Origin of the sequence: Desulfoluna sp. (genome assembly GCF_030145185.1) — a bacterium.
Classification (GTDB): Bacteria; Desulfobacterota; Desulfobacteria; order Desulfobacterales; family Desulfolunaceae; genus Desulfoluna.
This window is the reverse complement of record NZ_JAQYWB010000014.1, coordinates 1-95,550: the sequence shown is the minus strand read 5'-3', so window position 1 is coordinate 95,550 and position 95,550 is coordinate 1. Positions and strand designations below refer to the sequence as shown.

The following is a 95,550-nucleotide window of genomic DNA, read 5'->3' as shown; positions in this document are numbered from 1 at the left end:
GGATCCCCACCCCTTTGAGACGCTGCCCACCTTTTTCTTCGGGGACTCAAAGGAACCCATCACCTTGAAACGCGAAGATTTTTCCGAAGTCACCCTGGGGAAAACCGGGGCAGGATCCCTGGTTCAGCCCAATGCCTGGGTGGAGATGAAATCTCCGGTCCGGCTTCGGGTCCATGCCAGCGTTTATGAAACCGGGGGACGCCCCGTCACCCGGTCGGCTCGTCTGACCCTTCTTAACGGCGAGCGTTTTATCGGAATCGAGCCCCAGTTTAAAGGTAAACCCGACGCCAACGCCACCGTGGACATCAAGGTGGGAGCCGCCAATGCAAAGGGGCAGTGGCAGGCCTGCAACGACCTTCAGGTGACCTTGATCCGACAGGACCGCAACTGGTACTGGCGACACACCAACAGTCGGGGTTGGCATTGGGATTGGAACGAGAGCCCGGTGACGGTGTTCTCCAAGTCCCTGACCACCCGAAAAGGGGAAGCCCCCTCGGTGAGCCTGCCCCTGAGCTGGGGCCGATACCGTGTGGAGGTGACCGACGGCACCGTTCAGAGTGCCTTTGAGTTTGAAACCTCCTGGTCCTGGTGGGGCAACGCCGGAACGGGCAGTTCCCAGAAGCCTGATCAGGTGAGCCTGGGCTTTGGAAAAGCCTCCTACCTCCCCGGGGAAAAAGCGGAGCTCCGCATCACGCCTCCCCAGGATGGCCTGGCGCTCATTACCGTGGAGAGCTCAGAAAAAGTTTATTATACCGCGTATGCCCCGGTGAAATCAGAAGGCAGCGTGGTGGCAATCCCCACGAATGCCGCCTGGAACCGGCATGACCTTTACGCCTCGGTGATGGTGATCCGTCCGGGGGACATGAAGACCACCCCGGTGCCCTCACGTGCCTTTGGTATGGTCCACCTGCCCTTGAAACGCGAAGGCACGCGGCTTGAGATGACCCTCGATGCGCCGGTAAAGATCGAGCCCAACAAAACCGTGACGGCTAAGATTCATGTGACCGCAGGGGATGCCCCGCTGCCTTCCCACACCCGTGTGGTGGTCGCCCTGGTGGATGTGGGGATTTTGAATATCACCCGGTTTGCCACCCCGGATGCGGAAGGCTATTTTTTCGGGCCGCGTCGTTACAACATCGATTTGTATGATAACTACGGCCAGATCATCGACAACATTGGTCCCAAGACGGCCCGGCAGCGTTTCGGCGGGGGCTTTGCCGAGTCCGACGCCGAGTTGACCCGGGGCGGGGACAAGCCCAAATCCGATGTGCGCATGGTCTCCTTCTTTTCAGAGCCTCTGCCCGTGGACGAAAAGGGGCAGGTAACCGCCAGCTTTGATCTCCCTGATTTTAACGGGCAGCTTCGCTGGATGGCCCTGGCCTTTGCCGACGAGCAGTTCGGCAGCGTGGATGCGGACACCAAGGTGGCCGATAAAATCGTGACCCAGGTGGCCATGCCCCGCTTTCTGGCCATGGGGGATCAGTCCACCCTGGCCCTGGACCTTCGTAATATGAGCGGCAGCTCCCGGGATCTTGTTCTTGAGATGACCCTGGGTGGGGCGCTGGCCGCCCATTCTGAGACCCGGACCCTGGCCCTCGCCGATCAGGAGAAGGTGACCGTAAGGGTTCCCATTCGGGCCGAGAAAAGCTCGGGCCAGGGCGTGATCACCCTGCATCTGACCAGCCCCGGTGAGACACCGGAGGAGGCCATCGACCTCTCCCGCTCCTGGCGCCTTGGCGTGAGGTCGCCTTATCCGTCGGTAACCCGGAAAACCGTGGCCACCATCGGGCCGGATACCCGTTGGGTCCCGGTGCTGAAAACCGATGACCTGGTGCCCGAAACCGTGCGGCTTCAGATGAACCTGTCCAACCGCCCCCCCATTGATTTTGCCGGTCATTTTGAGTACCTGCTCCACTACCCCTATGGGTGCCTGGAACAGTCCGTCAGCTCCGGCTACCCTTGGGTTCTGGCCTCCCCGGAGGCTCTTTCGGAGATGGGCCTCTCAAGCCGGGTGGAAGAACAGTTCGATCACCCCTACGATGATGCCTTCCGTCGTGTTCAAGTGGAGAAGGCGGTGAATCGGGTGCTGGATTGCCAGAAGTCCAACGGCAGCTTCGGACTCTGGTCCTCGGATAGCGCAGAGGACGAGTGGCTGACGGTCTATGCCGCGGGTTTTTTACATGATGCCCTGAAGATGGGGGTTTCCGTGGATGGCAATGCCCTGCAGCAGGCCAACATACGGCTGCGCAAGTACCTGAAAGGAAACACGGGCTCCAACAGCCGCCACTGGAGCGAAGATTCGAACCACTACCGGTTTGCCTTCAGAAGTTATGCGGGCTACCTCCTCGCCCGGAACGGTGTCGTGCGCCTGAGCGACCTGCGGCGTCTTTATAAGCAGTACGATAAAAAGACCGCCGATGATGGCCTCAGCTGGATGTATATGGCTGCCGCCTTTAAACTCGCAGGAGACGCTCGAAATGCCGAGCGGGCCTATGACAAAGCCCTGGACGAGAAGGTACGCACCCGGTATCGCTACTACGGGGAGTATGGCTCCTCCGTACGGGACCTCGCCCGGATGACCGAACTCGCCATGACCCATGAACTGGGCGGAAACAACACCCTGGTGGCAGACCTGGCCGGCGGCGTGAAAGACCGACGATGGCTGAGTACCCAGGAGCGTCTCTGCCTTTTTCGCACCGCCATGGCGACCCTGAACAAAGGGGGCGAAAAATGGAAAGGGACGCTGATGACGGACGGAGGCACCCAGTCCCTGGATCGAACCCGGGATTTCAATACCCTTTTTGGCCTGGCGCAGTTTAAGGGCCTGAAGGCCATCAAGGCCGGCAGCCAGACCCTGTATGCCAATATCAGCCTCACCGGAGACCGCAAGAGCGCGCCGACCCCGGAATCCCACGAGATGTCCATCACCCGAGACTTTTTTAACGTCGACGGCAGCGCCATCTCCCCCACCACCCTGAAGTCAGGGGCGCTGGCCGTGGTCCGGCTGAAGGTGTCTGCCAGCAGGCGCACCCCCGACGGACTGGTCGTGGACCTGCTCCCCGCCGGCCTGGAGATCGAGAACCAGAACCTCGGACGCGCCACCGTGCATCTCGATGAGATTCGCATCGAGGGCAAACTCCTGGGCGAACTCTGGGACAAAGGGGCCGTCACCCATGAAGAGTTCCGGGACGACCGCTATGTGGCGGCCGTCTCCGTGGACAAAGGCCGTGTCGTCACCCTCTTCTACCTGGTGCGCGCCGTCACCCCCGGGGTCTACCGAATGCCAGGCAGCTATGTGGAAGACATGTACCGCCCCTATCGCCACGCCGTGGGCGCAACCTTTGAGACCCTGACGGTGACTGAATAAGAAAAAGCCTCCGGCGGCAAGGTGTGCCACCTTGAAAGCGGGTTTGCGAATGCGATGCGGGTGTCGTTTCTTTGGGACTGAAATGCGTCCGCATTCGCGCGGTGTGTAAAGCCCCTTATCCTGTTAATCCGATAGATTTCATCACGAGGCGTTTTACACTGTGAATTTTGATGACCGCACCTGGGTTGCGTCGAAAATAAAAGCCCTGGGAACAAAGGTTCCCAGGGCTTTTTGTTCTATTTTATTTTTTGTGATGGCCCTTTTGGCGGTGGGGTGGGGGTTGGATCGGCTTTATCCCATGGATCTGAACCCAAGAACCCGCACCCAGGTGATTCTTGCAGAAAACGGGACCCCGTTGCGGGCTTTCTCCGATGCCCAGGGGGTGTGGCGGTATCCGGTGACCCTGGATCAGGTCTCTCCACTTTATATCGAGGCGCTGCTGGGGTACGAGGACCGCTGGTTTTATCATCACCCGGGTGTTAATCCCTTGTCCATGCTGCGTGCTGTGGGGCAGTGGGCGAAAAATGGAAAAATCATCTCCGGGGGATCCACCCTGACCATGCAGGTGGCGCGGTTGCGTCGTCCGGTTCCCAGGACGGTGGTGGGAAAATGCCTTCAGATGGGGGCGGCTCTGCAGCTGGAGTGGCATTTTACCAAAGAGGAGATCCTCACCTATTACCTGAATCATGCCCCCTTTGGCGGGACCTTTGAAGGGGTTCAGGCCGCCTGTTATGCCTACTTTGACCACGGGGCCGAAGAGCTGACCCCTGCCCAGGCGGCTCTGCTGGCGGTGATGCCCCAGTCCCCCAGCCGGTTTCGGCCCGATCGGTTTCCCCAACGGGCGGAGGCCGCCCGAAACAAGTGCCTGGACCGGTTATTGGACTTTGGGGTCTGGAGCGGCGAGGCGGTTGAGGAGGCCAAGGAGGAGCATGTGGTGGCCTGGCCCATGGAGAGGCACATGACCGCCCCGCTTCTGGCGCGACGTCTTCACACGGAGGCCCCGGAAGGGGTGACCCGGGTGGAGACCCTGATCGATCTCTCTCTTCAGGAGTCCCTGGAACAGCTCGTCCGGGATTATGCGGCGGGGCTCCCGCCCCATGTCTCCATCGCCGCCATGGCCATGAACAACCATTCCGGGGCGGTGGAGGCCTATACGGGCTCCGCCGATTTTTTTAATGAGGAGCGGTTTGGTTACGTGGACATGGCCCGGGCCCTTCGATCGCCAGGGTCGGCGGTAAAGCCTTTTATTTACGGCATGGCTTTGGATCAGGGGTTGATCTGTTCCCAGAGCCTGCTCATGGATGTGCCCCTTCGTTTTGGCGATTACCAGCCGGTGAACTTTCATCGAAGCTTCAGCGGGCCGGTGAGTAGCGCGGCGGCCCTGGCTCACTCCCTGAACTTGCCGGCGGTCCAGCTCATGGACCATGTGGGGCCTCGGTTTTTCTATGCGGCGATGGTCAACAGTGGGTTTGAAATCAAACTGCCCGTGGGTGCCGAGCCCAACCTCTCCATGGCCCTGGGGGGCTTTTCGACGCGACTCGAAGACCTGGTGCTGGCGTATTCGAGCCTGGGGCGGGGTGGAAAAACCATGAAACCGCGCTTTATCCGTGATGTCGCGGTGGAGGAGGCGACCCTTCTCTCCGAAGGGGCCGCCTGGATTGTTCAGGACATGTTGATCCCGGTGCGGGACCGGCAGATTCGAGATACAAAGCGACTTTTTGCCATTAAAACCGGGACCAGTTATGGCTTTCGGGATGCCTGGGCCATCGGGGTGGATCGGGGCTATACCCTCGGCGTGTGGGTGGGGCGTCCGGACGGTACCCCTGTGCCCGGTCATTATGGCGCCCAGACAGCCACCCCTCTTTTAAAACTAGCTTTTCAGCTGCTGCCCCGTCACACGCGATTGGTTCCCAGGCCGGACTCGGTCACCGAGGCCACCATCTGCTGGCCGGAGGGAACCGTCCTTTCTTCGGGAGAGAGCTGTGACCAGCCCCGAACGGCCTGGCTCCTGGATCGGACCGCCCCCCCCACCCTCACCGCAACCCGGGACACCCCCGGCCCCGCCGTAACTCCCCTTCGCCTGACCACGACGCCGGACGGGGCGTATCGCCTCTCCAGGGCCTGTGCAAGGGGTCGCGCCACCGTGGAAACGTCTCGGGTTTTGTGGCCTGTGGCTCTGGAGAGCTGGCTTCCCGCCTCCCTGCGACGGCGCGCCTTGATCCCCCCGCTGGCCCCGGATTGCCTCGGTGCCTCGGATATTATCATTGATGAGCCCATTCGCATCGAAGGCCTCGAGGATGAGGAGGTCCTGATGAAAAAAGATTTTACCCACGGGTACCCTGATTTTTCACTTCGGGTTCAAGGGGGTAACGGGCCGTGGTACTGGTTTGAGAATTCGGTTCTGGTGGCTCAAGGGACCCATTTCTTCTTTCAGCCCAAACAGCCCGGAGTGTACCAGATTCTGGTGGTGGATCAGAGCGGTGCGGTGGATCAGATTCGCGTGTCGGTGTTTTTCTAGTACGAGAAGTCCGCAGAGAGCTGTCACAAAAAAAAAGGCCCTGCCCTTCATTGCTGAAGGGCGGGGCCTTTGTGCGTAAAGAGATGAAATCAAAACAGTCGAGATGGCCATCAGAAGGCTCTTCCCCCCCGGATGAGCCGCTTCAGGCCGCATCGGTCCGCATGATTTCAACTCTGTACACTGGTTCTTATTTTTTGATTTGTTGTTTGATCTAAGTTTACGCTATGCGTGACACCCATCTTCGATGACGAGAGGTGAAAGTAAGCAAATGAGTGCTACACTAATAAAGCAGGGTTACATTTTGATTACAGGGTCAGGGGTAAATGGCCGTATCTGAGTGGGCAATTTTATATTTATTAAATATATAGGGTTCTTAGGGAAGGTATTTTATTGGGACGGATATTTAATTTGGGCTGAGTGGAGAGGTCGACGGCTTTTCGTGCGCCCACAGCCCTTCGAGCTCCTCGTCGGCTTCTGGCTGGGTGTACCCGGATCGGAGAAGGGCGTCCTGGTAAGTCTGGGTGAGATGTTGGAGTTTTCCGGTGTTTCCGGAAGCCGCATGAATATCGAACAGATTTTTCATCATCTCCGGGGTTCCAGCTCCACGGCTGATCGAATTCTCGATGAGATCGAGGTCTTCTGGAATGTAATCGCCGTGTGCTTTGATGATGTCGCTCCAGAGGGTCGCCCCTTGACTCAAGGTGTTTAAAAGGGAGCGATCGTTCAATTCATCGGCATAATCATCATAGGCAAAGCCTTTCAGGAAGGGGCCCTTCCAGAGAGAGAGTGCCCGGCGAAAGGAGTTGGATGCCTGCCAGTAGTGATGGTTCCTGTTCTGGGTGATCCCTCGGGCCGTGGCCTCCTGAAAGGTGCGGGCATCGATCCGGCAATGGGTCAGGAATAGCTGTTTGTTTTTATGCTGCAGGTAATCCTGAAAATCGAAGGCCGGGTTCATATCCGGGTGGGATACCTTTTTTCTCAGGCGGAAGAGCATGACGTTTAAGGCTTTCATCGCTTTGTCGTCCAAAGAGTCCGGCCACAGCATGTGGAAGGCCTCGTGGATGCCGATACTTTGCGATGAGGAGCAGAGGATGGCCGAGAGAAGACGTTGCTCGTTGTGGCTCAGTTGGGTGCCTTTCAGGATCACTTTGCCGTCAAGGTGCAGGGCGAATTGTCCCAGGGTGGTGATTTCGAGCAGGGGCAGGGTTCGGTCGTCAGCCTCGAAGGCGACATGGAGTTTTTCGGCGGCCAGCATACGGGTGAATTCCGGTGAGAGACCCTGACGATGGGCGAACCGAAGAACGGGGAGCATGATTCGGGGCGTCCAGGAGTCAAAATGGAGGTATCGCTCTTTTTCCATGAAGGAGAGCAGGTCCCGGGTGTCTGCAACGGCCGGTTCGGTCTGGCCGCGTTGAAGGTTCATGAAGGCCCGATGGGCGAGGGCTCCGCATCGGATGAACCGTTCATTGATTTTTTCGCTGACGGAGATGGCCTTCTCCAGAGAGGCCTCGGCCTCTTCGTACATCTGAAGCTGAGCATACATGCCTCCGAGGATCATGGCCTGCAGGGCCACGAAATAGGGGACGTGGGCTTTCTGGCGAAGCAGGATGGATTGTTCTGCGGCGGCAAGCGCGGCGTCCTTGTCTTGCTTTAATCCGCAGATATAGGCCTGGTAGTGATAGAACTGACTCCTCAGGTGGGCGCTTTGTCCGGCTTCATCCAGGGTGAGGGCCTCGTTGATCAGCCGCAAGGCGTGGTCCATGTCGCCATTTGCCAGGGCCTGGCAGGTCTCCCATATTTTCGTGAACCCATGGAATACCGTGTTTTGGACCAGTGCCGCCCCGATGATGCGATAGGTGATGGGCTTCATGTGGTTGTAATTGAAAAAGTCGCCGGTGATTTCGAGCTGGTTGAGCTGGGTCAGGCGGGCGAGTAATTGGGTCGAGTCCTTGACCCTCGGGTCGGCCAGATGGATGAGCTGGGCGTCGATCTCTCCGGCGGATCGGAAGAATTTTCCCTGGCCCATGTGGACGAAACAGGAGGCGGTGTAGGCCTCCGCAAGAAGGCTTCTCATGTCATGGGCCCTGGCGGTTTCCTTGGCCATCTCTGCGCAGGCTTCCGCGTTTTTTGTGTCTCCCAGAAAATAAAAATAGCAGTTGGCCAGGGCATTGGCGGTTCGGGCCAGGTAAAAGGGGGACAGGCGGTCCCGAAGCCTGTGGAAAAGCTCTGTGGCCCGAGAAAAGAGGGCTTTCCCCGATTTTAGCTCGCCGTCAATGAAGATATGGTTGAAGCAGATTTCTGTGGTGGCGAGCAGCTCTCCCATCGGGTTCTCCTGGGAGGCGAAGAGGGCGCGGGAACGGTGGAGAAAGTGCAAGGCCAGTGCGGGGTCGATCTCAACGGAGAGGAGCCCGAGGAAAAAGGAGATACAACTCCTGGATTCGGCCACCGGGGCAGGGAGCTGTCGCAGGAGCTGATGGACGCAATAGAGATGGCCTTTGCGGTAGATGTCCAGACCATGGCGTTCCAGCAGCGCTTCGATCTCATCATGGTTTGCCGCTTTGAAAAAGCAGGCGAGGGCCTTTTTGAATTGATGCTTGTCTTCATACCACGCGCCGGCTCTGTTTAGAAACGACGCAATCTCGTCCCCATGACACTGCTGCCGGCACTTGACCCTCAGGAAATCCCGGAACAGGTGATGAAAGGCGTACGTTTCTCCGCTGCACTCCTTTTGTGTCAGGAAGAAGTTGTTAAGGCTCAGGTAGGAGAGGGTTTCGGCGATGTCGGGGGTGTTGCCCGTTTCCCTGGCCAGGGCCAGGGGGATCTCGTCTAACAGGGCAAGCTTCAGGATCAGCCCGGAGGCAGACGAGGCCATGAAGGGATAGACCTCTTCGGCAAAGTAGTGAAAGTCCCGCTCCGCGTCTCCGTGCAGGAGGTCGTCGGAGGCAAGGGCTGAGTTCCCCTTGGCTTTGAAGGAGACACATTTGGAGCGCAGCCCCATAACCCAGCCGTGGGTCGTTTCGTAGAGTTGGTTCAGCTGGTTGCGGGTCAGGGGGATCTCCATGCAGTGGTAAACAAACTCCCGGGTCTCTTTTTTGCTGAAGGCCAAGCTCTGATTGTCTAAATAAACGCAGGGCCGGGCTTGGAACAGGGATCTGAGCTGCCTTGGGATGCGTCGCCGGGAGATGAGGATAAAATAGAGCCCGTGTCCGGGATCGGAGAGAAGGGATTCAAGGAACTTCAGGGCGGAGGGAGAGTCTTCGATGAGGTGGAGATCGTCGAAGACAAGGTAGACCTCTTCTTTGAGAGATTTTTTAAGATCAGAGAGCAGGATTCGCGCATATTTTCCCACCGACTGGTAAGACACCTCGCCTTTGGCGAGCATGGTGGCGATCAGCCGAGATGAAAAACGGGGGATGGATTTTTGCAGGAGCGCGTAGAACCGGTCGATGAGGATGACGGCATCCCTGTCTTCGGGGGAGAGCGCGTACCAGAGGCCGGGGGTGCCCACATGGCTGAGGTATTGCCGGACAAGGGTGGTTTTCCCCTGGCCGGCCTGGGCTTCAATGAGGATGGAACGGTTTTTGTCATACGAATACAGGGTAATGTCCTGGAGCACAGCATGCCGGATGTAATGGCCTTTACCTGTCTGCTCGGGGGACGACCCGGTCTTGGCGCTCAGACTCACGTTTGCGTTCCTTGTAAAGTAGTAAAAAAGATAATCCTTCAAGCTTAAAAGCACAGCAGAATGGCACTCAGGACGAGGCTCTTTGTTATACTACCATTGTGCCATAATGAACGCAAAGGTGTTTGTTGAGTGTAGTCAATGGGGCGGCTCCTGTTCCGCCTGGGCCTGGATGGCTGTGATGGCCACGGTGTTCACGATATCGGGGACGGTGCAGCCCCGGCTGAGGTCGTTGACGGGGTGTCTCAAGCCCTGAAGAACCGGGCCGATGGCCACGGCGCCCGCGGAGCGCTGTACCGCTTTGTAGGTGTTGTTGCCGGTGTTCAGATCGGGAAAGATGAAGACGGTGGCCTTGCCCGCCACTTCGCTGTCGGGGAGTTTTGTCTTGGCCACGGCGGCATCCACGGCGGCGTCGTACTGGATGGGGCCTTCGATTTTGAGTTGGAGCCCCTGTTTCCGGGCTATCTCCTTTGCAATGCGGGTGGCTTCCCGCACCTTGTCCACATCGGCTCCAGTTCCGGATCCCCCGGTGGAGTAAGAGAGGAGGGCGACCGTGGGAGCAATGCCAAAGGTGAGGGCTGTTTCCGCCGAGCTGATGGCGATTTCAGCGAGCTGGTCGGCGTTGGGGTCGGGGTTGACGGCGCAGTCCCCGTAAACAAGGACCCGGTCTTCCAGACACATGAGAAAAACACTGGAGACCAGGGAAACCCCCGGCTTGGTCCGAATGATCTGAAGGGCGGGGCGAATGGTATCCGCCGTGCTGTGAACCGCCCCGGAGACCATGCCGTTGGCGTGGCCTTCACGGACCATCATGGTGGCGAAGAAATTTCGCCCTTTGATCATGTCCCAGGCGTTCTCCTCGGTGATGCCCTTGTGTTTTCTCAGCTCGTAGTAGTTCTCGGCATATTCGGCAAGGCGGGGGGCGCTGTTGGGATCGATGATCTGGACCCTGGAGAGCCGCAGGCCCAGGTGAGTGATTTTTTCTTTAATGGAATCGGCGGGGCCCAGGAGGGTGATATCGGCCACCTCCCGCTGGAGAAGGATCTCCGCCGCCCGCAGGATGCGCTCCTCATCCCCTTCGGGCAGCACAATGTGTTGCTTTTTTGTCTTGGCACGCTGGATGAGATTGTACTCGAACATCTTCGGAGTGACGATGGCGGTGCGGGTGGTGACCAGCTCCCGTTCCAGCTCGGCGGTGTTGATATGTTTCTCAAAGAGGGCGAAGAGCTGGGTGATTTTCCGGTCGTCATCCGGAGAGATCTTGGTGTGAATCCGGTTGACCCGTCTGGCCACCGGGAAGGTATCTTCCGGGACACTCAAGACCGGGAAGGTTCGGGGGGAGGTGGCCAGGAGATCCAGGATGGTGTCGTCCGGTTTGAGGCCTCCGGTGAGAACCATGCCGGCGATATTCTGCCTGGAGGTGGAAGCCCCTGCCGCCAGGCAGGCCACGATGACATCGGTGCGGTCCCCTGCGGTGATGACAAGAGAGCCTCGCTGGATTCGTTTCAGCAGGTTTTGAATCTGCATGGCGCCGATGGTAAAGCTGCTGACGTGAAGGCTGAGCCATTTTTCCCCGCACAGCACCTCTGCCTTCAGCGCTCGGGCGACCTCTCCGATCGTGGGTCGGCCCAGGGCTGGGTTTTCCGGGATGCCATAGATGAGCAGGGACGCCGCCTGGGGGTTGCCCCGCAGACGGCGGACGATCTCTTCGGTCTGGTTCGGGGCGGTGCGGTTGATGACGGCCCCGATGGTCTGGCATTTTTTGTCCTGAAGAGATTCCAGGGCCACTTCCACCGACCGGACGGTTTCACGGGTCTCTTTTCCGCAGCCGTTGGCCACCAGAAGCACCGGGCAGGAGAGGTTCTTGCTGATTTCGGCGTTGATATCGAATTCGAAGGCGGCGGTGGAGGCGGCGTAGTTGGTGCCGTCACAGACAATAAAGTCGCAGGTCTCTTTGAGCTCGTTGTACTTCTTGATGATCCCTTCGATCACCTCCATGGGTTTGCCTTCAGAGGCCAGATCCGTGGCCTCCTTGGCCGAACAGCCATACATTTTTTCGTAAGGCGTCGTGATGCCGAAGTGGGTGGCGATAAGGTGGATGTTGCTGTCCCGCTCCTGGAGCCCTGAGATGATGGGGCGAAAAAAACCCACCCGGCTGATCTTCCGGTGCAACAGCTCCATGACACCCAACACGATGGCGGATTTTCCACTCCTTGCTTCTGTTCCCGTGATGTACAGGCTGTCGGACATCTTTTTCTCTCCCTTCATTCTTTGAGCTGTTGGCGGGATGGGTCTACTCATGCAATGGGGTAAGGCTCTGTTTTATCTCTGAAGGCTATGGATTTAAGTCGCAGAGATTGTACTTTTCGTCAAGTTTCATCTGATGTTAACTCTGCCGAGAGTCCGTTGCGATGGGATGAGGAAGAGGAATGACCCGAAGCGGAAAAAGGAAATTTTAAACTCATTTTTTAGGAATCCTTTAGCTTATAAAATGCGTCTGTCGGATAGGGGGATGATCCTTCGAATCGCGGGGTGAAAACGAATTTTTCCCGCATTTCTCGGGGTAAATGACATCCGCGCTCAATTTCAAAATGACTTGAAAACATAAAATTTGATTTGTTTGTCTAACTTTTTCACCCAAATATCTCCGGCGGTAAGGGGGGCGCCTCTTTGAAACCGAGTTTGCGAGGGCTCTATGGCTGCAGGGGCTCCCTGATTGTCGCAAGTGCATGAACTGCCGGGGCTTCCATGCCCATTGACGGGGGTCAGCTTGAAAGCGTGTTTGCGATGGCTTTCCGGCTGTCAGGCTCTGGGTTCCTCATCTCCGTATTTACGTTGCGGCGTCGCTGAATTTTCCGTTTTCGTGCGTTGATTTCGTACGCTGGTGAGACCCCTTTTTTGATGGGTAAATGGGGGGCGTATGAATAATGATTATAGTTAAAGGCTGAGCCGTCGGGGCAGGTTTTACTTGTGAATTTAGATACTTTTGAGTTAAAGCTTCCATTGAAGTAAAAATAATTTCGTGGTAGGCCTTAGGCATTGTTTTTAACTGGTGAACCTTGGACAAGAGGCAGTTTTGCCATTGTCTGTGAACGGAAACGATACTCAGGCGGGAGATTATGGACGACGTAGAGAGTCATCTTGAACACGTGGATTGTACGAAGCTTTTTTTTACGGATTTGAACGGCAGGCTGATGAATTTGTCGGTCAACAAACATAAAATGGGTGATGTTTTCGACAATGGGGTTGGCTTTGATGGCAGCTCCATCGCTGGCTTTGGTAATGTGGAGCACAGCGATCGCATTTTGATGCCGGACGCGAACTCGTTGTGGAGTGTTCCGTTTGAAGATGAAACCGTGGGCTTTTTCATCGCCAATGTACTGAACGAAGAGGGGGCGCCTGCATCGGTGGATCCGCGTACCATTCTTCAGAAGATCGTCGAGCGTGCCAAAGATGAGTTCGGTTTTCAGTTCCGTGTGGGGCCGGAACACGAATTCTTTCTCTTAAATGGCGATGAGTTTGCCCTGACGACAAAGCGGGGTTTTCCATCGGATGTGCACACCGATCAGGCGGGCTACTTTCACTCCACTCCCCATGACAAGGGACAGGCCATCCGCCAGCAGATTACCGACCTTCTCGGACGTTGCGGTATTGTCTATGAAAAGTCTCACCATGAAGTCACGCCTTCTCAGCACGAGATCAATCTCGAATGCACCGATCCCGTCAGCGCCGCTGATCGCACCTTGCTGTTTACCTACGTCACCCAGCGGATCGCTCAGGAAAATGGATATTACGCCAGCTTCATGCCCAAGCCGTTTAAAGAGCACAACAGAAACGCCTTTCATATGCATCTCTCGATTCAAGACAAAGAGGGCAATAACCTCTTTCACGACGACTCTGAGGACCAGAATTTAAGCACCGTGGCCCGTCAGTTTATTGCGGGTATTATCAAGTACGCCCGGGAAACGTCGGTGGTGATGGCCTCCACCGTCAACTCCTACAAAGCCTATGTGGTGGAAAAAGAGGCCCCCATCGTTCGTGGATGGGGATTTCGCAACCGCAGCTCCATGGTGCGTGTGCCCTACACCATCAGCCCATCGTCCACCCGAATCGAGCTCCGTAACCCCGACCCGGCGGGCAATGTCTATCTGCAGATGGCCCTGCTCATCGCCATGGGGCTTAAGGGCGTCCGGGAACAGCTGCACCCGGTCAATCCGGACAAAGGCAGTAACTACGATCGCGATTACAAGATGAAGGTGTGGGACGAACGCTTTTTACCCCGGACCTTTTACGAAGCCCTGGTCGAAGCTGAGCGCAGTGATTTTTTGAAAGAGGCTCTCGGTGAAAAACTCTACGCAAACTTCATGACCCTTAAGACCCAGGAGTGGGAAGACGACCGGGTGCATATTTCGGGCAGGGAGCAGCGGCAGTATCTCTCTGTCTAACGGCACAAAACGCGTTGCCTCCGGCTCCTGCGGCAAGGTGGAGCCATTTTGAAAACGAGTTTTACGCACCGAATGAAGGCATACCAATGCCTTGGCCATCGGTTGGACAGCGATTTCAAAATAAATGAGAAAAGATGCACCGCATCGGAGCGCCGCACTCCGGTGCGGCTTTTTTTATCCAAAGAAACCCGACAGGCGCCAACCTGCCGGGTTTTTTATGTCATCCCGTGCATTAACATGGAAACACCGACAGCTCATGCGCTTGCGACATCCGGTGCAGCCCCTCACCCTTCACGCGAATGCGGACGCATTCCAGCCGGACGTGACGATAGTCGATGCGCATTCGCAAACCTGCTTTCGAGGTGGCTCACCTCGCCGCCGGCGGCGAACAGAATGGTTCCCTTTATTTTATTCCAGGGTGATCTCGTCCACATGGGGAGGGGTGAGGGTGATGACGTCGATGAGGTTCTCTTCCGTGATGAGGCGGAAGTGCTGGAGGGGATGTTCCATGGTGGAGGCAGCGTAGGTTTCGGTACGGACATAGTCGAGGAAGGGGGAGGTTTTAAAGACTTGAAAGACAGCTCCGGTGTCGTTGTCGACGGTGCGGACATAGGAGGCGTTGAGGTTGGAGAGGGCCATGATCTCGCCGGGGAAGGAGATGTGGAAAAGATGTGGGGCGCGGGTACCGTTGTCCACTGCGGGGCGTTGTGACTCTTCCACCCAGATTTGAAGGGCGCCGGCAACTTCCATGCGGATCAGGACCAGTGTGTCGGATTGATTGAGTTGCGGGTAATCCATGGGCTTATCCATCTGTTTGAGAGTGTGGTGTTCTGTCTGTCGCTGTGGGGGCTTATGTTCGACGGCCTGTGTATTTTAATTCGGTGCTCGGGTAAGATCAAGGATTCCTTTCCCCGACCTCCCCTTGCTCGAAAAACCGGGCTGACCCTTGCCGCTGTTTCTGGTATAGATGGCCAGAGGCAAAGGGCTTTTTTATCGGCAACGTTTTTGACAGGGTTCTCATCAAATGGCAGATATTCTTCAATCCAAGCTTCTTCCGCCTCACCCGCAGAGCCTCCTTGACAGGCAGAGGCTCTCTACCTGTTTCAGTGAGCTCTCCCACACAAAAGTAACAACAGTCATCGCAGGGGCCGGGTATGGCAAGAGTACCCTGGTGGCCCGGGGCCTCCAGCAGGCAGGTGTGAAAACCGTCTGGTATCGGCTGGATCCCTTTGACAAAGATTTTTCGGTGTTCATGAGTTATCTGCTCACCGGTCTGGGGGCACTTTATCCCGATGTAGAGGGGACACTCTTCGGGGATCTGGAACGGATGGCCGTTTCAAAAGAGGGGCGGGAAAGGTTTTTGTTATCGTTTGTGAAGCGGCTCGAAGAGGGGGTCACCCAGGAAACCGTCATCGTCCTGGACGATTACTACCTGGTTCAGGAGAGTGCCGTGATCAACGAGGCCCTGGCATTTCTTCTGGAGCGTCTCCCTTTCTTTTTGCACCTCATCATCATCAGCCGCGTGGTGCCCCCTGTCCGTCTCTCCAGGTTCCGCGTGATGCGGGAGGTCGTGGAGATAGGCGAGCGGGAGCTTGTCTTCACTGAAGCGGAGATTCAGGAACTTTTTTCCCGGGTTTTCTGCGTTCCCCTTAAAAAAGACGAGATCCGTGAACTCCATGAAAAAAGCGGGGGGTGGGCCGCCAGTCTCATGCTTTTTCGCTGTTCTCTCAATGGAGAGGGCGACCGGGGCATAGAACATCGGCTGTTTGAGCTCAAAGGCTCCCGGGGGTATGTGTTCTCGTATCTTGAAGAGAATGTGTTTGAAACACAAGGGCTGGGGGACCAGGAATTTCTTTTGAAGACCTCCCTTTTTTCGCCCCTGGAACCGGGGCTCTGTGACAGGGTGCTTAAGAGCGATGACTCCCTGCAGCGCCTTCGTGCGCTGGAAGACCGGCACCTCCTTACCTTTTCCCTGGATGCGGATCGGCAGACTTTTTTTTATCACCACCTGCTGAAAGATTTCCTGCGGGCAAAGCTTGTGGAGCGGTTGCCCCGTGAAGAGATTTGTGCCCTTCATTTGGCCGTGGGGGAGGCCATGGAGGGCGAGAATCCCCTTGAGGCCTTGAACCATTATCTTGAAGGGGGGTGGTATGATGAGGCAACCCGGGTCGTTGAGAGCATCGAAGCGCGGTTTATTCTCCAGGGCAAGGTCAACACCCTCCAGCATTGCCTCTCTCTTTTTCCTGAACAGTACAGAAAAAAAATACCCCAGCTTCTTATGATGGAGGCAAAGCTTCATTCGTGTGCGGGCAACCCTCAACAGGCCATTAAAAACCTGACCGCTGCCCTCCGTCTTTTCCAGGAGGCGCATGATGATGAACATGTGGTCACCTGTTATTCCAACCTGGGCTTTCAGTACTACTACAGCGGCAACATGCGAGAGGCCAAACTCTTTCTGGAGCAGATCGTCGGGGAGATTGACGCAACCTCTCCGAACTATTCCGTGACCCTTACCTTCCTGATTCTTTTTGCAGCGATTTTAGGGGATCTGGAGACCGCCGACGCCTACACCGACCAGGCCATGGAGGCCCTCTCACGGGTGACGGGCCACGATTACGTGGCAGGGGTCACCATGGTCGATACCTCAAAGGCCTTTCGTCTGTACTACGCTGGTGACTTCCAAGCCTCCCTTGCCGTGGCTGATCGAGTCCTCGACATGGCCACCGAGCACGGGCTGGACTTCTGCCTGCCTCTCACCTTTTACCAATATGCCGTGGGCAGCTACTTTCTGGGTGATTTTGAAAAGGGAGCGGGCTATGCGGAGCAGGGGATTGCCGCCTCAGAGGCGATTGATCTCAAAGACAGCCAGAAAGGGTGGGTTTATGTGGCCTGGTCTCAGAACTGCCTGGGGCTGGGTGAGCTGGCCAGGGCTGAGTCCTTTGCCAGGCTGGGCCTTGCCATCTTCGAATGCCCGGGAAACAGGTGGGGCATGGCCAGTGCCTATGACCTGCTGCATCAGATCAGCCTTGCGAGAAAGGATGTCGGGGCTGCATGGACCTCACTTCGATTGGCCTGTGAGGCTATTGAAGGGTACGGCCTCACTGTGACCGAAGGCATCCTTGAGATCGGACTGGCAGGGATGAATCTTTGGGAAGGCGACACGAAAACGGCCCTTCGCCTGCTTGGGGAATCCCGGGCAAAGGTCAAGCCTGCGGCCCACCATCTTTTGAGAAACCATCTTCTGGAGGTGGAGTGCCACGTCATCGACTCAAACAAAGCCGCGGCCCGGAGTGTGCTCGAAAAGGCCCTTCGCCTGACCGGGGAAAGGGGCTACGCGCATCTCTTTTATGCGGAGACAAGCAGGATCGTTCCCCTTCTTACGGAATTCTACGCCGAAGGGCAGTTTCCCTTTCTTATTGAGCGTCTTTTGACTGCCATGGGCCCCTCGGCCCTGGACGTGATGGCCTCCCTCTCCCAGGCGAAAGAGCCCCTGGTCAACCGTGGCTCAGCCGCACTGTTGAAGCGAATGCCTGCCCCTTCGGTTCTCCCGCTGACCCTGTCCCTCCTCGGCCCCTTCACGGTGAAGGTCGGGGACCGGGAGATATGTCCCGAAGAGTGGACCAGCTCCAAGGCGTTGATGATTTTTCAATACCTTGCGGCAAAGCGGCATACCGGATTTGTTCATCGGGAGGCCCTGACTGAGCTGCTCTGGCCCGAGGAGGACGCCGCTAAAACCGCCAAACGGTTTAACGTGGCCATGAGTGCCCTGCGCACCATCCTGGAACCTCACCGAAGCGCCGCCAAAGGCACCTCCTCTTATATTGTGAAACAAAAGGACGCCTACCGGCTCGACACGGGCGACGGCGGCAGCATCGATGTGGAGATTTTTCTTCAAGCGCTGGATGCCGCAGGCAAAGAGAAGGAGAGTCCCCTTGAACGCCTCCTCGCAGCCGAAGCCTGCTGGCAGGGGCCCTTTCTGGAAGAAAACCCTTACGAACCCTGGTGCATTGAGGCACGTGAATTTCTGAACACCCGATACCTCACCGTACTCTCCAGTCTCATGGTCCATTGTGAATCCGACGAAAACCCCGTCCCTTGCCTCCACTTTGCGGAGAAATATCTGGCCCTCGACCCCTGGGCCGAACCCGTTTATCGAAAAATCATGCGTCTCCACGCTCAGATGGGAAATAACGCCCACGTCATGACAAGCTATCAGGCCTGCCGAGAACAGATGGAGGTGCTGGGCTGCCCCTTGCACGAAAAAACCACGGCACTCTATCGCACGCTTATCGGTTAAAAAGGGATGCCGGCGGCAAGGTGTCGCCACCTTGAAAGCGGGTTTGCGAATGCTCTACGGCTGGTGCCATATGGGGTCCAGGGGATCATCCCCTGGCCGCCGGAGGCAGTTTTTTATTCCCCGTTTATTCCCGCTTAACTCGCAGGTTCTATACTCCGTCCTGAGATGTGTATTGGTTTGGACTCATTAATGGACGGAGGCGTGATGCTTGAATTGGCGATAAAAGGCGGCAGGGGGTATTGGGCGTGGATTGCGGGACTTCTGGCGGTGTTGGTTTTGGGGGCGCTTTGTTACGGGCAGCAGCTGGAGCACGGGCTGATGATCACGGGGCAGAGCCGGGATGTCTCCTGGGGGTTTTACACGGCCCAGATGACCTTTCTGGTGGGGGTGGCGGCCGGGGGTGTGATGCTGGTGCTGCCGTATTATCTGCACGACTACAAGGCCTTTGGGAAGATCACGGTCTTAGGTGAGTTCCTGGCGGTGGCCTCCCTTGTGATGTGCCTTCTCTACCTGCTGATTCACCTGGGGCAGCCCTCTCGGGCCCTCAATATTTTTTTGAACGCCACGCCTTCTTCCATGCTCTTCTGGGACGGCAACGTGCTCATGACCTATCTCGTTATGAATATCATCATCGGCTGGAATGTGCTGGAGGCGGAGCGAAATGGTGTGGCACCTGCGTCTTGGGTAAAGGGGCTGGTTTATCTCTCTATCCCCATGGCTTTTGGGATCCATACCATGACCGCCTTTATTTACTGCGGCCTTCCCGGGCGGGGTTTCTGGATGACGGCGATCCTGGCGCCCCGGTTTCTCGCCTCGGCCTTTGCTGCGGGGCCGGCCCTTCTTATTCTGCTCTGTTTTTTGATTCGTCGCCTCTCTGATTTTGATCCCGGCCAGAAGGCGATAAAGACCCTTGCCGTTATTACCACCTACGGCATGATCGCCAACCTTTTTTTTCTGGGGTGCGAAGTGTTTGTGGCCTTTTATTCACGGATTCCAGAACACATGGATCATCTGAAATACCTCTACGTCGGGCTCCATGGCCACGGCGTGCTGGTGCCCTGGATGCGGGCCTCTCTGCTTCTGATGGGCGTGGCGGTTCTGTTGCTTATTCCCCCCGTAACTCGTAACAACGAGAAAATCCTCGCCGTCGCCTGCCTCTGTGTTTTTGTCGGTACCTGGATCGACAAGGGTCTCGGCATGATCGCCGGAGGCTTTATTCCCTCCCCTATGCATCACATCACGGAGTATGTGCCCACCCTTCTGGAGTTGATGATTTCGGCCGGCATCACGGCCATCGGCCTGCTGATCCTTACCGTCCTGTATAAAATCACCCTTGGGGTGAAGCAGGGCGGCTGAATTTTTTTGCGTATTTTCGGTGCAGAGGGGCCTGGCGTTACCGGCAGAGCATGATCCCCACCCCGACACGGGTCATCTCGTGGTTGTAGTCGATGAGGCTGTCCCCGTATCCGTGAAAGGCCTGGACCATGAAGAAGGCCCCCCCTTGGGTGATGGGGATGCTCCAGGTGAGGCGGGCGGCCCCTTTGCCTTTGCGGAGGTTGCCCCGGCCCATGAGGTGGATGAGCTGGTCGCCTCCAAACTGGTATTTGAGGTGGAACTCGCTGTAGCCCATGGTGTCCGCAATATCGGGGTTATCACTTCCTTTGATCCCGTCGGGGGAGGGCTCTTTGCTGTCGTCTGTGATGTACCAGAGCTTCAGCCAGAGCAGGAGGTCGCCTCCGGCGTAGAAGGGGGTGATGTAGGCGCGGTTCCAGCTTCGGGAGTCGGGCATGTCCTGGCCGTTGGACTCGTGTTCAAAGCCGATGTCGGCTCCCAGCTTGCTGAGGATAGGGCCGTTGCCTAAAAATCGGGTCAGGGCGCTGCCTGGCAGGATGCGGTAGAAGAGTTCCGGGTTGTAGTTGGTCTCGCGAAAGGGGGCGGAGCCCTCTTCATTGTAAGCCTGCCAGAAGGATTTCTGGGTGTAGGCGACGTGAAGCCCGGTGTTCATGATCTGTTTTTTGAGGCTGACCTGAAAGACCAGTTCGGTCTGGTCTCCATGGTATTCATCGGTCCAGGTGGCGGGCATGATCCAGGTGGCCTTGTGACGGGAGATGCCTTCGGCCATGTCGTTGATGGTGTAGTCAAAGGCGAGGGCAGATGTGGAGAGAAAAAGCACTGTGAGAAGCAGGAGGGTGTTGAAAAAAAGTGTGCGCATGGGGTCACCTATCACGGATAGAGGGTCGTTAAATATAGGGTGAGGGGTTCTATGAATGAACCGCACAGGGGGAATCACCGTGTGCGGGGCAGCGATTTTTTTTTGGGGGGGGGCCAAAGGCTTTATTTTAGATCATCACCTCAATATCTCGAACTCTTTTTTGGAGACGTTTGGCAGACACCTTTTCCCGGGTGCCGATCTCCTGGGCAAAGATAGAGATTTTAAATTCTTCGATGGACCAGAACAGGGCCTCAATGGCCTCTTTTTTTTCTTCGGAGGAGTCCGGGTTGAGGGAGGCGACGAGGGCGTTCATGGCTTTCACGAAGGGGGTCACCTCCCGGGCTTTGGCGCGGTCTTTTTCCGGGGCGTCGAAGGCGCGTTTGGCGCGGAGGAAGAGGGCACGGATATGGCGTTCTAACTGGGTGAGACGATTCGGCTCGTAAATCTCAATAAAATTTTTGGGGATCAAAAGATCCAACTCGTTGCGCAGCATGCCGGTGAGGAGCTGTCCGGCGGGTGTTTTTGACCGGTTCAACTCTTCGGTATAGATGAGGGCGCTGGTGTCGTGGTAGCCGGAGAGGATGGCCTCCACAGCGGTGAGAAGTCTGGACCCCGTGGCATAAAGGCCTTTTGATGCCTCTTTGATGTGGGCTTCAAACGCGGCCCGGCCCCGCAGGGACGAGGGGAAGAGCAGCTCGGTGGTTTTATGGGCCAGGGCCGAGGTGAGGGCGACATCCCCACCGAAATAAGCGGCGCGTTTTTTGGCCTCCCCGGTGAGCTTGAGGTCTTTTGAGAGGCTTTTTACCTCTTTTGAGAGGCGCAGGGTCGTTAAGGCGGCCACACCCTTTCGGTGGAGACGTAAGGCCTCCTGATCGTGGCGATGCAGGCTCAGGCAGATCCCTTTCGGGGTGGCGGTCAGGGCCGGGTAAGCAAACAGGCCCCCGGGGGCGGGTACCTTCTCGGGGAGTTCCTCCATGGGCCAGTCGGTGAGCCCTGTTTTTTCCCATTGGCGCTTCAGCTTTTGAAAGGCGTCGTTTTTGGGGACGGCCTCATCGGTTCGGGTCAGGAGGACCGATTTGTCTCTGGAGGCGGCCAGCTCTTTTCCCTTGGCGCCGGTGACGGAGATGCGCACCTTCAGGTGGTCGGGAACGGCGTCTCCCTGCCAGGCGTTGGGGGGGACGCGCACCCCGAATCGCTTGGCGATAAAGGATCCCAGGGCGGTGATCAGGGGCCGGGTGGGAAAGGCACCCTGCTTCAGAATTTTTAGCTCTTCCATTTCAGAGGCGATGACGGAAACGGTATCGGAGACGGGAACCAGTCTTTTTCGATGCTCTTTGGGGAGCCCTTTAATCATGGCCTCAATTTTTTCGATCATCAGGCCGGGGATGACCCAGTCCAGGGCCTCTTTGGAGAGCGCTTTGGCAGAGTGGGCGGGAACCTCAAGGGTGACCCCGTCTTTTTCATTGCCCGGTTCAAAGGCATAGGAGAGGGAGAAGGTGCCGCCGCCCACGGAGATGCCTGAGGGGAAAGCTGCGAGCTCTTCGTCTTCCGGCCGGTAACGGGCGATAGCCTCCGGGTCCATCTTCAGGTGGGCGTCTCCCCCGGCCTCCCGGAGGTGCCGGGAAAAGGTGCGGATATCCCAGGTGTTGGTTATTTTTTCGGCGTAAAACGCAAAAAGATCCTCTTCGCTGATGAGGATGTCCCGCCTTCGGATGCGGTCTTCCACCTCCCGAACGTCATCGATGAGGGCTCGGTTGTGGTCCAAAAAGGAGAAGTGGCGGTTTCCCTTGGGAACCTCCATGTCCCCTTCCACCAAGGCGCTCCGGATGAAGATGCGGGTGGCCTCCTCGGGGTCTGTGGAGCCAAAGTGGATTTTTCGTTGGGAGACGAGGATCAGGCCAAAAAGGGTCACCTGTTCGTCGGCCATCACGGCGCCCATTTTCTTCTCCCAGCGGGGGTTGGAATATGAGCGTTTGACGAGCTCTTTGCCCAGCTCTTCCAGCCAGCCGGAGTCGATGCGGGCGACGTTGCGGGCAAAGAGCCGGGAGGTCTCGACCATCTCCGAGGCGACGATCCATTGCCCGCCTTTATTGAAGAGGCCGGAGCCGGGAAAGATCATCACCTCTCGCCCTTTGGTGGCGGTGTAGCGGTTCTTCTCTTTGGCCGTGGCAATGTTCGAGAGATAGCCTGCCAGGATGGCGGTGTGGATGGCGATGTACTCCGCCCCGAAGGTCGCTTTTTTGTTGGCCGGTTCGGAGGAGGCCTGTGTCTCGGTGGGCTGGCTGAGATTAAACTCCCGAGCGATGCGGGAGAGCTGGGCGTGGATGTCGAGCCATTCGCGTATCCGCAGAAAAGAGAGGTAGTTCTCCTTGCAGAACCCTTTCATCAGGCCCATGCGTTTCGAGTCCCCCATATGCTCCTTGAACCGCTTCCAGATATTTAAAAGGGTCAAAAAATCAGAGAGAGGGTCTTTAAACGCCGCGTGTTTCTGGTCGGCCTGGGCCTCTTTGCTGTCGGGGCGCTCCCGGGGGTCCCGGATGGTCAGGGCCGCGATGATTACCAGGATCTCTTCCACACAGCCGTTGGTGGAGGCCTCGATAAGGATGCGGGCGAGCTTGGGATCCACGGGGATGGCCGCCATAATGCGTCCGGTTTCGGTCAGCCGGTGGCAAGTCTCGCCTTTCCGTCCCTTCTCCTCTGTGATGGCGCCTAATTCGAGGAGGGTCTGAAAGCCGTCGCCAATGCTCTGGGGTGAGGGCGGGTCGACAAAGGGAAAGTCTTCCACCCGGCCCAGTCTGAGGGAGAGCATGCGCAGGATGACTTCGGCGAGGTTGGCCCGCAGGATCTCCGGCAGGGTGAACAGGGGGCGGCCCTCAAAGGAGGCTTCGTCATAGAGTCGGATGCAGACCCCATTGGCCACACGCCCGCAGCGGCCTTTTCTCTGGTCGGCACTGGAGCGGGAAATTTCCATGACGGGCAGGCTGGTGGTGCGTGTGCGCGGCGAGTACCGGGGGATTCGGGCCACGCCGGTGTCGATGACATACTTGATACCCGGGATGGTAATGGAGGTCTCTGCCACGTTGGTGGAGACGATCACTTTTCGCCCGAAGGCGCTCTGGAACACTTTTTTCTGGTCGGCGGCTGAAAGGCGCGCGTACAGGGGTAAAACGGTCATGGCCTTGTGCCGCCGCCCTTCGATCATGTCACAGGTCTCTTTGATGTCGGCTTCCGTGGGCATGAAGATGAGAACATCGCCGTAGGGCCCCAGGGACACGAGTTTGTCCAGGGACTCCACAGCGGCATCCACGTAGCTGTCGTCTTTGGAGGCGAGGGGTTTGTGGATCACCTCCACGGGGAAGGTGCGGCCCGAGACCTCGATGATGGGGGCACCCCCAAAGGCTTTGGAAAATTTTTCAGTGTCGATGGTGGCCGAGGTGACGATCACCTTCAAGTCCCGCCGTTTTTTTATGAGCGTCCGCAGGATGCCGAGGATAAAATCGATGTTGAGACTTCGTTCGTGAGCCTCGTCCACGATGATGGTGTCGTAGGCGGAGAGAAAGGGGTCTCCCTGTGCCTCGGCCAGGAGGATGCCATCGGTCATCAGGCGGATGGTTCCGTTGCTGTCCCCGGTTTCGTGGAACCTGATCTTGAAACCCACGCTGTGTCCCGGCTCTTCGCCCATCTCTTCGGCGAGGCGGTTGGCCACGGAGACGGCGGCGATACGCCTTGGCTGGGTGACGGCGATGAGTCCGCCAGTGCCCCGGCCTGCTTCCACACAGAACTTGGGGATCTGGGTGGTTTTGCCGGAACCGGTTTCACCGGAGATGATCACCACCTGGTGTTTTCGAATGGTTTCGACAATCTCCTCCCGGCGGGCTGTGACCGGGAGCTCCTGGTTGTAATTGAGGGCAGGCGGGTTTTGCTGGCGGCGATGTCTCTCTTCCATAGACGTCGAAAGGCGGGTCTGAATCCCCTGGAGCTTCTGGAGCGCCTTTTCATCCGGCTCCTGGAGGCGCTGAAGATTCTTCATGTCCCGTCGCAGGGCGTGGCGGTCCCGTATCATGGTGCGGCCCAGCGAACGTAAGGCCCTTTCCAGTTCTTTTTTAAACGCCAGTGATTTCATGCGTCTCCTGCTCTCGTGATAAAAATAGTCCGGGGCGTCCGGCTTACGGCACCCAGGTTTTCAGCAGGGACACTTTAAAGACAATGGCATGTAAAATCAAGGGGCAGGGGCAGGGGGGCCACCTTTCTTTTCGTTTCTTCCCTTGTAACTATTCAGCTCAAAAAAAAGCCTCCGGCGGCAAGGTGTGCCACCTTGAAAGCAGATTGCGGATGCGCTTTGCCCCCATGTCACGGCGTAGCCGAAGGCGAAGACGGATCGCTTGTCACGCCGGAGGCTTTTGCGTAGGCGGATCCCTCGGATCAAATCACATTCGCATTTAAAACAAAATTCATTCAAGAAGAATTTTTTAAGATCTGTTTGTTAAATTTTTCAAAAGTTTAGCCCCCGGCAGGGCCGCCGGAGGCGTAAGCTGAATAGTGACCTTCCCTTTAAAGTTGAAAGGCCGTGACCAGGTCGTTGATCCGTTGGCTCTGCTCCCGGGCAACGGCCAGAATCGCTGGTGTGGGGTCGGCCTCTGCTTTTTCAAGGCTCTTCATCAGGCGTTGGTTTTCCTCTTGCAGAGAGGTGATGTGGTCCTGCAGGTTGTCCAGGACCTCATTGATCATCTCTGCCTCGTCTTGAAGATAATCTTTTTGGCGCAGGCTGATCCGTCTTGAAAAATCCCCTGCGGCCATGCACTCAAAGGTATGGGTGAAGTTGACCAGGGGGCCGCAGACACGGTGGGTCATGATGACGAGGTGGGAAAAAAAGAGGAAAAAAAGTACCAGCATCGCCGGCACAAGGCGTTGGGCCAGGAGAAGAAAGGTTTGTGCGGATTGGTACTGAGTGTGGGGATCCGAGGTTTCAAACATGGAACGCAGAATGGGCAGGAGGGTAAAGGAGAGGGTGATGCCCAGCATGATGGCCATGTAGCCCAGGCTGATGAAGACCAGCCGTAACTGAAGGGAGCGGTTGATAAAAAAATTTTTCAGCCGCCGTTGATGGTCCTGTGACATGGCGTCTTTACCTTTCAATGATGGTGTCGGTTGCAAAACTGTATTCATAGACGGTGTCGGATTTTTTGTGTTTGGCCTGCATGGTGAATGGATTGCTCTCATTGTAGGGGTCTTCAGGGGCTCCGGCCACAATAAAGATGGCGACCCCTTTGGAGAGGGTGTATTTTTTCAGATCCAGGGTTGACGGGATGCCGTCGTTTCGAATGACCTGACCCTGCTCGCCGAGGCAGGTACCGTTCATGGCGTGATGAAATTTTTGAAAATCAGCGAAGAGTTGCAGGTCGTGGTGTGTCGAGATGTCGTAGGCGGATCCGCTGGTGATCTTAAGAAAGATGGATCCCCCCACAAAGACCAGAACCGTGACGATGGCGACAACACAAAGCTGGGCGGTGGTGAGGACGGGTTTCCGTTCACGCTTTCGGGCCGGTTTGGTATAGGGGGGGCGTCGGGATTTTTTCCGAACGTTCATGGTTTCCCTTTCGTGGGGGGCACGGCCCCGATTGAACGGCATAGAGACCACCTTGGGTCTATGCGGGTGAATGGTTGTCTACTCAATAGACAGGCTTGGGTGAGCCTATTCGTAACGACAGTGAAGAGTAAAGAGAGTGATACCTCTGCTGCGCGGTCGGGCCTCGATGCCTTTGGATGCTGATAATCCAGAGGGTTGTGGCGGCCGATTTGCCGGCATTTTTGTGAGTATGCGATATTTTTTTTTGAATCGCAATAGATAAATTGGAATTTCAGGGGAGTCTTATTTGCAGTGGATTATCTGAGTAACATATTCTGCAGGTGCGGAATTGGAAAGCAATAAATCGGTGTGTTTAGGGCTCTGCGATAGCCATTCCTGTGTGAGGGTGGTTTTTAATGATTCACACAGGAATGGCCTTTAAGGTGTTAACTAGTCACTCTTCCGTTTGCTTTTAATGCAGAGATAACCACCTTTTGCAGGAGTCGCTCTTTAAATTGAGCCGGGGCTTCAAGGCTCATGCGATCCAGATAGGGTTTGGCGGTCTCGGGTACAGGTTTGAAGAATTCCCCGGCCAGGGCCATGGCCACGCCTATCTTGCTCTTACTTGCCTTGGCTTTGAACGCGCGCAAGGCGCCACCTAACGCAACCTCTTCTTCGGTGAAGTCGGTGCCAAAGGGGAAGACTTGAAAGAGCCCCTCTGATTTGTAAGGAGCCAGGAAGCCGGAGACTTTTTCCGGGGTGTTGTGTCGGTACGCCTCGGGGACCTCGTAATGGGCGGGTACTTTGCCGCTTTTTTTTGCCTGGTCCAGCAGGTCGTTCTGGAATCGGGAGTCGGCGATTTTGATGAGCGCCAGGATCACATCTTTGTCGGGCAGGCCTCGGACATCGGCGATGCCGTATTCCGTGACGACAATGTCCCGAAGGTGCTTGGGCACAGAGCAGTGGCCGTAGTTGAAGATGATGTTGGACATAGGTTTGCCGGCCCCTCCCCGGGTGCTTCGGACCATCATGATCAGGCGGCCGTCTTCAAGGGCGTGGGCCATGGAGACGAAGTTGTACTGGCCTCCGATGCCGCTCACCACCCGGCCGTCATCCAGGGCATCGGAGATTACGGAGCCAAAGATGCTGATCATCATGGCGGTGTTGATGAATCGGGCATCTTTTCTTTGAAGGCTGCGGAGTTTTTCGCCACCGTAGAGCTGGTTTACTTTTTCTACGCCGGACATGCCGAAGAGTTTTCGTTCTTCTTCAGGCATGGCATTGAGGGCTGCGTAGAAACTTTGAGGTCCAATGAAAAAGGCCCCCAGGATCACACTGCCGCCGTTGAGTTTTTCTCCTCGAATGGCCTTGAACGCATCCCGGTTTTCCGTTGAAGACAGGTCGGTTGCGTAGGGACTCTCTCCGTCAAAAATGACCCCGTCTCGCCAGGTCAGCCCTTCCTTGATCAGCCCGAATTCCACGAGAAAGTGAAAATCTTTTTCCCTCAGTTTCTCCTGTACCGCCTCTTTTTCGATGAGAAGATCGAAGATATTTTCAGGAATGGATGCGCAGTCCAGACGTTTTTCATTGATCAACTCCATGAGGGGTTCGTTTTCAAAGACTTTGCGCTTGAGGATGCCGCTTTTGTAAAGCTCCATGAAGGCGTCCACAAACATCTCAGAGGATCCGTAAAGGCCTTCGGTAAAGGTGTCGGTTCCGCCTACTTTCCGAATGAGCTCTCCGTAGATACCGGCAATGCCGGATTCTTCGATGATGGCATTGTATCGGTCGTTTTCTGTGTGTCTCATTTTCAGGCCGGCGACGATGGCATCACCCAGGGAGCCGATGCCCACTTGAATGGTGCCCCCATCCTTGACCAGGGTGCTGACATGGAGCCCGATCATGTGGTCTACGTCGGAAACCGACTCTTTGGGGGGGCCGAAGAGGGTGTATTGGGTCTCTTCGTTTTTCAGGATAAAATCATAGGAGGTGGCCGGAACCACGGCATCACCGTACATGAACGGGAGGTTCTCATTGACCTCTCCGATGATGGCGACTTTTCTGCCCTGGGCGCGCTGCTTGTCTAACTCGGAGATGGCTTCGATGCTGATATCGGTGTTGCACCCCATGGAGTAGAGCGGACCGGACCCGTTGCCGCTCTGGTAGGCGAGCATCTGGCCGTAGACGTTGACGCCTAAGGTTACGGCATCTCGGATGACATGGGTGTAGTTGGAGTTGAGATGGTTCTGCTGGGCCTCCGGGCTGCCCATGTATCCTCCCGCCTTGTTGAAGAATTCATAGAGGGAGACGTTGTCGGGCATGTTTCCTGTCCGGAAGTCTTTCATGTAGTCAAACTCCGGGCATCCCCCGAAAATGCGATCCACCAGAGGGCCGAGAAGCCTCTTTTCAAGTTCGCTCGCTCCTTCCGGCTTTTCCAGAGCCAGGGCGGTGAGAATGGTCAGCTTGATCTCTGGATTGTCCTTGGCCCGCCGGTAAAGTTCGTTGACAAACAGCGCCGGTTTTCCCAGCGCCAGAGGCATGCCGAAGATAATTTCATTGCCGACGGTGCGGATGACTTCATCCACACAGGTTTCGATATTGTCATGGAACTGCGTGTCACTTTTCATAACCAATAACCCCCTTACTGATTATAATGTCGTAGGGCTGCAAGAGAGACGGAACCCTTGGGAAAGGTTAGAGACGCTTTCGTGGCGAAGCGTGTCCTTGCTTTATCACCGGGCGCCATTGCAGGGCCTGTCGTTATCCGAAGGCATACCCGTGCGTCCGTAGCGGGCGCAGGAGCAGCCATTTTGTGTGTTTAACGGTTTTGGAAAGAACGGGCTTGATACACAGATGACGTCTGTAAACTATGTTACATGAAGAGATAAGGGAATATACACAAAAACAACGTAAAAGGGAAGATACTAAGAATATTGAATTGAAATATCCATCATGATGGAATCTTAATCGAGGGAGAGGGTGAGGTAAAGGTCGCCCCTGGGGCCTTCGGGATGAGGAAGCCCCAAGCCGCGGAGCCTTAACAGCTTGCCGGCCTGGACGCCCGGCGGGACAGTGACTTTGATGAGGCGTCCCTGGCCGAAACGGAAGATGTTGACTCGCTTGACGGCGCCGTTGCGTGCTTCTTTGTCTGTGATGGCGAGGCGACCGGAGAGATTAAACCCTCCCTTCCCCACGCGGACATGGATGATCTGGAGGCGGGGGGAATGTGTGCGCATGGCCTGGAATCGACGGGCTTGGGTGGGCGTTTTCCGCGCCCCGGTGGCCATGACAAAGGCCATCCCGAAAAGGAATCCGCCGATGTGGGCCCACCAGGCGATGGAGGCGGTATTGCCACCGGTGGCGTTTAGAAATTGCATGAGAAACCAGAGCCCGAGAAAGACAAAGGCCGGAATTTCAAAAAAGAGGGGGATGAAGAACAGGGGCACCAGGGTGAGCACTTTTGCCCGAGGGTACAAGAGGAAATAAGCCCCCATGACCGCGGCCACGGCACCGCTGGCACCGATGGTGGGTATTGTGGAGCCGGGGTTGAGGCTCAGGTGAGACAGCCCGGAGACCAGGCCGCCACTGAGGTAGAAGAGGAGGTAGCGGAGATGCCCGAGGCGATCCTCCACATTGTCTCCGAAAATATAGAGGCTGAGCATGTTGCCGATCAGGTGCATCCAGCCTCCATGGAGGAACATGAAGGAGAAAAGAGCCGTGATCTGGCTGACGGGGCCAAAATAGGACCAGGCGTCGAGGGAGGTGTACCGTGCCGGGACCAGCCCGTGGAGCTGGTAGAAGTGAGGCGACTGAGAAAGGGTCTGGAAAAAAACAAAGCAGTTGATGGTAATGAGGGCCGTGTTGACCACCGGCAGGGTTCGGGAGGTGAGGGTGTCTCGCAAGGGGATCATCGGACGGTGCCTTCCCGCAGAAGAGCGGTTGCCAGGGACGAGACAGTCCCGCCAAAAAGAATCGCCTGTTTTTTTTGGGGTTCCATCATTGTTCTATCCTGCACATTTTATCGATTTCTGGCAAGGGAATGAAGGCCATAGGAGATCGTTCTTCGTGCTTGGTTCTTTGTTCTTCGTTTGATGAATTCGCTTCGCTCAGAGCGTTTAAAAACAAAACGGGCCGTGGGTGGGCCTGGAACGAGAAAAAAATATTTGGGGTGGCGAGGCCGTTTCAGTCGGAATCATTCCAGTCAAAGCTCACGTTTGAGCAGGCCAAGGTTTTCCCCCAGCTCAGGCACTTGCGACGTACTGTGCGTTTCCTTGCACTTCAAGCGAATGCGGAAGCGAGGTGCCCGGACTACCGACAGCCGTAGAGCATTCGCAAACCCGCTTTCAAGGTGGCGTCACCTTGCCGCCGGAGGCTGTTTTTTCAAAGAAGAAGAAAATTTAAAGAAGAAGAAAATTTCGGATGCCGGTGAAGATGATCTGGGCGGAGATGGCGGAGATCATGAGGCCGGTGATCTTGGAGAGGATAACGACCCCCTGTTTGCCGACGGCTTTCACCACCAGGGGGGCGAAGAAGAGCATGGTCCCCACACACGCCGAGGCGGTGAGGATGGCTGCGCCGACTTCGAGTTTGGCGGTGAGGGTGGTGGCCTCCGCGCCGAAGAGGAGGAGGACGCCGATACCGCCGGGTCCCACCGTGATGGGAAGGGCTAAGGGGACGATGGCGATGTCGTTTCCTTCACCGGCGCTCTTGATGTTGGAGCTGCCCCCGACCATGGAGACCCCAGAGAGAAAAAGGATGCTCCCCGCACCGATACGGAAGGCATCCAGGGTGATGCCGAAGAGGGCAAAAAGATATTTGCCGAAGAGAAAGACGCAGAAAGAGATGACGATGATGCCGAAGGTGACGCGTACGGCCAGACATTTTTTTTCCTTTTCTTCCATCTCCTGGGTCATGGAGATAAAGGCGGAGAGAACGAAAAAGGGGGTGAAGATGAAAAAGATCTTCAAGGCGTCGTTGATGAATAAAGAGAGGTCCACGGCACTTGCTTCCTTGGTCTGTCGTTTTCGGGTGGTGCCTGCCGTTGTCAAGGCACTGTGGGGGTGTTACGTCAGTGCGGTGTCGGGAGCAGGTCGGCATCAAAAAAGTGTTTATTATTCCACGTATGGAATGCTCTCTATACACCATCTGGCCTATGGTTAAAACCGTATTTTTGAAAGGATTTTATAAAATCTGAACAGAGGGGCCCCACAGGGGAAGGGAATCCCCGTCTCCGGTGTCTGATAATTTTTCTCAGGCGCCGGAGGCAGGCTGTTGGGGGGGTTACTTCCCTCGGATTTTGTCCCAGGGGTTGGGGGTCTCTCGGTTTTGCGGGGTGCCGCCCGTAGATCGGGGCCGTGTGCCCCGGAGCCTTGCGACACGCTCTTCGATGGGGGGGTGGGTGGAGAAGAGGCTCGCCATGGTCCGGCCCGACAGGGGGTTGGTGATAAACATATGGGCCGTGGCCGGTTCCGCGTCCATGGGAATACGGCTGGAGGCGGCGCCGAGTTTTTCCAGTGCGCCAGCCAGGCCTTCCGGGTTGCCGGTAAGCTGGGCGGCCGTGGCGTCGGCGAGATACTCCCGGGACCGTGAGATGGCCATCTGGACAAGCATGGCGGCCATGGGGGCGATGATGCTCATGGCGATGAGGCCGAAGATGCCGGATCCGCCTTCGTCATCGTTGCGTCCACCGCCAAAGATGGCGGCCCAGCGGGCCATGGAGGCCAGGGTCATGATGGCACCGGCCAGGGTGGCGGCGACGGTGCCCACGAGGATATCCCGGTTTTTGATGTGGCCCAGCTCATGGGCCAGGACCCCTTTGATCTCTTCGGGAGCCATCAGGTCCATGAGGCCCTGGGTGACGGCCACGACACCGTGTTCCGGGTTCCGCCCGGTGGCAAAGGCGTTGGGGGCCTGCTGGGGGATAATACAGACTTTCGGCATGGGAAGCCCGGCCCGGCTGGAGAGTTCCTGGACCATGGCCCAGAGCTGGGGCGCTTCGTTTTTGCCCACCTCTCTGGCTTTGTACATCTTTAAAACCATTTTATCGGAATAGAAGTAGGAGAAGAAGTTCATCCCTCCGGCCAGGACCAGGGCGATGATCATGCCGCCCTGGCCGCCGATGACGCGACCGGCCATGACAATAAGAAGGGTTAGAACCGTTAAGAGCATCGTGGTTTTGATCTGGTTGCCCATGCAGCACTCCTTGATGTGGGTGGGTGGGGACGCACCTTATGAAAAGGGGGCCCTGATTTCATACTTATCCAAAGATAAAGATAAATTTTTCTTTGGCAAGGGGGGGCTGACGGCTTTTGCCATCGGGGTGATTTGTCGGGTGGCGTGGTACGGAGGCGGTTTTATTGGGATGTGTTGTCTTTTATGGTCTGTTTTGGTTATTCTTGGTTTGTACTCTCAAAATGGGTTGACAATAAATGAACGGGAGGGGTAACTCTGAGATGCATGATATCAAGGGGGACAGATGGAAAATCGAGGAAATAGAAGGGACCTTCTCTCGACTCGAGAGGTGGCCGAATTTCTCGGTGTAAACGAGAAGATGGTGTACCAGTTGATTTCAGATAAAGGCCTGCCTGCCTCCAAGGTGACGGGCAAGTGGATTTTTCCACGTTATCTGGTGGAACAGTGGGTGGAAAACAGCACCCTCAATTACCCGGATGCCGTCCATGTGAACGGTGGCAGCGAGGGGCCCCTGGTGGTCGCGGGAAGCAACGACCTGCTTCTGGAACGGGTTCTGTCTCAGTTTAATCGGACTCACCGTGGGGAACTGGCGGTTTTCGGCAATGTGGGCAGCATGGGAGGCATCCAGGCCCTGAAAAGCGGGCGATGCCATATTGCGGCCAGCCATCTTGTCTCCGAGGATGATCAGGAATACAATTTTGAGTTTGCCGGTCGGGAGCTGGAGAGGCAGCCGGTGGTGGTCAACTTTTGTCACCGGGAGCAGGGCATTTTATACCATCCTGACCTGAAGGGGTTTACCGGTGTGGCGGACCTGGCGAAACCGGGGCTTCGCATTGTGAATCGTCCCCTGGCCACAGGGACCCGGCTCCTTTTTGACAGAGAGCTCGCCCAGTGCGGCATCGAGGGGAGTACCCTGGCCGGATATGAGGAGGAGGTCTCGCGGCATATGGACGTGGGGCTGGCTGTTCTTTCGGGGCGAGCCAACGCCGGGCCGGGGATCCGAACCGTGGCAGATCTTCTGGGGCTCGGTTTTTTGCCCCTGCGTCAGGAGCGGTTTGATCTTCTTGTGCTTCGGGAGTCGTATTTTGACCGTCGCATTCAGGGGTTCCTCGGGTTGATCCAGGAGAGCACTCTGAAGCGTCTCGCCAAGGGGCTCTCCGGTTATGTGATCGAAGGAAGCGGCCAGATGCTGTTTCCAGAACATGGATGAAACGATGAAAAAATGAACAGCCGGAGGCGGCATCCGCTGCGGTCCTTGCCTGCGCAGGCATGTTTTTTTGTCGAGATTAGATAATGCGTTATGAGGAACAACCACAGCAAAGGAAAATGATTCGCATGATGAAAAAACGATTTATGACGGGCTTTCTTGTCCTGGTGGCCGCCATTGCCGTGGCAGGAAGTGTTCACGCCAAGGCCCTTATGATGGCCACCACCACCAGCACAGACAACACCGGGCTTTTGGATTACCTGGCCCCTGAATTCACCAAAGACACCGGCATCGAGCTGAAGTGGACCTCGGTTGGAACGGGCAAGGCCCTGAAGCTGGGGATGAACTGCGACGTGGATGTGCTCCTCGTGCATGCGCCCCCCGCCGAGATGAAATACATCAAAGACGGCTACGCAGAGTCTCGTAAAGAGATCATGTTCAACGATTTTGTCATCGTTGGCCCCCAGGCAGACCCGGCGGGCGTGAAGGGCATGGCGGTTGAAGAGGCGCTTTCCGTGATTCGAAAAACCGGCAAGACCTTTGTGAGCCGTGGTGACAACTCCGGCACGAATAAGAAGGAAAAACTTCTCTGGAAGGCTGCCGGCGGCCCTCTTCCTGAAAAAGAGGCCTGGTACGTGCAGGCCGGTCAGGGGATGCTCTCCACCTTGAACATCACCGCCGAGCGCAGTGGCTACACCATGACCGACCGCGGCACCTACATCAAGTACAGCCACAAGAACGGTGGCAATCCTCCCTTGAAAGTTCTTGTTGAAGGCGGGGTGATCTTGAAGAACCAGTACAGCGTGCTGATTTTAAACAGCACCCACTGCCCTGATGCTCAAAAAGATCTGGCCCAGGCTTTTTCAGCGTGGATGGCCGGCGATAAAGCCCAGAAGCTCATCGCTGATTTCCGCCTTCTGGGGATGGCCCTTTTTACGCCCAACGCCGATCAAAAATAAGGCGGTCAGGAATGAATAAAGGCTATGATTTGAAATAACTGTTCAGCTTGCGCCTCCGGCGGCCCTGCCGGGGGCCAACCTTTTGAAAAGGTTGCCAAACAGGTCTTTAAAAAAATCTCGGGTCAATCTAAAACCTAAGGCAAATGTGATTTGGCCTGAGGAATCCGCCTACGCAAAAGCCTCCGGCGTGACAAGTCCGCCTACGCAAAAGCCTCCGGCGTGACAAGTCCGCCTACGCAAAAGCCTCCGGCGTGACAAGTCCGCCTACGCCCATGTCAATGCGTCACCATTCGAACAACGCCAATAGGCTTCGGCGCGACAAGCGATCCGTCTTCGCCTGCGGCTACGCCGTGACATGGGGACAAAGCGCATTTGCAACCTGCTTTCAAGGTGGCACACCTTGCCGCCGGAGGCATTTTTTTGGCCACTTTAACCATAGAAGGCTTCGCTTTTAAGGAGATGCAGTGGATTTCATTGTGGACGGTTTTTTCAGGGCTCTGGTTCTCTTGAGCCATGGGGATCCCCAGACTTTTTCCGCTGTGGCCACCACCCTTAAAGCGGCATTTCTTTCCATGGGGGCCTCCCTGCTACTGGGGGTCCCTGCCGGATTTTGCCTCGGTTACTATGAATTCCGGGGCAAAAAAACGGCACGTACCATCGTGGATACAATGTTGGCCCTTCCGACAGTCTTTATCGGTCTGCTGGTTTATGCGTTCCTCTCCAATCGGGGACCCTTGGGCGGGTTGGGCCTTCTTTTCACGATTCCCGCCATTTCTGTGGGCCAGACCATTCTGGCCCTTCCCGTCATCACCGCTCTCACCGCCGCCTGTCTGGACTCCCTGGACAAAGGGTTAAGGCTTACCCTGATCTCCCTGGGGGCCGACAAAGGTCAGCTCTTTATGACCACCCTTTGGGAAGTCCGCTATGGGATCGTGGCCGCCGCTATGACGGCCATGGGACGGGTGATGACCGAGGTGGGGATCTCCATGATGGTGGGGGGCAACATCAAGTGGCACACTCGCACCATCACAACAGCCATCGCCCTGGAGACGGGCAAAGGCATGTTTGCCGAAGGCATTGCCTTGGGGCTGGTGCTTTTATCTATTGCGCTGGTGGTCAACATCAGTGTGTCGGTTTTCAGGAGGTAGGCATGGACAGCGCTCTTTATCATCTTGAGGGTGTGTCCCGATGTTATGGGGCCTCCCGTGCCCTGGACCGCTGCACCCTTGTCATCCCCAAAGGCGGGGTCATGGGCATTGCCGGCCCCAACGGCAGCGGCAAGAGCACCCTGTTAAAACTTCTCGCATTCATTGAACGACCGGACGAAGGACGGGTTCTTTTTGAAGGAAAGGAAGAAGTCCCTTTCTCTCCCACCGTCCGTCATCGGGTGACCCTGATGCCCCAGACCCCTTTTTTGATGAATCGCAGTGTCTTTCAAAATGTCTGCTACGGCCTGGAGGTCAAAAAAGATCGAGTCGATGTGGCTGGACGTGTGGCCCAGGCTTTGTCTCGGGTGGGACTCGATGCGAAACGATTTGCCGGACGTTATCGCCACGAGCTCTCCGGTGGGGAAGCCCAAAGGGTCGCCCTGGCCGCCCGCCTGATCCTGGATCCTGAGGTGCTGATTTTAGATGAACCCACCGCCAGTGTAGATGCCGCAAGCTCTTTTCTCATTCATCAGGCCATCCTTGCCTTTGCCGCCAGGCCTGGAAAAACCGTGATTCTGACCAGTCACGATGCCGCATGGCTTGAAGGGGTGAGCGATGAGATGCTTTTCTTTTTTCGGGGACGGCGCGTCAAAGAGAAGATGGGGGTGATGCTGTTCGGTCCTTTTGAGCAGGACCCTCTCTCCGGGGCCTGGCTGAAATGCAGCGAAGAGGGGGTGATTCCGGTGCCCGCTCCCCCCGACCCGGATGCCGTGGCTGCCGTGCCCCAACGCAGCCTTCGGATGGGCCATGAGGCCAGTGACCGGGAGGTCGGTTTTAATGCAGAAGTGCGCGAAACAGCCCGACGGAAAGCCCAGCCTGACGCCCAGGTGACCCTCATCGGTGCCGGTTTCCCCATGACCCTCTCCTGTCCCGTCGCCCACGCCCCGGAACCGGGCGAGATCGTTCGGGTCTCCTATCCCCTTTCCGCCGTTCAATGGCTATAAAAAATCTGCCTCCGGCGGCGAGGTGTGCCACCTCGAAAGCGGGTTTGCGAATGCTCTACGACTGTCGGTATTCCGGGCACCTCGCGTTCGCATTCGCGTGAAGGGTGAGGGGATGCCTCGTACGTCCCAAGCGCATGAGCTGTGACAGGCCCGTGTCTGTCTGGTCTTGTCCTGGTCACAACTCTCTGAAATCGTATTTTAATGATTATTTTTTCGGGTGGCGTTTTTTGAGGGCGTGGGCGGTGAAGGACGCTTCGGTTTTGAGGATTTTAGAGCCCCGGGTGATTTTGCAGAGGCTGATTTTGTGGCGTTTTGCAATGCTTCTCTGGGTCTCGCCCTGGTGAAGTTCGACCATCAGTTGCCAGCGCATGGCCAGGTCGGAACGTTCTTTGGGGGTCAGAATATCATCGAAAAAAGCGCGCACTTTTTCCAGGTCGGTGGTCTCTGCAAGCACGCTTAAGAATTCGTCGTAGGCCTTGTTCACAATGCAACTCCATGGGTAGAATTCACGTTTAAAACTTAAGTTATATCACAGGCGGGATGTTTCTGTAAAAAGATACATGTCAGGGGCAATCATGTCAGGCCTGGGGTCTCTGACGGTGCGTCATCGCGCCCTGCGGGGTGTTGTGTCCCTGCAGGGTGCGGCATCAGCGCACTGGACGCGTCCAGTGAAGGCGGGCTATTTGTAGTCGTGGGTCCCGAGGATCACGGGGATCCCGGTTTTTTCCTCGATGTATTTTGCTTTTTCTTCGGGGGTCGAGTAGGGGCAGTCCGGTTTGGCGCCCACCATGCAGCTGCTTAAATAAATGGCGTCGGGTTTGATTTCGGAGAGCTTGATGGTCATGCCGACGTTGGGAGCGGCCGAGCGTCCGGGGCATTCACATTTGACAAATCCGACCACCTGGGTGGGCTCCTCAAATTTGCCGTCCCCCATGGCTCCCGCCTTGAGACATCTCCACTCACCCGGGCATCCATAACCTGAATCCATATACGAGCCGCATCCTACGACAATGGCCTTTTTCATTTTTTACTCCTTTGGAATTTTAGTAGTTATTGATGCGAATCATAGGACAGGGCTTTCAGCGTGTCAAGACCCCTTGCAGCTCACCCGAAACGGCGACCGGGGTGTCTTGGACATAGGGCAGAAGCCGTCGGGCGATGGCCTCAAAGGGGGTGTCTGGTGAGGAGGGTTTCGAGGTAACGGGATTTCACCTGGCGGTTGGCGAGGAGCTTTTTGACAGGGGAGAGCTTGAGAATGACGCCCAGGACAGCGGCCAGGGCCCGGTGGCTGAAGAGCACGCGGTTGTCGAAGATGAGGTGCTGGAGTTTGTCTCGTTCGATGGCCATGACAACGGTTCGGTGCAAGGCATTGAGCGGGGTGAGGATTTTATCGGGGCGTGATTCGAGGTGGAGACTCTCGTGGGGGCAGGTCCTGACACAGATCCCGCATCCCAGGCAGAGTTCAGGAGAGAGCTGAGCCTTTTTTGCCTTGGGATGGGCGGGGTCATCGGCTGGGACCAGGGCCATGGCCGCCACCGGACAGGCGGTGACGCATTGGCCACAGCCGGTGCAGGTCGAGGTATCGATTACCGGGATGAATCCGGTGGTATGCACGGGATTGAGCAGGGCAAAACGCCGTGCGGCGATCATCGCTTCACAGCAGCATCCGCAGCAGTTGCAGATGAAATTGACGCGTTCCCGCACGTTTTCACCGAATTGGACGAGGTTGTGGCCGTAGGCGGTGTCGAGTAGGTCCAGGCACTCCCGGGTGTCTACGGCGCGGGCGTGGTCGTGTTTGATCAGAGAGGCGGCGGTGGTGTTGAAGGTCATGCAGATGTTTTTGGGGGCGTCGCAGTCCCGGCCCATGTGCTGCATTTTATGGCGGCAGTAGCAGACCCCCACCCCGATATGGGTGGCCGTTTGAATGACCTCTGTGGCCCGTTCGTAGTCCAGGACGTGGAGGGCATTGTCGGCTGACAGCGCCGGCTCTTGAACAAAGACTCTTCCCAATTGAGTCTCCCCCCGGGTAAAGAGCTCCCGGATAAAATCCTCTTCCACATTGAGGTAGTCGTAAAAGAGCTCGCTGAGTACCTTTTGATCCAGGTTTCCTTGAACGCGCATGAGAGAAAATTCAAAAAAACCCGCCATGGGCGGAGGAAGTACGTAGTGCTGGCGGCCATGTTGCTCCATGTCCACGAGGATGGCCCGCTCAGCCAGTGAGTCCAGAATCTTCTGGGCTTCGGAGACCTTCATCTTCCAGATCGCGGCTGCTTTTTTTGTTGTAAAAGGTTTGATGGGGATCAGGGCGACCAGCTTTGCTTCCTCTTCACTGAAGAGCATGGCAAGGATCTGGAACAGCCGTTCGGAGGTCGGCGCTCCCTGGGGAAAGCGGTTCAATCGGTCTGCCAGAGTGCTGTATGCGGTTTTCAAGGTTCGATGGGCCATGGTGATGCCTCCTTGGGGGGAGAGACAAGAAAGGGAAGGATTTTTCTCAAAGTGTACCACGAAGTACAATCTATGGGAATAAACGCATAAAGCCCTTCCTCCGGCGCAAGGGGGGCCCACCTTGAAAGCGGGTTTGCAAATGCGATAAGGGTCTCATCCTGTCGGATTCAATGGCGTCCGCATTCGCGTTACGGGTGGGGCGGAGTATCGCACCTCATCCGTTTATTTTTCCAGGGCGTCGATGACGGAGGTCATGATGCGGTTGATGGCGGCAAAGCGGTCGGGGCGTTCCAGCATCTCTTGTTCGGCCTGGACGAAGGGAGAGTCGTCCAGCTCGTGGCGTCCGTTCTCGATAAGAAGGGCGGCAGAGTCAGGGGTCGTCTCCAGGTGGAACTGCAGGGCCAGGATGCGGTCATCATAGAGAAACCCCTGGTTCGTGCAGGCGGCGCTGGATGCCAGGGGGATGGCCCCGTCGGGGAGTTCAAAGGTGTCGCCGTGCCAGTGGAAGACGTCTGCGTGGGACGGAAAGACTCCGTGAAAGCGCGTGGTGGTGAGGCGGGGGGCTCGGGTGATGGGAAACCAGCCGATCTCCCGGTGGGGGTTACGCGTGACCTTTGCCCCGAGGACATCGGCCAGAAGCTGGGCGCCGAGACAGATGCCGAGGACTTTTTTTCCGGCATTGATGGCGGTTTTGATCAGGTGTTTTTCTGGAGCAAGCCAGGGGTGGTTGCCTTCATCAAAGACGCCCATGGGGCCGCCCATGACGATGAGCAAATCAAAGGCCGAGAGGGGCGGCAGGGGCTCTCCCCTGTAAAGGTGGGTGGCCGAGAGGCGATGGCCCTTTCTATTTAACACGGCTTCCATGCTGCCGAGGCCTTCAAAGGGGACGTGTTGCAGGTGATGCACTCTCATGAAGGCTCCTTTGGGTCCAGAAGATCTCCGGCTGCAAGGTGGCAGACTTTGCAGCCGGAGGCTTTCTTTAGAGCTGAATAGTTCTCCACGTTTATTTATAAAAAGAGTTCGGGCTCTCTTCGGGTTTTGCAGTTCGTGTGGAGGACGCCGGCAATGTTATGGATTTTGGGCTGATTGAACGCCACGGCCCCTTTGGGGCAGCCTTTGACGCAGGCACAGCAGACGGTGCAGCGTGAGGCATCGAAGGTGACGGTTTTGCCTACGGTGATGGCTCCCGTGGGGCAGTGTTCGGCGCAGAGACCACAGAGAATGCAGAGGGAGGCCTTCCAGTCTGGAACAATTTTTCGTGGGCCGGCATACGCCCCCTCGGGAAAGGCACCGGGAACCTTTAAGGGCACAAGGGCAGAAAGGTCACTTAAATGTTTGAGTTTTTCTGTGACAGAGGCACCGAAATCGCGGGCCGCCATTTTATCGCTTTCGTCCGGGCGGCCTTCTGCGATCGGCATTTCCGGGGTGGAGAAGGAGTGCTCGCCCAGCAGGGCTGCACCGGCAACCACCACGAAACCTGAGGCCTCCACCAGGGTTTTCAGTTCATAAAGAGCCTGGTCGTAGTGCCGATTGCCATAAACCACAACGATGATGGCGGGTGTGTTGTTGCCGCGCAGGGCCTTCAAACGCTCTGCGGCCATCGGGGCCACGCGGCCGGCATAGACGGGGACACCGATGATTGCAATCCCGCCCTTGATGGAGATCTCCGCGTCGGAGGCTCCGGGGGGAAGGGTGAGATCGAGGCTTTGTGTTGTGGGGACATCCATTCCGTTGGCGATGTGTTGAATGGTGGTGAAGGTGGTGCGGGTGGGCGAGTAACAGATCAGATGTGCGGTTTCAATATTCATCGGATATCTCCATGGTTCAGAACAGGGGGTGTGCATATGGCACTGTTTTCGATGTTTTCTGGGTGTATCATTTTCCGGTCAGGATGTCATGGGGATTGCCATGTTTTGGAAAAGACGGAGGGGGCGTGGCGCTTTATGGGGTGGGGGGCTGCAGGCAGATTCCTGGGGTCAAATCACATTCTCATTTGGGTCGACGTCACTCTGAATAATGTATTTAAGCCCTGCTTATTAAACCCGTTTTTATGAAATCAGGCAAACGTTTCGCCCCCGGCAGGGCCGCCGGAGGCACACCCTGGGTCGGGTCATTACCCCCCGATCGACGACATCATGTCGTTAACGGTATGACCGGAGAGGTCGTGCTGTTTGCCTTTGATGGCGACGGCGTGGCGGAAGAGGGAGGCGAGGGCTTCATTGTCGGCACCGCTTCTCAAGGCCTCCATGAGGTCGACTTTCGTGTCGGAGAGAAGGCAGGGGCGAAGGTGGCCGTCGGCGGTGAGGCGTAAGCGGTTGCAGGTGGCGCAGAAATGGTTGGTCATGGGGCTGATCAGGCCGATTTCGCCTTGGGCACCCTCAATTTTGAATCGTACCGCCGGGCCGTCATAGGCACTCCGGAGGACGCGGGTCAGGGGGCCTAAGGCCTCAAGGCGCCGAGTGATGGCGGGGGCCTGGAGATCGCTGTGCTCGGGGCCGGAGCCTTTGCCGATGGGCATGTATTCAATAAATCGGATTTGAACGGGGTGGTCAAAGGTAAGGCGGGCGAAATCTTCCACCTCGTCGCCGTTTACGCCGTCTAAGAGCACGGTGTTGATCTTCACGGGGGCCAGCCCGGCGTCCAGGGCACCCCTGATGGTTCGTTTGACCTCGGTAAAGAGATCCTTCCCGGTGATTTTGGCAAACCGCTCCGGCTTCAGGCTGTCCAGGCTGATGTTGATGCGGGTGAGCCCCGCGTCTTTCAGGGTCTGAATCTCATCTGCAATGAGTGTCCCATTGGTGGTGACCGCCAGGTCTTCAAGCCCTTCGAGGTCCGCCAGTTCCCGGATAAAGTCGATGAGCCCTTTTCTGGCAAAGGGTTCCCCACCCGTCAGCCGCACCTTTCGAATACCTAAAGAGACCCCCACCCGCACAAGCCGGATCAGCTCTTCATAAGAGAGGATGTCCGTGTGCTTCATGTGGGCAAAGGGCGTCGGAGGCACGCAGTAGCTGCATCTCAAGTTGCATCGGTCCGTGACGGAGATACGCAGGTAGTCGATGGTTCGGTCATAACGGTCGGTGAGTGTCTGTTTCATGTTCACGGCTCTGTAAAGGGAAGTGCCTCCGGCGGCAAGGTGGCGCCACTTTGAAAGCGGGTTTGCGAATGCTCTACGGCTGTCGGAGCTCTCAACACCTCGCATTCGCGTGAAGGGTGAGGGCATGTGCAAAACGAGCACATGGGTTATCGATTGTTGGGGTTTCAGGCTCCAGAATCATACCAAAGCGAGGAAGAAAAACCCAAGGCAAAAAACGAAGGCAGCGGCGCTGTGCCCCGAGGAACGAGGGGCACAGCGCCGCTGCAATCAGCTTTCGAGGTGGCTCACCTCGCCGCCGGAGGCCGTTTTTTATTTTTCTTCCACCGTACCTACGATGGCGTCCACGAGGCCGTCGATGGTGAAGGTGTCGGCCACGATGTGGGGGGTGAGCCCCAACTCTTTGGCGGTCTCTGCGGTGATGGGGCCGATGCAGGCCACGGTGACGTTCTCCATGAGGGAGAGGTCGCCGTTCGGGATCATGGAGACGAAGTTTTTCACGGTGGAGGAGCTGGTGAAGGTCACCATATCTACCTCGTGGTTCGTGAGGGCTTCGGCCACTTTCTCGGTGGAGGTGGCATCGATGGCGGTGCGATAGACGGCCACCTCGTTGACCGTGGCACCCATCTTGGTGAGCTCCACGGGGATTACGGGGCGGGCCTCTTCGGCTCTGGGGAGCAGGATGTTCGCTCCTTTGATTGCCTGGCCTTTAAAAGCGTCCACCACGGATTCGGCCACGTAGCTGTCGGGGAGGACGTCGGTGCCGATGCCGTATTTTTTCAGCTCGGCGGCGGTGGAGGGGCCGATGCAGGCGGTCTTCAGACCACCCAGGGCCCGTGCGTCGAGGCCTTTTGCAAAGAGATCATCAAAAAAGGTGATGACCCCGTTGACGCTGGTGAAGACGACCCAGTCGTACTCTTTCAAGTTCGCAAGGGCGGTGTTCACGGCTTCGGAGCCTTCAATGGGTTCGATCTCGATGGTTGGGGCTTCCAGGCACTCGGCACCCAGCCCCATGAGCTTGGATGTCAGGCCGCTGGCCTGCTTGCGTGCCCGGGTGATGACCACGCGCTTGCCGAAGAGGGGCCGATTTTCGAACCATTTCATGGTGTCTCTTAAGGAGACAACCTCGCCCACCACGATGATGCTGGGGGATTTCAGGTTTGCCTTTTTCACCTCTTCCACGATGGTGGCAAGGGTGCCGGAAACGGTCTCCTGGCGGGTGGTGGTGCCCCACCTTACCAGGGCCACGGGAGTCTCGGCGGGTTTTCCGCAGGCGCAGAGTTTCTCCACAATGTTGGGCAGGTTTCGTACGCCCATGAAAAAGACGAGGGTCCCCGATTTGGAGATGGCGTCCCAATTGATGTTGGAATTCTCCTTGTCCGGGTCTTCGTGGCCGGTGACCAACGAGAGGGTGGCGGTGAACTTTCGGTGGGTCAGGGGGATTCCCGCGTAGGCCGGGGCGGCGATGGCCGAGGTGACGCCAGGGATTACTTCCCAGTTGATGCCCTCTGCGATGAGAACTTCCGCCTCTTCGCCGCCGCGTCCGAAGATAAAGGGATCTCCCCCCTTAAGACGGGTGACCGTGGCCCCTGTTTTTGCTTTTTCCACCAGCAGGGCGTTGATGCCGTCCTGGCTGAGGGTGTGGTCTCCGCCTTTTTTGCCGACATAGATGATCTCGGCGCCCTTTTTGGCATGGGCCAGGTGGGAGGGGGCCGCCAGGTAGTCGTAGACAACCACGTCGGCTCTCTCGATGCATTCTCGTCCCTTGACCGTAATCAGGCCGGGATCTCCGGGGCCGGCACCTACGAGATAGACGGTTCCGTATGCTTTGTTCATGCTTGGTTCTCCTGAAGTCTCGAAAGGATCTCGGTTGCGCCGGCCTCTTTGAGGCGATTGGCCACGGTGATGCCGAGGGCTTCACCCTGGGCGTTTTCAGCGGTCTGAGTTTCCATGAGGATGCGGGAGCCGTCCACTTCGGCGACCATGCCGCGGATGGTGAGCATCACACCGTCAGTTTCGGCAAAGGCGCCCACCGGAATATGGCAGCTTCCTTCAAGCGTGTTGAGAAAAGCGCGCTCGGCAAGGACCGTGACCCGTGTGGACAGGTGGTTTAAGGGCACAAGGGCTGCTTTCATACGGGCGTCGTTTTTTCGGGCTTCGATGCACAGAGCACCCTGTCCCACGGCGGGGAGCATGATCGCAGGGTCCAGGCATTCGGTGATATGCTCGCCGAGTCCTAAGCGTTTCAGCCCGGCCGCGGCCAGGATGATGGCGTCTAAGTCCCCTTCAGTCACCTTTTTCAGGCGGGTGTCGATGTTACCCCTTAAGGCCTCGATCTGAAGATCGGGACGCTTGGCCAGGAGTTGGGAGGAACGTCGCAGGCTGCCGGTGCCCACGCGGGCGCCTTGGGGGAGCGCCTCAAAGGAGAGTCCGTTTTTGGAAATCAGGGCATCTCTGGGGTCTTCCCTCTCGGGGATAGCACCGATCTCCAGGCCTTCAGGGAGGTCTGCGGGCATGTCTTTCATGCTGTGGACGGCCAGGTCGATGCGACCGTCTAAAAGAGCCTCTTCAACCTCTTTGACAAAAAGGCCTTTCCCGCCTATCTCGGCCAGAGGGACGTCGAGGATTTTGTCCCCTTGGGTTTTGATGACCAGGAGTTCACAGGTGACCCCTTTATTGCATTTTTCTAATTCGGATTTTACCCAGTTGGCCTGCCAGAGGGCCAGCTGGCTCCCGCGGGTACCGATGACTATTTTATTTTCCATCAAGAACCGCACCCCGCGCAACTTGCGGCTGTGCAGCCGGTACATGAGGAGCTTGAAGCCGATGAGGACGAAATTTCACCTCCGGCTCCCTTGCTGACGAATCCGCAGCGGGACATCTGTTTGGAGACATTTTTGTCTTCGCATTTGGGGCAGCTTTCCGGATCTTTCCCTCCCAGTACGAGGTACTCGAACTCGTGACCGCACGCTCCGCATTTGTATTCATAAATGGGCATGATATCACCTCATGGTTTTTCAGGTTATTTCCCATCAGGCCGGGCGTTCCGACGCATCGGACGGGCCTGTCATTTGTTTGAGTCTTTTTCAAATATTTAACACAATAAGCACCCTGGGGTAAGATGGCAAATGGTGTCTTAAAAAAAACGGGGCATCGCTTCCGGCCGCTGGGCGCCGGGTTAAAAATTCTCGGGGAAGAGGATTCGGTCCACCAGATCACAGAGGATGTGGCCCATGAGGATGTGGCTCTCCTGGATGCGCGCGGTGTTTCCGATGGGGACGGTCAGGGCGATCTCCGCCATGTCGGCTGCCCGGCCTCCCTTGCCGGTAAAGGCAACGGTGTGTACACCTTTCTTTTCAGCGGCCTTAAGGGCCTTGACCACGTTGGGGGAGTTGCCACTGGTGCTGATCCCGATGGCCACATCATTTTTTCGGCCCAGGGCTGTCACCTGCTTGGAGAAGATCTCCTCAAAGCTGTAGTCGTTGCCGATACTGGTGATGATGGAGCTGTCCGTGGTCAGGGCGATGGATGCCAGGGGGACGCGTTCGGTCTGGAATCGGTTGACGAACTCCGCGGCGATGTGCTGGGCGTCGGCGGCACTGCCGCCGTTGCCAAAGATTAGGATCTTTCCACCGGCCGTCAGGCTTTGGGCCATGAGGCGGGCTGTCTCGATTAGCCGCTGGTTGTTCTCTTTGATGGCCGCTTTTTTGGCCGTCACGCTTTCTTCAAGGGTTTTTTCGATGATGTTGATCATGATCGGGCCTCCACAATATGCGCAAGGGCGTCGGCAATAAGGGCAATATCCCCCACCTGAAGGGTTCGGGGATCAAGGATGTAGGTTTCATTTTCGATGCGTCCGATGACGGGTGGATCGTTTTTTCTCATGACTTTTTCAAGGGCTCCTGCTTCCATTCCGGGGAGGGTGATGCCCACGCAGCAGGAGGGGAGCTCCAGCATAGGCAGGGAACCTCCGCCGGGGCGAGAGGCCAGGGCCAGCGCTTCCGTGGTGATGGGGAGCCCTTTGAGGGCCTCCATGAGGTCGCTGGCCTGTGCTTCCGTCTCTTCCCGTTTCATGGTGATCATGCGCAGGGTGGGAATCTTTTTCACGGCCTGCGCTTCGTCCCGGTAGAGACGCAAGGTCCCCTCCAGGGCGGCCAGGGTGAGTTTGTCAATGCGGAGGGCACGTGTCAGGGGATTTTTTCGGATGGCTTCAATGTGCTTTTTGCTTCCGACGATGATGCCAGACTGTGGACCGCCCAAAAGTTTGTCGCCGCTGAAGGTGACGATGTCGGCCCCGGCGGCAACCGATTGTTGCACCGTGGGTTCGGCGGGGAGTCCGTAGTGGGAAAAGTTGACGAAGGTGCCGCTGCCCAGGTCGTCCATGACGGGGACGCCGCGCTCTTTGCCGAGCGCCACGAGCTCAGCCACAGAGACGGCCGAGGTAAAGCCTACAATGGCGTAGTTGCTGGTGTGTACCTTGAGGAAGAGGCCGGTCTCGTCGGTGGTGGCGTTTTCATAATCCCTCAGGTGGGTTCGGTTGGTGGTGCCCACCTCTTTTAAAATTCCGCCGCTTTTGGCCATGACGTCGGGGATGCGAAACGCCCCACCGATCTCTACGAGCTCGCCCCGGGAGACAATGGCCTCTTTGCCGCGTACCAGGGTGTCGAGGCAGAGAAGCACGGCGCCTGCGTTGTTGTTGACGACCATGGCGGACTCTGCCCCGCTGATTTCGCAGATCAGATCTTCCACGGCTGTGTAGCGCAGACCCCTTTTTCCTGTGGCCAGGTTGAATTCAAGGTTGGAGTAGCGATTCCCCACGGCCTTGATGCGTTCCAGAGCCTCGTCAGCCAGCAGGGAGCGGCCGAGGTTTGTATGAACCACGACGCCGGTGCCGTTGACCACCCGGGTGAGGTTTGGGTGCATTTTTGTGTCAATTCGCTGGTGGGCCAGGGTTAGAACCGAGGCGAGATCCACCGTGGGCTCTTGCCCGTTAAAGATGGATCGACGCATGGCCTCCAGGGCCTCCCGAGCCGATGCTGTCAGGACGCTTCGGGGGACCTTTTCGGCAGGAATTTCTGCCGTCAGGGCGTCAAGGAGGGTATCCACACCGGGCAGGGTGCGAAGCAGCTGTTTCTGGGTGTCCCGTAATTCCATTCCAGTCCCTTATATCGTTGCGAGGTACTTTCGGCGGTGGTGTTTCATGAGGGCTTTTTTTTTCAGGTGCTCTCAATAATAAAAGGTGGTTCCACCTCTGGTGGAATCACCCTCTTTGTATCTTAAAAGGCCTGTGGCGGCAAATGCTTTTCCCCGGTGGGGGGAAGGGTCAGTTGATGGCCAGCTCCGGGCTTCCTGTGAGCACTTGATGGGGGATGGCATCCACAATGGCGGGGAAATCGGAGATGGACATGCCGAGAATTTCCAGCCGCCGTGACAGGGAGTTCATATCGACTTTGTGCAGGGAGGGGCCGGCGCTGAACATGTGAAAGAGAGTGTCGGCCACAGAGACGATGGTCACCAGCTCAAGATGGGCTTTGGATGCTTCCGGTTGATGATGGTAACGAATGGTGTTGCTTATCGAGGGGGGCAGGTCCCACTTTTGAGCCAGTTTGTAGCCGGCCTTGGTGTGGTCTGTCTTCAGCAGGCGGTTCTCCGTTTCTACCAGGTCGCTTTCGCCCATGATCTCCCGATAGAAGAAGGGCCGGGCACCCGAAACAAACTGATCCAGGACCACTTTGCCCAGGTCGTGGGTCAGTCCGGCTGAGTAAGCGGCAAAGGGGGAGGCCTTTCCGCTTAAGCCTGCGACCTTTTCGGCCACCAGGGCCACGCCGATGGCATGGTGGTAGAGGCCACCCTTGGCGAGGGAGTACCCGGTGTAGCTGTTATTAAGCAATTTTTTTATGGCCATGGCCGTGATAATCTTGGCCAGGGTGGTTTGACCGATGATAAGCAGGGCGTCGTCAATGGAATCAATCCCGCCCTGGCCAGCGAAGATAGCGGCATTGCAGTGCTTGAGAACCTGGGCGCTGATGACCTGGTCTTTTCTCACCTCCTGGGAGAGGTAGCGGATATCGTAGGTATCCTCCCCGATCATGCGCAGGATTTTCAGGGCGACCTGGGGAATGGGCTGGAGGTCATCCAGGCTGGAGATGCGCCCGCTGGTGTTCTCGTCTGCGGGCTCCTCGCTGGACAGGAGGGCGGGGATCACTTCGTACTCGAAGGTCTCCAGGTTGAAGTTGAGGCAGCAGGTGAAAAAACCGCCAGTCTCCGAGAGAACCACATGGATGCCATGTTTGCCCAGCATCTCTTTGACCACCTCGGCGGTACGGCCACCGATATCGAGGCGGATGTCCTGATTGCTGACCTTCCCCGACAGGGCGCCGCCAGCGATGACGGCCTGAAGCCTGGAAATTTCAGCGCCTTCCCGCACAAGGCTTCCCATAAAAAGGGGCAGGCCGGTGGCCGCGTATTTTTCCCGGTTGTATTCGGTTTTGCCGGAGACCGGTTCGGGCAGGAGAATATGGTAGAGGCCGCCGATGCCGGCTTCAGGGTCAAAAAGGGCGACACCGACACAGGAGTTCAGGTAGGCCTGAAGCACCATGGGTTTTCTGGCGTTTACCTGGAAGGTTCCTGCGGGGACGTGGTGCTTCTGGTAATAGGTCATACAGAAAGGCTTTCTTGCAAGGGGAATGGTTCCCATGATTTGTGAACAAGAGGCCCTGAAACCTTGCGGGTGCCTGCTCAACCGGAATGCGATCACAAAAAGTCACGGGTCCAAAGGGCCTTTCCATCATACGTTGCAGTACGGTTGAGCCATGGCTCGGTGTGTGATGTGTGGCGCATCGTTCCCTGAATTATAAGAGCTGTCAAGTAAAAAGAGGTAGCATTTTGTGTGGGGTATTGCAATGAAAAAGGCTTTAAACTAACTGTTTTTGCATTGTTTTTGCCGTTGATGTGGCCGCTGTGCATGCGATGCGGCCGGGGAGGGAACGACGGGCGCGTGATGCGGAATTATTTTGAAGCTTTATCCCTTCCCTGAAATGGGGTATACCGCCTGTGCACAATGAAATACCGTTCGTGTGTTCGATCTAATATATCGCAACCAAAAAGAAGGAGGCGCCTTTGAATCCCCAAGATCGTATTATATTTCCTCTGGATCTTCCCACAGAGAAGGAGGCGTTGGATTATGCTGCCCTGCTTTCCGGAAACGTGGGGCTGTTTAAAATCGGGCTGGAACTTTTTCTTGAGTGTGGGCCGTCCATTGTCGAGAAGGTTCGCCGGGCCGGAGCCGCGGATATTTTTCTTGATTTGAAGCTCCATGATATCCCAGTCACGGTGGAGCGGGCCGTGTCTCGTGTTGCCGATCTGGGTGTGCGCTTTTTGACGGTTCACTGCGGTGAGTCTGAGGCCATGCTCAAAGCCGCGGTTGCTGGAAGCGAGGGGAAAGTCGGGATTCTCGGGGTGACGGTGCTCACCAGCGTTGGGGGAGACGATATCCGCAAGGCCGGATTTCTTCCTCAGTACGCAGAGGATCTGAAGCAGCTGGTGATTAAACGCGCGGTGATGGCAAACACCTGCGGATGTGCCGGGGTGGTCTGCTCCGGTCATGAAGCCTCCGTCATTCGGGAAGCCGCCGGGGAGGGGTTTTTTACGGTAACGCCGGGGATTCGTCCCGCCTGGGATGGGATGAAATGTGACGACCAGAAGCGTGTGATGACCCCTGCGGAAGCCATCGCGGGCGGTTCGGATTACCTGGTCATCGGCCGTCCCATCCGTGATGCCAAAGACCCGGTGGCTGCTGCCGCGCAGGTGGCCGAAGAGATTCGGGAGGGTCTTGCCGCCAGGGCTTAGGCCGGAACGGTTCTGTGAAATGCTGGCGTTTTGAAACGGTCTTTCTGCGGTGGGCCGTGACGAATAAAGAAGCCCGGCTCACTCAGGTGAGTCGGGCTCTTTTTGTTTTTTTGGAGGGGCTCGGGAGGGGATGGGTCACCCCTGATCGGGCGTTAGCGCTTGGAATTGGCTTAAGGTGACCTTTTCACTTCCGGTGGGGGTGCCGTCGTCTTTGTAGTGGAAGAGCTCAATCTTGCCGAGGTTGTGGCCCGTGAGGTGGTGTTCCACCAGGGTGGGTGTACCGGACGAGTTGATATGGGAGATGGTTTTGCTTCGATTGTTTTTGGTGCTGAACAGGGCATGGTGAAAGGTGTCGCTTTGTCTGAGGACGCCATTTCCGGTGTAATGGTTCACCTGCTTGAAGATTCCTTCGGGGCCGTCGTAGAGGGGGTCGCCCTTGGAAAAGATGGTGGTGGTCGTGACCCCGCCGAATGCATTGTTGGTCCGGGTGGTCCGGGTGGTTCGGGAGAGGGTTTCGGCCGAGGCGTTGCGGGTAATGGCCCGGAGGGTTTTTTCCTTTTGCCCGAGTTGATCGACTTTGCGTTTGAGTTCCCCGGTTTTGAGGTATTGCTTCGCCCTCTTGCTCCCTTTGTGGGCGGCGGTCTGGATGTCGGCCAGGGCTTCTCTGAATTGTTCGGTTGCCTCGTAGGTCAGTCCTCTGAAGTAGAGAATGTCGGGGGCATTGGGGCGAATCTCCAGTGCTCGGTCAAAGTCTACGATGGCTTTGTAAAAGAGCTTCATCTTGTGCCAGGAGAGCCCGCGATTGTAATAGGCCTCCAGAAATGCGGGGTCGGCATGGATGGCGTTGGTGTAGCAGGCGATGGCCTCCTTGTAATGTCCGTTTTCGAAATGTCGGTTTCCCCTGTCCTTTGCCTCGACAGCCTGAAGGGACGGCTGGCGAGAAATCGGGGTTTTGGCCCAGGCAGGGGCCATGGAGGAGAGGATGAGGGTCAGTGCAATGATGGCAACATGTTTCATGATCAAAATCTCGGGTTGAGGATGACATTACGTGGCCAGGAAACCAGCTGGGGATGCAGGGGGAGGAGAGCTTTCCAGGGGGCCTGCAGTGATTGGCGTCCTGTCCTTAAAAAACAGATTATTTCCAGTGAATCGGTCGCTGGGCGGATCGTATGAAACCTAACCTATAAATCGCAGGCGCAAGGGCTGTCAAGGGTGGATAGATGGGCGGGTCTCTTTGGGGCTTGAAACAAAAAAACCCTGAAGGATCAAACCTTCAGGGTTTTTAAATATAGAGACTGCAAAAACAGCAGTTATTTTTTGGCTCCCCAGCACGGATTTGAACCGCGGACAAAGTGGTTAACAGCCACTTGCTCTGCCGACTGAGCTACTGGGGATTAGTCACAAGGACTCGGACTATTTAGTTCGATTTGCGGATTGTGTCAATTAAAAAAAGGTTTTTTTGTGAACAAATCAGAATAAAAAATGCCTTTGGCTGCCAGTCTTGGGGGCAAGCTTCTGAAACATTTGAAAAAGGATGCGGGGTTGGCCTGCGGAGCTGATGACGTCGAATTCAGGCCTGGGCGCTGTCCGGCACCTCTCGGGCCGTTTCGGTAAGGGAATTTGAGGCGAAGGGCTCTTGGGTGAAAGGGGTTCCGTGTCCGAGAACGTCGGGGCGCCGATAAGGGCGGGGGTGAGGGCCTGGCGTTTTAAACAAAAAAATCCTGAAGGGGAAAACCCTTCAGGATTTTTGAATATATGCACTGTTCAAAAGAACAGTTACTTTTTGGCTCCCCAGCACGGATTTGAACCGCGGACAAAGTGGTTAACAGCCACTTGCTCTGCCGACTGAGCTACTGGGGATCAGTCAAAAGACTCAAACTATTTAGCTCTATTTCTCGGCGGTGTCAATTAAAAAAAAGGACAGCCGCCGCATTTTTTTGCCTCTGTCGCCATCGGCTTGATGGCGACAGGGGTAGCTACCTTGAATTGCACTACGATTCGATTTTTTTGATCCGGAGGGCCAATTCATCCAATTGCGCCGGTGCCGCTACAGAAGGGGCATCGGTGAGCATGCAGGAGGCCTTTTGTGTTTTGGGGAAGGCGATGACGTCCCGGATGGAGGGCATGCCGCACAGGATCATCACCAGACGGTCGAGACCGAAGGCGATGCCGCCGTGGGGGGGCGCACCGGATTCCAGGGCGTCTAGGAGGAAGCCAAACTTCTCTTCGTACTCTTCCTTATCCATACCCAGGGCGGTGAACATGCGCTCCTGGATGGCACGATCGTGGATACGGATGCTGCCGCCACCGATCTCGCAGCCGTTTAAGACCAGGTCATAGGCCCTGGAACGCAGCTTTAAGGGGTCGATCTCGATGTGCTGGTAGTCCTCTTCGAGGGGCGCGGTAAAGGGGTGGTGGAGGGACTGGTAACGCTTCGCCGTCTCGTCATACTCGAAGAGGGGGAAGTGGGTGACCCAGACAAAGCGGAATTCGTCTTTGCTGATAAGGCCCAGTTTCTCGGCGAGGTGGTTCCGCAGGTTGCCCAGGGATTCGTTGACCACTTTGGGTTGATCGGCCACAAAGAAGATCAGGTCGCCCACTTCCATGTCGATGCGCTCGGCCAACGCTTTTTTCTCGTCGTCGGTGAAGAATTTGGCGATGGGGGACTGCCACTCGCCTTCCTTGACCTTGATCCAGGCCAGACCCTTGGCGCGGTAAATGGAGACGAATTTGGTGAGGTCGTCAATGTCTTTACGGGAGAAGTTGATGCAGCCCTTGGCGTTGAGGGCTTTTACCATCCCGCCTTTTTTCACGACATCTGCAAAAACTTTGAAGCCGGAGGTCTCAACAATGTTGGAGACATCTTTAAGCTCCATGTCGAAGCGGAGGTCGGGTTTGTCCAACCCGTAACGGTCCATGGCGTCTTTGTAGAGAAGATGCTCGAAGGGGGGCTTGACGTCCAGCCCGAGAACTTCTTTGAACACGCCTGCGACCATGCCTTCGGCGATGCTCATGATCTCCTCTTCACCCACGAAGCTCAGCTCCATATCGATCTGGGTGAATTCAGGCTGGCGGTCGGCGCGCAGGTCCTCGTCTCGGAAGCACTTGACGATCTGATAGTAGCGATCGAACCCGCTGATCATCAGCAGCTGCTTGAAGAGCTGGGGTGACTGGGGCAGGGCGTAAAACTGGCCCTGGTTAACACGGCTGGGGACCAGATAATCGCGGGCGCCTTCCGGGGTGCTCTTGGTGAGGAAGGGGGTCTCGATGTCGAGAAAGCCTTCGCCGTTCAGGAAGCCGCGAATGGCCTGGGCGGCTTTGTGCCGGTTGACGATGTTTTTCTGATATTTCGGGCGTCTCAGGTCGATGTGACGGTTTTTGAGGCGGATGTTTTCACCCACCTCAATCTCGTCTTCAATGGCAAAGGGGGGGGTGACGGCGCGGTTCAGGATCCGCAGCTCGCTGACGTTCACCTCGATGGCCCCGGTGATCATTTTGTCGTTGATCATGTCATCAGGACGCGCGGCAATGGTGCCTCGAATGCCGAGGACGAATTCGCTTCGCACCGCATGCGCTTTGTCATGGACCTCGGTGTTCTCTTCAGGGCTGAAGACCACCTGGGCAATGCCGGTTCGGTCTCTTAAATCCACGAAGATAACGCCGCCGTGGTCTCTGCGGGTTTGTACCCAGCCCATAAGGGTCACTTCCTGCCCGACAAGGGCTGTGCCCAGGTCGGTGCAGTTGTGGGTTCGTCTCATATCACCAAGTAGATCTGTCAATGCCCTGACTCCTTTGTTCTTTCTGGTTCCTGATCGTATCTTTGGCAGTGTCTTAAAACGCCGGTCCGGTGGCTGCCCTGGGGTGGGGAAAGGCGGTCTGCGCGGATGGCTTATTTTGAGCCTGCTTGATCGTTGATGGGTTTATTTTAATCGTTCGGCCAGTGTCTCTACCAGCCCGTCCAGGGAGAGGTCTTCCTGCTCCCGGGTGGTCATGTTGCGCAGGGTGGCCTGCCCCTTTTCCAGCTCATCGTCACCAATCATGAGGACATGGGTGGCTTTGAGCTTGTCGGCTCGTTTCATATGGTTTTTCAGGCTGCGCCCGCCAAAATCGGTCTCACAGGAGATGCCTCTGGCGGCAAGCTGCATGGTCCAGTGGGCAGCGGCCTCCGTGGCTTTTTCGCCCAGGGGCGCGATGTAGAGGGTGGGGCCAGTGGCCTCAATGGTCTGTTGCATGGCCACGATCTCTGCCAGGCGGTCAAAGCCGATGGCAAAGCCGATGGCCGGGATCTCCGGTCCTCCCAGGGCCTTGACCAGGCCGTCATAGCGACCGCCACCTGCCACGGCATTCTGGGCTCCCAGAGAGGTGGTGAGCACCTCAAAGGCCGTGCGGGTGTAATAATCCAGGCCGCGTACGAGGTTCTTGTCGACTTCATAGTCCACACCGTTTTCTGTGAGCACGCGTTTGACGGTCTCAAAGTGATCACGGCATTCGTCACAGAGGTGATCGAGGATGGAGGGTGCCTCCTTCACGGCTTCACGGCATGAGGGGACTTTGCAGTCCAGGACCCGTAAGGGGTTCTTTTCGCTTCGCCTGAGGCAGTTCTCGCAGAGGTGCTCTTTTTTTGAGTCGAGCAGTTCCTTCAGCGCCTTCTGGAAATTTGGCCGGCAGCAGGGGCAGCCCAGGGAGTTGATATGGGCTTTGACATCCTTGGCCTTCAGTCTCTCCAGAAGGGTGGCCAGCATGAAAATAAGCTGGGCGTCGAGATACGGAGAATCGACCCCGAAGACCTCTGCATCGATCTGGTAGAACTGGCGGTAGCGTCCCTTCTGGGGGCGTTCACGGCGGAACATGGGGCCGATGGTGTAGAATTTCCGGATGGGGTCCTGGGCGTACATCTTATGCTGGATGTAAGAGCGGACCACGGAAGCCGTAGCTTCTGGACGCAGGGTCACGTGGCCACGCTTGCCGTCCTCGAAGGTATACATCTCTTTTTCTACAATATCGGTGGTGTCGCCGATGCTTCGGGAGAAGAGCTCCGATTTTTCAACTATTGGGAGGCGAATCTCCTGAAATCCGAAGTTTTCAAATGTCTCTTTGGCTGCGCGTTCGACGGTCTGCCAGACCTCAATTTCTCCGGGCAGAACATCTTTGAATCCTTTGATAAGCTGTATCATGTGCTGTGCCTAAACCGCCTTGTGCCTGCATCTGGGTTCAAAAGAAAAGGCCGGGCCCTGTGTGGGGCCGGTGCTCCCGCCGGTGCATGGGATGCCGCTATTTCAGATTATGGGGGTCTCGGGGCCGGTGGCCCGATGTTTTGGGCTGTTTAAATTTCTCGGGATGGCACTCGAGTGATTCCCTATAATTTTCAAATAGTTGCGCCAACCCGTGTCTACGGAGGGGTGCAAATCAACCCCTACTTGTAGCGCAACAGGCAATTGTCGGTCAATACTTAATGTTTCTCAATAGATGCACCCGCCTGGAAATGAATTGAGTTTTTCACGGAGCTGCAGTAAGGATTGAGGCTGTTGGTTGGGCAGTAAGGTCTGTGGTTGGACAGGGTTGGCGCTTGTTGGAATGATGTGGCCACGGGCGTAACGGGTGAAAAAGTTCCTGAACACTAAGGAAACGAAGGGGGAGTTGACGTGAAAGCAACGTGTGCTGTGGTGGGGTGTGGCCGGGTGGGAACCAGCCTTGTGGTTCACCTGAATCGTGTGGGGTATCCCATCTGCGGGGTGGCAAGCCGAAGCCTTGGGTCTGCCGAAAAGGCGGCGGGGCTCGTTCCCGGGACCCCTTTTTCGACCGATCCGGTCGATGTGACGCCAGGGGCCGATGTGGTGTTTATCACCACGCCGGACGACTCTATTGCCGAGGTTGCGGTGGCCCTTGCAGAAAGGGGAGGCTTCAAGGAAGGGGCGTCCGTTTTTCACTGCAGCGGTTCCCTGCCTTCGACCCTTATGGCGGCGGTGAAGGAGGCCGGGGCGTTGATCGGCTCCATGCACCCCCTTCAGAGCTTTGCCGGGACCGATCTCGTCGTGAATCCCTTTGACGGCATCATCATGTCCGTGGAAGGGGACGATAAATCGGTTGAGATGGCCCTTTCCATGGCCGCTGACTTAGGCGCTAAGGGCCTCACCATCGCGACCCACGCCAAGACGATGTACCATGCAGCCGCCGTGGTGGCCTCCAACTGTTTTGTCACTGTTCAGGACATGGCCTGGACATTTATCCGTGACGCGGGGGTTTCAGAACAAGATGCCTGGAGTGTCCTCGGGCCTCTCATCGAAGGAACCCTGGACAATATTAAAAAGGTCGGTCCGGTGGAGGCCCTCACGGGTCCCATCGCCAGAGGGGACGTCGCCACGATTGACGCTCACCTGGATAAGATCGCTGAGATGCAGCCCGACCTGACCTCTTTATATAAGGCGCTTTGCCGCCATACCGTGGATGTGGCCCGGCGCAAAGGGACTCTTGCCTCAGACGCCGAAGAGGCGCTGATGAAACGTCTGGGGTGAGGGCCAGAGGAGGGCTTTGGGCCGTTAGACGGTTCGTTAACCGTACCCTGAGACCTCGCAAGCCTGGCGCGTGTCGGTCTGTTGCCGATGTGACATGCAGGGCGTACCTGGGCACCCATCATAAAAAATGAAGGCATTTTAAAAAAAACATCCCGTGACTCGGACGAGTCACGGGATGTTCTGTTTTGGAAGGGCTCCCTTATAGGGTGCCGGGGATTAACCCCTGCACCCCGGAGGCTTTTTTTCTCATTGATGGAGCGCAGCGACTCCTCGAACGAAGCACGAAGAACCAGGCACGAAGCACGTTTTTTATATAGTGTGGATATCAAGCTCCCTGTCCAGGCGTCCGGTGAGTCCTTTCAGGCGATCTGCCCCTGAGATCACCACCACGCTTTTGAGATCAGCCTCGGGGGGGAAGTACCGCAGGGCTGCTTTCCGAATCTTTTCGGCGTTTAAGGCGAGGAGGCCCTCTTTGTATGCGCGTCGTGTCTCATCAGAGAAGCCCACGAGCTCGCGGAAGAAGCCTTTTCGGGCGGCTGCCGCCGGGGTTTCGGGGCGATCGATGACGGAGCAGGCTTGGAGGATGGCCTCTTTGACGTCTTCGTTGGTGTAGTCGGTCCCGGTGATGAAGCGGGCGGCCTCGTCGTAGGCGGAGAGGGTGCGGACGACGTGGGGATCCCGGTAGGACCCCATGCTGAAGGTGCCTTCTTCGGCGCTGTAGGCAGCGAAGGCACCGTAGGCCCCACCTTTCTCGCGAATTTCGCGGTGGAGGTAGAGGGCGCGCAGGAGCCGGCCAATGATGGAGAGGGCCGGGGCGTCTTCGTGGCCCATGGAGACCACAGGAAAGGCGGATGCCACGAAGGAGACGGCGCTGTTGGTGGTCCACCCTTCGTAAACAGGCAGGCCGTTTGCCGGGACCGAGGCGAAGGTCAGGGGTGAGGATCCTTCGGGGAGGGCCTGAGAGAGCGCTCGCTGGTCGGCTTCTGCCAGGGTCAGGGTGGCGTCATCGCCGGCGAGGGCGCAGCGCAGGTTGCCCTGGTTGAGGAAGGCCTGGCCGATTTGTGCCAACTGATCGCCGATATGGGCCAGGGCCTCTTCGGAGGCGTCGCCACGGACGAGCTTGTCTGTGAGGGCTTTTATGTATTGAATCTGCCCGACCCCGCTCCACAGTTCGGAGAGGGCCAGGGAGTCGGTGAAGTTTCGATTGGCAAGGGAGATCGCCAGGCTGTGGCCATTTTGCACCACGGCGGACTCTAAGGCCGCACGGTATTCCAGCAGCAGGTTGCGGAGTCTTTGAAGATCGGTGAACCGGTACTGGGTCAGGGTTTCGGTGAGGAGATCAAACATGGCCCCTCGATTTCTGACCAGGCATTTGCTGTTGATGGCAATGAGAGGCAACGCCGAACGGTTTTCATCGTATCGTCGTCTTGAGGAGGGGGAAAGCCCCATGCCGCCAGTATGGGCGGCAATGGCCCGTGTTAACTCTTCGTAGTTTTTCTCCCGGGTGCCTACCTTCATGATGGCGGAGCAGAAGAAGGGGACCAGGGGGATCAGGGTGCTGTCCAGGCTGCCTGCTTCCAGCACACCGTTATAATACAAGAGGCTGTTGGTGGCGCAGGGGTAGCGAAAGAGGCGACCCTTTCCGCGGCTTTCAGGTTTCACCGAGTCGATGGTGGTCGGGATGTCTTCCAGTTCCAGCGTGGGCAGGGAGGAGATGTCCTCCTCGGCTTCTTGAAGGCTCTTCAGCTTTTCCGTGTCCGATCGAATTTTGGCCTTCTGGGCTTCCGTCATCGTTTGGGAGATGGCGTCGAGCTGCTCCTGCTCCTGCCGGGCCTGTTGTTCTGCAAGGGAGCTGTCGGGTGCCAGGGTAAAGCGGACCCGGTGGGGGTTTTTCAGCAGCCGTTCGCGGATGAGGGTCTCAAAGTATCCCTCCTCTTTTACGCCATGTTTTATGGCTTCAAGGTCTTCGTCGAGGAGAAGGAGTCGTTCCGGGGCTCCGCCGTGGAACCAGCATCCAGCGAGCCCCAGGAGCAGTTTGATTCCGTAGGGGTAAGGCGTGTTGGATATTTCACGCCGCCTGATCTCCATCTGGTGGATGGCAGAATCGATCAGCTCCGGGGCGATGCCTTCCTCGGCGATGTGGGCAAGGGAGCTGAAAATAAGCGATTCAATGGCGTCGGCATTTTCCGGGCGGGTCTCTTTGAGTCCGCACCCAAAGGAGGCGTCTCGGGCATCGGAGTCAAACCCTGTGGCGTCGCAGAGGGAAGAACCGAGGTGGGAATCAATAAGGGCTTTTCGCAAGGGGGCTGCCGCATTGCCGAGGAGGACTTGGGAGAGAAGGCTGAAGGCGAGGGTTTCCCTTGTATTCAGGATATCGGTGACCAGCCAGACCAGGCTCACCTGGGCGCGATTGTCTCGACCTTCCTCTTTGTCAGCGGGGTAGTATTCAACGACTTGTCTGGGTTCTGTCCATCGGGGTTGGGGGGCCACTGTGGTCTTTGGATCTATTCTTTCGAAATGCGACAACACCTTGGTATTGATGACCTCCAGGTGATCGGCCAGAGGAATGTCACCATAGGTAAAGAAGTAGGCGTTGCTGGGGTGATAATGCCTTGCGTGGAAGGCTTTCAGCTCTTCCCAGGTGAGATCAGGGATCGCTTCGGGGTCCCCGCCGGAGTTGTTGGCGTAGGTCGTCTCAGGCATGAGAGCCTTGTTGAGAGCTCGCCCGAGGATCTGACTGGGAGAACTCATGGCTCCTTTCATTTCATTATAAACCACGCCCTTGAAGGTCAGCTCTTCCTTCTCGCCTTCCTTTGCCTGTTCAAATTCGAGCCGGTGCCCTTCCTGTTTGAAGCTGAGTTCGTCGATGCGTGGGAAAAAGGCGGCATCAAGGTAAACATCCATGAGGTTGTAGAAATCTTTGCGGTTCTGGGTGGCAAAGGGGTACATGGTCCAGTCCGAGGCCGTGAAGGCGTTCATGAAGGTGTTGAGGCTTCGTTTGATCATGGAGAAGAAGGGGTCTCGGACAGGGTAGCGGGCAGACCCGCACAGGGCGGTATGTTCCAGGATATGAGCCACGCCAGTGGAGTCTGAGGGGACGGTCTTAAAGGCGACGGAAAAGGTGTTTTCACGGTCCTTGGCGCTGATGTGTATGTGGGAAGCGCCGCTGGCTTCGTGTTTCAGCTCGTAGTAGAAGGCCTTGATATCGGCAATGGGACACGCTTTGATCACCGTGAATCCGTGGAGGGTCTGGCCGGGTTTGAGAGCGGCGTTGCAGGGGTCGTCGTGAGTCATGGTCTGGTTTATCCCAAAATCTATGGTTCTGCGCATACCGGGATGCCTGCGAAGGGCCTGTTGTAAACCGGTCGGGCGCTTAAGGGTGCGAGGTAATCGTTCCGCAAGGGGGCGCTTCTTTAAACGGGAAGACCCCTGGGCAGGCGACGCCGCACGTTTCTGCACGCTGATGGACAGCAGCCTGATCCATAAACATGTGCATCCCTGGTCCGTTTGTCGAGGGCTGTGGGGAAGAGGTTCTTTTTTGTCGGATGAAATACTCGGGAAGGAAAGGGGTTGTCCTCCTGACAGGCTGCGGATAAAAGCAATGCACGATGTGGGGCACAAAAAAAGTGCCGCCTTATGAACGAAGGCGTAAATATCCACAACCTGTAGGGGAGAACTATCCTGAATCGGGCAAGAGCAAAAGAAATGGTTGAAGCGCTTACCGGGCGAGAAGTAGAAGGAACATCGCAGGTGAGTGCCCGGTATCTGCTTGCGGTTCTTTATGCAGCGATATAAACCCCACGGGTTTTACGCTTGATGCGACCGATTTTATTTAGACGGAAAATGATGTTGCGAAGTTTTTTGTCCTCAAAACCGGTTTTGGCCTGAATCTTTGCGAAATCAGCACCATTGCGAGAGCTCTTGATGACCTTCAGTACGGTTCCTGAAGCGGTCATTTCGGAGCGATCTCCTTTGTCTTTCGTGGCGCTTGGGACGTATCCACGGCCAGAGGTCTGGCGAATAAGTTTTTCAAGACGATCAATCTGGGCAGAAAGTTTTTCAACGTCCTGGCGAGAAGGGATATCGTAATTTTTGATAATGGTCTTGAAAAGAGAGTCAATGCTAACGGGCTTGGTGCGCACGCGACGACGGTTGGCGGCAGACTCGTGAATTTGATCTTCCTGCATGGAATTGGGGGTTTCTGTAGACATATGTCCTCCTTGTACAGTTGTATTTCTTTAAATTAAGTTTATGGTTGACCAGAAGGATATCTATATCAATCGATAGCCACACCCCTGAACGCGTATTTCCCCCCTCTCGTCAGTACACACGCGTAGGAGTAACATGATAGGCACGAATTATCGTGTACATCATATTATTACATATAGGCATTACAGAAATCGATTAAGAGACATCCTCTAGATAAGGATTACCTGTTAGATAACTTAATTGTTTATGAGAGTCAAGCAGTCTTCAAAGGAAAAAATGAATCTTTTAGTAAAAAGCATGGAAACGGAGGGGGAGAGCTGCTGAAAAAGCACAAATCGTGTTGAAAGGGCGGTCGTTTCATGATACCTTCAAATCGCCGAAAATAAAATGGATTGATGGTCCTTATCATGGAAGTGGTAAGGACTTTCCAGTCCTTTCGGGACCCTGCGGCAGGCACTGTGGCGAAGGCAACCTCTTTGGAAAAAAAATAGGCGGCTGTTGAGGTCTTTTTATTTACGTATCGCTGTTTTCTAAGGCTTTGCTTTTTTAGGGATTTGAGATGTATGAAACAAATCGGACAGAAAACCTTAATGTCTAAAGAGAATATAACATATTGGAACAAAATAAAAAAACACTTTTGTTCTCTTTTGGAAAAAATTAAGAGGTTGCAGGGAAATCCTCATTACATCGCCATGGGAATGGCTATCGGCGTGTTTGTCGGGGTAACTCCTACCATTCCTTTTCATACCGCTTTAGCAATCCTCCTCGCGTTTGTCCTTCGCGGCAGTAAGCCCGCAGCAGCAATTGGGGTTTGGATTGCCAACCCGTTGACCATTCCTTTGTTTTATTACGGAAGCTTTCGGGTCGGGGTGGGGCTCTTTGGAGGCGAACAGGGCGGCGGACCGGATATTGGGAAGATGATTCATGTGTTGGAAAGTGGGCTTCCTCTTTCGGATAAAGTGGATTTGATTAAGGATTTCCTTTCTCACCATTTTGAGCTGGCATGTATGATGCTGGCCGGTAGCATGCTGCTTGCGATTATTCCTACAATTGCATCTTATTTCCTTACACGACGGCTGGTTGCACGTACTTTTACAGGTGTAAAAGTAATCAGTAAATCAAGACACACAAAGAAAGATATAAATCGCCAAACAGGCGAGGAGAGTGATGATGACATCGCCTAAAATTACTCTGGCTGCGTGGGATATGCATGCAAAGAAAAAGTTTGGACAGAATTTTCTCAACGATCCGTCGGTTCCCGAGTTGATCGCGGAGCGGGCGAAGATCGACCCGGAAGACCTGGTGGTGGAGATCGGCCCAGGGCTCGGAGCGCTGACGGTGCCGCTGGCTAAACGGGCTGCCCGGGTCTGTGCCATTGAAAAGGACAGCCAGATTCTTCCGGTGCTGCGTTCTGAGCTTCTCGCCTCGGGTACCGACAATGTGGAGATCCTCAACGAGGATATCCTAACGGTTAGCTTGACCGAAATTGCCGAGGCGCATGGGGGGCCGATTATCGTTGTGGGAAACCTGCCCTACAATATTTCCTCTCAGATTCTGGTCCAGATGATTCGGGAGAGACGCTGGATCAAAAAAGCACTCTTTATGTTTCAGAAGGAATTGGCCGAGCGAATTACCGCGCCGGAAGGCACGCGAAATTTCGGTCGTATGGCGGCCATGCTGGGGTATTGTGCTGAGATCCGAACCCTTGTTCGGGTGGATTCCTCCAAGTTTTTTCCCCGGCCAAAGGTGGACTCTGAGGTTATTGAGGTGGTCTTCCACAGTGACCCGCCTCACCTGGCGGAGGATGAGGCTCTTCTTTTTGCCGTGATCAAGGCCGCCTTTGGAAAACGCCGAAAGAATCTTCGCAACGCTCTGTCTAACAGCGAGCTGCCTCTGGCTCCCCAAGAGGCCGAAGTGGTGCTGGGGAAGGCGGATATTGCCGTGAATCGACGAGCGGAGTCTTTGACGGTGGAAGAGTTTGTCAGGCTGGCCAATGCCCTGTCCGGGTATCTGGCGGGTTCAGGTGGATCTGGGGAGTAATCTCTGGCTTTTGGGCTTCCAAGGCTTCGGGTGAGAACCCGGGGCCTTTTTTTGGGGAATTGGGTGGGTCGTTGACGTCCCGAATGGGAATTTTGGACGTAAAAAAAGGGTCGCCTTTGAAAGACACCCTCGTTTTAGCTTTTTAATGGCGGGAGTGACGAGACTCGAACTCGCGACCTCCAGCGTGACAGGCTGGCGTTCTAACCAACTGAACTACACCCCCGCAATGGTGGTGGGCGATGCAGGATTCGAACCTGCGACTTCAACCTTGTAAGGGTCGCACTCTACCAACTGAGTTAATCGCCCATTTCTGTGGTGACTTTCGCCCCTCAGGAACGAAATCTTTTTAGCAATATCACCGGGTCGCGTCAAGGGAATAAACCGACCCGATGATATTTTTTCCTTGAAGGGTTTAAATCGGCTCCAACGTGGTGAAGAGATCGGAGCCTTCTGGGAGGATAAGCGCCTCTTTTAACACTTCATCCAAATGGCCAGCTGGCACCACGATCATTTGTTTCAGGATGGAGGCTGGAATCTCTTCCAGGTCCTTTTCATTCTCTTTGGGGATGATGACCTTTTTCAGGCCCCCTCGGTGTGCGGCGAGAATTTTTTCTTTCAGCCCGCCGATGGGCAGAACCCTGCCTCTGAGGGTGATCTCACCTGTCATGGCCACGTCTTTGTTCACGGGGAGCTTTGTGAAGGCGGAGACAAGGGCCGTACACATGGTGATGCCGGCTGAGGGTCCGTCTTTGGGGATGGCTCCCTCGGGGACGTGGATGTGGATGTCTACCTTGCTGTAAAAGTCATCGTCTAATTTCAAGGCCGCAGACTTTGAGCGGACGTAGCTGACGGCGGCTCGTGCCGACTCTTTCATCACATCGCCCAGTTGGCCTGTGACGGTCAGCTGTCCTTTTCCGGGCATGAGGGCCGTTTCGATGCAGAGGAGTTCACCCCCTACCTGGGTCCAGGCCAGGCCTGTGACCATCCCGATCTGGTCCTTCTCTTCCACCTGTCCGTATCGGAAACGGATGGGACCGAGAAATTTTTCCACCTTTTTAGGAAGAATTTTTACCGGTTTCTTGGCTTTTTTCTTGACCACTTCCAAGGCCGTTTTGCGGCAGATACTGGAAATTTCCCGCTCCAGGTTTCGGACCCCCGCTTCCCGGGTGTAGCTTCGGATGATATCAAACACGGCCTGTCGGGAAAATTCGATTTCTTCAACCTTAAGACCGTTCATCTTGATCTGCTTGGGGATGAGGTGATCTTTGGCGATCATGTATTTCTCATGCTCGGTGTAGCCGGGGATACGGATCACCTCCATCCTGTCCTGCAGGGGCAGGGGGATGTCAGAGAGGGTGTTGGCTGTGGTGATGAAGAGGATGTCTGACAGGTCATAGTCCACATCCAGAAAATGGTCGTTAAAGGTATTGTTCTGCTCGGGATCCAAAACCTCCAGCAGCGCTGACGAGGGGTCGCCCCGGAAGTCAGTGCTCATTTTGTCGACTTCATCGAAGCAGAAAACAGGGTTGTTGACGCCGGCTTTCTTGAGGTTCTGAATGATTTTTCCGGGCATGGCACCGACGTATGTACGCCGGTGTCCGCGAATCTCCGCTTCGTCCCGGACACCGCCTAAGGAGATACGGACAAAACGCCGGCCTGTGGCGCGGGCAACGGAACGAGCCAGGGAGGTCTTTCCTACCCCTGGAGGGCCCACCAGGCAGAGGATGGGGCCACGGACTTTGTTCACCAGGGTCTGGACGGCCAGGTATTCAAGGATACGCTCTTTGGGCTTTTCCAGGCCGAAGTGGTCCTGGTTAAGGGTGGCTTCGGCCGCCTCCAGGTCATTTTTGGTCTTGCTGCGGTTGTACCAGGGAAGGTCCAGCATCCAGTCGATGTAGTTTCTCACCACGCTCGCTTCAGCGCTCATGGGCGACATCATTTTGAGCTTTTTGAACTCCTGCTTTATCTTGAAGGCCGCTTCCTTGGAAAGGCGTTTGCTCTTGATCCGCTTTTCAAGCTCTTGAAGTTCGTCATCGGCGCTGTCGTCGGCGCCCATTTCCTTCTTGATGGCTCGCATCTGTTCGGTGAGGTAGTAGTTCTTCTGTGTCTGCTCAATCTGGTTTTTGACCCGGCCGCGGATTTTCTGGCCCATTTCGAAGATCTCACCTTCTCGCTTGATGAGGCCCAGGAGAATGTCCATGCGCTTGCTGATGTCGATGGCTTCCAGCAGGGTCTGCTTGTCGGCGACTTTGAAGGGGAGGTGGGACGCCACGGTGTCGGCGAGTTTGCCGGAGTCTTCGATGGCGGCGACTTTACCGATGAGTTCTTTCGAGATGCTTTTATTGAGTTTGGTGTACTCCTCAAAGGCGTCAATGATGGCTCGCGAGAGGGCCTCGCCTTCGGCTTCCGTCACCGTATTTTCGGGCATGGGCTCCGCATCCACCGAGAGAAATTCCTCACCGGGAATAAAGGAGACGATGCGACCGCGGGCTTTCCCTTCCACCAGGGCTTTGACCGTGCCATCGGGCAATTTGAGCAGTTGAAGAATGGTCCCTACGGTGCCGACGTTGCTGATGTCCTGCTCTTCAGGATTGTCTACCCCTGCCATACGTTGGGTGGACAGAAAGATGGTTTTGTTTTTGCCCATGGCTTCAGCCAGTGCGTTGACTGATTTGGTCCGTCCCACAAAAAGGGGGACCACCATACCAGGAAAAACCACGATATCCCGCAGGGGAAGAATCGGAAGCGTCACACGGCTTGAACTGGAATCATCGTTTTTGAATATCTTAGGTATATTGATCATCGGAGCTTCTTCACCATCGTCTTATAGGGTATGGGTCGAGGAGGAAGGGTCAGCGCCTGAGGGGTATTCTGGGAGGGTCCGACAGGTGGATCGCCGATCAAACCGGAGCCCCCCGCGCCCTTGGAGCGCGGGAGGCATTCAACCGGATAGCTGTGGGCTAAGCCTGCTGCTGAGGTGTTTCGTAGAGAATGATGGGGTCCTCTTTCTGAAGGATCACATCCTCATTGATCACGCATTCACTGATGTGTTCCATGGAGGGAATCTCGTACATGATATCAAGCATGGAACGCTCAAGGATGGCGCGAAGCCCTCGGGCACCGGATTTGCGCTCCACGGCCTCATGGGCGATGGCTTTTATGGCATCATCGGTGAACCGAAGCTTGACGTCCTCAAATTCGAAGAGTTTCTGAAACTGCTTGATCAGTGCGTTTTTGGGTTGTGTGAGGATCTTGATCAGTGACTCTTCACCCAGCTCGTTCAAGGTGGCGACCACAGGAAGGCGCCCGAGAAATTCGGGTATAAGCCCAAATTTGATGAGGTCTTCCGGGCGAACCATCTTCAAAAGCTCGCCAAGGCTCTTGTCTTCGCGGCTGGTGACGGTGGCGCTGAACCCCAATGCTTTTTCACCGGTGCGGTTCTTGACCAGCTTTTCCAGGCCGGTAAAGGTGCCTCCGCAGATAAACAGGATGTTGTTGGTGTTGATCTTCACAAAATCCTGCTGCGGATGCTTTCGCCCCCCTTTGGGCGGTACACTGGCCGTGGTCCCCTCAATAATCTTGAGGAGGGCCTGCTGCACCCCTTCACCAGAGACATCCCGGGTGATGGAAGGGTTGTCGGAGCGCTGGGCGATCTTGTCAATTTCATCGATGTAGACAATGCCTCGTTCGGCTCGCTCCACATCGTAATCTGCGTTCTGAAGCAGAGAGAGGATGATGTTCTCCACGTCCTCGCCTACATAGCCGGCCTCGGTGAGGCTGGTTGCGTCGGCGATGGTGAAGGGGACATCCAGAAAGCGCGCCAGGGTCTGGGCCAGGAGAGTTTTTCCTGAACCGGTGGGGCCGATCAGAAGGATGTTGCTCTTCTGGAGCTCCACGTCCGATGAGACCATGCTCGAGTCCAGCCGTTTGTAATGGTTCCGGACGGCTACGGAGAGGACCTTTTTGGCCCGATCCTGTTCGATGACGTACTCATCGAGGCGCTCTTTGATCTCTTTGGGAGTGAGAAGCACTTCGGGGCTCTGGGGCTCCTTGATGCCTTCGTCCTCAATGATCTCACTGCAGAGCTGAATGCATTCGTCGCAGATATACACTGCGGGACCGGCAATGAGCTTCTTGACTTCTTTCTGATTTTTGCCGCAGAACGAGCAGAAAAGCTTATCATTTCCGTCCGACTGTTTTGTCATGGATTACTCCTCCGATTTTACGAGGTTCGCCAAATCTTCTCTGTTCTTGACGACATGATCGATGAGGCCGTACTCCTTGGCTTCCAGGCCAGACATGAAGAAATCTCTGTCGGTGTCAACCTGAACTTTGTCGTAGGGCTGCCCTGAGTGGCTGACCAGGATGTTGTTGAGTTCTTCGCGCATACGAAGAATCTCCCGGGCGTGGATTTCAATATCCGATGCCTGGCCTTGGGCTCCACCCATTGGCTGGTGAATCATGATACGGGAGCTGGGAAGGCTGTAGCGCTTTCCAGCAGCCCCGGCACAAAGGAGCAGGGCTCCCATACTGGCGGCCTGACCGATACAGACAGTGGCAATCTCCGGTTTGACGTATTGCATGGTGTCGTAAATAGCCATACCGGCTGTTACGGAGCCCCCCGGGGAGTTGATGTACAGGTTGATGTCCTTGTCAGGATCTTCCGATTCCAGGAAGAGTAGCTGCGCCACCAGCAGGTTTGCGACTTCATCGTTGATGGCGGTGCCGAGAATAACGATCCGGTCTTTGAGAAGTCGTGAATAGATGTCGTACGACCGTTCACCTCTGCTTGTCTGCTCAACTACCATGGGGATAAGTGGCACGAGAGTCTCCTCCTTGGTGAAAGGCTGCCCGTGGGGGCAGCCTGTGGTTTCTAATTATTGCGTTACGCTTCGTCCGCTTCCGCGGCATCGGCGTTTTCGAGCGTTGGTTCCACTTCATCAACGTCGCTTGTTTCAATAATAAGACGCGCTGCCTTTTTTTCAAGCAGGGTGAGCTTCAAAATTTCGATTTTATCGGGGTTGGCCTGGTAGAACGCGTGGATGGCCTCGATAGGCTGGCTGACCATGGCCGCCATGTCGGCGTATCCGGCGTTGAGCTCCTCATCGGAGAGCTCCATGGCTTCCTGCTGCACGATGCTGGCGAGAAGGAGGTGACGTCGCACCTGTTTCTCGGCCAGTTCACGGTACTGCTCGCGGAGTTCTTCACGGCTTTTGCCCAGCTGCTCGATGTTCATGCCGTTCATCTGGAATGCGCGCTCGGCTTCGGCGAGGATGGCGTCGAGTTCATACTCAACCATGATGCCGGGGACGTCAAATTCATGGCGCTCGATGAGAGTGGAGAAGACCTGCTCATTGAGCTCCTGCTCCGTCCTTTTCTCATAGTTTGCGCTGAGGTTCTTGACGATCTCCTCTTTCAGGACGTCCATGGTATCGAAGGGACCCATGGTCTTGGCGAACTCATCGGTGAGCTCTGGGAGTACTTCTGAAAGAACCTGATTGAGCTTCACCTTGAAGGTGAGGGTGTTGCCGGCCAGGTTGGAATTGACGTAGGAGTCGGCGTAGGTGATCTCGAACTCTTTCTCGTCACCGATGTTCATGCCAACGATCTGCTCATCGAACTGATTGGACATGGCGGCTGAGCCGATTTTCATCTGCTGGTTTTCAATGAGGGGAGTGTTTTCAAAAGGCTCGCCGCCATTGAACCCTTCATACGTCAACACAGCATAATCGCCATTTTCTACGGGGCGCGCTTCTGCGAGGGGCTCACGTTTGGCGCCGTTTCGGCGAAGCATCTGAAGCTGTGCTTCGATCTCTTCGTCGGTGGCTTTGTACAGGGTCTTGGTAAGCGTCATCTCTTTGAAGTTGATCTCGCCGATTTCCGGACGAAGTTCAACGGATGCGGTAAATTTGAAGGCGCTTGTGGGGTCAAGCTCTGGCATGTCCACTATCTCAGGCTGTCCCACGATGTTGTATTCATTTTCCCGGATCGCTTCAACGAGGGCGGTCTGGATAAGCTTGGAGACCACGTCACCGTGGACATCATTTTTATACATACGCTCCAAGACAGAACGGGGGGCTTTTCCGGGACGAAAGCCTTTTACCTTGGCGGTCTTTTTGAGCTGATTGTATGCTGCATCCAGTTCGCTGATGATGGTTTCATTCGGCATTTCGATATGCAGGGTTTTCTTGACGCTGTTGACGTCTTCGACAGTAATATTCATTGTGATCCTTTTCACTTCGGCACCCTTTTGGCCTGCCCGGTTACGGGTAGGCGGCATGCGCCGTGATTGCTGCTGACGTTACCCCACCCTTGGGTCGGCAAAAGGTGAATACGTGTATGGACCGCGCGAGGGGGCAGCCCTGTTTAATAATTTTTAATAATTTATTCATCCCTGTGAAGTCGACGTGTTTTCGAGGGCTTCGGAGATGTTTTTTCCTGTTCAAATACCACTTTATCTTTTATAGTTTTCAGCGGCGTTGAACGCCTGAAAGGGCTTTGGAATCGTGATTTTGAGCGATTCGGATGAGTGGCCCTGGGTTAAATCTGTGTATTAAAGCCAAATTTTTCGGGCAATGTCAAATACTATTGGTGAAGGGCAGAAAGAGGAGGGGGTTCAGGTTTCATCCTTCTCCTGCAGCGCCGCCAAAGGGGTGACGGAATGTTAGAAAATGGAAGAAGGTGGCGCGCCTGGTCTCGGGTTGCCGTCTGTGTGATGGTTCTGGCCCTTGCCTCGGTAAGTGATGGAGAAGAACGGCAGGTCGTGGTTCTGGACCCCGGACACGGGGGTGCAGACGTCGGCCTGACGGGCTCCTACGGGACACGTGAAAAAGATGTGACCCTGGCTCTGGCCCTGGCGGTGAGACGCCAGCTTGGGGAACGCTATGATATTCGCCTGACCCGGGAATCGGACCGTGGCCTGAAAGGGGTGCGTCGGACGGAACGGGCCAATAGTTTTCATGGCGACCTGATGATTTCTCTTCATACCGGGGGCGGGATTTCCCGGGAGACCAATCGCATTGCCCTTTTTGTTCAACGGGAAAAAAAAGGGAGACCCATGGCTCAAGGGGGGGATGGCTGGGATGAGGGGCATCGTCCTTATATCCCTGAGAGTCAGGCTCTGGCGGCGGTGTTAAAAAGGTCCCTTTCCCTCCTGGATGGATATGAAGGGGTGGGATACTCAGGTGTCCCTCTGGGAATGGCCAGGGGTGCGGGAATGCCGGTGGTGCTTGTCGAAGTGGGAAACCTGACCAACCCTCGTGAGGAGGGCCGTCTGGAAAGCCCTGAGCACCTCAGGCGGGTGGCTGCGGCCGTGGCCGAGGGGATTGAAGGGTTTTTGACCCCGTAACCCAAGGGGGGTTATTTTATCCCTTGCATGCGCCCGATGCCTGTGTTAGTTTCCCTTCGATTATACGGGGCGTAGCGCAGCCTGGTAGCGCGCCTGCTTTGGGAGCAGGATGTCGCAGGTTCGAATCCTGCCGCCCCGACCATTTTTAAAACCATCTCCTTCACCGGGAGGTGGTTTTTTTGTTTCTGCAGGGGATGTCCTTAGAGGGGCAGGCCGTGGCTTTCCAATATGCCACCGGTGATGGTTTTGGCCCGGGACGCTTCGGGGCTCCCTTTCCGGTCCTGCCTTAAGACGGTTCCCCCGTCTTTTCAATGGTAAAATGGCGGTCAAGACGCATGGTCGTAAAGAGCCCGTATATGTCTTCTGCGATGTTGATGACCTTCAGCTGGGATCCCTGCTGATCCAGGGTGTTGTGGGTGGCGATGATGACGCCTATTCCCACCGAATCCACCATTTCCACGCCGTTCAGGTCAATGGTCAGCTCTTCGAGTTCTTCCGCAATTTCTTTATTGAGTTCCGATCGAAATTCTCCCGCCATGGAGGCGACGATATCACGTCCCGGGCGGATGGTCACACGACGTTCATTTCGAATAATTTCGCTCATGATCCACCTATTTCGTCTGTCAGGGATGGGGGGTTGGCGGCCATTGTTTCAGGTTTCCGTCCGGGGATGGGCCGGGTTGAGAGAGTCGGACGTCGGCGACTATGCCGTGACACCCAATGAGCCGTGACACCCAATTAATTTGGGATGGCCTCGGGAAATGGGAATGCGTCGGCCCTGGGGGTTGGGCCAATGCAGGCTCGGTGCGTGTTTTTCTCCAGAGAAAGACCGTAGCCTTATTGAATTGAGATTGAATCTTAATTAAAACGTATAGATTAATTTTTACCATACCATCAGTGAAATCTCAAATAAAATATAGACTCAACCTCTTGCCCTTATGAGGAATTCAAGGGCTGGGGCTTCACGGGGCGCGATGGAAATGTCATTGACAGGCCTTGGGCTCTGGTCAATAGTTGGCTCCAGAGTAATCTTAATTTATCGTTGGGGTTGTGCATTCCTCGCGGTCAGGGTGACGGGTGCCTCGGTATGAGAACCGAACGAGAACGCGATCGCCGGGGTCGAGGTGGCACGCCTTTTTTTTGATCGAGGGGGAATGCGTGTGACAACCGTGAATGCGTCAGTTGAGTGGCAGGGGGGGCGTTCCTTCCAGAGGTGGCAGGAATTTTTCTGGGCCGCTGTGGGGGCGTTGCTGCTGACCTTCTCGTTTCCCCGCCCTGCGTTGGGACAGCTGGCCTGGGTGGCCTTGGTTCCCTTGATTGTTTTTTCGTTGAAGGCGACACCTAAACAGGCCTTTCGGATGGGGTGGCTTACGGGAATTCTCCATTTTCTTGCCCTGTTGCGGTGGGTGGTGGGGACCATTCATCAGTACGGGGGTATTCCCTGGGTGGCCGGTGTCGCAGCCCTTGTCCTGCTTTCTCTTTATCTTGGGTTGTATGTGGGTCTGTTTGCCTGGGGACTCTCCCGGTGGCGAAGGGATGGGCTGTTTGTGCTTTTGTTCGCCCCCGTTGTCTGGGTTGCGCTGGAGTACCTTCGTACCCTGGCTTTTACCGGGTTCCCCTGGGGACTTCTCGGGTACACGCAGCAGAACTCCCTGGCCCTGATTCAGGGGGTTGATATCACCGGTGTGTATGGGGTTTCCTTTCTCGTGGTCCTGATGAACACCGCCCTGGCCCTTCTGGTGCTTCGAATCCTCGATCGGCGGACCTGGCATCGCTTTGCAGGGTGGGGGCGGCCCCTGGTTTCGCTGGGGATTGCCGGGGCCATGATCTTCGGGGCCTTTGTTTACGGTACCTTTCGGATTGAAGAGCTGGAGGCGGTGCAGAAAAGAGCCCCTTCTTTGTCGGTGGGCGTGATCCAGGGGAACATCGATCAGGCGGTCAAGTGGGATGCGGATTTTCAGGCGGCCACCATCGAGGCGTATTTACGGCTGTCGGGGGAGGCCCTGAAGGTGAAGCCGGATCTGGTGGTGTGGCCTGAGACGGCCACCCCTTTTTATTACCTGAATCCCGTGGATCGTCCTTTGACCCATGCGGTCAACCGTGGGCTGGCCGGCGGGGAGGCGGACTGGATTCTGGGCGCTCCGGCCGCAGAGCGTGCAGGTGACGGCTGGCGCTTCTTCAACCGGGCCTATGCCGTGACCTCAAAAGGAGCGTTGATCGGAAGTTACGATAAGGTGCACCTGGTTCCTTTTGGAGAGTATATTCCCTTTCAGGAGCTCCTTTTCTTTGTGAAAAAACTGGTCGTCGCCGCCGGAAATTTTTCGGCCGGTACCAAAGGCGACACCATCAAAGGGTGGGACTGGCAGGTGGGGGTACAGATCTGCTTTGAGTCGATTTTTCCTGAGCTCTCGGTGGCGTCCGTGCGATCGGGGGCCGGTCTTCTTGTCAACCTGACCAATGACGCCTGGTTCGGACGTTCCGGGGCACCCTATCAGCATTTTCAGATGGCTCGTTTTCGGGCTGTGGAAACCCGTCGAGCCCTGGCCCGGAGCGCCAACACCGGGATCAGCGGGTTTGTAGACCCGATAGGCCGGGTGCGGGGGACCACCCCGCTGTATGAAGAGGCCTGGCGGGTGGAGAGGTTGCCGGTGATGACCCTGAGGAGTCTTTATGTCCGCTTTGGGGACCTTTTTTCCTGGATTTGTGTCGGGCTGACCCTTCTGATGGGGCCTGTGATGGGCGGGGTTCGTGGTCGAACAGACTGAGAACACAGTCGATTTTCAGGCGGGCGCTGTGGGCTCTGTCCCCTTGGGCAGTGCCGTGAAAAAACGGTTTCACTGGATCTGGATCAGTGGTAGATAGAGAGGGACTGCCGGAGGTCTTCCGGCCGGGGAACCCCGCTTTTTCATGCACGATTCCCGTGCAGCAGGCGAGGCGTTTTTCCGATTTTTAAGGGTATTTTGTCATCGTTAGAAGCCAAGGAGAATAATCATGTCAATTGAGTTGAAGCAGGCATTTCGAGAGTTCAGTACTCGCCTGGGACAGCTGGGAGGTTGTCTTTGACCTGCCTGGCAAAGAGTTTCGACTGAAAGAAATAGAAGCCCAGGTTTCCCACAAGGATTTCTGGAACAACCCCGACGCCACCACCATCGTTTTGAAAGAACGGTCCTGCCTCACCACCCTGTTGTCCAACTGGAACGAATTGACAAAGGATATCGAAGAGGGTGACCTCTTGCTTGAACTTGCCATGGAAGAAGGGGACACAGAGATTCTTGAGGAGGTGTCTCACCAGGCGGATGAGATCGACAGGCGATTGAAAAATCTCTCTGTTGAGATGATGCTCGATGGGAAAGATGACGATCGAAACGCCATCGTTTCCATTAACCCGGGTGCCGGGGGGACCGACTCCCAGGACTGGGCCGAGATGCTGCTGCGCATGTACACCCGCTGGTGTGAGCACAAAGGGTTTAAAGTCACCATGGTGGATTATCAGCCCGGGGATGAAGCGGGCATTAAGGGGGCCACGTTTACGGTGGCAGGCACCAATGCCTTCGGTTATTTGAAGGTGGAGAGCGGTGTGCATCGGCTGGTGAGGATTTCCCCTTTTAACGCCAACGGAAAGCGTCAGACCTCCTTTTCCTCTGTGTTTGTCTGCCCTGAAGTGGACAGCGAGATCGTCATTGATGTGCAGGACAAAGATCTGCGGGTGGATGTCTTCCGTGCCAGCGGGGCCGGTGGCCAGCATGTGAACAAGACGAGCAGCGCGGTGCGTATGACCCATATCCCTACCGGGATCGTGGTGCAGTGCCAGCAGGAGTCTTCCCAGCATCGCAACCGGGAGATTGCCATGAGCGTTTTACGTTCCCGGCTTTACCAGCTGGAGATGCAGAAAGTGGAAACGGAAATGCAGGAGATGCACGCCAGCAAAGACGAGATCGCCTGGGGTAGCCAGATACGGTCCTATGTGATGCATCCTTACCAGATGGTGAAAGATCATCGAACGGATGAAGAGTCCGGCAACGTCAAAGCCATTATGGATGGTGCGCTGGACCCCTTTATTGAAGCAGAACTGATGGCGAGGCGTCAGCGGTGAACGTCAACGTGGAAGCCCTTTTAATGAAGCATTACGGCCCGGGGTCGGAAGCCCTTGAGGTGCTTTTGACCCACAGCCGATGTGTGGCGGAGAAGGCCCTGACTGTGGCGGACCGAGTGGCCCATCTGGAACCGGATCGACTCTTTATTAAAGAAGCCTCCATGCTTCATGATATCGGGATGATTCACACCTGGGCGCCCGGCATCGGGTGCCGGGGTGAATACCCCTATATTCTGCATGGGGTGATCGGGGCCGAGATGCTTCAAAAGGAAGGGCTCCGCCGTCACGCTCGTGTGTGCGAACGTCACACCGGTGCCGGTCTTTCCGTCATGGAGATTGTAGAGGCTGACCTCCCTTTGCCCCATCGGAATCTCCTCCCCGACACCCTGGAGGAAAAAATTATCTGTTTTGCCGATAAGTTTTTTTCCAAAAATCCTACCACCCTGACCCATGAAAAATCCATTGCCAAGGTTCGAAGCCTGATGGCTCAATACGGCGACACCCAGCTCGTGCGTTTTGAGGCCATGGCTGCTCTTTTCGAATGATCGCCTGAGGTTTCACATCCAGATCCATGGGCTTGGGGCGGAGTCCCTTGCCGTCGGAGGCTTATCTATTGACTGGAGAAAAAAAAGAGGGCGGAGAGTTTTCGCTCATCGAAACCCTGGTAGCACGTCGGCCGAAGCGGGAGACCCTGTTTCGGCCTTGCTGTGTGGCGGCAGGCGATGACGCGGCGCTTCTTGCCACCCTTGACCGACCTGTGATCACCACCGATACCCAGCGGGAAGGGGTGCACTTCCGGCTCGACTGGCAGACCCCCTGGGAGGTCGGCGAGAAAGCCGTGGCCGTGACTTTAAGTGATCTGGCGGCTTCTTTTGCCCGGCCCGTGGCCCTTTTTGTGAATTTGGGCATGCCCGTCGGACTGTCCGATTCCGTGGCAGAAGGTCTTTACGACGGGCTGGGGGCGGCCCTTGAGAAATATGGCTGCGATCTTGGTGGGGGAAATACCTCCAGATCGGCAGAGCTCTCTCTGGATCTTTTTGCCGTGGGGGAGGGCCAGGGTCCGATGCCAAGGCGTTCTGACGCCAGGGCCGGGGAATTGCTCTGTGTGACGGGGACGCTGGGGATGGCCCGTGGTGGGTTGAGGTGCCTGGAATCTGGAGAGACCCGCTTCCCCGAACTGATTCATGCCTTTAAGGCGCCTCGTTCTCGCTTTGACGCGGCGGAGGTGCTGAGGCAGGCTGGGGTTCGGTGCGTGATGGATATCAGTGACGGCCTCGCAGGAGACGCCCTGCACATGGCCAAGGCCTCCGGTGTGACCCTGGCTTTGAACGTGACATCTGCCATGGCGTCTCGGGCGTTGAGGGCCTGGTGCGACTCCTGCGGGGAAGATCTTCTCTCCTTTATGGCCTCCGGGGGGGAGGAGTACGAGTTGCTTTTTACCTGCGACCCGGATACCCTTGCCGCCATTGAAATAAAATGTCCCGACGTGATCTGTGTCGGCCGAGTGTCCGCCTTTTCCGGCGCGTCCCTTCAGGGGCTGCCGCAAGAGGCCGTCTCTTTTGAACACCGATGAGTGAAATAAAAGCGATATGAGAATTATAGACAGCCATTGTCACCTTGATGACAAGAGTTATGCCGAAGATTTGAATGAGGTGGTGGCCCGGGCAGAGGCCGCCGATGTGATGAAAGCCATGGTGGTGGGTGTTTCCAGGGCAAGCTCTGAAAAGTGCGTGGCCCTGGCCGAAGGCCGGGATTTTTTTTATGCCTCCGTGGGGATCCATCCCCATGACGCCTCCGACACCGAGGAGGCCACACTGCTGAGGCTGGCCGAGCTGGCAAAAAGCGAAAAAGTGAAAGCCTGGGGCGAGTGCGGCCTCGATTTTAACCGCATGTATTCCCCCCAGGATGTGCAGGAGACCTGGTTTGTCCGGCAGCTTGAACTGGCCGAAGCCTTGAACCTTCCCCTGATTTTTCACGAACGCGATACCGATGGGCGGTTTCTCGAGATGCTCTCGGCCCACCGTTTCGACGGCCTGCGCGGCGTGGTCCACTGTTTCAGCGGCTCCACAACGGAGATGGAGGCCTACCTGAAGATGGGTCTTCATATTGGCGTTACCGGTATCGTCACTATTCAGAAACGCGGCGAACACCTTCGGGAACAGGTGCTTTCTGTTCCAAGGGAACGCCTTCTTGTCGAAACCGACGCCCCTTATCTCACCCCCGCTCCCCACAAAAATAAAATTCGCAGAAACGAGCCCGCCTTTGTCCGAGAGGTCCTTCTTAAGCTTGCCGCTGTCCGAGGCGATGACCCGGAGCTCCTGGCCGAGTCCGTTTGGAACAACACCACAGCTCTGTTTAATCTGTAAAGACAGCTTAAAAAGACGCCTCCGGGGGCCGGGATTGAGCCCCTGGTTCCTAAGAAGGCGAAGGCTCTCTTTAGAACACGGAGGTGGCACCTTTGTACCCGTAGGCTACGGTGGTGGCTTTCGTGTGGTTGTCTTCGCTGGCGATGACGCCGCTGACGGGAATCGAGCTGTGGGTGACGCTGCGTCCCTGGGTTGTGATCCCCATGAGAGAGACGGTGTAGTGATGAGAAAAGCCGCTGGCTGTTTGAATGTAGGGGCTTTCGTAGGCTTCGCGTTTTGCCTCGCCGAGGCGGACCATGGACCCGGCCAGGGCGCTTCGGGTCATGCCCTGGGCCATTGCCAGCAGTTCCGGGGGCATTTCGTTGACGGGGCCGTTACCTTGACGGGTGCGGGATCGGGTGATGCGCAGAGAGTTCATCATGCCATCAAACTCTTCTTTGGCATAAGAGAGGTTCCCCTGGATCGGATACCCCTCGAAGGTGATCTGGCTGTAGGTGGGGAGGGCGTCCGCGGCGGCGGAGTATGCTTCCATCTCAAGGGTGACGGTGGTGCTGTTGACTGAGATCACCTTGGTGGTGGTCAGAGAGACGTTTTTATCGCCGTTCAGGGTCTCCTGTAAAACGGTGATCCATTGCCCGGATTTCAGGTCCATACGGCGCGTTTTGGACCGGCCCAGGGTTCTGACCTCGGGAAAGGCCATTTTTTCGGCCATGTCGTAAATCACCTGCCGTTTTTCCATGGAGACCTCGGGCAGGAGGTTCATGAGGGTGGTGCAGGAAGCGAAGAGAAAAAGGGCCAGTACGGAACATGCGAGGTGTCTCGTTTTCATGGAATACAATCCCCCTTGGGTGTCGCCGATGATGCGTCTGTTGTGTGTGGTGAGAGGCGTGTCTGTGATGGTATGAAATTAACAGAAATCGAGGGGATGATCAATGAAATCCAAGGGCTGGGCAGGCAGGCTACCGGGCGGAGGCCACCCTCTTCGGGGAGGATTTCTTTTCCAGGGTGTCGATCATGTCAAGGCAGCTCTGGCGGAATTCTTCATAATCGGTCAGGGAGAGGTCGCCGGTGAGGATCCACTCCAGGGCATAGTTGAACCCCAGGTAGTCGTAGGTGTAGATTCCGTAGTCGTTTCGCAGGCCGTCGATGCTTTTTCGGCACATGAAGGCCAGACAGATCGGACTTTTATGGGTGGGCAGCACGCACCCGGTGCTCGTGTGGTATTCACAGGGGCTGACCAGGCTGGAATCTTTCACCTCTTCGGGGGGGCCGTACAGCGCCACACGTTCGTCCCGCAGCAGATCAAAGCTGGGATGCTCCAGGTCGTAGACCTTGTAATATTTGTCCTTGCAGCAGGCGGCAAAGGGCTGGTTGCCGTTTCGGGCAAGCTCCGGCAGCACGCATTTTTTCAGGCAGAAATCATAGAGCCCGAAAAAACGGTTTAACAGGGTTTCGATCTCCAGATACCGTCTCAGGTTTTCCTTTGCGCTCCCCATACACCCCTCCTTGAATCAAGTTAACCCGGATATTTCATGAGAAAATGATCGATTCGAAGAAATAAACATTTATTGCAATGAGTTATTGCGGAAAATTCAGTTATTTCAAAAATACAAAATGTAATTCACGGTTATCTGTTCGCTTTTCTCACCCTTCGGGCGAGCCGGGTTAACCTGTCTCTTTTAGCGCAAACCACACCTGCTGGCAAGTTCGGGCCCGTGAGAAATCGGGGCGATGGTTAAACGGGGGCCGCCAGGGTGAGCCAGAAGGGGATGGCGAAAAGGCAGACAGCGTAGCAGATGAGCATGGCGCCCCCTAAAATTTCTGTGCGGCCATTGTAGGCTCGGGCCTGGAGGATGAGGTTGGTGGCTGGCGCGGCGGCGGCCTGAATCATGAACAGGGAGGCGACCAGGGGATTTCGGTCTGCCAGGTGGAAGGCGGAGATGCATGCCCAGGTTGCCAGGGGGATGAAACCGAATTTTACGAAGGAGAGGCGTAAAAGGCCATGCCAGGGGGGCAGGCTTTTAAAACGGACTTCTCCCAGGGTGGCGCCGAGGATGAAGGTGGCCAGGGGAATGGTGGCGCTTCCCAGAAGGCGTGTGGAGTCCATGACCAGGGGGGGCACATAAGAGGTCAGCCCCAGAAGCACAAGAACAACACCGAGCAGGCTGGCGATCAGAGGCGGGTTGAGCATCCCCTTGAGATTGATTTTATCTTTGCCTCCCACAAGCCTTACCCCGAGAGTCCAGTGGATGGGGGTGTTGCCGATGACAAAGAGAAAGCAATAGGCCGCAAAGGTGTCAAAGGAAGCTGGAAAGAGAGCCTGGCCGACAGGAAGGACCAGATAGGCAGAGTTTTGAATGCCGCACATGGCGATGAGCTCTGGATGCTTATGGAAGGTGCGGCCAAAGAGAACCCACCCGAGGAAAAGCCCCCCGAGATTCATGGCCATGGAGGCTAAAGGGAGAATCCACCACAGGGAACTGGATGTGGTGTTGAGTCGCGTGATGAGTGAGGTGAGGATCAGGCAGGGAAGCAGGACATGGATGGTGATGCGGGACAGGGTGTCGATATCTTTGGGCTGAATGATGCGTCGTCGTGTCAGGAACGCGGCAAACAGGGCCACGAGCACGATGCGAAGCATGGAAAGAAAGACCGTCTGGAATCCGGTGGCAAAAAGAGGGGGCATCCTGGTGTCCTTGGTCGTGATGACGTTTTCGTATAAGACCCGATGTGTCCGCGTTGGATGAGGGGCATCCTATCTTGCTTCCGTCACGGGGTCAATGAGGTGACCTCGTGTCCTTACGGGTCATCGGTGCGAGGTCATTCATCATTTCTGCCCATGATTTCAGGAATTAGGGTTTAACTATTTACCTCGGATGTCCGATACCTTTCTTTAGATGTCGATTTTCTATGAAATTTTACGATATTTTTATTTTCCAAGTAAATAAAATCGGGTGACTGGCTGTGCGATATTTATATGTTCTTCTTTTGTTTCTTTTATCGGTGATTGCCTGCGATGCCTCATCCCTTCCCGCGACGGCGGAACGTTCCGGGAGCATCACCGTGATGGGCGCTCATCACGGGGCTCATCCCAAAGCGGTTCCGTTCAGCGCTTTCTCAGATGATCGGGTAACTCTTTTGGCCGCAGACCCTAACTTTGATTCCACCCGTCTTTCCCTGTACTCAGGCGTGCCCCTGCAGCGCATTCTGGACCGGGCCGGGGTGGGTCCCATTAAAGGGGTCACACTCATCGGGCGTGATCAGTATGTGGTCTATCTTCCGGCGGAACTTGTGGCCAATCCGCAGGTGATCATCGCCTCGGAAAGAGCTGGGAAACCACTGACTCCGTATCGCGGGGGTCCCTTAAAGCTCATGTTTCCCCCTGAGCTGCAGATGCATCTCAGTGCCTATTGCTGGTACGTGGATACCGTGATTCCAGATTATGATGACAGTCCGAGGGTGACGGTTCGTCTGGGCGGGAAGACAAAACAGTATACCTTACCCGACCTGGATGCTTTGGGGCCGGAAAAGAGGTCGCTTTTTCTCTCGATTCCGCTGGGATATCGATGGGATTTTCCCCAGCTGAATCAGCCTTCCCGGGTGACAGCGGTCTCATTGGAAACGCTTTTTGCCGGTGAAAACCTGGCAGGGAAACAGGTGACCCTGACGCCCTTTTCGGGCCGACCCATGATCCTGCCCGTGGAGCCTCTGCTCGCCTGTGAGGTGATGCTGGTTTATCGGATAAACGATGAGTCGATTCATCCTGCGCTGGGCGGTCCTTTTTCTATCTATTTTCCTGTGATGGCCTGTGGGGATCTGAAGGGTATCGCCCCGGAGACAGCCTCTCTTTTCTTTTTACATGAAATTTCCGTCGATTAGGAGCGTTCTATGGCGTTTCATATGCGGTTGCAGACCAAGCTTCTGGTTGTGGTGAGCGTGCTCGTCGTGATGGTGGTTCTTATCTCCTCAGGGGTGGTCACGCTTTCTCAGAAGAAGCGATTAACCGAGTCTACCTATCGGATGATGGCGCGGGATGCAAGATACCTTTCCCGGCGTATCAGCCACAATATTTACAATTCGAACTGGCGAACGATTCAAATCACGATGGACATCGCCCTGCAGGCCAATGAAGGGATGTTGTATTATGCCATCCACGATCAGGCTGGCCGGGTTTTGTTTTCTTCCGATCTGAACAACAGGGGCACCATGCAACCCTATTGCATCGAGACCTCTCCTTTGTCTGGAGAGGTTATCCCGTATCGGTCCCAGGGGTTTACGGTTCGAGAGCGGCCTCTTTCCGGACCCGCCGCATACAAGGCAGATATTCGGGGAACTGAAGGGGAAGAGGTATTTGATACCTGCATGGAGGTTCATTACATTGGCCACCCCATCGGCTGCCTGAGGATCGGGTATTCGAAACGTGAGTTGTCAGCACACATTCAAAAAAGCGCGTTGGATGTCCTGGCCGGTGGAGGGGCGATTCTTCTGACGGTAATGCTGGGCCTGCTCGTCTTGATTCGCATCAGCATTGCCCCGCTGGGGAGACTCAACCGGAAGCTTTTGTCCTTGAGACAGCGGGCGATGACCGAATCCCTCGGTGAGGTGTTGGGGAACGCCGATATCCTGCAGATTTCTGAGAACTCCACCACCACGGAGATCCGTGAACTCTCCCTCTCCTTTAATGCCTTGAGTGAGCTGCTGGTCGAAAGCTGGCATCAGCTGCAGGCCCATCAGGTCAATTTGGAACAAAATGTGGCGCGTCGTACCGGGGCTCTGCGGAAAGCCAACCGCGCGTTGCTCAGGGAAATTGCCGAAAAGAAAGAGGCTGAAGAGAAGCTCCGGGTGAAAAATTCCCTGATGGTGGCCCTTCATGACACCACCCTGGACTTGATGCGTCACCTGGAGTTTAACGAACTTCTCGAGCTTCTCCTTAAACGGGCCGGAGGGCTCATGGGGATGGAGAGCGGGTTCTATTTTGACTACCGGGAGTCCACGAATCAGCTTCACTCTCTGGTGAGTTCAGGACCCTTTGCGGATATCTCGGCCTTGCCCACTCGGGTCGGTGAAGGCTTGGTGGGCAAGGTGTGGCAAAGCGATCGGCCCCTTTACGTTTCGGATTATAAAACATGGGAAGGTCGTATGAAAGGACAACCCGGGCTGGGAGGGCTTGGGGCGTCGGTGGCTGTGCCCATTCGTCTGGATGATAACGTGGGGGGGGTGTTGGGGCTGGCCTATTTTGGTGACGACTTTGAAGTGGATGAAGCCGCCATGGGGGTTTTGATCCGTTTTGGTGAGCTGGCGTCCATCGCTTTGAACAATGCCATGATGCACAGCAAGCTGCAGGGGGAACTCGATGAGAGACGCCGGGTGGAGGCCGAAAAGGATCGGTTGTTTCAACACCTTCTCCAAGCCCAGAAGCTGGAGGCTATTGGGACGCTGGCTGGAGGGGTTGCTCATGATATCAACAATCTTCTCATGGCGGTCCAGGGCAATGCGTCTCTGATTGTCAGCCTTGCCAAGCCGGGGGATACTATTTGTAAGCGGGGAGGAAAAATCGAGGAGCTGGTGGCCAGCGGGGCGAAGCTGACCAGTCAACTTCTGGGTTTTGCCCGGGGTGGCCGGTACCATGTGCGTCCCGAAAGCGTGAGCACGGTGGTGAAAAGCAGCCTGTCTCTGTTCGGCCGCACCCGAAAGGGCATCATGATCTCCGAACACCTGGCCCCCGATCTCCCCAACGTGGAGCTCGATCGGACCCAGATGGAGCAGGTGCTTTTGAATCTTTACCTTAATGCCTCCCATGCCATGCCGGATGGCGGTCGGATTCGTATTGAGACGGGCCTGACAGAGTTGGACTCGGAGCTCTCCGGTGCCTTTCGGCTCAAGCCCGGGGCTTACGTGACGGTGGCCGTGTCCGATACCGGGGTCGGGATGGATAAGAGCACCCAGAGCAAGATTTTTGATCCCTTCTTTACCACCCGGGAGATGGGGCGAGGCACCGGGTTGGGGTTGGCTTCGGCCTATGGGATCGTCAAAAACCACAAAGGCGCCATCACCGTGACCAGCGAGGAAGGTAGGGGAACCTGTTTTACGATTCATCTGCCTGCCACGGACAAGCACCGATGGAAGGATGATGCCTCAACGGTTTCCATTCGCGGCGGGGAAGGGACGGTGCTGGTGGTGGATGATGAACTGGAAATTCGGGAAGTGGTGAAGACCATGCTGAAAGGGCTGGGATACCGGTGCCTGGAAGCGGAAAACAGCAGCCAGTGCCTTTCCATTTTCAGGGAACAGGCAGAGACCATTGACCTGGTGCTTCTCGATGTCGTGATGCCGGACGCCGGGGGGGACATCGCCTATCAGGCCATGAAAAAGATCGATCCCGATGTTCGAGTGATTCTCTGCAGTGGCTACAGCCGGGAAGGCCGCGCTGAAAAAATGATTGATGCAGGATGCCGCGGGTTTATTCAGAAACCCTTTACCCTGGAGGTCCTCTCCACAGAAATTCATCGGGTCCTCCAGGGGTAGCCGAAAGAGATTTTCTGAATGCAAAAGCCCGCAGGGAGTGACCCTGCGGGTTTTTGTGTTTTTTGACTGGGAGACCCCCGAACGTATCCGTGCGGAGTATGGAACCCGGCGTTCCGACAGTTCATGCGCTTGTAATGCAGGGCATGGGCCCTCACCCTTCGCGCGAATGCGGACGCGAGGTGCTGAGAGGCCTATCAGCCGGAGCGCATTCGCAAACCCGCTCTCAAGGTGGCACACCTTGCCGCCGGAGGCTTTTTTTGGCGCTGAATAGTTACCTCTTTTAAATCTTAAAGCGACCCACCAGGCCGTTCAAGGCTTCGGCCATGGCCTTGAGTTCCCGGGCACTCTCTTCGACCTTGTGGCTTCCGCCGGAGATGTCGCCTGAGGCGTGGTTCACGTTGACCATGTTTTGGTTGATGGCGTCCGCTGCGGTTGCGCACTGGCCGACGTTGTCATTGACCTCACCGATACCGGCGGAAGCCTGGCCGATGTTGGTGGAGATCTCGCTGGTGGCGGCGGACTGTTGTTCTACGGCAGCAGCGATACCCGAGACGATGTCATTGACATTTTTGATGACCCCTAGAATGGCGTTGATCTTCTCCACCGAGGCGTTGGTTTTTTCCTGGACGCTTTCGATATTCCCGCGGATTTCAAGCGTGGCTTTGGCGGTTTGGCCGGCCAGGTCTTTGATCTCGCTTGCCACCACCGCAAAGCCTTTGCCGGCTTCACCGGCGCGGGCCGCTTCGATGGTGGCGTTTAAGGCCAGGAGGTTGGTCTGTTCAGAGATCTCGGTGATGGTGTTGGTGACCTGTCCGATTTCATCCACAGCGTTTCCCAGACTGTTCATGAGGTCGGCGGTCTCCATGGCGTCGGCCAGGGCGCCGTCGGAGACGGACCGGGCGTTTTCTGAGTTGGCGGCGATCTCCCCGATGGTGGCGCTCATCTCTTCGGCGGAAGCGGCCACGGTGTTGATGTTGGCGGTGGACTGCTCCATGGCAGAGGCAATGGTGGTAAGGTTCATGGCCATTTGACTCGCCTCTTCGCCCACCTGGGAGGCCAGGCTCTGGGTCTCATCGGCGGAGGCGGAGAGGGTGGCGGAGACGGTGAGAAGCCCCCCGGAGGAGCTGTCCACGGAGAGGGCGTTCTCTTTGACATCTCCGATGATTACCTGGAGATCCGCCATGAAGGTGTTGAACCATCCGGACAGTTCGCCGATTTCATCCCCGGAGTGCACCTCCAGACGCTGGGTGAGGTCTCCGTCGCCTTTGGCGATCTCTTCTAAGAGGGAGGCACTTTTTCGCAGAGGTTTGGCAATGGTCCCGGCCACCCAGATGACCACGGCGGTGAGCAGGAGAAAGGCGGCCACACCGATGCCCACGATAAGCCAGGCGATGGTGTTGGCCTCTGCCATGACCTGAGCCATGGGAATGTTGACCAGAAAAGACCAGGGCCTGTCCTGACCGGTAAAGGTGACAGGGGCAAAGATGCGCACGATGTCGATTCCCAGATCCCTTGAATTGGATTCAAATTCGAAGGGCTTTCCTTCTTTGATCGCTTTCTTGGCGGCGGACCAGTTTTCAGAGGAACCGATCTCTTTTCCGTGTTTGGCTTTGTTAATCTGATGGGCCACATAGTTGCCGTCGTTGGCAATGACCGCCGTGTACCCGGTGCCGAAGGGGGTAAGGTCTTTAATCATGTCTGAGAAGGAGGCAAGTTTCAGGTCTACGCCGCAGACCCCCATGACGTCTCCGTCGACTTCAATGGGAACACACAGGCTGATGATCTGTTCCTTTGTTCCCTCCACCTCATAAAAATAGGGAGTGGTCATGGTTTCGTGGCCGCTGCGCAAGGGAATGAGGTAGTAATCACCAGTTCCTTCCGTGGCGTAATCAACCAGGGGGGTGACATCGACGGTGTCCCCGTTGCGGAACCAGTAGGGCACGAATCGGCCGGTGGCGTCATGGCCTTTCTTGTTTTCGAAGGCACCGTCGAGTTGATCCAGGGCGTCTGGCTCCCAGCCGGTCCAGACGGCGATGAGCTCCGGGTTGTTCTCCAAAACCTCTTTCATAATCTGGTTGAGGGACTCTCGGGGGTTAAAGCTGCCTGACTTTTTGAAGGCCTCCATGGTCTCCCCAAGGGAACGGACCGTGCTGAAGTAGGCCTCGATTTTACCCGAAATCTCCGTGCTGTGGCGTGCGGCGATCTCCTGACCCTGCATGATGGCGGCATGGTGGGCAGAGCTGCGTACTTTAAAGGTGACAGCGGTGATGGTGATCACGTAGGAAAGAAACGCAATGGTTGAGATGGCAAGAATCAGCTTGCCGCGAAGTTTGAGGTTTTTGATCATCCGCAGAGCTCCCATTTGGTGTTTGAAAAAGGAAAACAACTCTATATATCGGGTGGAGGGGGATGGGAGTTTAGGTGGATTATATAAAATATCTAATAAAATCATGCTGGGTGGTGCGGATATTGCTTCGGTCTCTCTTTAGCTCGCTGATATCGGCCACTAAAACAGGTCAGTGAACCGGATTGATGAGGGTGCTGAGGGAGCGGAGGACGCCCCTCAGTGGTTCAGGCTCTTTTCCGAAAAAGGGTCGGGAACCCAACGGCAGTGGGTTCCCTTTAAAAAAGCGTGTCTTTTATTGCGGGACGTCCAGTCCGGCGGCCATGGCCTTCAGCTGCTTTTCAAGGGCCTTTGCCTCTGCCGTTTTGCCTTCGCGGTTGAGACGTTCAATCTCCATGCCCATTTCCATCATTCGGCCCATCATCAATGCCGGGTTTATGGCCTGGGATGCGTTGACAGGGGCTGAATTTTTGGCGTAACCCTTGACCTTTGAGGTGTCAAAGAGGCTCTCTTTTAACCTGGCGCCTGTCTCGATTCTTGAGAGGGTGGTGGCTCCCGAGAGAACGCCATCTTCAAAGGTTTGGGTGACATGGGGGAGAAGAAATCCTTTAACCTTTTTGAAGTCGCTGTTGAGGGTGAGGGTGGTGTCTCCGTCGTTTGTGCTTTTCTCTTTCACAAGGGTGTTGCCCTTTACGCTGATCCAGAGGGTTTCCGTCTCTCCGTAGGGACGTGTCACGTTGATTTTATCGCAGGTCATGCCTTCTATCTTTTCTTTGCCAAGGTAGGTCACGGACTGGGGGGCTTCCTCTTCGCTATCGTCTGTATCGGAGGGGTGGCTGTTTTTACCAAATTGAGGGGAGAAGAGGGTGCGGGTGACCCCATCGTCAATCACGATGGTTTTATCGCCCGATTTCCCCATCATGGGGTGGGTGCTTTTGATCACCACCGACTCCATGCGACTCTTTTTTCCTTTCAGGTACACGGTGGTCTCGGTGAGGTTTCCTTCGGACTCGATGGTAAGGGTCATGACGACGTTTCCCAGGGCCTTTTCCATCTTTTTTTCTACTTTTTTGTACTGATTATAGACAGCCTGTCCGTTTTCGCTGAGTCCTGAGGCTGCAGTCAGCAGTACAAGAACGGTGGCAAGGCCGATGCCGTAAAAGATTCGTTTCATGGATCCCCCTGTGGTGAAGATGTGGTTTAAGCATGCGCGCATACATTATCAGAAGAAATCTATACCGGCGCATGCCGTGTATCTTGTTGATACGGCTGGCTATACGAATTTAATAATTTGTGCCTGAATGCTTGCCTGGTTTAATCAAGTTATGTTTTGCCGGACTGCTGCCCGTCATGGATCGCAGCTGTGTTACGGATTGTATCAATCAGGCCTGACATAACTCTGACAAGGACCGCTGGAGCCAGTCCGGTTAAAGTTAACCTTTGAAAACAAACCAGCCACCCATGGTGCTGGTAATGTGTGATACACAACACAACCCGCTTTCAAGGTGGCGCCGCCTTGCCGCCTGCATTGCTTTTTGTGCTTTTATTTTTTTCTGCACCCTAAAGGCATCCAAAGAGAGGACGTCAGGGACTGAGAGGGTGTGCATTCTTCTTAACCCCACAACCCTTCCAGGAGTGTTTCGATCTCGTCATCGGGCAGGCCTTCCCGGGTGAGTTTGTCCCGGTATTTTTTCAGGAGCGAGGTGGCCCTGTGGGAGGCATTTGCGGTTGTGTGGTGGCGGTGGATTGCCTTGACCAGTTCCAGGCTTTCGGGGTCACCGGTGATTTGGGTTTCCAGGGTGGCGAGGTCTTTGGCCATGGGGACCTTGAGTTGGGTGAGACTGTTGAACCAGGTGAGGGCGGCACGCTGGATGAGGGGCCGCAGCACGTATTCCCGGTATTCGTGGCTGGTGCCGTCATCCGAGAATCCGGTGAGGTAGGAGCCCCTGACCAGGGCGAAGGCGGTGCGAAAGCGGTTGGTGGCCTGCCAGAAGGATTGGGTTCGAAACAGCTGGAGGCCCTCTTCTGCAAGGTCGGAGAACTGCCAGGCATCGACGTTGACGTTTGACAGGATCAATTTCTCCTTTTTGACGGAGAGGAAATCACTCGGGTTGTGGGGGGCGATGGCTTTTTTCAGGGTCTTCTTGAGACGGGAGACCATGGTGTCCAAGCTGGCACGACCTTTTTGCGGAGAGGCGTCGGGCCAGAAAAGGGTCTGGATCTCATCCACGGAGAGGGTGCCGCTGCGGGAGAGAAGCAAGGCGAGTAATTGCTGCTGGCTGGTTGTGAGGTCCTGGAGGGTGAGGACAATCCGGTCGTCAAGGGCCAGGGTAAAGCCGCCGAACGTTTTGATGCATAGCAGGGGAATAGGATGGCCGTTGGGTGTGTACCCGCGCTGGAGTTTCGTTTTGGCAAGGCTTGTGGCGGTTTCTACCTCAATGCCTTCGGCCACGGCCCTGTCGACCAGGGAGGTGATCATGGATAGGGGCCAGGAGAAGTGATGGCTGCAGTGATTGTGTTTTATCAGGTGGAGCCACCTGGCCGTGTGGGTGTCTGCCAGGTCTTGGCGTCCGGTGGCGGCATAGAGATGGCTCAGGTGCGCCAGGGTTCCGGTCCGTTCATAGGTTTCTTCCATGGATTCGAAGGTGCCGAGGGCGTCAAGAAGAAGCGGTTCGGCCTTTTCGAATTCCCCGGAGTGGGTCAGGGCCGCCCCGGTGATCAGATTGGTGAGGGCTATAAAGAAGGGGGACCCTGATTTTGAGCGCTGGTTGATGGCCTCCCGGCAGATGGCCGGGACCTTGCGGTGCTCGTTTTGCATGGCCAGGGCAAAGGCCTGATAATGAAGCATCTGATTCAGCATGTGGGCATTGCCCATGGCATGGAACCGGGGCAGGGCTTTAATGGCGATGCGTTCGGCCAGGCCTGCCTTGCCACCTGACAGGGCCGCGTCTATATCCCAGATAGCGAAAAAGGGGGTCACCACCTCTTTGAAAATAGTGTCATTTTGAATGATATCCGGGGTGAGTTCCCGGTAGTGGTGGTAGGTCTCTGTATCCCCTTCGATGAGCAGGGTTTTTAACAGGGTCATCCATCCAAGGAAGCGGTTGTAGGAGCTGACCCGGGGGGATGAGATCAGGGGGACCAGGGGCTCAATTTCATGGTTGAATCGGTTCCAGTTCCCCTTGAAACCGTGGATGTAGATTCGGATCGTTCGAATTTCACAGACGGCATTGATATACCCTTTTTTCAAGGCCAGTTCCAGCGCCTGGTCTGCGCAGAGCAATGCCTTCGTGAGGTTGCATTCAAAAAAAGCGTAGCCGCAGGCCAGGCAGTAGAGTGTCTTGAGACGTACCTGTTCCTCCAGCTCGTTCTCCAGTTTTCTCAAGGCCCGGTGCACCGGCTCCAGCAGGGGCCTGCCCGCGTCGAAGAGGTCATCCACCCAGCTGTGGTAGTAGATCTGTTGGACCTGGGCGATGAGCAGGCCCAGGGCATCCTTTTTTTGAAGGAAACAGGCCTCGGCGGCCTTCAGGAAGGCAAAGGCCCTGGGGGGTTCGACTTCCATCAGGGAGATGCCGTAGTTGCAGGCCAGCCACCCCCGTTGGGTGATGACTTCTTCGGGCATGCGTCCGATGCTCTGCCTTAAGGTCTCCAGGCGACCGGCGCTGCACAGGGCCAGGCCGCGGTCCCGGATGATGCGTTCCACTTCATCATAATTTTTTGCATCGAAAAAGAAGCGCGCCGCATCTTCCGGCTTTCCATGGGTTTCGTACCACCCTGCCAGGGTGACAAAAAGTTTTTTCAGCTCTTCTTCGCTGCGGTATTTTTTGCTTTGTTCACGCAGACAGTGTTGAAGGTGGTGGTGAAACACCGCTTCGGTTTTTTTCTCGGTGGCAAAGCGGGTAAAGAAATTGTGGCTTACCAGATGCAAGAAGAGGCCGAGGATGTCGTCCCGGCCTGAGAGGGTGCGGGCCAGGTCCATGGGGACCGTGTCGGCCCAGGAGAGGTCCGTGAGAAGGGGAAGCATTTCGCGGGGGAAACTTTCCACAAGTTCCTGGTCCAGGTAGGCTTTGACCTCGGCTTCAGGGCGTTTCGGCAAAGGGGCGGTTTCCCCTGACGCCTGGAGGGTGTGGGCGCGGGCCAGGACCCCCATGACCCAGCCTTCCGTGGCGGCGTGCACGTGGTTTACCATCTCCCGGGTGGGGGAGAGGTGAAACAGGTGGGTGAGGCAATCGGCTATCTCCCCACGGTTCATGGCAAGAGATTTCCCTGTAATCCGTGTGGACGAAAGAGGCTGGCGGCCGCCGAACAGAAGGTCAGAGACGGAATACCTGGAGAGGAGAAACAGGGTGCGTTGTGGCACCCTGGTTTCGATGAAGCCTTTCAAAAAAGCTGCCGATGGGCTCCCGGTATCCAGGAGATGGAGGTCGTCAAAGACCAGGATGAAGGGCGGTTGAGATGCCAGGGACTCGGCAAGCCGCACCCCATAGGCATGGCAGTCCACCGAGACAATTTCTCCCTTGACCACCATGGCTTCGAGAAAGGGTGAAGAAAAAATAGGCAGGCTCTCTTTTAACCTTCCGAGAAGGCAGTGCAGCAGCCGTGCCGGGTCCGTGTCTCCTGTCTCCATGGCGTACCAGAGGGCTCGTGACGATTCTTGGCCTATGTACTGAGCCGCCAGGGTTGATTTCCCCTGGCCCGCTTGCCCCTCAATGAGAAAAAGACGATGCCCCGCAATCTTTGCTCGAACGAGGATGCCTATTAGCCTGTCCCGCCTGAGATGGGTATTGCCCCCAACCGCCGGTGGCAGATAGCCGTTCACGTATTCCCTTTGCTCGTATGTCACGGTCCCCCCCGGTGAATGACACAAAAAACATGATCTCTATTGGTCTAAATACATAGTCACAGGGAGGGACATTGTTCAATGCCTTTTTATTCTATTGTTTTTTTCTGTGGGCACGGTCGCTTTTTTTCAGCGCTTAGTCTGGAATGGTCACGCTTTGGAATTTACCTGTCGATGCATTGCCTGCGCGGTCGTAGGCAATGACTCGGTAGGTGTAGTGGCGTCCGGGGTTGATTCGCTTGTCCGTCCACGTGGTGCCTCGTGCCATGGAGCGAATGGTTTTGAACTCTTTTTGGTCGGTTCGTTTCCGTTGAACGCTCATGCCTTTGAAATCGTTCCCGGAGAGGGCCGCATGGATGACGACGCGCCCCTTTTCAAGGGTGAGGGTGAGGGACTCAATAACCGGCGGCGTGGTGTCTATCAGGTGGACCGTCAAGGGGCTGGAGTCGGGGGAGTGGTTTCCCGCGGTGTCCACGGCCACCAGGTGGTAGGTGAGGGTGGCTCCTTCTGTGACGTTTGAATCGGTGAATTGGGTTGTTGCGAGTGCTTTGGGAGTGACCCGTTTTTTTCGGTTCCCCTTTCCCCTGTAGAGAAGGTAGCCCTCGACATCGGGGGCTTTGGAGGGACGCCAGGTGAGGGTCACTGAGTCTTTATTCTGACTCCAGTCAGACCAGACAGGGGCCAGCGGCGCTGTGACGTCAGGGAGCTTGATCTTAAGGGTATCGGACCATTCGCTGATGTTGCCGTGGATGTCCGCTGCGCACACCTTGTAGAAAAACGATTGCTTGTCAAAGGCCTTTGAAAGGGAATCCACAAAGATCAGCGGGGCCTGGGGAGCGCTTGTCAGGCGCGTCCAGTCCGGCGCGTCAGCGGCGTACGCCCGGTAGACGCTGTAGCCGGAAAGGGCCTCGTCTGAAACGGCATTCCACTCCAGGATCACCTCGCCCGCCTTGGAGACGGCCCGGATGCCGGTGGGGACGGGCGGGGGTACAAGGTCCCTGCAGGGAACATGCGCCGGTGGCGACATGAGGCTCTCGGTGCCCTCGTTGCGTACACCGGTTACCGAGTAGAAGTAGTCTTGACCGTAGACAAGGCCGGTGTCGGTGTAGGTGGGCTCCGTCAAGGGAGCGTTGTTCAGTTTTCGGAAGGTGCCGTTGGACCGGTAGCCCCGGTAGAGGTTGTAGGTGAGCCCCTTCTCTTTGGGCGTCCAGCCAAGGGTCACCTCGCGGTCACCGGGGGTGGTGGACACAGCGCCTAAGGGAGCGGGGCGCCTTGCGGCATCGGTGATGGCAAAGGCCGAAGGGGACTGGGGAGATTCGTCCCCGAAGGAGTCGATGCCGGTGACCCGGTAGTAGTAGATCCTGGCCGGGTCAAGGTCCGGGTCGGTGTGAAACCAGGGGGGAGTGATCATCTGTCTGGCTTCGTTCACCTGGTAGTTGACCCCGACGGGTGTCTTCGTGATCCGGGTAAAGGGACCCTTCTCTGTTGAGGCACGGTAGATGTGAAAGGCCGCGTAGGTCCGAAAGTTCGTCCACTTGAGGGCTGCGCCCCAGCCGTAGCGAACCGCCGTAGCCTGGGGGGTGTTCATGGGGGTGAATCGGTTTGTTTTTACCAGCTTGCTTGCCGAGGCGATGACGGTCCCGTTGTGGCTGGCCGTTACGGTATAGAGGTAATTTTTGGGTGAGACGACGTCAGGGTCCGTGTGGGTGATCCCCAGGATCTCCATGAGATCTTTCCGGGTCTCGGCCAGGAAAAAGAGCATCCCTTTGCGGTTCTCCTCTTCGGCCAGAATCCGAAGTTTCTCGAAATCTGTTTTGTAGAGGGACTGGGGAAAGAGAAGGGGGATCAGTTCGTTCATGGTCTCTTCGGGTAGCGTTGCTTGAAGCTCCGCCTGGGTTTTCATGCGGAATGTCCCCAAGGGCGTGGCAGGGACCTGCTGCCCGTTGGCATCGAGAGCTCCCGGCTCCGTGCGGGTGAGGGTGTAGGTGCAGTCGGTCCGTTTGTCCGTGGGGACCCACTTTAAGCGCACCCCCTCACGGGTCACCTTGGTCAGGAGGACCAGGGAAGGGGCCTCAAAGGCGTCTGCGGCCATGGCTGAGGGCGCGCACAGAAGGAGAAAACTCAAAAACAGACGTGTCATGGCGGCTCGTTTTGTTGGCTTGTGCATCCCGTGTCTCAATGGGCAATGTCTCCGTTGACGTGGTCGTAGTGGTAGATGGCAAAGTAGGGGTCTGAATAGATGTTGACCGGGTCGTCGCAATGATAGTCCCCTGTATGGAAGTTTGCGTTGCACTTTTTGGGTATGTAATCGATCACATCGGATTTGTATCTTAAGGTCCAGTTAAAAATGGATGCGCCCACCGTGCCGGTGTTGAAGGTGCTGTTTGCCCCTGTCTGGGTTTGAACGGCCTGCAGTTTGACCTTCACCTGATCGTCGATGTACCAGTCCCGGAATGAGTAGTAGAGGTTGGACGTGAGTTTATTTGACGGGAGGATGATCAGGTGCTGGGTGGCCGTGGGGGCGCTGATCACCTCGTAATCTGTTCTGCCGAGGGTCATGGCGACGGTATCGGAGTCGGGTTCATCCCCGTTTTTTTTCGTAAAATCAAAGAAGAGGCCGATGCCATCCCAGTTGAGGGGGGTGTCGGTCTCAAAGGTGAAGACCAGGTCCCCCGTGGCTCCATAGGAGGCAATGGGCTTGGGGCGAGGGTGCTCCATCAGCCACCTCTCATACTCCCTGCGGGCCTCCGGGCACGCCTCAATGAGCGGTTCGAAACCCCCGCCTTGAAACCCGGTGCAGGACGCATATTCGGAGTCGATTTGTCGCCATTCAATGGTGTTTTGAATGGCGTCGTGGGCCTCTTCCCAATGGATGACCTGGGTCTCTCCCTGTGAAAACCGATTCCCGGAGAGATGCATGGAGACATGCAAGGGGTTGATATCTCCTGTCTCCGGGCTCCAGTTATAGACATCATCCTCCGTGATGTCCTGGGATGCCTTGGAATTCAGGATCACCTCCTGATTGGAGAGGGCCGAGCTGGTGACTTCGAAGGGGCTCCGGTAGATCCGTTTGTCATCGGCATTATAAATTTCGATGGTGAAGGTGTTGCCTGTGAAGCGCGTGTATCGGGAACTTTGTGGGGGGGTGCCGTAGTCGTTCTGGTCCGAGCAGTCTCGGGTCCGGCACAGTCCCAGGGTAAAGGGGTGAATTTCATCATCTCGGTCGTAGATGGCGGCCCGGACCTCTCCGGTCAGCTCATCTTTATATAAGATGTTGACGGTGAGGGGATGGCTGGGCTTGGCAAATTTGACCCACTGCTGGGTGGCTGAGACGCTGTTTTCGGTGACCAACCCCTGCTGCCACTCGTTGGCATCCACCACCGCATTGCCTGCGGCGTCGTATACATAGTGACGGTTGCTGGTGGAAAATCCCTGGCCCAGGGCCGGGACCCGGTAGTAGATGCGAACCTCGGTATCGGGGAAGACCACCTCATCGGCGCGGGAGGGAAAGACCTTTTCGATGATCTCACGGGCCCCGGTGAGGTTCTCCGTATCAGCGGTGGTGAAGTCGGCCTTTTGGATTCCTTCGTCGTAGGCCACGCCCGTGAAAACGGAGTCGGGGGACTGGCCCTGCCAATCCGATGGGGATCGCACCCATCTTTTCACCTCCAGCAAATGGGCCCTGGCATAGAGGGTGTAGGGGACGGCCCGGTCCAGCTCGTCAAAGCTTCGCACTTTGATGGTATCCCGGTCGAAGATACCGCCGATCTGGCGGGCAAGGTCCCGGTTCATGCGCAGGTTCCGCACGGCGATGCCGTTGACGCCATCGTCCCCGCTCTGCATGTCGATGTAATCGGCAAAGCCGGTGACCGCGCCGGAGCGGTACTCCGGGTGGTTTTTTACATCGAGGATACGGATCATGTATTTTTTGCCGTTATCAAGGGTAAAGATCTCGTCAGCGGGCAAGGTGGTGCTCATCTCAAAGGGCAGGGTCCGGGGGATATTTGTGCCCCCGTCTCCGGGGAGAAGATAGCCCACCAGGGGCATGCGGGTGGGGTCGTCGACATGGTCTCCTTTGGGTTTTTCGGGGATCCAGAAGGTGGTGCGGTAGGTGCCTGAGACCAGCCCGCAGCAGAAAGAGTACCTGAATTTGGCTTTGATGCGCAGGTAGGTGGGGTTGGGTGTGTGGAACTTCATCCCCAGGGAGGCGTAGGCATTGATGATGGCGTACTTTTCCCCAAAGGCTTTGACGCCTGCCTCGATACCGATCCAGACCCGGCCTTCGGCGTCCACGTAGAAGGGGCGGATGCTGGCTTCAAAATCCAGGGCCACACCGCCGTAGAGACGGCCGTAGAAACAGCCGGCCTTGGCCGAAAGGTCGAACTCCTCGCTGAACCCGAACTTCAGGCCATCGCGATCCATCATGAGGTAGCCGGTGCCGGTGAAAAAACCTCCGATGGCCGAGACCTTCATGGGGCCTTCTTTGGTTCCCAGATAGATATGCCAGTCCCGGGCCGAGGGGCCGAACTGGATGCTGCAGTTGTCCTCACTGACCGTGGCTTCAAAGATGTCGAAGTTGGCCTCATTGATGAGGAAGTTCACGCTTCCTTTCAAGTTAAAATAGGGCTCGGAGACGCCGATGGTGATGCTGGCGCCCATGTAGCGCTCGGGAGCCGCCCCTAAGTTGTCCTTCAGAAAGTAGGTGTCACCGGTCAAGAGAACGGGGGCGCCGGGCTGGACAGTGAGCATGAGGTCCCCGTGCCAGACGAACCCTGCGTCCACCGATGTGCCCAGGGTGACCCCGGCTTGAAACGCAAACTCCTGGGAACGATTGGCGGTGAAGGTGACCCCACTGCCGTTCGCAGAGGCGGCCATGTGGTAGGCGAGCCCCCCTTTAAATGCATAAATGTTCAAGGGGATGGGGGAGAGGTTGATGGGGGCCCCGAGGGAGGCCGACAGCCCCACGCGCCACCAGGTAAAGGAGGGCGAAGAGGAGGTCTCCCGCCCCAATTCAATGGCGGCGTCCCCCTTGATGACACCGGCCACGGCGAGTTCTGCCTCCGCTGCGAATTGATTCGTTTCACCATCCCAGCACATGGCCCCGCCGATGGTGACTCCTGCCTCGCTGTATTTGATGGCGATCTCGCTGATGGAAAAGGAGGTGGGGGAGGCCGTGACGGTGACCTTCCCCTCGGCAAGGGGCCCCACGGCCACCCCGCCGGAGATGGTGGTGGAGAGGGAGTCCGGTGAGACGGTGAGGCCCAGGTCCGTGATCTGAACATCCACGGGACC

62 protein-coding genes and 5 tRNA genes are annotated in these 95,550 nt (G+C 56.3%); 22 read left to right on the top strand and 45 right to left on the bottom strand.

Annotated features, from left to right (window positions below; translation table 11 throughout):
* Together Q1Q75_RS06415 and pbpC are read left to right on the top strand one after the other, a co-directional pair.
* Positions 1-3,367 (top strand): alpha-2-macroglobulin family protein (locus Q1Q75_RS06415; protein ID WP_300668443.1); only part of this gene is annotated, 3,367 nt, incomplete at its 5' end.
* A 160-nt stretch (positions 3,368-3,527) separates the two neighbouring features.
* Positions 3,528-5,885 carry a penicillin-binding protein 1C gene (gene pbpC / locus Q1Q75_RS06410; RefSeq protein WP_300668441.1) on the top strand — a complete coding sequence of 786 codons (2,358 nt, stop codon included), beginning with the start codon at positions 3,528-3,530 and terminating at the stop codon, positions 5,883-5,885.
* Positions 5,886-6,288: 403 nt separating this feature from the next.
* On the opposite strand, the gene Q1Q75_RS06405 is transcribed toward pbpC, so the two are convergent.
* Together Q1Q75_RS06405 and pta are read right to left on the bottom strand one after the other, a co-directional pair.
* Entirely contained in the window at positions 6,289-9,570 is a 3,282-nt protein-coding gene (locus Q1Q75_RS06405) for a BTAD domain-containing putative transcriptional regulator (RefSeq protein WP_300668439.1), read from the bottom strand.
* Positions 9,571-9,705: 135 nt separating this feature from the next.
* A complete protein-coding gene (gene pta / locus Q1Q75_RS06400; protein ID WP_300668437.1) occupies positions 9,706-11,817 on the bottom strand; it encodes a phosphate acetyltransferase in 2,112 nt (703 codons plus the stop codon).
* An 869-nt stretch (positions 11,818-12,686) separates the two neighbouring features.
* On the opposite strand from pta, the gene Q1Q75_RS06395 reads away from it, so the two are divergent.
* The gene (locus Q1Q75_RS06395; RefSeq protein WP_300668436.1) at positions 12,687-14,012 is read left to right on the top strand and encodes a glutamine synthetase family protein; all 1,326 of its coding nucleotides are present in this window, start codon (positions 12,687-12,689) and stop codon (positions 14,010-14,012) included.
* 408 nt (positions 14,013-14,420) lie between these two features.
* Here the strand turns inward: Q1Q75_RS06395 and Q1Q75_RS06390 are convergent, their stop codons facing one another.
* A complete protein-coding gene (locus tag Q1Q75_RS06390) occupies positions 14,421-14,810 on the bottom strand; it encodes a hypothetical protein (RefSeq protein ID WP_300668434.1) in 390 nt (129 codons plus the stop codon).
* 226 nt (positions 14,811-15,036) lie between these two features.
* Here Q1Q75_RS06390 and Q1Q75_RS06385 point away from each other — a divergent pair, with 226 nt between their 5' ends.
* Both Q1Q75_RS06385 and dsrP read left to right on the top strand, forming a co-directional pair.
* The gene (locus Q1Q75_RS06385) at positions 15,037-18,309 is read left to right on the top strand and encodes a tetratricopeptide repeat protein (protein ID WP_300668433.1); all 3,273 of its coding nucleotides are present in this window, start codon (positions 15,037-15,039) and stop codon (positions 18,307-18,309) included.
* Between the two features lie 204 nt (positions 18,310-18,513).
* Complete coding sequence (gene dsrP, locus Q1Q75_RS06380) at positions 18,514-19,665, top strand: sulfate reduction electron transfer complex DsrMKJOP subunit DsrP (RefSeq protein ID WP_300668432.1); 1,152 nt, start codon at positions 18,514-18,516, stop codon at positions 19,663-19,665.
* Positions 19,666-19,702: 37 nt separating this feature from the next.
* Here the strand turns inward: dsrP and Q1Q75_RS06375 are convergent, their stop codons facing one another.
* From Q1Q75_RS06375 to htpX, 8 genes are all read right to left on the bottom strand, one after another.
* On the bottom strand, positions 19,703-20,521 hold the full coding sequence (locus Q1Q75_RS06375) for a phospholipase A (RefSeq protein WP_300668431.1): 819 nt from the start codon (positions 20,519-20,521) through the stop codon (positions 19,703-19,705).
* Positions 20,522-20,648: 127 nt separating this feature from the next.
* Positions 20,649-24,644, bottom strand: coding sequence for an ATP-dependent RNA helicase HrpA (gene hrpA, locus Q1Q75_RS06370; RefSeq protein ID WP_300668430.1), 3,996 nt, complete (start codon positions 24,642-24,644; stop codon positions 20,649-20,651).
* A gap of 428 nt (positions 24,645-25,072) precedes the next feature.
* Positions 25,073-25,639 (bottom strand): hypothetical protein, encoded by a 567-nt coding sequence (locus tag Q1Q75_RS06365; protein ID WP_300668428.1) that lies wholly within the window; start codon positions 25,637-25,639, stop codon positions 25,073-25,075.
* 7 nt (positions 25,640-25,646) lie between these two features.
* Positions 25,647-26,150 (bottom strand): hypothetical protein, encoded by a 504-nt coding sequence (locus Q1Q75_RS06360; RefSeq protein WP_300668426.1) that lies wholly within the window; start codon positions 26,148-26,150, stop codon positions 25,647-25,649.
* A 383-nt stretch (positions 26,151-26,533) separates the two neighbouring features.
* Positions 26,534-28,714, bottom strand: a complete 2,181-nt coding sequence (locus Q1Q75_RS06355) for an acetyl-CoA hydrolase/transferase C-terminal domain-containing protein (protein WP_300668424.1) — start codon at positions 28,712-28,714, stop codon at positions 26,534-26,536.
* 336 nt (positions 28,715-29,050) lie between these two features.
* Positions 29,051-29,998 carry a rhomboid family intramembrane serine protease gene (locus Q1Q75_RS06350; RefSeq protein WP_300668422.1) on the bottom strand — a complete coding sequence of 316 codons (948 nt, stop codon included), beginning with the start codon at positions 29,996-29,998 and terminating at the stop codon, positions 29,051-29,053.
* Between the two features lie 486 nt (positions 29,999-30,484).
* On the bottom strand, positions 30,485-31,084 hold the full coding sequence (locus Q1Q75_RS06345; RefSeq protein ID WP_300668421.1) for a MarC family protein: 600 nt from the start codon (positions 31,082-31,084) through the stop codon (positions 30,485-30,487).
* A 283-nt stretch (positions 31,085-31,367) separates the two neighbouring features.
* Positions 31,368-32,279, bottom strand: a complete 912-nt coding sequence (htpX, locus tag Q1Q75_RS06340; protein WP_300668419.1) for a zinc metalloprotease HtpX — start codon at positions 32,277-32,279, stop codon at positions 31,368-31,370.
* A gap of 283 nt (positions 32,280-32,562) precedes the next feature.
* Between htpX and Q1Q75_RS06335 the strand changes: the two genes are divergently transcribed.
* The 4 genes from Q1Q75_RS06335 (at position 32,563) to Q1Q75_RS06320 (ending at position 36,597) form a co-directional block, all read left to right on the top strand.
* Positions 32,563-33,489: a helix-turn-helix transcriptional regulator gene (locus tag Q1Q75_RS06335; RefSeq protein WP_300668417.1), complete on the top strand. Its 927-nt coding sequence runs from the start codon at positions 32,563-32,565 to the stop codon at positions 33,487-33,489.
* A gap of 125 nt (positions 33,490-33,614) precedes the next feature.
* On the top strand, positions 33,615-34,445 hold the full coding sequence (locus tag Q1Q75_RS06330) for a substrate-binding domain-containing protein (protein WP_300668415.1): 831 nt from the start codon (positions 33,615-33,617) through the stop codon (positions 34,443-34,445).
* 464 nt (positions 34,446-34,909) lie between these two features.
* Positions 34,910-35,593, top strand: coding sequence for an ABC transporter permease (locus Q1Q75_RS06325; protein ID WP_300668413.1), 684 nt, complete (start codon positions 34,910-34,912; stop codon positions 35,591-35,593).
* Between the two features lie 2 nt (positions 35,594-35,595).
* Positions 35,596-36,597 (top strand): ABC transporter ATP-binding protein, encoded by a 1,002-nt coding sequence (locus tag Q1Q75_RS06320; RefSeq protein ID WP_300668412.1) that lies wholly within the window; start codon positions 35,596-35,598, stop codon positions 36,595-36,597.
* A gap of 205 nt (positions 36,598-36,802) precedes the next feature.
* Here Q1Q75_RS06320 and Q1Q75_RS06315 read toward each other — a convergent pair whose 3' ends face one another.
* The 12 genes from Q1Q75_RS06315 to Q1Q75_RS06260 all read right to left on the bottom strand — a co-directional run bounded on the left by Q1Q75_RS06315 (position 36,803) and on the right by Q1Q75_RS06260 (position 48,794).
* Complete coding sequence (locus Q1Q75_RS06315) at positions 36,803-37,081, bottom strand: Trp family transcriptional regulator (protein ID WP_300668410.1); 279 nt, start codon at positions 37,079-37,081, stop codon at positions 36,803-36,805.
* A 195-nt stretch (positions 37,082-37,276) separates the two neighbouring features.
* Entirely contained in the window at positions 37,277-37,621 is a 345-nt protein-coding gene (locus tag Q1Q75_RS06310) for a CGGC domain-containing protein (protein ID WP_300668408.1), read from the bottom strand.
* Positions 37,622-37,761: 140 nt separating this feature from the next.
* Positions 37,762-39,042, bottom strand: coding sequence for a 4Fe-4S binding protein (locus Q1Q75_RS06305; RefSeq protein ID WP_300668406.1), 1,281 nt, complete (start codon positions 39,040-39,042; stop codon positions 37,762-37,764).
* A 222-nt stretch (positions 39,043-39,264) separates the two neighbouring features.
* Positions 39,265-39,954: a type 1 glutamine amidotransferase gene (locus Q1Q75_RS06300; protein WP_300668404.1), complete on the bottom strand. Its 690-nt coding sequence runs from the start codon at positions 39,952-39,954 to the stop codon at positions 39,265-39,267.
* 95 nt (positions 39,955-40,049) lie between these two features.
* Positions 40,050-40,850: a 4Fe-4S binding protein gene (locus Q1Q75_RS06295; protein ID WP_300668402.1), complete on the bottom strand. Its 801-nt coding sequence runs from the start codon at positions 40,848-40,850 to the stop codon at positions 40,050-40,052.
* Positions 40,851-41,155: 305 nt separating this feature from the next.
* Positions 41,156-42,136, bottom strand: a complete 981-nt coding sequence (gene moaA / locus Q1Q75_RS06290; RefSeq protein WP_300668400.1) for a GTP 3',8-cyclase MoaA — start codon at positions 42,134-42,136, stop codon at positions 41,156-41,158.
* 309 nt (positions 42,137-42,445) lie between these two features.
* Positions 42,446-43,969, bottom strand: coding sequence for a uroporphyrinogen-III C-methyltransferase (cobA, locus tag Q1Q75_RS06285; RefSeq protein WP_300668398.1), 1,524 nt, complete (start codon positions 43,967-43,969; stop codon positions 42,446-42,448).
* Complete coding sequence (hemC, locus tag Q1Q75_RS06280; protein ID WP_300668396.1) at positions 43,966-44,898, bottom strand: hydroxymethylbilane synthase; 933 nt, start codon at positions 44,896-44,898, stop codon at positions 43,966-43,968. Before hemC ends, cobA begins: the two co-directional genes overlap by 4 nt.
* Complete coding sequence (locus Q1Q75_RS06275) at positions 44,898-45,131, bottom strand: zinc ribbon domain-containing protein (protein ID WP_300668394.1); 234 nt, start codon at positions 45,129-45,131, stop codon at positions 44,898-44,900. The genes hemC and Q1Q75_RS06275 overlap by 1 nt, the downstream gene beginning before the upstream one ends.
* Positions 45,132-45,311: 180 nt before the next feature.
* Positions 45,312-45,887, bottom strand: coding sequence for an SIS domain-containing protein (locus Q1Q75_RS06270; protein ID WP_300668392.1), 576 nt, complete (start codon positions 45,885-45,887; stop codon positions 45,312-45,314).
* On the bottom strand, positions 45,884-47,287 hold the full coding sequence (gene selA / locus Q1Q75_RS06265; protein WP_300668390.1) for an L-seryl-tRNA(Sec) selenium transferase: 1,404 nt from the start codon (positions 47,285-47,287) through the stop codon (positions 45,884-45,886). Before selA ends, Q1Q75_RS06270 begins: the two co-directional genes overlap by 4 nt.
* A gap of 169 nt (positions 47,288-47,456) precedes the next feature.
* On the bottom strand, positions 47,457-48,794 hold the full coding sequence (locus Q1Q75_RS06260) for an HDOD domain-containing protein (protein WP_300668387.1): 1,338 nt from the start codon (positions 48,792-48,794) through the stop codon (positions 47,457-47,459).
* Between the two features lie 458 nt (positions 48,795-49,252).
* On the opposite strand from Q1Q75_RS06260, the gene pyrF reads away from it, so the two are divergent.
* Positions 49,253-49,981, top strand: a complete 729-nt coding sequence (gene pyrF, locus Q1Q75_RS06255; protein ID WP_300668386.1) for an orotidine-5'-phosphate decarboxylase — start codon at positions 49,253-49,255, stop codon at positions 49,979-49,981.
* Positions 49,982-50,116: 135 nt separating this feature from the next.
* Here pyrF and Q1Q75_RS06250 read toward each other — a convergent pair whose 3' ends face one another.
* The 5 genes from Q1Q75_RS06250 to hisS all read right to left on the bottom strand — a co-directional run bounded on the left by Q1Q75_RS06250 (position 50,117) and on the right by hisS (position 55,155).
* On the bottom strand, positions 50,117-50,998 hold the full coding sequence (locus tag Q1Q75_RS06250; protein ID WP_300668384.1) for a tetratricopeptide repeat protein: 882 nt from the start codon (positions 50,996-50,998) through the stop codon (positions 50,117-50,119).
* Positions 50,999-51,299: 301 nt separating this feature from the next.
* A tRNA-Asn gene (locus tag Q1Q75_RS06245) sits at positions 51,300-51,375 on the bottom strand.
* Positions 51,376-51,765: 390 nt separating this feature from the next.
* Positions 51,766-51,841, bottom strand: a tRNA-Asn gene (locus Q1Q75_RS06240).
* A gap of 131 nt (positions 51,842-51,972) precedes the next feature.
* Positions 51,973-53,760 carry an aspartate--tRNA ligase gene (gene aspS / locus Q1Q75_RS06235; RefSeq protein WP_300668382.1) on the bottom strand — a complete coding sequence of 596 codons (1,788 nt, stop codon included), beginning with the start codon at positions 53,758-53,760 and terminating at the stop codon, positions 51,973-51,975.
* Positions 53,761-53,901: 141 nt separating this feature from the next.
* On the bottom strand, positions 53,902-55,155 hold the full coding sequence (gene hisS / locus Q1Q75_RS06230; protein WP_300668380.1) for a histidine--tRNA ligase: 1,254 nt from the start codon (positions 55,153-55,155) through the stop codon (positions 53,902-53,904).
* Positions 55,156-55,623: 468 nt separating this feature from the next.
* Here hisS and Q1Q75_RS06225 point away from each other — a divergent pair, with 468 nt between their 5' ends.
* A complete protein-coding gene (locus Q1Q75_RS06225; protein ID WP_300668378.1) occupies positions 55,624-56,493 on the top strand; it encodes a DUF2520 domain-containing protein in 870 nt (289 codons plus the stop codon).
* Between the two features lie 309 nt (positions 56,494-56,802).
* Here Q1Q75_RS06225 and Q1Q75_RS06220 read toward each other — a convergent pair whose 3' ends face one another.
* The gene (locus Q1Q75_RS06220) at positions 56,803-59,787 is read right to left on the bottom strand and encodes an insulinase family protein (protein ID WP_300668377.1); all 2,985 of its coding nucleotides are present in this window, start codon (positions 59,785-59,787) and stop codon (positions 56,803-56,805) included.
* A gap of 485 nt (positions 59,788-60,272) precedes the next feature.
* Positions 60,273-60,704, bottom strand: a complete 432-nt coding sequence (locus Q1Q75_RS06215; protein ID WP_300668376.1) for a hypothetical protein — start codon at positions 60,702-60,704, stop codon at positions 60,273-60,275.
* A 561-nt stretch (positions 60,705-61,265) separates the two neighbouring features.
* On the opposite strand from Q1Q75_RS06215, the gene Q1Q75_RS06210 reads away from it, so the two are divergent.
* Entirely contained in the window at positions 61,266-61,886 is a 621-nt protein-coding gene (locus Q1Q75_RS06210) for a DUF2062 domain-containing protein (RefSeq protein ID WP_300668374.1), read from the top strand.
* Positions 61,873-62,742, top strand: a complete 870-nt coding sequence (rsmA, locus tag Q1Q75_RS06205) for a 16S rRNA (adenine(1518)-N(6)/adenine(1519)-N(6))-dimethyltransferase RsmA (protein ID WP_300668372.1) — start codon at positions 61,873-61,875, stop codon at positions 62,740-62,742. Before Q1Q75_RS06210 ends, rsmA begins: the two co-directional genes overlap by 14 nt.
* Before the next feature lie 146 nt (positions 62,743-62,888).
* On the opposite strand, the gene Q1Q75_RS06200 is transcribed toward rsmA, so the two are convergent.
* The 6 genes from Q1Q75_RS06200 to tig form a co-directional block, all read right to left on the bottom strand.
* Positions 62,889-62,965, bottom strand: a tRNA-Asp gene (locus tag Q1Q75_RS06200).
* Positions 62,966-62,972: 7 nt separating this feature from the next.
* Positions 62,973-63,048 (bottom strand) — tRNA-Val (locus Q1Q75_RS06195).
* Positions 63,049-63,154: 106 nt separating this feature from the next.
* Positions 63,155-65,545: an endopeptidase La gene (gene lon / locus Q1Q75_RS06190; protein WP_300668370.1), complete on the bottom strand. Its 2,391-nt coding sequence runs from the start codon at positions 65,543-65,545 to the stop codon at positions 63,155-63,157.
* 157 nt (positions 65,546-65,702) lie between these two features.
* Complete coding sequence (clpX, locus tag Q1Q75_RS06185; RefSeq protein WP_300668368.1) at positions 65,703-66,947, bottom strand: ATP-dependent Clp protease ATP-binding subunit ClpX; 1,245 nt, start codon at positions 66,945-66,947, stop codon at positions 65,703-65,705.
* Positions 66,948-66,950: 3 nt separating this feature from the next.
* Positions 66,951-67,565, bottom strand: coding sequence for an ATP-dependent Clp endopeptidase proteolytic subunit ClpP (clpP, locus tag Q1Q75_RS06180; protein WP_300668366.1), 615 nt, complete (start codon positions 67,563-67,565; stop codon positions 66,951-66,953).
* 62 nt (positions 67,566-67,627) lie between these two features.
* Positions 67,628-68,965, bottom strand: coding sequence for a trigger factor (gene tig / locus Q1Q75_RS06175; RefSeq protein ID WP_300668365.1), 1,338 nt, complete (start codon positions 68,963-68,965; stop codon positions 67,628-67,630).
* A 438-nt stretch (positions 68,966-69,403) separates the two neighbouring features.
* On the opposite strand from tig, the gene Q1Q75_RS06170 reads away from it, so the two are divergent.
* Together Q1Q75_RS06170 and Q1Q75_RS06165 are read left to right on the top strand one after the other, a co-directional pair.
* A complete protein-coding gene (locus tag Q1Q75_RS06170) occupies positions 69,404-70,090 on the top strand; it encodes an N-acetylmuramoyl-L-alanine amidase (RefSeq protein ID WP_300668363.1) in 687 nt (228 codons plus the stop codon).
* Between the two features lie 65 nt (positions 70,091-70,155).
* Positions 70,156-70,232 (top strand) — tRNA-Pro (locus Q1Q75_RS06165).
* 144 nt (positions 70,233-70,376) lie between these two features.
* On the opposite strand, the gene Q1Q75_RS06160 is transcribed toward Q1Q75_RS06165, so the two are convergent.
* Positions 70,377-70,694, bottom strand: coding sequence for an STAS domain-containing protein (locus Q1Q75_RS06160; protein ID WP_300668362.1), 318 nt, complete (start codon positions 70,692-70,694; stop codon positions 70,377-70,379).
* Positions 70,695-71,250: 556 nt separating this feature from the next.
* On the opposite strand from Q1Q75_RS06160, the gene lnt reads away from it, so the two are divergent.
* From lnt to Q1Q75_RS06135, 5 genes are all read left to right on the top strand, one after another.
* Positions 71,251-72,855, top strand: coding sequence for an apolipoprotein N-acyltransferase (gene lnt, locus Q1Q75_RS06155; RefSeq protein WP_300668361.1), 1,605 nt, complete (start codon positions 71,251-71,253; stop codon positions 72,853-72,855).
* 226 nt (positions 72,856-73,081) lie between these two features.
* Positions 73,082-74,183 (top strand): peptide chain release factor 2 gene (gene prfB / locus Q1Q75_RS06150; protein WP_300668359.1). Its coding sequence is split into 2 segments (ribosomal slippage): positions 73,082-73,150 and positions 73,152-74,183, totalling 1,101 coding nucleotides; the frame shifts between segments, so codons are not numbered across the junction.
* 23 nt (positions 74,184-74,206) lie between these two features.
* On the top strand, positions 74,207-74,728 hold the full coding sequence (locus Q1Q75_RS06145; RefSeq protein ID WP_300668358.1) for an HD domain-containing protein: 522 nt from the start codon (positions 74,207-74,209) through the stop codon (positions 74,726-74,728).
* 68 nt (positions 74,729-74,796) lie between these two features.
* Entirely contained in the window at positions 74,797-75,756 is a 960-nt protein-coding gene (gene thiL, locus Q1Q75_RS06140; RefSeq protein WP_300668357.1) for a thiamine-phosphate kinase, read from the top strand.
* A 16-nt stretch (positions 75,757-75,772) separates the two neighbouring features.
* Entirely contained in the window at positions 75,773-76,549 is a 777-nt protein-coding gene (locus Q1Q75_RS06135; protein WP_300668356.1) for a TatD family hydrolase, read from the top strand.
* A gap of 70 nt (positions 76,550-76,619) precedes the next feature.
* On the opposite strand, the gene Q1Q75_RS06130 is transcribed toward Q1Q75_RS06135, so the two are convergent.
* The 3 genes from Q1Q75_RS06130 to Q1Q75_RS06120 all read right to left on the bottom strand — a co-directional run bounded on the left by Q1Q75_RS06130 (position 76,620) and on the right by Q1Q75_RS06120 (position 79,235).
* Positions 76,620-77,378: a hypothetical protein gene (locus Q1Q75_RS06130; protein WP_300668354.1), complete on the bottom strand. Its 759-nt coding sequence runs from the start codon at positions 77,376-77,378 to the stop codon at positions 76,620-76,622.
* Positions 77,379-77,508: 130 nt separating this feature from the next.
* Positions 77,509-78,045, bottom strand: a complete 537-nt coding sequence (locus tag Q1Q75_RS06125; protein ID WP_300668352.1) for a hypothetical protein — start codon at positions 78,043-78,045, stop codon at positions 77,509-77,511.
* Positions 78,046-78,284: 239 nt separating this feature from the next.
* A complete protein-coding gene (locus Q1Q75_RS06120; RefSeq protein ID WP_300668350.1) occupies positions 78,285-79,235 on the bottom strand; it encodes an AEC family transporter in 951 nt (316 codons plus the stop codon).
* Between the two features lie 278 nt (positions 79,236-79,513).
* Here Q1Q75_RS06120 and Q1Q75_RS06115 point away from each other — a divergent pair, with 278 nt between their 5' ends.
* Both Q1Q75_RS06115 and Q1Q75_RS06110 read left to right on the top strand, forming a co-directional pair.
* On the top strand, positions 79,514-80,428 hold the full coding sequence (locus tag Q1Q75_RS06115) for a molybdopterin-dependent oxidoreductase (RefSeq protein WP_300668349.1): 915 nt from the start codon (positions 79,514-79,516) through the stop codon (positions 80,426-80,428).
* 9 nt (positions 80,429-80,437) lie between these two features.
* On the top strand, positions 80,438-83,074 hold the full coding sequence (locus Q1Q75_RS06110) for an ATP-binding protein (RefSeq protein ID WP_300668347.1): 2,637 nt from the start codon (positions 80,438-80,440) through the stop codon (positions 83,072-83,074).
* A gap of 280 nt (positions 83,075-83,354) precedes the next feature.
* Here the strand turns inward: Q1Q75_RS06110 and Q1Q75_RS06105 are convergent, their stop codons facing one another.
* The 5 genes from Q1Q75_RS06105 to Q1Q75_RS06085 form a co-directional block, all read right to left on the bottom strand.
* Positions 83,355-85,421 carry a methyl-accepting chemotaxis protein gene (locus tag Q1Q75_RS06105; protein ID WP_300668345.1) on the bottom strand — a complete coding sequence of 689 codons (2,067 nt, stop codon included), beginning with the start codon at positions 85,419-85,421 and terminating at the stop codon, positions 83,355-83,357.
* Positions 85,422-85,713: 292 nt separating this feature from the next.
* Positions 85,714-86,592, bottom strand: coding sequence for a DUF4412 domain-containing protein (locus Q1Q75_RS06100; protein ID WP_300668344.1), 879 nt, complete (start codon positions 86,590-86,592; stop codon positions 85,714-85,716).
* A 438-nt stretch (positions 86,593-87,030) separates the two neighbouring features.
* A complete protein-coding gene (locus Q1Q75_RS06095) occupies positions 87,031-90,261 on the bottom strand; it encodes a hypothetical protein (RefSeq protein ID WP_300668343.1) in 3,231 nt (1,076 codons plus the stop codon).
* Positions 90,262-90,394: 133 nt separating this feature from the next.
* The gene (locus tag Q1Q75_RS06090) at positions 90,395-92,398 is read right to left on the bottom strand and encodes a hypothetical protein (protein WP_300668342.1); all 2,004 of its coding nucleotides are present in this window, start codon (positions 92,396-92,398) and stop codon (positions 90,395-90,397) included.
* A 35-nt stretch (positions 92,399-92,433) separates the two neighbouring features.
* Positions 92,434-95,550 (bottom strand): hypothetical protein (locus tag Q1Q75_RS06085; protein WP_300668340.1); only part of this gene is annotated, 3,117 nt, incomplete at its 5' end.

Bases quoted from the DNA above. Each gene is read 5' to 3' on its own strand.
- pta (WP_300668437.1), bottom strand. From the start codon at position 11,817: ATGTCCGACAGCCTGTACATCACGGGAACAGAAGCAAGGAGTGGAAAA.
- Q1Q75_RS06395 (WP_300668436.1), top strand. From the start codon at position 12,687: ATGGACGACGTAGAGAGTCATCTTGAACACGTGGATTGTACGAAGCTT.
- Q1Q75_RS06390 (WP_300668434.1), bottom strand. From the start codon at position 14,810: ATGGATTACCCGCAACTCAATCAATCCGACACACTGGTCCTGATCCGC.
- Q1Q75_RS06385 (WP_300668433.1), top strand. From the start codon at position 15,037: ATGGCAGATATTCTTCAATCCAAGCTTCTTCCGCCTCACCCGCAGAGC.
- dsrP (WP_300668432.1), top strand. From the start codon at position 18,514: ATGCTTGAATTGGCGATAAAAGGCGGCAGGGGGTATTGGGCGTGGATT.
- Q1Q75_RS06375 (WP_300668431.1), bottom strand. From the start codon at position 20,521: ATGCGCACACTTTTTTTCAACACCCTCCTGCTTCTCACAGTGCTTTTT.
- hrpA (WP_300668430.1), bottom strand. From the start codon at position 24,644: ATGAAATCACTGGCGTTTAAAAAAGAACTGGAAAGGGCCTTACGTTCG.
- Q1Q75_RS06365 (WP_300668428.1), bottom strand. From the start codon at position 25,639: ATGTCACAGGACCATCAACGGCGGCTGAAAAATTTTTTTATCAACCGC.
- Q1Q75_RS06360 (WP_300668426.1), bottom strand. From the start codon at position 26,150: ATGCCGTTCAATCGGGGCCGTGCCCCCCACGAAAGGGAAACCATGAAC.
- Q1Q75_RS06355 (WP_300668424.1), bottom strand. From the start codon at position 28,714: ATGAAAAGTGACACGCAGTTCCATGACAATATCGAAACCTGTGTGGAT.
- Q1Q75_RS06350 (WP_300668422.1), bottom strand. From the start codon at position 29,998: ATGATCCCCTTGCGAGACACCCTCACCTCCCGAACCCTGCCGGTGGTC.
- htpX (WP_300668419.1), bottom strand. From the start codon at position 32,279: ATGGGCAACCAGATCAAAACCACGATGCTCTTAACGGTTCTAACCCTT.
- Q1Q75_RS06335 (WP_300668417.1), top strand. From the start codon at position 32,563: ATGGAAAATCGAGGAAATAGAAGGGACCTTCTCTCGACTCGAGAGGTG.
- Q1Q75_RS06330 (WP_300668415.1), top strand. From the start codon at position 33,615: ATGATGAAAAAACGATTTATGACGGGCTTTCTTGTCCTGGTGGCCGCC.
- Q1Q75_RS06320 (WP_300668412.1), top strand. From the start codon at position 35,596: ATGGACAGCGCTCTTTATCATCTTGAGGGTGTGTCCCGATGTTATGGG.
- Q1Q75_RS06310 (WP_300668408.1), bottom strand. From the start codon at position 37,621: ATGAAAAAGGCCATTGTCGTAGGATGCGGCTCGTATATGGATTCAGGT.
- Q1Q75_RS06305 (WP_300668406.1), bottom strand. From the start codon at position 39,042: ATGGCCCATCGAACCTTGAAAACCGCATACAGCACTCTGGCAGACCGA.
- Q1Q75_RS06300 (WP_300668404.1), bottom strand. From the start codon at position 39,954: ATGAGAGTGCATCACCTGCAACACGTCCCCTTTGAAGGCCTCGGCAGC.
- Q1Q75_RS06295 (WP_300668402.1), bottom strand. From the start codon at position 40,850: ATGAATATTGAAACCGCACATCTGATCTGTTACTCGCCCACCCGCACC.
- moaA (WP_300668400.1), bottom strand. From the start codon at position 42,136: ATGAAACAGACACTCACCGACCGTTATGACCGAACCATCGACTACCTG.
- cobA (WP_300668398.1), bottom strand. From the start codon at position 43,969: ATGAACAAAGCATACGGAACCGTCTATCTCGTAGGTGCCGGCCCCGGA.
- hemC (WP_300668396.1), bottom strand. From the start codon at position 44,898: ATGGAAAATAAAATAGTCATCGGTACCCGCGGGAGCCAGCTGGCCCTC.
- Q1Q75_RS06275 (WP_300668394.1), bottom strand. From the start codon at position 45,131: ATGCCCATTTATGAATACAAATGCGGAGCGTGCGGTCACGAGTTCGAG.
- Q1Q75_RS06270 (WP_300668392.1), bottom strand. From the start codon at position 45,887: ATGATCAACATCATCGAAAAAACCCTTGAAGAAAGCGTGACGGCCAAA.
- selA (WP_300668390.1), bottom strand. From the start codon at position 47,287: ATGGAATTACGGGACACCCAGAAACAGCTGCTTCGCACCCTGCCCGGT.
- Q1Q75_RS06260 (WP_300668387.1), bottom strand. From the start codon at position 48,794: ATGACCTATTACCAGAAGCACCACGTCCCCGCAGGAACCTTCCAGGTA.
- Q1Q75_RS06250 (WP_300668384.1), bottom strand. From the start codon at position 50,998: ATGAAACATGTTGCCATCATTGCACTGACCCTCATCCTCTCCTCCATG.
- hisS (WP_300668380.1), bottom strand. From the start codon at position 55,155: ATGATACAGCTTATCAAAGGATTCAAAGATGTTCTGCCCGGAGAAATT.
- Q1Q75_RS06220 (WP_300668377.1), bottom strand. From the start codon at position 59,787: ATGACTCACGACGACCCCTGCAACGCCGCTCTCAAACCCGGCCAGACC.
- Q1Q75_RS06215 (WP_300668376.1), bottom strand. From the start codon at position 60,704: ATGTCTACAGAAACCCCCAATTCCATGCAGGAAGATCAAATTCACGAG.
- Q1Q75_RS06210 (WP_300668374.1), top strand. From the start codon at position 61,266: ATGAAACAAATCGGACAGAAAACCTTAATGTCTAAAGAGAATATAACA.
- rsmA (WP_300668372.1), top strand. From the start codon at position 61,873: ATGACATCGCCTAAAATTACTCTGGCTGCGTGGGATATGCATGCAAAG.
- lon (WP_300668370.1), bottom strand. From the start codon at position 65,545: ATGATCAATATACCTAAGATATTCAAAAACGATGATTCCAGTTCAAGC.
- clpX (WP_300668368.1), bottom strand. From the start codon at position 66,947: ATGACAAAACAGTCGGACGGAAATGATAAGCTTTTCTGCTCGTTCTGC.
- tig (WP_300668365.1), bottom strand. From the start codon at position 68,965: ATGAATATTACTGTCGAAGACGTCAACAGCGTCAAGAAAACCCTGCAT.
- Q1Q75_RS06170 (WP_300668363.1), top strand. From the start codon at position 69,404: ATGTTAGAAAATGGAAGAAGGTGGCGCGCCTGGTCTCGGGTTGCCGTC.
- Q1Q75_RS06160 (WP_300668362.1), bottom strand. From the start codon at position 70,694: ATGAGCGAAATTATTCGAAATGAACGTCGTGTGACCATCCGCCCGGGA.
- Q1Q75_RS06145 (WP_300668358.1), top strand. From the start codon at position 74,207: ATGAAGCATTACGGCCCGGGGTCGGAAGCCCTTGAGGTGCTTTTGACC.
- Q1Q75_RS06135 (WP_300668356.1), top strand. From the start codon at position 75,773: ATGAGAATTATAGACAGCCATTGTCACCTTGATGACAAGAGTTATGCC.
- Q1Q75_RS06130 (WP_300668354.1), bottom strand. From the start codon at position 77,378: ATGAAAACGAGACACCTCGCATGTTCCGTACTGGCCCTTTTTCTCTTC.
- Q1Q75_RS06125 (WP_300668352.1), bottom strand. From the start codon at position 78,045: ATGGGGAGCGCAAAGGAAAACCTGAGACGGTATCTGGAGATCGAAACC.
- Q1Q75_RS06120 (WP_300668350.1), bottom strand. From the start codon at position 79,235: ATGCCCCCTCTTTTTGCCACCGGATTCCAGACGGTCTTTCTTTCCATG.
- Q1Q75_RS06110 (WP_300668347.1), top strand. From the start codon at position 80,438: ATGGCGTTTCATATGCGGTTGCAGACCAAGCTTCTGGTTGTGGTGAGC.
- Q1Q75_RS06105 (WP_300668345.1), bottom strand. From the start codon at position 85,421: ATGATCAAAAACCTCAAACTTCGCGGCAAGCTGATTCTTGCCATCTCA.
- Q1Q75_RS06100 (WP_300668344.1), bottom strand. From the start codon at position 86,592: ATGAAACGAATCTTTTACGGCATCGGCCTTGCCACCGTTCTTGTACTG.
- Q1Q75_RS06090 (WP_300668342.1), bottom strand. From the start codon at position 92,398: ATGACACGTCTGTTTTTGAGTTTTCTCCTTCTGTGCGCGCCCTCAGCC.